Here is a 102525-nt window from a genome sequence, read left to right as displayed (position 1 = left end):
GGCGAGGGGGAGAGAACCCGCGCGGGGGAAGCGGGCGGACGCACGAACGGGCGAAAGGCCGGCGTGCCCGAGGGGGACACTCCGGCATTTCGCCCGTTCGTGGGGAAGTGGGGAAGCGGGGTGCGAGTGGGGTTCGCCGGTGCCCGGTGGCTAGGCCATGTCGCCGGCGGTGATCGCCTCGGCCTCGACGCGCTCCGGCTCGGCACCGTCGTCGACGCGGCGCAGGACCCTCGTGGTGCAGAGGATCACGACGAAGGCGACCGCGACGGACGCGCCCGCGAAGACGTACGCCGCCGAGGGCGAGTACGCGTCGGCGAGCAGGGTCGCGACGGGCGGGGCGATGGCGCCGCCGATGAACCGGACGGCGGAGTAGGCGCTCGAGGCGACCGAGCGGGGGAGGTCGGTGGCCTCCATGACGCACTCGGTGAGCACGGTGTTCAGGACACCGAGCACCAGACCACCGATGACGACGCAGATGATCAGGCCGACCTGGGAGCGCACGACGAGGGCCGCGGCGAACAGGTCGAGCGCGAGCAGGGGCAGCGCGACCTTCAGCACGGTCGTCCGGCGCATCCGAGCGGTGAGCATCGGGGCGACCCACACCGACGTGATCGCGAGACCGACACCCCAGCCGAAGAACGTGAACCCGATCCCGAGCGCGCCGAAGCCGAGCGGGAACGGCGTGTACGCCAGCAGGACGAAGAAGCCGATGTTGTAGAACAGCGCGGTCGCGGCGAGGGCTGCGAGTGCCGGACGGGTCAGGGCGCGGAAGGGGGCGGAGAGCTTCGTCGGCGTGGGCTTCTCGAGGCTGCCGGTCTTCAGCAGGGCGACGATGGCGATGAACGCGACGGCCATCAGGGTTGTGACGCCGAAGAACGGGCCGCGCCAGCTCACCGAGCCGAGCAGACCTCCGACGAGGGGGCCGACGGCGATGCCGAGCCCGAGCGCTGCCTCGTACAGGATGATCGCCGAGGCGGTGCCGCCCGACGCCGCCCCGACGATGGTCGCGAGCGCGGTGGAGATGAAGAGCGCGTTGCCGAGGCCCCAGCCGGCACGGAAGTCGATGATGCTCCACACGCTGTTCGACGTCGCCGCGAGCACCGAGAACACCACGATCAGGGCGAGTCCGATGAGCAGGGTGCGCTTCGCGCCGATGCGGCTGGAGACCCAGCTGGTGAAGAACATCGCGACACCGGTGACGGCGAGGTAGCTCGTGAAGAGCAACTCGGTCTGCGCCGGCGTCGCCTTCAGGGACGCCGCGATCGCCGGGAGGATCGGGTCGACGAGGCCGATGCCCATGAACGCGACGACGCAGGCGAAGGCGATCGCCCAGACCGCGGACGACTGCTTGAGGATGGAGCCGGACTGGCCGGCGGGTGCGTGGGCGTTCACGCGGGGATCTCCGTTCCGTTGGGGGTTGTCCGGGTGCGCTGGGCGATCAGGTTCGCCGCGTGGTGCAGGACGTCCCAGTCGTCGTCGGTCAGGTCGGCGAACAACGGGCCGACCGTGCTGGTGAGGGTGGAGCGCCAGGAAGCGAGCCGTTCGCGTCCGGCCTCGGTGAGTTCGATGAGTTGCCCGCGGGAGTCGTCCGGGTCGACGCTGCGGCTGACGAGGCCGTCGGCGAGCATGCCGGCGACGAGTCGGGTCATCGTGGGCTGCGCCACACGGGAGGCGGTGGCCAGTTCGCCGAGTCGCAGTGGCTCGTCGGTCTCGAGGATGCCGAGGGTGCGCCAGACCGCGGCGGACGTGGTGTTGCCCGTCGACTGGACGGCGCTGCGGATCAGGCGGTTGACGGAGACGAGGAGGGTCTCGATCGTCTGCTCACGCGGTGTTTCCATAGTTGAACTATATAGCTATGCTATGCAAAATGCAACGGCGGTGCAGTCGAGCGACGACGACCCCGAACAGACTGCACCAGCCGCCGCCTGGTAGAAGGGAGGCATGAGCGACATCACCATCCACGAAGGCGACGAGTACACCGCGATCTTCCACGGCGGCCCCTTCGACGGCACGACCGACACCCGCACCGCCACGAGCGACGCGCTGGACGACGAGGTCACGGTGTTCGCCGACGTCGAGGGCCTGCAGACGGCCTTCACCTACCGCGCCACCAAGTCCCGCCAGGTCCTCGACCAGATCTCGGTCGAGTTCACCTACGAGCCGGAGGAGTCCGACCCGGTGGACGACCTGCAGGACCGCGGCGACCGCAGCGGCGAGTTCGACCGGGAGTAGAACCCCCACCCGCCGCGTTGCAGGACCACATGCAGCTCGACCTCTGGACGTCCGCCTTCTGTGCGCCGTGCGCCGCCGCCCGCCGGGTGTCGGCCGAGGCCTCGGCGCTCGTTCCCGGGCTCACCGTGACCGAACGCGACGTGGCGGCACACCCCGACGACGCGGAGGACCTCGGTATCCGGTCCACGCCCACGATCATCGTGCGGCAGGACGACGGCACCGAGGTCTTCCGTTCACCCGGCGTCCCGACCCGCGACCAACTCCTGCTCGCGGTGGCCAGGGCGCTCTGAACGAGCGGTCGCCGCAGCCGCCGCCGCAGCCGTCCCAGCGACGGCCCCCGGCGCAGGCACAGCGGCGCGCGCCCCCGCGCGCTGCGACGTCGGCGCTGAGACCACGACGGGCGCCGGCGGATCGACAACCGCCCGCACACGTCGCGCCAGACGCTTCGCGCCCCGGATCGGCGCCCCGATGCCCAGCGCCACCAGCCCGAGCGGGCTGCGGTCTGCCCCGCCGAGGGCGTTCTTCCGCTCCCACGCGCGGCGCAGCAGCCCACCGCGACTCCGCCGAGCCGGCGCCCGGTCCACCAGGGCCCCGGCATCCCGTCGGGCCATGAGCTCCACCAGCCGGTGCTGCCAGTCGTCCTCCGAGGCCGGGTGGAAGTAGTTGTCCCGCATCCACTCCGGCCGGACGACACCGAACCGTCCGTCGACCAGGTCGACGGCGTCGCCCTCGAGGCCGCTCCCCACGAACACCTCGTTGATCAGGTGCCGCCCGATGCCGAAGTCGGTCAGCGTGAGAGCCGGGACGCCCCGCGCCGCCGCCTCGAGCACCGCGGTCGAGCTGATCGTCACGAGTGCCACCGCGCGGTCGAGGTGCTCGGCCATCGGCCCGCTCTCCACCACGAGGTTGGTCGGCGCGTCCGCCGGTACCAGGTCCGGGTAGGGGTGCTCCTCGCGGTGCGTCTGGTGCTCGCCGGCCGCCGCGCGCGTCTTGATGACGACGCGCCACTCCGGGTGCGCCCGTGCCGTCTCGACGAGCCACCGCACGATGATCGCCCGATCAGTCCGCTCGAACGGCACACTCGGCTGCGCCGCGAAGACGACGGAGTCGCGGACGGTCGGGCCGACACCGTCGACAGCGTCGGTCGCGCCGGCACCACCGGTGGCGCCGGCACCCCGGGCGAACGGCAACGTGGCGAGCGCGAAGTGCGGCTCGACGCCGCCGTCGCGCGCCGTCTCCTCGTACGCGCGGACCTCACGGTGGCTGTGCAGCACGAACAGGTCGGCCCGGGCACGGAAGAAGACGCCCTTCCACTTCGACGGGAACGAGATCCCCGGCAGCCCCGACACCAGCACCGGCCGGTCCGGGATCCGCCGGTACACCTCGTCGATCACGAGTTCGGCCACCGGTCCGATCAACGACACCAGGACGGCGTCCGGCGGGTCCTGTCGGAGCTCCTCGACGACGGCGTCGACGTCCTTCGGCGCGGGCGGTTCGCGGTGCAGGTGGGCGAGTCGCCGGTCGAGCCCGCGGAACGCCGACTGCAGCTGCTTCGGACTCGCCGACCGCGGGGTCGCCACGGTGCGCAGCTCCAGGTCCCAGTCCGCCGGGGCGCTCGCCAGCAGGTGTGCGCCCCACTTCGCGAACGAGTCGGTGTCGACCAGACCGACCACGCGTCGGACGCGTGGTGACGCGTCGGACGGGAGGCGCGCCTCCAGTCCGTCTGTCGGCCCGCCGCCGTCACCCGGCCCGCTCAGGGCGCTGGTCCCGTCGACCGGGCCGCTCACGCGCCGACGCGACGCAGCTTGGCGAGCGGTGCCTGCTCGCCGGCGGTCGGATGGGGACTGCATGCGCTCACGCGCCGACGCGACGCAGCTTGGCGAGCGGTGCCTGCTCGCCGGCGGTCGGATGGGGACTGCATGCGCTCACGCGCCGACGCGACGCAGCTTGGCGAGCGGTGCCTGCTCGCCGGCGGTCGGATGGGGACTGCATGCGCTCACGCGCCGACGCGACGCAGCTTGGCGAGCGGTGCCTGCTCGCCGGGGAAGATGCGCTTCACGCCGTCGCCGAGGGCGGTCTCGATGATGCGGAGGTCGCGGGCGAGCGTCTTCAGGCCGTGCGGCTCGAGCGATGCGGCGTGGTCGGAGCCCCACATCGTGCGGTCGAGCGTGATGTGCCGTTCGACGGCCGTGGCACCGAGGGCGACGGCGGCGATGGAGATCTGCAGGCCGGGCTCGTGGCCGGAGTACCCGACAGGGACGCCCGCGTACCGGTGGGCGAGGGTGTCGATCATGCGGAGGTTCGCCTCCTCGGCCGGCAGCGGGTAGGTCGAGGTCGCGTGCATGAGGACGAGTCGCTCGGTGCCGAGGGCCTCGACGGCGGCGTCGATCTGCTCGAGCGTGGACATGCCCGTCGACAGGATGACGGGCTTGCCGGTCGCGGCGACGGCGGCGAGCAAGCCGAGGTCGGTGACCGACGCCGAGGCGATCTTGTAGGCGACGACGTTGAGGTCCTCGAGGAAGTCGACCGACGGCTCGTCCCACGGCGACGCGAACCAGTCGAGACCGCGGAGGGTCGCGTGGTCACCGATCTCGATGTACTGGTCGCGGTCGAACTCGACGCGGTAGCGGTACTCCAGGTAGGTCATGTCGCCCCACGGGGTGCTGCGCGGGGTGTTCTTCATGTGCTCCGGCGTGGAGATCGCGGGGGTGCGCTTCTGGAACTTCACGGCCTGCAGGCCCGCGTCGGCAGCGACGTCGACGAGCTGCTTCGCGATGTCGACGTCGCCGTTGTGGTTGAGGCCGATCTCGCCGATGAGGTACGCGGGGTGGCCCGCGCCGATCGTGGACGTACCGATGGTGACGGTCATGGTGCTCCGTTCGGTGCGGGGGTGGCCCGCGTCGGGGATGGGTCTCGGGTCGTGGTGGGTGCTGGGGCCGCGGCGCCGACGCGTTCGTCTGCCGTGAAGTCGGTCAGCGCGCCGGCCAGCGCTTCGGCGAGGGCCAGGTCGGCCTCGTCGTCGACGTCGATCGCGCCGGCACCGTCGACGACGGCCAGCTCGACGCGGCCGTGGAACCGGTGCCGGTTCTCGAGGAACCCCGCCGTCCGCATCACGTAGAAGGCGCCGGTCTCGCGGTACTCGGGCTCACGGTCCTGCCGACGGGGCCTGGTCGCAGCGTCGTGGTTCACCGCGACCGCCGTGCCGTCCGGGGCGGTCCGCCACAGGAACGCGTGCGACGGGGCGGCGGCGAACACCGCGTCGGCGTGCCCGTCGACCACGCGCGCGACGGCGGCGTCGAGGTCGGCCGGGTCGATGAACGGCGAGGTCGCCTGCAGGAAGACGAGGACTTCGGGCAGCGGGGTGCTGATCGCGTCGAGGACGTGCAGCAGGGCAGATTCCGAGGACGCCTCGTCCCCCGCGAGCTCGGCCGGACGGCGGACCACGGCGGCACCGGCGGTGACCGCCTCGGCGGCGATGGCGTCACCGTCGGTCGTGACGACCACCTCGTCGATGCGCGTGGCACGTCGTGCCGATTCGACCGCTCGACGGACCAGCGAACGACCCGCGACCGTGCGGAGGTTCTTGCCGGGGATCCCCTTCGACCCGGCACGTGCGGGCACGACGGCGAGGACGGAACCGGTGGTGCGCATGCTCCGGACGCTACGAAGCGTGGGTGTCGCGGAGGGGAACGGGGAGCAGACGGCGGCCGACCGTTGGGCGACCGCCGAGCCCGGTCACGGCGACGCGGCGGGGTGTGCATCGAGCGTCTGAGGGCCGCTCGCCGCTACAATCGACGCTGCTCGCCTCCGTAGCTCAGTGGATAGAGCAGGTGGTTTCTACCCACCGTGCCGCGGGTTCGATTCCTGCCGGGGGCGCCGAAGACGAACAGGGCCGCCATCCTCTCCGGATGGCGGCCCTGTTCTCGTCGTGGTGGCTGTTACTCGTCGTGCTGGCTACTACTCGTCGTCGTCCGCGGCGCGGCGCCGGAGTTCGGCGGCGCTGATCGGCTGCGTGTACGGCGCCTCTGACGTCTCGTTCGCGTCGGCCGGCTCTGCGGGGGCCTGGTTCAGGCGGGTCGGGACGGACGTGGTGTTCGTCGCGCCGGGGGTGTCGACCCGGGGCGCCGAGGCGGGCGGGACGTCGTTCGCGGGTGCTCGATTGACGTGTGCGTCGGCTGCGGTGGGCGTCGCGACGGGGCGGTCGGACGAGGTCGGACGGCCGTTCCGCGGTGCGCGGTCGGAGTCGCCGAAGGCTCGGGTGGCGCTGTCGTCGTCCACGACCTCGGTGTCGTCCGTGCCGCGGCCCTGGGCGGAGCGGAAGGGCGAGGTCGGGGTACCGAGCGCCGGACGGACCGGTGGTGCAGCCTCGTCGTCGCCGTAGACGCGGGTGGTGTTGTCACCGAACGAGCGTGTGGCGTTCGGGTCGGCGTTGCCGCGGTTCGGGTTCGTGCCCGCACCGCGGTTCACCGAGAACGACGGGGTCGTCCCGCCGGCAGCACCGACTGACGCAGCACCGGCTGACGCCGCACCGGGTGCAGCAGCGCCGGGCGCAGCAGCGGCCGGCGCCGGAGGGGTCGACGGCGCGGACGTGGGGCGCTGCGCCGGACGCAGCGAGGTCGTCGTCGGGGTGGGACGCTCGGCGGGAGCGGCCGGGGCCTTTGCCTGCGCCTGCGTGCGTGGGGCCTCGGCCTGGTCGGCGTTCCAGTCCTGCTGCCGCTTGATCAGGTCGGCGTCGGGGTCCGGCGACTCGAACTTCCAGCGCTCGAGGTCGGCCTTGAAGAGCTTGCGCGCACGGTTCGGTCGCGACTGCCAGTCGAGCAGGCGGTCACGGAACTCGGCGAGGGACTGGTCGGCCTGGAAGCTGAACGTCGACGAGTTCTTCTTGATGTCGGCGATCTCGTGCTGTGCCCAGTTGGCGGCCAGTGGCGCACCCTGCACGGGGAGCAGGCGCAGCCGGATGTCGGCGTCCTCGGCGAGGTGGTCGGCGTAGGCCCGCTCGTCGTGCCCGAGCGATCCCCACGCAGCTGCCTTGCGCGCAGCCGTCAGGATCGCGGCCACGGCCGCGTTCTTCGATTCGCGCTCCTGCAGCGCCACGACCCGCTTGGTCGCGCTGCGCCCGATGAGCGCCGCGATGACGCCCGCCACGACGATGGCGACGAAGGGGATCACAGCGCCCGAGAGCACCCGCCAACCCGTGTCGGACGAAGTCCAGTCGGTCAGGTCGTTCCACCAGTCCATGCGCGCACCATACCCACGGAACGGTCAGGCGTCGGGGAGGCCGGACGGCGTTCCGCGCATCCCATCGCAGATGATTCCAATCTGGAACATCATGACCAGCGCAGGGTGTCCACGGCGTCGTCGGCGGACCACACGCTCGGCAGCTCGACGAACCGGCGCTCGGTCGCGACGTACCGGCGGGCACGGTACGCGGTGTCACCGGCGACGTCGATGCGGTCGACGTACCCGACGATCTCGCCGTTGGCCCGGGTGACCCGGCTCAGGTCGTCGCGGACGTCGAGGATCCGGTAGTCGCCCCGGGCGCGGGCCAGCGGGACGGTGCGGATCCGCAGTGCGGGTTCGGTGATGGTCTGCATCGCTGGCCTCCTGGTCGGTGTGGTGCCGACGCTACGGGGGACCACCGACACGCCGAGGGGTGCCAGCAGATCTGGGGAACAGGGTCTCCGCGCACACTGTTGTGGAGGAACGAGGCTGCTGCATCGGCGGCCCGGAGAGAGGGAGTGGCCATGACCACGTTCGTGCTCGCAGGTGGATGTTTCTGGTGTCTCGACGCCGTGTACCGCACGCTCCAGGGGGTGCAGGACGTGGTGTCCGGCTACGTCGGCGGGCAGGTCGAAGAGCCCTCCTACGAACTGGTGTGCACCGGCACGACGGGGCACGCCGAGGCGGTCGCCGTGACGTTCGACGAGTCGGTGATCCCGGCCGACGTGATCCTGGACGTCTTCTTCACGCTGCACGACCCCCGCCAGCTGAACCGTCAGGGCGCCGACGTCGGCACGCAGTACCGCTCGGCGATGTTCCCGGCCGACGACGCGCAGCGCGAGGTGTTCGAACGGGCCGTCGAGCGAGCATCCGACATCTGGGACGGCGGCATCGTCACCACCATCGAGCCGCTCTCGACGTTCTACCGCGCCGAGGAGTACCACCAGGACTTCTTCGCGAAGAACCCCGGCCAGGGCTACTGCCTCGCAGTCGCGCTGCCCAAGGTGAACAAGGTCCGGAAGGCCTACAGTCAGTACATCCTGGCGTCCTGACCCCGGGGCGGCAGGGCCACAAGGAGGTGGTTCGAACATGACGGACAACACGGGAACCTGGGTCGCCATCGGTCCGGCCGGAGCGGTGGGCAGCATCCACCGTGCGGCGGACGGCTTCGAGGTCGAGCTCTACGGACGCCGACGGGCGGGCGGGCCCTACCCGTCCCTCGAGTCCGCGAAGGGTGCGGTCCACGCCGCGCTCGGACCGTTGGCTGCCCGGCCCGAGTTCCGAGCACACTGAGCGGGTCTGTCCAGGAGGCCCGGGGGACTCGTCCTCCACAGGTTGCCTGATCGGATCCACACGCCACAGATCGAGCCCGGGGCCGCTGACGCGGCCCCGGGCTCCGTGACGATCGACGCATGAACGACATCATCACCGTCTGCGGAATCGTCGCCACCGAGCCCCGGCACCTCGTCACCGAGACCGGCATCGCCATCACGAGTCTCCGACTCGCGTCGCCCTCACGCCGTTGGGACCGGGCCACCGCCGCCTGGGTCAACGGCGCGACCAACTGGTACACCGTCACCGCGTTCCGGTCGCTCGCGTCGAACGTGTTCAAGTCCCTGAAGAAGGGTGACCGGATCGTCGTCGCCGGCCGGGTCCGCATCCGCACGTGGGAACGCGACGGTCGGGGTGGGACCTCGGTCGAGATCGACGCCGACGGCATCGGGCACGACCTGGCGTGGGGGATCAGCAACTGGGTCAAGGTGCCTCGACACACCTCGGACTCGGCGGTGACGCCGGGTGCCACCGCGGACGTCGACCCCCGGACCGGGGAGGTACGCGGCCCGACCCCGGACGAACCCGGGTCCGCTCCTGGGCACGACCAGGCCCGGGCAGACGGCGAGGAGCCGGTCGATCACGTCGAGCCCGACCACGTCGATCGGGACGACGAACACGACCACGATCTCGACGACGCCGGGCCGGTCGACGGCCTGCGTGACTTGGACGTACCCGAGGAGCACGAACGTCCGGCCGCGTGATGCCCGTCCCGCGGATCAGTGTCCGACGGTCACCAGCGCTGGGTGATCATGCCGATGCCCGCCACTTCGGTCGTGTCCCAGTTGCCGCCCTTCGGCAGGCCACTCACACGGCCGTCCACCCAGAACGTCGCTCCCTGGACCGCCGGCGAGTTGACCTGGCGTGCCTTCAGACCGTGGAACGAGAAGTTCGTGTTCCACTTGCCCTGCAGGCCGCTCACGCCGGGCTTGTTGCGCACCGTGATCTTCACGTTGCGCATCGACGAGTGGACGACGTCGCCGTTCAGGCGGCCGTTCCCCTCGACGTTGAAGAACAGGCGCCCCTTCAGGTTCAGGCCGACCGCCGCGATCGTGTGGCCGTTCGCGAAGAAGGTCCCGACGTTGTTCGGGTAGAAGCGGAGTCCGACCGGGGTCACGTTGTGGGTCGCCGGGCCGAGGTAGCCGTACGTGAACTTGCCGTTCTGCACGCGCTCCCAGATGAACCGCGGCGCCCCCTTGCTCACGGTGGACCCCTTGTCGGACTGGATCCCCACGGAGAACGCGTTGTTGTACGCGTCGTGCACGTTGATGTACGACGAGTACCCGGTCCCGGCCCCGCCCTCGGTGATGTCGGCGGTGTACTCGACCAACGGTGTGCCGTGCGGGGCGACGGTGGCTGCCGAGGCCGTCGCGCCGGTGGGTGCGACGAGGCCGACTGCGAGTGCGACCGCTCCGACGAGGGGGAGCGCGAGCCGGCGGATTCGTGTTGTGGGCATGTCCCTGATCCTGATCTCCGTGTGGACGACGAGGCCTCTGGTGGAAGGCGAGGCAACGGTACGTCGAAGTGCGCCGATGCAACACCCCTTGTGCGCGTTCCGGCAGGGGGCCGGGTTCAGTAGACTCATCGGGATATGGCTGAGTACATCTACCAGATGGTCCGCGCCCGCAAGGCGGTCGGCGACAAGCTGATCCTCGACGACGTCACGATGTCGTTCCTCCCCGGTGCCAAGATCGGCGTCGTCGGACCGAACGGTGCTGGCAAGTCGACGATCCTGAAGATCATGGCGGGTCTCGACCAGCCGTCCAACGGCGAGGCGAAGCTCACGCCGGGCTTCAGCGTCGGCATCCTCATGCAGGAGCCGGAGCTCGACGAGAGCAAGACCGTGCTCGAGAACGTGCAGGAAGGCGTGGGCGAGATCCACGGCAAGCTCGCGCGCTTCAACGAGATCTCGGCGCTCATGGCCGAGCCGGACGCCGACTTCGACGCGCTCCTGGCCGAGATGGGCACGCTGCAGGAAGACATCGACGCCGCCGACGCGTGGGACCTCGACTCCCAGCTCGAGCAGGCGATGGCCGCGCTGCAGTGCCCCCCGGGGGACGAACTCGTCACGCACCTGTCCGGTGGTGAGAAGCGCCGCGTCGCGCTCTGCAAGCTGCTGCTCCAGAAGCCCGACCTGCTCCTCCTCGACGAGCCCACCAACCACCTCGACGCCGAGAGCGTGCTCTGGCTCGAGCAGCACCTGCAGCAGTACCACGGTGCCGTCCTCGCCGTGACCCACGACCGGTACTTCCTGGACCACGTCGCCCAGTGGATCGCCGAGGTCGACCGCGGCCGCCTGTACCCGTACGAGGGCAACTACTCGACCTACCTCGAGAAGAAGCGCGCTCGCCTCGAGGTCCAGGGCAAGAAGGACGCCAAGCTCGCGAAGCGCCTGTCCTCGGAGCTCGACTGGGTCCGGAGCAACACCAAGGGCCGCCAGGCGAAGTCGAAGGCCCGTCTCGCCCGCTACGAGGAGATGGTCACCGAGGCCGAGCGCACCCGCAAGCTCGACTTCGAGGAGATCGTGATCCCGGTCGGCCCGCGTCTGGGTTCGCAGGTCATCGACGCCGAGCACCTGCGCAAGCAGTTCGGTGAGCGCGTCATCATCGGCGACCTGTCGTTCACGCTGCCCCGCAACGGCATCGTCGGCGTCATCGGCCCGAACGGTGTCGGCAAGACCACGCTCTTCAAGACGATCGTCGGCCTCGAGCCCCTGGACGGCGGCACGCTGAAGATCGGTGACACCGTCCAGATCTCCTACGTCGACCAGACCCGCGGCGGCATCGACCCGAACAAGAACCTGTGGGAGGTCGTGTCGGACGGACTCGACTACATCCAGGTCGGCAAGACCGAGATCCCGTCCCGCGCCTACGTGTCGCAGTTCGGGTTCAAGGGCCCGGACCAGCAGAAGCGCGCCGGCATCCTGTCCGGTGGTGAGCGCAACCGTCTGAACCTGGCGCTGACGCTCAAGCAGGGCGGCAACCTGCTGCTCCTCGACGAGCCGACCAACGACCTGGACGTCGAGACGCTCGGCAGCCTCGAGAACGCCCTGCTCGAGTACCCCGGTTGCGCCGTGGTCATCACCCACGACCGGTGGTTCCTCGACCGCATCGCCACGCACATCCTGGCGTGGGAGGGCCTCAACGAGGACGGCACGCCGAACTGGTACTGGTTCGAGGGCAACTTCGAGGCCTACGAGGAGAACAAGATCGAGCGCCTCGGCGCCGATGCCGCGAAGCCCGGGCGCGCGACGTACCGCAAGCTCACCCGCGACTGACCCTCGTGGCGAGACTGCACGCTCCCATCCGCATGCGGTGGAGCGACATCGACGCCTACGGTCACGTCAACAACTCCGCGATGCTGCGCCTGCTCGAAGAAGCGCGCATCGTGGGGTTCTGGGGTGCGGACCCGGGTGAGGACCCGGACGGCGGCCTGCCCGAGCCGATCATCGACGGTCGGCCCGGTTCGGGCACCATGACGGTGATCGCGGGCCAGCGCCTCGAGTACCTGGCGTCGATCCCGTACCTCCGTCAGCCGCTCGACATCCAGATGTGGATCGGGCGGCTCGGGGGTGCGAGCATCGACGTCTCGTACGAGGTCTGGTCGCCGGCGGGGCATCACCCCGCCGTCCTGTACACACGGGCGACGACCGCACTCGTGATGGTCGACGCGGCGACGAACCGTCCGCGTCGGCTGACCGACACCGAGCGCGCTGCGTGCGAGCGCTACCTCGAGGAACCGGTGCAGTTCAGCCGGCCGTAGGCACCCGCATCATGCCCTCCTGGGCGACGGTGGCCAGCAGCTTGCCGTCACGGGAGAACATCCGGCCGAACGCGAGTCCCCGGCCGCCCTGCGCGCTCGGGGACTCCTGCGTGTACAGGATCCACTCATCGGCGCGACCGTCGCGGTGCCACCACATGGCGTGGTCGAGGCTCGCGCTCTTGACCCCCGGGGTGCCCCACGCGACGCCGTGCCGCCGCATGATCGGCTCGAGGATCGACAGGTCGCTCGCGTACCCGAGCACCGCACGGTGGAGCGCCGGGTCCTCCGGCAGGTCGCCCTGCACCCGGAACCAGACCGCCTGGTGCGGCACGTGCTCGCCCTGCACATCGACGAACACCGGTCCCTCGACGTGTCGCAGGTCGATGGACCGAGCGGCCCAGGCACGTGCGACCGGGTGGTCGATCGCGGACAGGATCGACGCGGCCGACGGCAGGGACTCCGGGTCCGGGGTGTCCACCGGGTACGGGTCCTGGTGCTCGATGCCGGTGTCGGGCACCTGGAACGACGCGATCATCGAGAAGATCGGGACACCGCGCTGGTACGCCTGCACGCGTCGGGCCGCGAACGACCGGCCGTCGTGGATGCGCTCGACGCCGAAGGTGATCGGCACGTCGATGTCGCCGGGCCGCAGGAAGTAGCCGTGCATCGAGTGGACGTCGCGTCCCTCGATCGTGCGCTGCGCGGCGACGATGCACTGTGCCAGGACCTGACCGCCGAACACCCGTCCGCCGGGTGACCAGTGGCTGGCGCCGGTCAGGATCGTCTCGCCCGTGCTCGCGCCGGTGTCCTCGAGTCGCAGGGTCCGCAGGAAGTCGGGTTCGCCGTTCACGCTGTGCAGTCTACGAACGGCTGCCCGCCGCCGTCGCAGGTCGTCGCGCCCAGGCTGCGCGGTCCCGATGGCCGGTAGGATCGGGGACGACATGGGCAACTCGTTCACGCTTCCCGACGCCGCCTCACTCGGTGACCTCCGCACGTACCTCGGGCGTGCCGCTCGGATCGAGGACGGCTCGGTCCGGCTCATCGCCGACTCCGGCGTCCTGGCCGTCTACACGGCGATCCTCTACCCGCTCGGGCTGCTCGACGAACTGCCGACGGTGCTCGGTCTCCGCACGTTCTCGCTCACCGAGCCCGCGTCGATCGACACCGTGGTCCCGCTGCAGTCGCTCCTCGAGCGCCTCCGCCTGCTGGCCGAGGCACAGGATGCCGAACGCGCCGAGGGTGCCGACCCGACGCGGGCCACCCCGATCGAGGTCGAGCTGCCGCACGAGGTGCACACCGTGACGTGGGCGGCCATCTCCCCGCCCCGCGGTGGCTGGGTCCCGCTGCCGGACGTCTCACCGGAACTCCTCCGCCGAGCCACCCGCGACGGCATCGCCGAGGTCGCCGACGCCGTGCCGTCCAACGCGGGCGAGGCCATCGTCCGACGGATCCGTGCCGAGGTCTGGGGCCGACCGGTCCCCGGCGTCGAACACCTGCCCGCCGGTGCCGGCTTCGCGGGCGAGAGCCTCGGGTTCCTCGGGCACGACCCGGTCCGTCTGTTCGAGACGGGTCCGTGGAGCCGACTCACGACCTCGCGCGGCCACGTGCTCGTCAAGCGCCGCGCCTGGACCCTGAGCTCCTAGGGACGACGACGGCGACGACGGCGACGACGACCGCGACGCCGCCGGGCCACCGTGGTTGGCTGGCCGCATGCACGTCTTCCTCACCGGTGCGTCCGGCTACATCGGCTCCTCCGTCCTCCGCTCCCTCGTGGCCCGCGGCGACGAGGTCACCGCGCTCGTCCGGTCCGACGAGAAGGCCCAGCACGTCCGTGACGCCGGTGGCCGGGCCCTGGTCGGCGACGTCACCGACACCGACGTCGTCGAACGGCTGCTGCACGAGAGCGACGGTGTGGTCCACACGGCATCGGCGCCGGGCGTCGACCCGGGCTTCATCCGCACCGCGATCGGTGCCCTGGCCGGCACGCCGAAGCCGTTCGTGCACACCGGTGGGATCTTCACCTTCGGCGACTCGACGGACATCTCCGAGCAGTCGCCGATCGACCCGCCGGCGTTGACCGCCTGGCGCGGGCCGAACGAGGCCCTGCTGCGGGAGAGCGACGTGCGGAGCACCATCGTCGCGCCCGGCATCGTGTACGGGCGCGGCGCCGGCATCCCGGCGATGTTCGTCAGCGACGGCGAGCAGCCGGTGCGGCTGGTGGGCGACGGCTCCCAGCGGTGGACGACGGTGCACGTCGACGACCTCGGCGAGCTCTACGTCCTCGCGCTGCACCGCGGCGAGCCCGACGGGTACATCGTCGCCGCGACCGGCGACGACCCGACCGTCAGAGAGGTCGCCGAGGCCGGGTCCCACGGCGCACCGGTCGTCCCCGAGAGCGTCGACGCGAGCCGTGAACGACTCGGGCGGGAGTACGCCGACGCCCTGCTGCTGCACCAGGAGGCGTCCGGCGCACACGCCCGGTCGACCTTCGGCTGGCGTCCGTCACGGCCGTCCCTGGTCGAGGACCTCGCCTCCGGCTCGTACGTGCGCTGAGACGCGCTGCCGAAGACGCCGCCGTCCCGCGGGCACGAGAACGCGGGGACCGGCGGACGGGAGGCCCGTGGCGACGCCGCCACGGGCCTCCCGTCCGCCACGGGCGGCGTCCACCGCGCCGGCGTCGCGCCCGGCGCGCGTCAGTCGAAGGTGTTCGTCATCGCGTGGGCAGCGCGGTCGAGGTAGCCCCAGAGCTCGGCTTCGTCGAGGGGCGCGAGCTCGAGCGACTCGACCGCTTCGTGCATGTGGTGGAGCCAGCGTTCCCGGGCCTCGGACGTGATGCGGAACGGGTTGTGCCGCATCCGCAGGCGGGGGTGCCCGCGCTGCTCGCTGTAGGTGCCCGGTCCGCCCCAGTACTGCTGCAGGAAGGCGGAGAGGCGCCAGATCGCACCCTCGAGGTCGTCGGCCGGGTACATCGGCCAGATGACCTCGTCCTGCTGCACGCCCTCGTAGAAGCGACGGACGAGCCGGTCGAAGGTGGGGGCGCCGCCGATCCGCTCGTACAGCGACCCCGTGGCCGAGGCGCCGTGCTCCCCGACGCGCAGAGTGATCGGCTGGGCCGGGACGCCGACGGCGCTGGACGAGCCGGGCGTGCCGAGCGAGCCGCGTGCTCCGGGCCCGCCCGTGCCGCTCGGGGGTGTGGGGTCGATCATCGGGGGTCCTTCCCGCTGTCGGGGTCGTCCGTGCGGATCGGCTGCCCGAGGATGTTGCGCTTGGTACGCCGGGGCTTGGTGGGTGCCGGCGTCGGCTGGGTCCGGACGGTGCGCAGGCCGTTGATCGAGGTGGCGTTCTCCCAGCCCTCGGGCATGATCATCGCCATCGCGGGCAGGGTGATGCCGAGTTCGTCGACGGCGTGCTTCAGTCGGGTGCGGAGCTCCCGGCCGACGACGTCGAGCTCGGACGCGCGGGTCTTCACGACCAGGCGGAAGACCATGCCGGCGTCGGTGATGGACTGCAGGCCCCAGATCTCGGGCTTCTCGACGACCCGCTGCCGCCAGCGGGACTCCTGCGACATCGTGACGGCAGCCTTGAGCAGGGCGTCCTGCACGGCGTCGATGTCGGTGTGGTAGGGCACGGTGATGTCGACGAGCACGCGCGACCAGCCCTGCGACAGGTTGCCGACGCGCAGGATCTGGCCGTTCGGCACGAACCACAGGATCCCGTTCACGTCGCGGATCTGCATGACGCGCAGCCCGACGTTCTCGACGACGCCCGTGGCCTGACCGGTGTCGACGACGTCACCGACGCCGGCCTGGTCCTCGAGGATCATGAAGACGCCGGACAGCAGGTCCTTGACGATCGACTGGGCGCCGACGGCGAGGCCGGCGGCGACGAGGGACGCACCGCCGACGATGCCGACCGCGGCGTTCGGGATCGCGACCGGGATGATGATCGCCAGCGCGATGACGACGACGATGACCGTCGCCAGGTTCTCGAGCACACTGCCCAGCGTTCGGGTCCGCTGCACGACCCGTGCGGTCTGCACGGGCGAGGCGATGAGGGCCTGGGTGTCCTCAGCGCCCTGACGCTTCTTGACACCGTTCACGACCCGGTCGACGACCTGCTTGATCATGCGCCGCAGGAACACGCGCACGAGGATCGCCGCGAGGATCGTGATGACGATCGTGATCGGGATGTGCCACGCGTCGACGAACTGGGTGAAGGTGTTGGAGGCCCACTTCGGGACGTCGGTGGAGTCTGCAGCCAGGTTCATATCCGGTCGATGCTAAGCGGCGGGGCCTCGGCATCCCTGGAGGAACACCAAGACCCCGCCGGATCAGAGCAGGGGTCAGGCGTCGGCGGCCTGGACCCGGAGCGCGCGCTCGGTGCCCGCGAGGCTCTCGGACACGATGCGGCGCAGCGCCGGCGTCTCCGGGTGCTCCTCGAGCCACGCGGCCGCGGCGTCACGGAGCTCGGCCGACGCGAGCGGCGCCGGGTAGAGGCCCGAGACGATGGTGTCCGCCATGTGGTAGCTGCGCTCGGCCCAGATGCGCGTGAGCACCTCGAAGTACTTCGGCACGAGCCCCTCGAGCAGCACCGGGCTGTTCACGTGCTGGAACCCGACCGTGGTCTGGCGCACGATGGCGTTCGGCAGCTCGGACGAGTCGACCAGCGACGAGAACGCCGCGAGCTTGCCCTCGGCCGTCGGGATCGTCGCCCGGGCGCGGGCCGCGGCCTGCTCGCCCGATGCGGTCTTGTCGGCGGCGAGCTCGGCGTCGATCTCGGCGTTGTCCGCAGCACCCGCGAGCACGAGGCCCTCGAGCAGCTCCCAGCGCAGGTCGGTGTCGATCTCGAGGCCCTGCAGCGTGACCGATCCGTCGCGGAGACCCTGCAGGGTCGCGACGTGCTCCGGCGTGGACGGGATCTGCGCGAAGAACTTCACGAACTGGAACTGCGCGTCCGAACCGGCCTCGGCCGAGGACGCGAGCTGCCAGAGCGTGTCGCCGACGGTGCGGACCGTGGCCTCGACCGAGCCCGGTGCCACGTAGTTGCGTGCGGTGAGCAGCAGCTGCGAGAGCGTCGTGCGGATGGTCGTCGACTCGGTCTCGGTCGCGATGTTGCCGAGCACCAGGCGGACGTAGTCGCTCGCCGGGGACTCGGCGTCGCGCGTGGCGTCCCACACCGAACCCCAGACGATCGAGCGGGCGAGCGGGTTCGCGATCGAGGCCAGGTGCTCGATCGCGGTGCGCCGGGAGTGCTCGTCGAGACGGATCTTGGCGTAGGCCAGGTCGTCGTCGTTCAGCAGCACGAGGTCGCCGCGCTGGACACCGACGAGCTCGGGCACCTCGGTGCGGGCGCCGTCGACGTCGATCTCGACGCGGTGGACCCGCTCGAGCTTGCCGCCGGCGGATGCCGTGTCGGCGCCGAACGGTGCGGACTCGTCGTTCCGGAACGCGTACACACCGATCGCCAGACGGTGCGGGCGCAGCGTCGGGTAGTCGGCGGGGGCTTCCTGCAGGACGGTGAACGACGTGATGACGCCGGACTCGTCGGTCTCGATCTCCGGGCGGAGCGTGTTGACGCCCGCGGTCTCGAGCCAGAGCTTCGACCACTCGGTCAGCTCACGGCCGCTCGTCGCCTCGAGCTCGACGAGCAGGTCGCGGAGCTCGGTGTTCGAGTGGTGGTGCTTCTTGAAGTAGGCGGAGACGCCCGCGAAGAACGCGTCGATGCCGACCCAGGCGACGAGCTGCTTGAGGACCGAGCCGCCCTTCGCGTAGGTGATGCCGTCGAAGTTGACCTGGACGTCTTCGAGGTCGTTGATCGTCGCGACGATCGGGTGCGTCGAGGGGAGCTGGTCCTGGCGGTAGGCCCAGGACTTCTCCATCGCCTGGAACGTGGTCCAGGCCTCGGTCCACTCGGTGGCCTCGGCCGTGGCGATCGTCGAGGCCCACTCGGCGAACGACTCGTTGAGCCACAGGTCGTTCCACCACTTCATGGTGACGAGGTCGCCGAACCACATGTGGGCGAGCTCGTGCAGGATCGTGACGACCCGGCGCTCCTTGATGGCGTCGGTGACTTTCGACCGGAACACGTAGGTCTCGGTGAAGGTGACCGCGCCGGCGTTCTCCATCGCACCCGCGTTGAACTCCGGCACGAAGAGCTGGTCGTACTTCTCGAAGGGGTAGGCGACGTCGAACTTCTCCTCGAAGTACGCGAAGCCCTTCTTCGTGATGTCGAACACGTACTCGGGGTCGAGGTACGAGGCGAGCGACTTGCGCGCGAACACGCCGAGCGGGATCGTCCGGCCGTCGCGGCTGGTCAGCTCGTCGCGCACGACCTCGTACGGGCCGGCGACGAGCGCGGTGATGTAGCTCGAGATGCGCGCGGTGGGCGGGAAGGACCAGGTCGCGACGTCGCCGTCGACGTGCGGCTCCGGCGTGGGGGAGTTCGAGACGACCTGCCACCGCGACGGCGCCGTCACGGTGAAGGAGAACTCGGCCTTCAGGTCGGGCTGCTCGAACACCGCGAACATCCGTCGGGAGTCGGGGACCTCGAACTGGGAGTACAGGTACACCTCGTCGTCCACCGGGTCGACGAAGCGGTGCAGGCCTTCACCGGTGTTCGTGTACAGCGCGTCGCTGACGACCACGAGCTCGTTCTGCTCCTGCAGGTCGTCGAGCTGGATGCGCACGCCGTCGTTCACCGCGGCGACGTCGAGCGCCGTGCCGTTCAGCGTGATGGAGTGCACGGTCTTCGTGATGGCGTCGATGAAGGTCGATGCGCCGGCGGTGGCGGTGAAGCGCACCCGCGTGGTGCTGCCGAAGGCCTCGGCGCCGCGGGTCAGGTCGAGCTCGACGTCGTACGTCTGCACGGCGACGACGGCCGCACGCTCCTGGGCTTCGATTCGGGTGAGGTTCTCTCCGGGCACGCAACGCTCCATCTTCGCTGGGGACGCGGACGATCGGTGTCCGCGTACGGGGCCCGGACGGCGTCGTGCGCCGGCGGGACGATGGGTTCCAGCCTAGCGACGCCGCGTACGCTCGCACCGTGACCGAGACGACTGTGGACAACCCGACCGACGCCACCACCGAGCGCACCGCCGTGGAGTTCTGGTTCGACCCGAACTGCCCCTGGGCCTGGATGACGAGCCGCTGGGTGGGTGAGGTCGCCGAGCACCGCGACCTCGACGTGACCTGGAACGTGATGAGCCTGTTCGTCCTCAACGAGGACCAGGACGTCCCGGACACCTACAAGGAGCGCCTGCACGCCGGCCAGGTCTACCCGCGCATCGTCACGGCGGCGAGGCTCCGGCTCGGACAGGACGTCGTCAAGCCGCTGTACGACGCCCTCGGCGAGCACATCCACCACCGCCAGGAGTCCGACCCGGAGCAGGTCGTCCCCGCCGTGCTCGCCGAGCTCGGCCTCGACGCCGACCTGCTCGAGTACGCCTGGACGGACGAGGTCGACGCCGCCGTGCGCGTCAGCCACCAGGACGGCATCGACCGCGTCGGCCAGGACGTCGGCACGCCGGTGATCGCGGTCGAGGGCACCGCGTTCTTCGGACCGGTCATCTCCCCGGCGCCCAAGGGCCAGGAAGCGCTCGACCTGTGGGACGGCGTCGTCGCCGTCGCGAAGTACCCCGGCTTCTTCGAGCTCAAGCGCTCGCGCACGGTCGGTCCGGTCTTCGACACCACCGACTGACGGACTGGAGGCACGTGGCGGCGCCGCCACGCGCCTCCAGACGGCACTGTGGTGGGTTCCGTCGGTGAAGTATCAGGGGATGCGGATCCACATGGGGGAGTCGTACAGCGTCGACCGCGCCGCGTCCGCGAGGACCGTCGCGGACGTCCGGACGGCCGCGTCCGGCGTCAGTCGACACGCGGAGGAGTTCGAGCGAGCGCTCGACGGACTCGCCGGAGCGGTGAGCGGAAGGCCGGTGATCGCGGCGGCGCTTCGATCGTTCGCGTCGGCGCGCACGGGGACCGCGATGCGGATCGGGACCCACCTCCAGGCGGTCAGCGCGGCCGGTGCGATCGCACTCGCCGCCGTCGACGAGGCGGACGATCAGATGGCGCGCACCGCCGACCACGCGGCAGAGCGATGAGCGGCATGGTCTCGGTCGCGTCGCTCGACGAGATCCGTCTCGACATGAGCGCCGTGGTGGACGCAGCCGCGACGCTCCGTGCCGCATCCGACGACGTGCGGACCGCGGCATGGCCGGCGACGACCTCGAGCGTGCCCCCGGTCGTCGTGCGGTCCTCGAGCGACGAGTGGGGCGACAAGAACCACGAGCTGCTCGCGGACAACGTCTTCGAGGAACTCCGCAACGGCTGGCTCTCGTGGGACAAGGGCATCGAGGACGCGGCGCTCAAGAACCTCGCGTGGGGGATCGCCGCTGAGATCGTGCACGCCTTCGACGTGAAGTGGTCGCCGGACTGGGTCGCCAAGGGCCATCCACACCGTTGGCACGACGAGGCCGGCTGGCACGCGCGGTGCAACGACTGCCTCGACGAGAGCCCGGCTGAGGCTGACGAAGCGCTCGCGTACGCATGGTTCGCCGATCACCGTCCGATCGTGCACGGTGACACAGCGCCGCCGTTCCGACCGTCACCGCCGCCGCTCGAGATCCCGATGCCGGACGACGCCTGAGTGTCATCGGCCAGCAACGACCCACCGCGCAACCGAAGTACGTCCGCACCACGGAAGAGCGCAGTTCGCGCGCACTTCGGCTGTGCGAAGCGCACGTGGCGGGACGCCGCAGCAGCCGCAGCCGCTGCCGCAGCGGCCGCGTCACGCCAGCGGCAGCGGCAGCCGCATCATCGTCAGGTCGAGCCAGCGGTCGAACTTGCGACCGACCTCGGGCACGACCGCGACCGTGGTGAACCCCAGGCGTTCGTGCAGGGCGATCGACCCCGTGTTGGTGCTGCAGATCCCGGCGATCATGACGTGCCGGCCCTCGGCGGTGGCCCGTGTGACCAGCGCCTGCATCAGGGTCGTGGCGATGCCCCGGCCGCGGAACGCCTCCACCACGTAGACGCTGTGCTCGACCGTCAGCCGGTACCCCTGGTGCGGCCGCCACTGCGAGTACGTGGCGTAGCCAGCGACGACCCCGTCGACCTCGGCCACGAGCACCGGGAAGCCGTCACCCTGTCGCTCGGCGAGCCACCCGTCGAAGTACGAGCGCGGGTGCGGTGTGTCCTGCCAGATGGCGGTGGAGTGCAGCACGGCATCGACGTGCAGGGCGTGCACGACGTCGAGGTCGGCCGGTGTGCAGTCGCGGATCACGACCCCATTCGTCGCATATGCTGTCGTCATGTCTCACATCGTAGACGACTCGCACGCTGATCCCGCAACCGACGCCGACGACGCCTCGGTCGCCGAGCAGCGGGCGCTCGGTGAACGCCTCCAGCGCCTCCGCACGGAGCGGAAGTGGAGCCTCACCGAGCTCGCCGAGGAGTCCGGCGTCTCCCGCGCGATGATCAACCGCGTCGAGCGCGGGGTCTCCAGCCCCACCGCGACGATCCTCGGTCGCCTGTCGGGCGCCTTCGGCCTGACGATCTCGCAGCTCCTGGACGAGGCCCTCGAGCACGAGGTGCCCAGGGCGACGGACCCCGACGAGGCACGTGGGGTGCAACGCGGAGCGACCGCCGATTCCTGGACCGATCCCGACACCGGGTACCGCCGCCGTCCGGTCTCGAGTGCGGCGTTCCCCGCGGACGTCACCGAGGTGCGCCTCCCGGCCGGCCGTCAGGTGGCCTACCCGGCGTCCGCGACCGCGTTCCTGCGGCACTGCATCTGGGTCGTCGACGGCGTGCTCGAGGTGGTCGTCGGCGGCGAGCCGACGCGCCTGGCCGCGGGGGACCGGATCGAGCTCGGCGAACCCGCCGACGTCGTCTACCGCAACCCCGGCGAGGACCCCACCCGGTACCTCGTCGTGGTGGTCCGCGCGCCGTAGGCAGTGGTGGTCCGCGCGCCGTAGGCAGTGGTGGTCCGCGCGCCGAAAGCAGTGGTGGTCCGGGCCCCGGAGCCGCAGGAATATGATCGGGTCCATGCGCATCCACCTCGGAACGGACCACGCCGGCCTCGAGTTCAACAAGACCCTCGCAACCCACCTGACCGAAGCCGGGCACGAGGTGGTGGACCACGGTCCGACCGAGTACGACGCGCTCGACGACTACCCCTCCTTCTGCATCAACGCCGCGCACGCCGTGGTGCAGGACCAGCGTGCCGGTGTCCAGGCCCTCGGTGTCGTCTTCGGTGGTTCCGGCAACGGTGAGCAGATCGCCGCCAACAAGGTCGAGGGCATCCGCGCTGCGCTCGTGTGGAACGAGTCGACCGCCCTGCTCGCCCGTCAGCACAACGACGCCAACGTCATCTCCATCGGCGCGCGCCAGCACACCGAGGACGAGGCGATCCGGTTCGTCGACCTGTTCATCGCCGAGCCGTTCTCCGGCGAGGAGCGCCACGCCCGTCGCATCGCCCAGCTCGCCGAGTACGAGACCACCGGGCTGATCGCCGGCCGCCAGATCGACCAGTAGTCCTGCCCGTCAGGGGTACCGGGTAGAACGGTAGTCATGCCCGAGGGTCACTCCGTCCACCGCATCGCCAACCAGTTCACCCGGCACTTCGTCGGCAAGCGCTGCGAGGTGTCGAGCCCCCAGGGTCGCTTCGCCGCCGGGGCCGCGCAGCTCAACGGCAAGCGCATGATCGCCGCGCGTGCGGTGGCGAAGCAGATGTTCCTGGAGTTCGAAGGCGACCTGTTCCTCCGCGTCCACCTCGGGCTGTACGGCGCGTGGGACTTCGCGGGCGTGATCTCCACCGCCGAGGCGCTGTCCGACGACGACGACCGCGAAGAGTCGCTCAGCTCGATCGGCGCACCGCGGCTCGCCCGCTACCGGATGGCCGAGCAGGAGCAGGCGGAGGACCCGATCGAGTCCTTCCCGCCGGACCCGGTCGGCCAGGTCCGGGTGCGGATCCTCACCGAGGACACCGTCGCCGACCTGCGCGGCCCGACCGCCTGCGTGGTGGAGACCCCGGCCGAGGTGCAGCGCGCGCTCGACAAGCTCGGCCCCGACCCGATGAACGACGACGGGCCCGAGGCCGAGAAGACCTTCGTCGACAACGTCCGCCGTCGGAACGTCGCGATCGGGCAGCTGCTCATGGACCAGTCCGTCGTGGCCGGCATCGGCAACATCTACCGCGCCGAGCTGCTGTTCCGGCAGCGCATCGACCCGTACAAGCCCGGCAAGAAGATCACGGTCAAGCAGGCCAAGGCGCTCTGGGCCGACTGGTCGAAGCTGCTGCACGACGGCGTCCGCGACGGCCTGATGATGACGATGGACGACCTGTCCGAAGCCGACCACAAGAAGGCCCTGCGTTCACGCAAGGACCGGCACTGGGTCTACCACCGACAGGGCGAGCCGTGCCGGGTGTGCGGCACCGAGATCCGGATGGCCGACATGGCCGGCCGGAAGCTCTACTGGTGCCCGAAGGACCAGAAGTAGCGCACGGGGAACAAGTACGCCCGCCCGCTCACACCTCCCGGTGGGTGAACCGTCCGGCGACCGCCGTCCCGAGCACCCGCATGCTGCGCAGCGCGGCGGACGGTGCCGCCAGCGGATCGGACTCGACGAGCACCAGGTCAGCCACGTCGCCGACGGACACCCCGACCCGCCCGTCGGTGGACCCCTGCCACGCGACGAGTGCCGAGAGTCGTTCGGCCGGGTGCCACGGCGCTCGCCCGTCGCGGTCCCGCCCGACGGCCGCAGCCATCGACACCCACGGGTCGAGCGGCGCCACCGGGGCGTCCGACCCGAGCAGCAGGCGCGCTCCGGCCCGTGCGAGCGACGCGAAGGCGAAGGCCCGGTCGGTGTGCCCCGCCCAGTGCCGGTCGGCGATGTCCCGGTCGTCCATGGCGTGCTCGGGCTGCACCGACGCGGCGACCCCGAGCCGGGCGAACCGGTCGACGTCGGTGTCGACGAGCAACTGCGCGTGCTCGATCGTGCCGCGGGCCCCGACGGTCTCGAAGACGTCGAGCGCCAGGGTGTTCGCACGGTCGCCGATCGCGTGGATCGCGGGGACGAGCCCGGCGTCGACGGCCCGGCGGGTGATCGCGACGAGGTCCTCGAAGGCCCACGCGAGCACGCCGGAGCCGTCCGTCATCGCGGCGGTGCGGGTGCCCAGCGACCCGTCGGTGATCACCTTGAAGGGCCCCATCGTGAGCAGCCCCCGCGTGCCGTCGACCACGTCGCCGGTGCGCAGGCCCCGGGCGATCACGTCGTCGAGCTCGTCCGCGTACACACCGGACGCGACCCGGATCGCGTCGGTCCCGGCGTGGATCCGGCGGCGCCAGCGGTCGAGCCCGAAGCGCATCTCGAGGTCGACCACGCCCGTCACCCCGCGGACCGCCGCGGCCTCGGCAGCATCTGCCGCGTAGGCGTCGAGCAGGTCGTCAGGCACCTGCGACAGTGCTCCGGTCACGTCGAACGCGTCCTGCTCGCGCAGGACCCCGTCCTCGCCCGTGTCGAGCGGTCGGCCGACAGCAGCCGAGAAGTGCCCGAGCGCCAGCGCGTTGCACCACACCGCGTGCAGGTCCGCGCTGATCACGACGACCGGGAGGCCCGGTGCGGCACGGTCGAGCAGCTCGCGTCGTGCAGGGCGCGGCCACATCCCGTCGCGGTAGCCGTGTCCGACCAGGACGCGGTTCGCCACGCCCGCCCGTGCGACGGCGGCGAGCAGGTCGGCGGTCGCCTCGGCGGAGTCGCAGTCGGTGACGTCGACACGGCGGCGGACGAGCGCCCACTGGTCGAAGTGCGTGTGGTGGTCGCGGAGCCCCGGGCCGAGCCAGGCACCGGCGGCCTCGACCACGTCGGTGTCGACGCTCGTGGGGTCGAGCGTGCCCGCCGGCGCGATCTCGATGACCCGCCCGTCGACGACGCGGACGTCGGCAGGGGCCCCGGAGGTGCCCACCCTTCGGACGGTGCGCAGCAGGATCTCGCTCATCCCCGCCGTCCCCCCAGGCTGTTCGCCGGGGACGGGACCGGCCTGACCCGCTCGACCTCGTCGGCGAGCGCCGGCGACGCGTAGGGGCCGTCGCCCCGAAGGCCGGCGACGATGCGGTCGATCACCTCGGGGGCCTTGTTCTGGGACAGCTTGGCGCGGGCGTCGAACCGGGTGATGCGGATCCGGATGCCGACGGTGCCCTTCGCCATCCGGCGGGCCGTCTCCTCGTCGATCTGCAACGACACGGGCGACGGCATGACCCGCTCGAAGTGGTCGACGAGCTCGCCGAGCACCCGGAAGTTCTCGTCGTCGGACAGGATCTCGGGGGTGCCCCAGACGTGGGCGGTGACGTGGTTCCAGGTCGGCACGAACTGCTCCGGCGGGTACCAGGCGGGGGAGACGTAGCCGTGCGGGCCCTGGAACACGACGAGGACCTCGTGCTGTCCGAGTTCGTGGGCGACCTCGTCGGGGCGGCCGACGTGGGACACCAGGACGAGGGCGTCCGGGTCGTCGTCGGGACCGGGGGTCTCGAGCAGCACCGGGTAGTGCGAGGCGACCAGCCCGGCCGCGGTGTGCGACACGATCGTCGCCCACGGGTTCCCGGTGATGAGGCGTCGGACCTCGTCGACGTCGGTCATCAGGAAGTGCGGTGTGTGGCGCATGCTCCGAGCGTGGCACAACGGGCCCGGTCACGCGACGGGTGTCGTTTCGTCAGTGTTTCTACGCGGTAAAACTCTCAGAGCGCATTGAAAGAAGTCTTGTGGTCGGGATTCGAACCGTCCTAGCTTTCCCACCACGACGACCGGGCAGGGATCCGGCCGCACCCGATCGAGGAGAGATCATGCGACGCAGGACGATCGCCGCGCTGGCCGCGGCGGCAACCTTGGCACTGCTGGCGACCGGCTGTTCGGCGGGTGGCGCGGCCGACGACGACGCTCCCTCGAGCCTGGTCTACGCGACCGGCGAGCCCGACCACCTGACCCCGGGCCGGCAGACCGTGGCCTTCGACCAGGTGATGAGCGTCTTCGCGCCGCTGACCCAGACCGACGCCGACGGCGACCTGCAGTACGTCGCGGCCAAGAGCGTCGAGAGCGATGACGCCACCACCTGGACGATCACACTGCGGGACGGCTGGACGTTCCAGAACGGCGAGGCCGTCACACCCGAGAGCTACGTGAAGGCCTGGAACCACGTCGCCTACGGCCCGAACGCGTGGGAGAACAGCGGTCAGCTCGCCGGGATCGTCGGGTACACCGACCTCAACCCGGCGAAGGGCACCCCGAAGACCAAGGAGATGTCGGGGCTCGAGGTCACCGGCAAGGACACCTTCACGGTCACGCTCACCCACGCGGACAGCCAGTTCCCCCTGCAGCTCAGCCAGGCCCAGACGGCGTTCTACCCCATGCCCGAGGCCGCCTACGACGACCTGGAGGCGTACGACGAGAAGCCGATCGGCAACGGCCCGTACGAGATGACGAAGGCGTGGAAGGCGGACCAGGAGTTCACCGTCACGGCCTGGGCGGACTACGAGGGGACGAAGCCCGCCACCGACGAGGTGACCTTCCGCAGCTACTCCGACATGAACACCGCCTACACGGACGTCCTGGCCGGCAACGCCGACGTGCTGTTCCTGCCGACCGACAAGATGACGAGCGCGAAGGCCGACTTCGGCGACCGCCTGCACTCCTTCGACGCCCCCGGCATCGACTACCTCGGGTTCCCGCTGTGGGACGACCGGTACTCCGACCCCGACGTGCGCCGGGCGATCTCGATGTCGATCGACCGTGACGAGGTCAACGACGCGATCTACGGCGGCCTGTACGACCCGGCCACCGCGCTGACCCCACCCTCGATGTCCGGCACCGAAGAGGGCATCTGCGGCGACGCCTGCGAGTTCGACCCGGCAGCGGCGAAGAAGCTCCTCGCCAGCGCGGGTGGGTTCGACGGCACCATGACGCTCGTCTACCCGGGCGGCACCGGCCTCGACTCCCTGTACGAGGCGTACGCCAACCAGATCCGGCAGAACCTGGGCGTCGACGCCGAGGCGAAGGCCACCACCGACTGGGCGTCCTACTACTCGGAGCTCACCGACAAGACCGTCGCCGGCCCGCACTTCGGCCACTGGGGTGCGCTGTACATCAGCCAGCAGAACACGCTCCGCGCGCTGTTCACCACGGCCGGCGGCTGCTCCCCGTGCACCGGCTACTACCAGTCCGACGACGTCGACTCGCTGCTCGCGAAGGCCGACTCGGCCGGGTCCCAGGACGAGGCGAACGGGTACTACACGAAGGCGCAGGAGGCGGTCCTCGAGGACTTCCCGATCGTCCCGACCTTCTTCGACAAGTACTCGTACGTCACGAGCGACAAGATCGCGAAGCTGCCGGCGGTGGCGGGCAGCCCCGTGATCGCGCAGATCGCCGTGAAGTAGGGCGGGCATGGAGCAGCACACCGTCCTCGACCTGGTCCGCGACGTCCCCGACCGCGACGGCTTCCCGCTCGTCGACGACCTGCACGCACGGTTCGCCGCGCTCGCCGCGGCACACCCCGACCGGGTCACGGTCACCCGGATCGGAACGAGCCGCCTCGGTGAACCCCTGCACAGCTACCGCATCGGCACCGGGTCGCACGCGGCCGTCGTGGTCGGCGGGGTGCACCCGAACGAGCCGATCGGTTCGTGGACGGCGCTGCACCTCGCCGAGACGGCCCTCGGCGACGAGCGGGTGGCCGGGCTCGACGTCACCTGGCACATCGTCCCGACGATCGACCCGGACGGCATGCGGCTCAACGAGGCCTGGTTCCACGACCCGCACGACCGGGTCTCCTACTCGCGGCACTTCTACCGGCCAGCCCCGGACAGCCAGGTCGAGTGGACGTTCCCGAACAGCTACAAGTCGGTGTACTTCGACCAGGTGCTGCCCGAGACGCTCGCGTTCATGCGGCTCATCGACGACACCGCGCCGGACCTGCTCGTGAGCCTGCACAACGGCGAGATGGGCGGGGTCTACTACTACCTGTCCGAGGACCTGCCCGACGTCGTCGACACCCTGCACGCGGTGCCGGCCGCACTCGGGCTGCCGCTCGACACCGGGGAGCCGGAGTCCCCGTACCTGCGGGAGCTCGGCCCGGCGGTGTTCGCGATGGACGGCATCGAGACGGCGTACGCCTACCTCGAGGAGCTCGGCGTGGATCCCGGCGAGCACATCCACGGCGGGTCGAGCGCGGCGTGGGCGATGCGCCACGGCGCCCTCTGCGTGGTGGCCGAGCTGCCGTACTGGAGCCACCCCGACGCCGACGACCAGACCCCGACCGACGAGTCGTACGCCGACCTGCTGCGCCGGTGCGCGGACGAGCTCGGTGCCTCGGGTGCGGAACTGCAGGCGTTCCTCGACGAGGCGTCTCCGATGCTCTCGATCCCGTCCCCGTTCGTCGAGGCCTCCCGGGCGTTCGTCCCGATGCTCGTCGGGATCGCGGACACCGACCGCCGCCGGGCCGAGCGGGAACCGGCCGACCGGACGGCCACCGTCGCGGAGCGCTTCGGCTGCGAGGACCTCGTCCGCTGCTTCCGCCTGCGTTACGGCGGCATGCTCCTGCGTGCGGTCGAGGCGGAGACGACCGCCGGCACGGCGTCCGCGCCGCTCCGGCGGCTCCGCGACCGCCTGGCCGAGCGGTACGCGCACTGGCAGGCGGACGCGTCGACGGGTGCGCAGCCGATCCCGGTGGGGAAGCTCGTGGGCGTGCAGTACGGGGCGATCCTCGCCTGCGCGGCGCACGTGGCGGACCCGACCCGCGCCTCTCCCCACCGGCACGGCCCGTCCGCCGCTGGCGCGTCGGCCGGGAACCGGCGGCGTGGGCCCAGACCGTCACTGGTCACCACGGGAGAGCCGGGAGGCGCGTGATGCGTCCGACGCTCGCCGTCGGTCGCCGACTCGGCGGCCTGGTCATCGTGTTCCTCGGGGTGACCTTCCTGATCTACGCGATGACGTTCGCGCTGCCCGGCGACCCGATCAAGGCGCTCGGCGGCGAGCGCCCCCTCACCGACTCGGTCGTGCGGGCGCTGCGGGCGGAGTACCACCTGGACCAGCCGCTGTGGCTGCAGTACGTGCAGTACCTGGGCGGCCTGTTCCGGGGTGACTTCGGCACCGACTTCAACGGGCAGTCCGTCGGCGAGCAGATGGCCTCGCGGTGGCCCGTGACGATCACGCTGGCGCTGAGCGCATGGGCGCTCGAGATCGTCCTCGGCATCGGGCTCGGCGTGGTCTCGGCGCTCAGGCGCGGCACCGTGCTCGACAAGACGGTGCTCGTCGGCACCATCGTCGTCGGCGCCGTGCCCGTGTTCGTGCTCGGCGTGGCGCTGCAGCTGGTGTTCTCGGTGCGGCTGCACTGGTTCCCCGTCGCGGGCGTCACCGCCGGGTGGCCGACCGCGTACGTCCTGCCGGCGTTCGTGATCGCCCTGTTCGGCCTGGCCGCGGTGTCCCGACTCACCCGGACGTCGATGATCGAGACGCTCGACGCCGACTACGTGCGGACGGCCCGTGCCAAGGGGCTCGCGCCGGGCCGGATCGTCGGCGTGCACGTGCTGCGGAACTCGCTCATCCCCACCGCCACCTACCTGGCGACCGACCTCGGGTACCTGATGGGCGGCACCGTCATCATCGAGGGCATCTTCAACCTGCCGGGTGTCGGCAACCTGCTGTTCCAGGGCATCCGTTCGCACGAGGGCGCCGTCGTCGTCGGCATCTCGACCGCCCTCATCCTGGTGTTCCTCGTCACGAGCGTGCTCGTCGACCTGCTGCACGCCGCCCTCGACCCGCGCGTCCGGACAGGAGCCTCCCGATGACCACCGAAGCCCTCGGCGCCACCGTCGAACCCGTCGTCGGAGTCCGGCGCCGGCCACTGCTCGCCGCCGCACGGACGCCGGGGTTCTGGGTGCCCGGGTCGGTGCTCGTGGTGGTCCTGCTCATCGCGGCGTTCCCGCAGCTGTTCGCCGGGCTGTTCGGCCACGGCGACCCCCGGGTGTGCGACCTCGGCCGGAGCGGGGCGTCACCGACCGCCGGGCACCCGTTCGGCTTCGACCTGCAGGGCTGCGACGTGTACGCGAACGTCGTCTGGGGCACGCGGTCGTCGATCGCCGTCGCGGTGCTCACGACCCTGCTCGCCGGCATGGTCGCGGTCGTCGTCGGGACCGTCGCGGGCATGGTCGGCGGGTGGGTCGACGCCGTCCTCGCCCGGCTCACCGACGTGTTCCTCGGCTTCCCGTTCCTGCTGGGCGCCGTCGTCGTGCTGAACAGCGTGGGGGAGCGGTCGGTGCTCACGGTGTCGCTCGTGCTCGCCCTGTTCGGGTGGCCGACGATGGCCCGGCTCGTGCGGTCGAGCGTCCGCAGCGTCCGGGGCGCCGAGTTCGTGCTCGCCGCCCGGACGATGGGGTTGTCGACGTGGCGGATCACCACCCGGTACGTGCTGCCGTCGTCGATCTCGCCGCTGCTCGTGCTCGCCACCATCACCGTCGGCGGGGTCGTCGTGTCCGAGTCGTCGCTGACCTACCTCGGCATCGGGCTGGAACGTCCGGCGATCTCGTGGGGGCTGCAGCTGTCCGCGGCGACGTCGCAGTTCCTCCGGGCCCCGCACATGCTCATCGCGCCGGCGGCGTTCCTCGCCGTGACCGTGCTCGCCGTCATCGCGCTCGGCGACACGCTGCGCGCCGCACTCGACCCACGTCGGCGCTGACACGCCAGACTCGCTGCAGAACCGTTCTCGAAAGGACCACCGTGACCGACACCCTCTCCGCGTACCGGAAGACCCTGCCCTACATCCGTGAGTGGGTGTCGTACAAGGTGTGGCAGCTGCGGGTGCCCGGCGTGCAGGTCGCCGTCGGGTACGGCGGCGAGGTCCTGTTCGACGAGGCCTGGGGCTACGCCGACGTCGAGGCCGGACGCCGGCTGACCACCACCGACCTGTTCCGCATCGCCTCGCACTCGAAGACCTTCACCGCGACGGCCCTGCTGCAGCTCGCCGAGCGCGGGTCGCTCCGGCTCGACGACACCCTCGGCACGTACGTCCCGGCGCTGGTCGACGGCGGCTCCCCGCTCGCCGACGCCACCCTGCGCGAGCTCATGGAGATGGGTGCCGGCGTCATCCGCGACGGGCACGACGGCGACTACTGGTCCCTGCTCCGGCCGTTCCCCGACGAGCAGGAACTCCTGGCGCTCGTCCTCGACCGGGGCCAGAAGGTGCCGACCGGCTCGTCGTTCAACTACTCGAACCTCGGCTACTCCCTGCTCGGCCTGGTCATCGCCGCGGTGTCCGGGCGGTCGTACAACGACTTCGTGCGGGAGTCGATCACCGAACCCCTGGGCTTGCGGAACACCGGCCCCGACTGGGACCCCGCACGCGCCGACGACTTCGTGGTCGGGTACACCGGCTTCCACACCGCGCGGCACCGGCAGCGCATCGACCACGTCGACACCCGCGCGATGGCCGCCGCCACCGGGTTCCACGGCACCGCGTCCGACCTGGTCCGCTACTTCTCGCAGCACGTGATCGGGCAGGGCACCCTGCTCGACGACCACTCCAAGCGCCTCGCGCAGCGGAAGGCCTGGAGCGCCACCGACGACCCCGCCGCCCGGGGCTACGGCGCCGGCTTCATCGTCGACCGGATCGGCGGACGGGAGATCCGCGGCCACTCGGGCGGGTTCCCGGGGCACATCACCCAGTCGATGTTCGACCCGGCGTCCGGGCTCGTCGTGTCCGTGCTGACGAGTGCCGCCGCCGGACCCGCCACGCTCATCGCCACCGCGGTCATCGCCATGCTCGACGCGGCAGCCGACGCCGATGCCCCGGGGACCCCGGTGCCCGACGACGTGGACACCGCCGCCTTCACCGGGCGCTTCGCCAACCCGTGGGGCGTCACCGACGTCGCCCGGATCGGTGACCGGCTCGTCGAGGTCGACCCGTCCGGCCCCGAACCGATGGACACCCCCACCCGGCTCGAGGTCGTCGACGCCGACACCCTGCGGATGACCCACGGCAACCGCTTCGGCTCGGTCGACGAGGACATCACCTACACGCGCGACGACGACGGCACCGTCCGGGCGATCCGCGGCGGCGGCGGCATGTCGCAGGAGCCGTGGTCGATCCCGGAGGAGCGACCCGAGGTGGCCGCCGGGCTCGCCTCGTGACCGACGACAGGGGCACCGGCGACGGGGCCCCCGACGACGACCGGCTGCTCGGACCGGAGCGCCAGGCGTTCGTCGAGGAGTTCGCCCTGATGCTCAACGACGGCGCGGGCATGCCCCTCACCGACGCCCGGGTGCTCGGCTACCTGATGATGACCCGCGCACCGCACTCGTCGTCGTCCGACCTGCAGGCAGCGCTCGGCGCCAGCTCGGGGTCGGTGTCGATGGCCACCCGGCGGCTCGTCGACTCCGGGTTCGTGAAGCGCCACATCGTCCCCGGCGAGCGCAGCCACTACTTCCGCGCCGAGGCCGACGTCTGGGGCTCCTGGCTCGCCAGCGAACGGAAGTACCTCGACCGGCAGCGCGACATCATCGGCCGCGGACTCGCCGTCGTCGAGGGTGCCGGCCGGACCGGCACGGGCGACGTGGACGCCGAGGTCCGCGAGCGCCTGCTCAACGGCCGCGACTACATGCAGTGGCTGCAGGGCTACCACCGCAAGATGCTCGAGGAGTGGGAGGCCTTCAAGGCCGCCCGCGACGACACCGACCCCCCGGAGACCCCATGAGCGGCACCACCGACGTCCTGATCGTCGAGCACCTCACCGTCACCTTCGACGTCGACGGCGAGGTCGTCCGCGCCGTCGACGACGCCTCGTTCACCGTCGCCCGGGGCGAGGTCGTCGCGGTCGTGGGGGAGTCCGGCTCCGGCAAGAGCATGACCGCGATGACCGCGATGGGCATCGCCCCCGACGGTGCGCACGCCTCGGGGAGCATCCGGCTCGGCGACCTCGAGGTCATCGGCACCGACGAGCGCACCCTCCGGTCGGTCCGGGGCCGCAGCGTGTCGATGATCTTCCAGGACCCGTCCGCGGCCCTGAACCCGGTGTTCACCATCGGGTTCCAGCTCGCCGAGGCCGTCCGACGCACTGACGGCCCGCACGACCGCGCCGCCGTCCGGGAGCGCTCGCTCGAGCTGCTCCGCGCCGTGGAGGTCCCCGAACCCGAACGCCGCCTGGGCCAGTACCCGCACGAACTCTCCGGCGGGCAGGCCCAGCGCGTGATGATCGCGATGGCGCTCGCCGCCGACCCGGACCTGCTCATCGCGGACGAGCCGACGACCGCCCTCGACGTCACGGTGCAGGCCGAGGTGCTCGACGTCCTCCGCGCGCTGCGCGAGCGCACCGGCACCGCGATCCTGCTCATCACCCACGACATGGGTGTCGTCGCGGACCTCGCCGACCGCGTGGTCGTGATGCGCCGCGGACGCGTCGTCGAGACCGGCACCGCCGAGGCGGTCTTCGCCGCACCGTCCGCCGACTCCACGCGGGAACTCCTCGCTGCGGTCCCGCGGATGGGCACCGGGTCCGGCCAGGAGGCCCGGCTCGGCCCCGCCACGGAGCCCCCGGCCGCCGTGTTGGACGTCCGGCACCTCGTGGTCGAGTACGGCGGCGCCCTGCGCGGGCGCTTCCGCGCCGTCGACGACGTGTCGTTCACCGTCGGCCGTGGCGAGATCGTCGGCCTGGTGGGGGAGTCCGGCAGCGGCAAGACCACCATCGGCCGAGCCGCGGTCGGACTCGCGCCGATCACCTCGGGCTCGGTGGTCGTCGACGGCACCGACGTCGCCGGCGCACGACGAACCGCCCGCCGGCAGATGCGCCAGCACGTCGGCGTGGTGTTCCAGAACCCGCTCCGGTCGCTCAACCCGCGGTACACCGTCGGGCAGACCGTCGCCGAGCCGCTCCGCCAGATCCTCCGGCTGCCGCCGGTGCAGGTCGAGGAGCGTGTCGAGCGGCTCCTCGCCGACGTCGGTCTCGACGGTGGGTACGCCGAGCGCTACCCGCACGAACTCTCCGGTGGCCAACGGCAACGCGTCGCGATCGCCCGCGCGGTGGCCCTCGACCCCGCGCTCCTGATCGCCGACGAGCCGACGAGCGCGCTCGACGTGTCAGTGCAGGCTCGCGTGCTCGACGTGTTCCGCGAGCTGCAGGAGCGCCTCGGGTTCGCGTGCCTGTTCGTCACGCACGACCTGGCCGTGGTCGACACCCTGTGCGACCGGGTCGTCGTGCTGCACGGCGGCCGGGTCGCCGAACACGGGACGCGCGACGCCATCCTGCGCTCGCCCCAGGACCCGTACACACGACGGCTCATCCAGGCCGCCCCGGTGCCGGACCCCGGGGAGCAGGCACGCCGACGCTCCGAGCGCCTGGCCGCCCGCGCGGGCTGAGGGGGAGAGAGTCCGGGTCAGCGCACCTCGGCCGAGGCCCACAGCACGCCGACGCCGCGGCCCACCGGGCGCAGCAGCGGCACCGCGACGAGCACCGCGGCAGCCAGGTACGCGACGGCCTGCAGCAGCCCCGGGACCGCGAAGGCCACGCCGAGCGACTCCTGCGGGAGCGCCGTGAGGAGCACGGTCTCCGACAGCAGTGCGGTGACGAACCACGCCGCAGCCGCCACCGTGACGATCCAGCCAAAGGCCCGCTGCACACCCGGTGCACTCCGGACGGTGACGACGCCGAAGGCCACGAGCGCCGCCTGCGCGACGACGAGGAACACGTCGATCAACAGGCCGGGAACCAGCGACACGAGCGCGAACGCGAGCACGGACACCGCGAACGTGAGCGCCCGGCGGTCCCGAGCACGCACCGCGGCGACGAGCACGACGACGGCGGCGATGCCGGCGACGACCGTGGCGCCGAGGAGCAGCCCGCGGGGCAGGTCCCAGGGCGCCAACCAGACCGTCCCGACCAGTCCGGCCGCCCCGAACACCAGCGCCGCCACCACCGCGGCCGCCGACACCACCCGTACCCCCGTGCTGCTCTGCATGCCCGCACCCTATGCCCCGGCACCCCGCCAGGGGAACACGCTCCCCACCGTTCGGCGCCCCGACGACACGCCCGTCCGGCCCCGGGTGCTCGTCCAGACGACGCGGTCGACTTGACTGTCGTTCGAACACACGTTCGAATACCGTCGTGGGACGGCGTCGTGAGAACCGGTGGCAGCCCCCGGAACACCCGGAGGTGGAGCGTCCGCGCGCGTACTCCCTGTCCGAGGACGCCCGCGGCGGTGACGTCTGCCACGCCGTCACCCCGAAGCCGGTCTGGGCGTGGGTCCAGTTCCCGACCTTCCACGTCCGGGTGAAGGCCTTCGCGAAGAGCTGGACCCGCGACGCCGTGCTGGTGGAGTGGGCGCAGTTCGGGCAGCAGGCCGAGGCGTGGGTGTGGCGCTCCGCGGTGAAGCACCGCACGCTCCGTGCCGACCGGGACAGCGCGAACCGGAGTCCGCAGAGCGCACTGCGTTGACTTCCGCCCGCACCCCGAGGATGGTTTAGCGAACACGGGTTCAGCAAGTAACTCACTGATCGAGGCATCCGGTCCGGACCCCTGTTCCAGAAGGAGGCACCATGAAGAACGCAGCGGTGCCGTCCTGGGTCGCCCACGTGCTCACCCCGCCCGAGGTCATCAGCGCCTACATCGAGCGTCGGATCAACGATCCGTCCCTCCTGTCGGGCGAGCAGTCGGAACCCACGTACGCAGACTTCCTGCGCGACGAGTAGACGGTCTTCTCCCAGGAGGCCCGGATCACGCACCGCTGTCGGCGGACGTGATCCGGGCCTCCTCTTCGTTCACCCCACCGGTCCGCCGCGTCGGCGACGCGCCGACATCGTCACGCCGACGCTCGCGGCGGTGACGCACGCCAGGGCGACCGTCTCGAGCACCGTCAACCCCTCGGCCAGCACCACCAGGCCGGCCAGGGCGGCGATCGCCGGGCCGAGGCTCTGCAGCACGCCGAACACCCGCGTCGGCATCCGGCGGAGCGCGAGCATCTCGAGGGCGTACGGCAGCACGCTCGACAGCACGGCGACCGCACCGAAGACGAGCAGGAGCGTCGGTTCGTGCAGGACGCCGTCGACCGCGGACCGGAGCCCGAACGGCAACGACACGAGCATCGCGACCACCATCGACACGACGAGCCCGTCGACGCCGGGGATCGCGGCGCCGACGTGCCGGTTCATCACGATGTAGCCCGCCCAGCACCCGGCGGCCAGGACCGCCCAGACGACACCGCCCACCTCGGTCACCGCGGTCGGGCCCACGCCGAGCAGCACGACCCCGGCGAGCGCCAGCACGGCCCACAGCGCATCGCGCCAGCGCCGGGTGTGCACGAGCGACAGGGCGAGCGGCCCGAGGAACTCGATCGTCACGGCGACACCGATCGGGATGCTCGCGAACGACAGGTAGATGAAGACGTTCATGCCGCCGAGCGCCAGGCCGAGCCCGATCGCACCGAGCCACTGCGCCCGCGTCCAGTGCCGGATCCGCGGGCGGATCACCAGGGCGAGCACGACGGCACCGATGACGAGCCGGAGCGTGGCCGCCCCGACCGCGCCGACGTCGTCGAAGTGGGTCTTCGCGATCGCGGCGCCGAGCTGGACGGACACCATCGCGGTGAGGGCCAGCAGGGGCGCGGGGACCCGGTTCATCCCAGGTAGGCGAGGACGGCGAGGACACGGCGGTGGTCCTCTCCGGTGTCCTCGAGTGCGAGCTTGCCGAAGATGCTCGACACGTGCTTCTCGACGGCGCCGGTGCCGATCACCAGGGCTCGGGCGATGGCGGCGTTCGTGCGGCCCTCGGCCATCAGCCCGAGCACGTCACGCTCGCGCGGGGTCAGGGCTGCGAGCGGGTCGCGACGGCGGCTCATCAGCTGCGTGACGACCTCGGGGTCGAGCACGGTGCCGCCGGCGGCGATGCGGCGGACGGCGTCGTCGATCTCCTCGAGCCGGGTGACGCGGTCCTTGAGCAGGTAGCCGATGCCGGTCGCGCCGGCGGCGAGGACGTCCTCGGCGTAGGTGGCCTCGACGTACTGGGACAGCAGGAGCACACCTGTCCGTGGAGCGATCCGGCGGGTCTCGACGGCGGCGCGGACGCCCTCGTCGGTGAAGGTCGGCGGCATCCGCACGTCCATCACCACGACGTCGGGTGCACCCTCGGGCAGGGTGGCCAGGAAGGCCCGGGCGTCGGAGTACTGCCCGATGACGTCGATGCCGGCCTCGTCGAGCACGCGGGCCAGGCCCTCGCGCAGCAGGACGGCATCATCGACGACGACGGCCCGGATGCGTGCTGCATCCGGGCCGTCTGTCATGCCGACCAGCCTAGTGGGAGCGCGGACGCCCCCGTGGGGTCACGACCGCTGGTTCGCCGCCGTCGGCACGCCGTTCAGGGCCCCGAGGGGGATCCGGGCGGTGGCCTCGGTCGGGCCGCCCTCGGGGCTCGAGACGACCAGGTCGCCGTCGAGGGCCCGCATGCGGCCGATCAGGCCCTCGATCCCGTGGCCCTGCTGCGGCCGGGCACCACCCCGGCCGTCGTCGGTGACGCTGACGGTCAGGTACCAGAGGCCCGAGGCGTCGACGACCAGGCCGAGGTACACCCCGGCGGTGGTGGCGCCGGCGTGCTTCATGGTGTTCGTCAGGAGCTCGCTCACCGTGAAGTACACGTTGCGCTGGATCTCCGTGGCGAGCTCCAGGCCCTCGGGCAGCCGGACGTCCAGGCCCACCGGGATCGGGGTGCGGGCGACCAGTGCCTCGAGCGCCGCGACGAGTCCGCGGTCGAGCAGGATCGGCGGGGCGAAGCCGCGTGACAGTGCGCGCAGTTCGTCGAGGGCGTCCTGGGCGTGCTCGGATGCCTCGCCGATGAGCTGCTTGGCCTTCTCGGGGTCCTTCTCGAAGGCGCGCTCGGCGGCGGACAGGTCCATGCGGAGTCGCACCAGCCGCTGCTGCGGGCCGTCGTGCAGGTCGCGCTCGATCTGGCGGAGTGCCTGCCCCTCGGCGGTGACGGCACCGGCGCGGGAGGCCTGCAGGCCGGCGACGCGCTGCTCGAGTTGCTCGGCCCGGAAGCCGCCCAGCAGGCCGAAGTCGACCCAGTAGTGCGCGAGGACGGACCCGCGGGCCCAGAGCGGGAAGAGCACGACCGAGGCGGCCATCGACAGCAGCCCGGCGACGCCGATGCCGGCCACCACGCCGTAGTCCCAGCTCGGGTACGACAGCCCACCCACGCCGCCGAACGCCCATGCGCCCGCCACGACGACCGGCCAGGTGAAACCGAGGATCAGCAGTGCGCCGGCCCCGACGGTCACGACCGCGACGAGCGGGTACACGACCGCGGCGTGCAGCAGGTAGAGCCAGTAGTGCGGGTTGGCGACGGCCGACCCCGTGCGGGTCCACCAGTTCTGCTGCCAGCGGGGCGTCCAGTCCACCGGGCGGATCGGCCTCGGGTCCGCCCAGCTCATGCGGAGCTTCTCGAACTGTCCGAGCCACCGCGCCACGAACAGCGCGATGAAGAACATGAGCAGGACGAAGGGGTTGAACAGGTCCCGGAACCCGCCACCGAAGATCGCCGTCGGGAACGCGAAGTACAGCGTGCAGAGCAGCACGGCGGTGAGCGCCATGTAGCCGAAGTCCCGCGGCAGGCGCTTCCACGCGTCGCGGTAGAACTGCCCGGCGGTCATGCCGGACCCGCGACCGGAACCACCGACCGGACCGGACCCGACCCGCGGGGTGGCGCTCCACGACGCCGGAGGGGACTGCGCGGCGTCCTGGGAGTCCTGGGGGTCCTGGTGGTGCTGGCGCGGGTACTGGGGCATCGGCTTGGTGGCTCCAGGGGGCACGGAGTCGCCCAGCGGGACGGTCTGGGCCTGGTCGGGCGAAGGCGTGACGTCGTCCAGCGGGACGGTTCGCGCCTGGTCGAGACGGTCGGTGTCGGTCATGCATCCAGCCTCGCGATCGCGGAGCCGTTCCCCCATCCTGCCCTCTCCCCACCCCGGGTGGGGTTATCCCCCCTCTTCCACAGACCGTCCGATCCACGCCCGCGCGTCCTGCCCGTGGATCACGCTCGTCGGATGGGTGATGCGCTCCGCGCACTGATCGACGCCGTCGGGCTCCAGGTCGGGCCGGGCACCGAGGTCCGGTCCGACGACGAGGCGTGGACGCTCGACGTCGAACCGACGGGCACCCGCGTCTGGGTGGCGACGCGGTCCCGCTCCGTGTGGATCCGGCGCGGACACGACATCGCGATCGTCGACGCCGGCACCGCTGCCCTCGTCGAAGGGCACGCGACGATCACGATCAGCACGGGCCCGGAGCGCTCCGGCCCGCCCGATGCCGCTGCGACGTACGCGTTCCCGCACGAAGCACTCTTCGCGCTGACCGGTGTCCTCGTCGGTGCCGCAACGCTCGGACCCCTCGCCGACGAGGTCCTCGCACTCCCGGCCATCGCGACGACCGGTCCGCCCGGGGCTCCCTCACCCGATGTCGGCCTCGCGCTCCGCCACGTCGGGCACCTGGACGGCGGGAGGTGGCACGGCGCGCAGCAGCAGCCCCTCGCCCGACTCGTCGTCACGCCGGTGCTCCGCGACAACCCGCCCCCGATGCTCGGCGACAACGGTCTCGCGCGGGTCCTCGACCGCCTGTTCGATCCCGCCGGTCAACCATCCGTGCGGGAGATCCTCGTCGGCATCGACATGTCGGAGCGCACCCTCGAGCGCCGGTGCGTCGCAGCGACGGGATGCTCGCCCGCGCAGCTCGGCCGCTGGTACCGCAGTCTCGCCGTCCGGAGCGCGCTCAGTCGTGGAGACCGCCCGTCCGACGTCGCGACCCGCTTCGGCTTCAGCACGACGTCGTCCATGCGGCGGGCCCTCGAGCGGGTCCGACCCCCGACGAACCGCCGGTGACCGTCGACCGCGGGGGAAGGCAGTTCCGCTTCGCATCGATGACGGTTCTGGTTCACGATCCTCGGGTTTCGTGAACCAGAACCGTCACGGCGCGGAGAAGACCACGTCGTCCCGCGCCGTCGCAGGTGCGGTGTGGCGCGCCGGTCGCGGCGGCAGCACGAGTGAGTCGTCGGCGCCGACCTCCGGAGCGGTCAGGCGGGGGCGCGGCCGGTGGACTCGCGGACACTCAGGGTGAGCGAGGGGCCCGGGCGTGACGGGAGCGGGGCACTGGCGTCGATCTGCGCGCGCAGCAGAGTCGCCGCACGCTGCCCGAGCTCGACCGTGTCGCGGGTGAGCGAGGTGATCGCCGGCCGGACGAGCCGGATCATCGCCGAGTCGTCGAAGGACACGATCGAGACGTCGCCGGGCACCGCGACGCCCATCTCGCTCGCCACGCCCAGCCCGGCGACGGCGAGCACGTCGTTGTCGTAGACGATCGCGGTCGGTCGGACGCTCCTCGACAGCAGGGTGCGGGTGGCGCTCGCGCCGGCCTCGGCCGAGTAGTCCGTCGGTACCGAGACCGCGTCGTCGAGCCCCTCGTCGGCCGCGAACGCCCGGAGCCGGTCCATGCGCATGGCGGTGTGCTCGAACTCGGGCCTGCCGGCGACGTGCGCGATGCGCCGGTGCCCGAGGGCGTGCAGGTACCGCAGAACCGTGTCGGTGGCGTCCGAGTCGTCGATCCAGACGGTGGGTGCGGCGCCGTCGGGGGAGGGGTGCGAGCCGACGACGACGGTCGGCATGCCGAGGTCGGCGAGCAGGGCGAGCCGGGCATCGTCGCGACGGGGGTCGATCACGATGACGCCGTCGACACGGTGTCCGCGCCACCAGTCCCGGTAGGTCTCGAGTTCCTCGTCCGCGTCACGCGCGACGAGCAGGTTCATGCCGACGTGGGTGCCGGCGAGCCCGAGCTGGATGCCGGAGATCAGATCGCCGAAGAACGATTCCGTGCCCAGGGTCCGGGCCGGGCGGTTCAGCACGAACCCGATGGAACCGGCCTTCGCACCGCCGAGTGCCCGGGCCGCGGTGTGCGGCTGCCAGTCGAGCTCGCGGGCGATCTCGCGCACGCGGCGGCGGGTCTCGTCGGAGACACCGGGGCGGTCGTTCAACGCGAACGACACCGCGCTGATGGACACGCCGGCCCGCGCGGCGATGTCGGCGATCGTCGTTCGACGCTTGGTGGCCACAGGGTTGACTATAGCGCTTTAGTCATTCACAGTGGCTGCCACACACGGGTTCGGTGACTGTTGCTGAACCGGTTCAGCTATGACGAGGGAGTCAGACGCCATGAGGACCACCACACGCATGACGAGGGGCCGCGCCACCGCGCTGCTCGCGACGGCCGCCGCGACGGCGCTCGTCCTGACCGGCTGCTCGAGCGGCGGGAACGCGGCCGACGGCGGCGACGGCGAGATCAGCGGCACCATCACCCTGCAGACCTGGGCGCTCACGCCGACCTACACGGGCTACCTCAACGGGGTCATCGAGGACTTCGAGCAGGCCCACCCGGACGCGAAGGTCAAGCTGCAGGACCAGCCCGGCGACGGGTACGCCGACAAGGTGCTCAGCCAGGCTTCGTCGAACAGTCTGCCCGACGTGATCAACCTGCCGCCGGACATCGCCCTGCCGCTCGCGAAGCGCGGGTTCCTGCAGGACGTCGCGAAGGACGACTCGAAGCTCGACAGCACGTACGTCCCCGGGGCACTGGACTCGTACGAGTACAAGGGCGTCGACGGCACGTTCGGGTACCCCTGGTACCTCAACACCGACGTGAACTACTGGAACTCGACGATGTTCGCCAAGTGCGGCCTCGACGCGAAGAACCCGCCGAAGACCACCGACGAGCTGTTCACGCAGGCGAAGACCATGCACGACAACTGCCCGACCGACTACCTGATGAGCCGCAAGCCGGGCCTCGGTGACTTCACGCTCGCCGGGGTCAAGGTGCTCAACGCCGACGGCACGAAGTTCACCTTCGCCGACTCGTCGAAGGCCGCCGACCTGATCGACCGCTACAAGGACGCGTACCAGGACGGCTACATGCCCTCCAACGTGCTGAACAGCGACTACCTCGGCAACTCCACCCTGTTCACGCAGGCCAAGGTCGCCTGGACCACCGGTGGCGCCACCTCGCTCGCCGACTTCGAGAAGAACAACCCGTCGCTCAAGGGCAAGGTCACCGTCAGCCCCGCACTCGACACCCCGCCGCTCTACGTCCAGGGCCTGTCGGTCTCGAGCAAGTCGAAGTACCTCGCCACCGCCGAGGCCTTCGCGAAGTTCATGACGAACGCGAAGAACCAGGAGGCGTTCGCCCACGAGGTCAACATCTTCCCGTCCACCACGTCGTCGCAGTCCGACCCGTACTTCTCGAAGGACGACGGCACCGTGAACGGCGAGGCCCGGGTCCTGGCGAACGAGGCCCTGAAGACGGCGAAGGTCATCAACCCGGTCGAGGCGAACTCCGCGATGACGGACTTCCTCGACCAGCAGATCGCCCTCGCGATGAAGGGCCAGGTGGCGCCCGAGAAGGCGCTGCAGACCGCCCAGACCAAGATGAACAGCCTGCTGGCCAACGGCTGATCCAGCCCCGAAGAAGGAAGAGGGAGGATCGTCATGCGTGCCAACCGTTGGTACACGCCCTGGTTGCTCGTCCTGCCGGCACTGATCTGGCTCGTCGCGTTCAGCCTGTGGCCCTCGATCAACACGGTCCGGTTGTCGTTCACGAACGCCAGCCCGCTCGGCGGCGTCAGCCAGTGGGTCGGGGTCGAGAACTTCGAGACCCTGCTCGCCGACCCGCAGGTGTGGGAAGCGCTGCTCAACAGCGTCATCTACATGGCGGTGTGCCTGCCGCTGCTGACGGTCCTCCCGCTCCTCATCGCGGTGCTCGTGCAGCAGAAGCTGCCCGGGATCGCGTTCTTCCGCACCGCGTTCTACACGCCGGTCATCGCGTCCGCGGTGGTCGTCGGGCTCATCTGGACGTGGATCCTCGACGACCGCGGCGTCATCAACGAGATGGCGCAGGCCCTCGGCGTCGTGCAGGGCAGCGTCCCGTTCCTGACCGACCGGTGGCTGCTGCTCCTCAGCGCCATCAGCCTGACGGTGTGGAAGGGGCTCGGCTACTACATGATCATCTTCCTGGCCGCCCTCGGGAACGTCGGCAAGGACCTGCACGAGGCCGCCGCGCTCGACGGCGCCGGCGCGGTCCGGCGCTTCTGGTCGGTCACGATGCCCGGGGTCCGCGGCACCATGACGCTCGTCGGGATCCTGGTGTGCGTCTCCGCGCTCCGGGTGTTCAGCGAGCTCTACATCCTCACCAACGGCACCGGCGGGCCCGGCGGGCAGGACAACTCGCTCGTCATGCTCATCCAGCAGTACGCCCGCGGCTTCACCGGCAACCTCGGCTACGCGTCCGCCCTGAGCCTCCTGCTCTTCGTCGTGACGCTCGTGCCGATGCTCGCCCTCGCCCGGATGAACAGCAAGGCGGACAAGTGACGAACACGACCAGCACGACCGAACCCGTCATCGGCGGCGCGCAGGGCGCAGCCAGCCCGACGCCGGACGTGACCGGCGCGACGGGCGCGGGGCGGGCCTCCAGGCAGAACGGACGCGACGGACGCAAGCGGCGCCGCGCGGTCTGGGGCGTCATGTCCACCCGCGAGAAGGTCGTCCGCTACGTCCTGCTCATCGTGGTGCTCTTCATCACGATCGGCCCGTTCCTGTGGCAGCTGTCCACGTCGCTCAAGGGCGCTGGCGAGGACATCTACACGGCGAACCCGTCGTTCATCCCGTCCGAGCCGACCATCGAGAACTACCTGAAGGTCGCCGCCGCGATCCCGGTGTGGCGGTACATCGGCAACTCACTGCTCGTCGCCGCGATCGACGTGCTCGGCAACATCGTGTTCGCGACCCTCGCCGGCTTCGCCCTCGCCCGTCTGCAGTGGCGACACCGGAAGCTCGTGCTCGGCCTGTTCCTCGGCACCCTCGTGCTGCCCGGCGAGGCGACGATCATCTCGCAGTTCGTCACCGTGAAGGACCTCGGCCTCGCCGACAACCTGGTCGGCGTCGCCCTGCCCGGCATGATCGCGGCGCTCAACGTCCTGCTGATGTTCAACGCGTTCCGGCAGATCCCCGAGGAGATCGACCAGGCCGCGGTGATGGACGGTGCGAACGCCCTGCAGCGCCTGCGCTACATCTCGCTGCCCGCCGTGCAGGGGACCATCGCCGTCATCGCGATCTTCTCGTTCATCGGTGCGTGGGACGACTTCCTCTGGCCGCTCATCGTGCTGCAGTCGCCCGAGAACCTCACCCTGACCGTCGGGTTGCAGTACCTGCAGGGCACGTTCGCCACCGACCAGCGGATGATCGCGGCCGGCACCATGATCGCCTTCATCCCGATCGCCGTGATCTTCGCCGTCCTGCAGCGCTTCTTCTTCAAGGGCGTCGAAGAGGGCGGTGTGAAGGGCTGATGCGCTTCGGGGTCAACTACACGCCCTCGGTCGGCTGGTTCCACTCGTGGCTCGACTTCTCGCGGTCGGACACCGCCAGGGACCTCGAGGCCATCGCGTCGATCGGCGCCGACCACGTGCGCATCTTCCCGCTCTGGCCGGTCGTCCAGCCGAATCGGACACTCATCCGGCAGCAGGCCCTCGACGACGTCGCGACGGTCGTCGACCTCGCCGACTCGTTCGGGCTCGACGTCAACGTGGACGCCCTGCAGGGGCACCTGTCGAGCTTCGACTTCGTGCCGTCCTGGCTGGACAGCTGGCACCGCCGCAACATGTTCACCGACCCGGACGTGGTCGCGTCGACCGCCGCCTACGTCCGGGCGCTCGCCGGAGCGGTCGCCGACAGGCCGAACCTGCTCGGGATCACCATCGGCAACGAGGTCAACCAGTTCGCACACGCGCCGCACCCCGCACCGCACGCGATCACGGCGGAGCAGGGGCACGCGTGGGCGGCGGCGATGGTCGCGGCGGCGCGAGCGGGGCTGTCGGACGGGTCGTCGGGGTCGGCCGGGTCGTCGGGGTCAGCCGCGTCGTCCGTGTCGGTCGGCCTGGAGGCACGGCTCGACCCCGCCTCGTCGGTCCCGTCCGCCATCGGGTCGCGCCCCGGGCCGCTGGTCACCGTCGCGCAGTACGACGCGGCGTGGTACGACGACGCCCAGCCCTTCGGCCCGGAGCACGCGGCGGACCACGGTGACGCCACGGTCACACACTCGTGGGTGTTCAACGGCTCGGCGGCCCTGCACGGCGCCCTCGGGGCCGGGTCGGTGCGGCACGGGGAGTACCTGCTCCAGCTCGCCGCGGCCTGGAACCGCGACGCCGCCCGTCCGAACTGGCTGCAGGAGGTCGGGGCCCCCACCAACGTCGTCGACCCCGCCGACGCCGCCGCGTTCACCGAGCAGACCATCCGGCACGTCCTCGACGCGCAGCAGGTGCTCGGGGTGACGTGGTGGTGCTCCCACGACGTCGCCCGGTCGCTCGCGGACTTCCCGGAGCTCGAGTACGACCTCGGGCTGTTCACGAACGACGGACGACTGAAGCCCGCCGGCGAGGCGTTCGCCGCCCTCGCCCGCGCCGAGCACACCCGCGACGCCCGCGCCGCACCGCCGGCCACCGCGCTCGTCCTCGACGACGTGCTGTCCGACGGCACCGACCGGCGCGGCACCCGGGCCGACTGCGCCCCCGGCGGTCGGTTCGCCGCCGCCTGGCTCGCCCTGGCCGAGGCCGCGCCGGACGGCCGCGGCCCGCAGGTCGTCCTGCGCTCCCGACTGTCGGACACCGCGCTGCTGGCCGCCCGCGGCATCGACCGCTGCGTCGACGTGCCGTCCGACCTCGACACCACCACCGTCCGCGTCGCCCACCCGGCGACCACGCCCTGACCCCGGAAGGCCCCATGCACGACGACATCCCCCTCACCACCGGACGCGCCCGCCGGGTGCTCGACGAGCGGATCACCCCCGCGGTGCACGCGACCACGACGGCCCTCGAGACCGCCTGGCACGAGCTGCCGGGGGAGCCGATCCCCCCGACCGAGGGGCTCGCGCTCACGTTCGAACCCTACGAGGTCGGCACGCCGTGGGGTGCGGCCTGGGGCACGACGTGGTTCCGGCTGACCGGGACTGTGCCGACCGAGTGGGCCGGACGCCGGGTGGAGGCCGTGATCGACCTCGGCTTCGACAAGAACATGCCCGGGTTCCAGTGCGAGGGACTCGTCTACTTGGCCGACGGCACACCCGTGAAGTCGATCAACCCACGCAACCAGTGGGTCCTGGTCACCGAGCGGGCCGAGGGCGGGGAGACCGTCGAGCTCTTCGTCGAGGCCGCGTCGAACCCCGTCCTGCTCGACTACCACCCCTTCCTGCCGACGCAGGAGGGCGACGTGCAGACTTCGTCGTCGAAGCGCCTGTACGCCACCCGCCGGATGGAGCTCGCCGTGTTCGAGTCCGAGGTGCACGAACTCGCCCTCGACGTCGACGTCCTGCTCGAACTGCAGGCCGAGCTGCCCGCCGGACCTCGACGCATGCGGATCCTGCAGGCCCTCGACGACGCCCTCGACGCGCTCGACCTGCAGCACATCCCGGAGACCGCCGGTGACGCCCGTGCCGCGCTCGCGGAGGTGCTCGCCGCTCCCGCCGAGGCCTCGGCGCACACGATCTCGGCCGTCGGGCACGCCCACATCGACTCCGCCTGGCTCTGGCCGGTGCGCGAGACCATCCGCAAGGTCGCCCGCACCACCTCGACCATGACCGAGCTCATCGACCAGACCGACGACTTCCTGTACGGCATGTCGAGCGCGCAGCAGTACGCGTGGATCAAGGAGCACCGTCCCGAGGTCTACGCCCGCGTCAAGGCTGCGGTCGAGGCCGGCCGGTTCCTGCCGATCGGCGGCATGTGGGTCGAGTCCGACACAGTGATGCCGACCGGCGAGAGCATCGTCCGGCAGTTCTCGCAGGGCCAGCGGTTCTTCGAGCGCGAGTTCGGCATCCGGCCCAAGGGTGTCTGGCTGCCCGACAGCTTCGGGTACTCGCCGGCGCTGCCGCAGCTCATGCGTCGTGCGGGCTTCGAGTGGTTCTTCACGCAGAAGATCTCGTGGAACCAGGTGAACAAGTTCCCGCACCACACGTTCCTGTGGGAGGGCATCGACGGGTCGCGGGTGTTCTCGCACTTCCCGTCGATGGACACCTACAACTCGCGGTTGTCCGGCAGCGAGGTCGCGAAGGCCTCCCGTCAGTTCCGCGAGAACCGCCTCGCCACCGGCTCGATCGCGCCGGTCGGCTGGGGTGACGGCGGCGGTGGGACGACCCGCGAGATGACCGGCACCGCGGCACGGCTGGCCGACCTCGAGGGCAGCGCGAAGGTCCGCTGGGAGCACCCGGACGCGTTCTTCGACCGGGCGAAGTCCGAATTGACCGACCCGCCGGTGTGGGTGGGGGAGCTGTACCTCGAGCTGCACCGCGCCACGCTCACGTCGCAGCACGGCACGAAGCAGGGCAACCGCCGGTGCGAGCAGCTGCTCATCGAGGCCGAGCTCTGGGCCGCGACCGCCGCCGCCCGCACCGACTTCGCCTACCCGTACGACGAACTCGACGCCCTGTGGCAGCAGGTCCTGCTCCAGCAGTTCCACGACATCCTGCCGGGCACCTCGATCGCGTGGGTGCACCGCGAAGCGGTCGAGCGCTACGCCGAGACGGCCGCGGCCCTGACCGCGATCATCGACCAGGCGCTCTCGGCGCTCGCCGGTACCGGAGACGCAGCCGTCGTCGTGAACCCGGCCCCGTTCCTCCAGGCCGGTGCACCAGCGCAGGGAGCGGTCCTGGCGACCGACGTGGCGGCGGTGACCGCCGTGTCCCTGACCGAGCAGGACGGCGGGTACGTGCTGGCGAACGACCTGGTGCGGGTCGTCGTCGACGCGCGGGGGCTCGTGACGAGCGCCGTCGACCTGGCGAGCGGACGCGAGGCGATCGCGGCCGGCCTGGCGGCGAACCTGCTGCAGCTGCACCAGGACTTCCCGAACATGTGGGACGCGTGGGACGTCGACCGGTACTACCGGAACCGCGTCGAGGACCTGGTGTCGCTGTCGGCCCTCGACGCATCCGTCGACGAGGCCGGGGTCGCCCGGGTCGTCGTCTCGCGGGCCTTCGGCGACTCGACGGTGACGCAGGAGATCGTCCTGGCGCCGGGGTCCCGCACGGTCGAGTTCGACCAGGTGACCGATTGGCACGAGACCGAGAAGTTCCTCAAGGTGGCGTTCCCGCTCGACGTCCGTGCCGAGCACACCGTCGCGGAGACGCAGTTCGGCGCGCAGAAGCGGGTGACGCACACGAACACCTCGTGGGAGGCCGCGAAGTTCGAGACCTCGATGCACCGCTACGTGCTGGTGTCCGAGCCGGGCTTCGGCGTCGCGCTCGTGAACGACTCGATCCACGGCTTCGACACCACGCGTGACGCCGTCGACGGGCACGTCACCACCACCGTGCGGCTGTCGCTGCTGCGGGCACCGCGGTTCCCGGACCCCGAGACCGACCAGGGCGTGCAGACGCACCGGTACGGCATCGTCATCGGCACCGACCAGCTCGGAGCCACGTCAGCCGGCGTGCGGATGAACGCGGGCGCGCGGACGATCACCGGGGCGCACGGCTTCGACCCGATGGTGCAGGTCTCCGGCGACGTCGTGCTGTCGAGCGTGAAGCTCGCCGACGACCGGTCCGGCGACCTGGTCGTACGGGTCTACGAGCCGTCGGGGCAGCGGGGGACCGGGGGCATCGAGGCCGACGGCGCGGAGTTCGGCCCGGCTGCCGAGGTGACGCTGCTCGAAGAGCCGCTGACCCCGGCCGGGGCGGTCGACGCGTCCTCGTTCGCCGTCGACGCCTACGAGGTCCGCACCTTCCGCTTCCCACGCAAGTGATCGATCCATCCACACAAGGAGGAACGCCATGAAGAAGTCCACGAAGTTCAGCATCGCGACCGCACTGGTCGCCATGCTCGCGGCACCACTGGTGCCCGCCGCAGCATCCGCGGCGCCCTCCTCGTCCGGGTCCAGCCACGGGCACGGGCACGGTGCGTCCCACGGCGGTGGGCACGGTCACGGGCACCACGCTGCGCCCGCCAAGTCGGGGCCGACGAGCATCGCCTACGTCGAGGTGAACAACGACGAGCTCGCCAACGTCGGCCGGTACACGCTGGCGAACGGCGCGAACGCGTTCGACGTGGCGATCATCTTCGCCGCGAACATCAACTACGAGGACGGCAAGGCGGTCCTGTACAACAACGAGAACGTGCAGCGCACCCTCGACCAGGCCGCCACGCAGATCCGCCCGCTGCAGGCCAAGGGCATCAAGGTCACGCTCTCGGTGCTCGGCAACCACCAGGGCGCCGGCCTCGCGAACTTCCCGACGAAGGCCGCGGCGCGGGACTTCGCGGCGCAGGTGTCGGCGACGGTGAAGCAGTACGGACTCGACGGGGTCGACCTGGACGACGAATACTCCGACTACGGCGTGAACGGTACCCCGCAGCCGAACCAGCAGTCCATCGGCTGGCTCATCAGTGCCCTGCGTGCGGACATGCCGGGCAAGATCATCTCGTTCTACGACATCGGCCCGTCGTCCGACGCCCTGAAGACGGCGAACCCGTCGATCGGCGGGAAGCTCGACTACGCCTGGAACCCCTACTACGGCACCTACACGGCGCCGACGATCCCGGGCCTGCCGAAGTCGAAGCTGTCCGCCGCCGCGGTCGACATCCAGAACACCCCGCAGGCCACGGCGGTGTCGCTCGCACAGCGCACGAAGGCTGACGGGTACGGCGTCTTCATGACGTACAACCTGCCGGGAGGCGACGAGTCGGCGTACGTGTCGTCGTTCACGAACGTGCTCTACGGCCAGGCCGCGTCGTACCGCTGACGCTCGCGTCCTGACGGCGGCTCGCGCCCCGTGCTCCCCGGCTCCGGCCTGGAGGCGCGGGGCGCGTCCGTCGTCCGGTCCCGCTGGTCCGGGGGAGGCACCAGTTCCTCCTCGCGAATGACGGTTCCGGTTCGCAGACCCCGGCGATCGTGAACCGGAACCGTCATCCACCGAAAACGAATCCCGGCCCGGCGCGCTCGACGCCGCGGTCGTACGATCGCCGCATGGAGCTCGAGTTCCGCGGCGAGGTGATCGAGTGGCGCGGCCCGTCACCGTTCTTCTTCGTCGTCGTGCCGCCGGACGCCGCCGAGGTCATCGCCGACCTCGCGCCGGTGCTCACCTACGGGTGGGGTGTGATCCCGGCCCGCGTGACGATCGGCCCGGTGACGTGGACGACGTCGCTGTTCCCGAAGGACGGCGGGTACCTCGTGCCGTTGCGGGCGGCGGAGCGGAAGCGTGCCCGTGTCGATCTCGGTGACTCCCCGGAGATCACCCTCGAGTTCGCCGACCCCTGACGGGAGAGGTGAGGTTGTGGAGGGGATGACGGGAATCGAACCCGCGTAGCCAGTTTGGAAGAACGTCCCTTATACATTACGGGCGCAAACCGACGTGAACCGCATCGGCCCTCTTTGAGCTGTTCTCGCCCGTACTTTCGGACGTTCACGAGGAGTGTAGCGGTTCACGTCGGTTCACCACGGTTAGGGGTGGTGGGGCGCGGCAGGAGGGGTTTACGGAGGGGTGAGTGACTAGTCGATGCCTTTCGGCCGCAGACCCCATCGCTTCTCAAGGCGCTCCGCAATCGACCACTCTCGGACTGGTCCTGCCAGAGAGCTATCCAAGTCCGATACGTCGATGTCGTGCTCGCGCGGTTCCCAAGCCAAAAGGGGGTTGCGCGCCGTTGCGCTCCACAGCACGAAGGGATCTTGAGCGAGCGTGTGGTCAGGGCCGTTCGCGTAGGCAGCCACGGTGATCGCCGTTTCGTTATCGAACCCGAAGTCCTCCTCTATGAGCACGTGACCGATCAACAAGGCACTTCTGCCAAACTCTCGAAGATCGAGTACGAACCGGGTGGGGTCGCCCGCGATCAGACCACGATTGCGCAGCAGGTGTAGGCGGGTGCCGTCGAACTCGGGCAGTTCCAGGAGTGAAAGTGTCCAGCACACTGCCCAAGGCCACCGCGGCTGAAGTGTCCACATGTCGCCCGCTCTCGGCTTGTCGATCTTCGGCAACTCCCAAGGGCGTACCGCGCTGACCGAGAATATCTGCCCCTTGCGAAGGGATGACAGCGATGGGAACTGGGCAGATCTGCGTTCAATCCTCTGACCGTCGAGAGATGCGGCGACATACCCAGAAGAATGGTAGTGAAGCTTCGGGCGGTGCTTCGTCTCCGAGTATTCGCTACGCAGGAGCCTGCGCCCAGCGGGATGCGTCCCGTACCGCCACTTCACGTCGGGTATCAGGGCCGGAGTGACATGAACGCCGCCGTCGGACGCGAAGCTCAGGGTGGCGATGGCCCGGAAGTCACCGGTGCCGCCTCTGATCACGCCGAGTCGAACACCCTTCTTCAAGCGCCTCGGCTCAGCCACGCTTCGCTCCATCCGGCTTGCGGCGGCGAAAAGAGTCACCCGGTTGAGTGACGAACGGCCCTTCACCTGCCAATCGGCCTTCCCATACCGCGAGGAGCATTGCGCACGCGTCCTGCACGGCTTTCTCTGCCTCCTGGTAGAAGTCCACGCTCGGCACGTATTTGCCTTGGCGATCTTCAACGCCGATGTCCGCACTCCACCATAGGTCGCCCATCACGCCTTCTACTTCCTCATCCCCAACCCTCTCGTGGAGCAGCATGGACCCATCAGCCAGCGAGAGGTCGTAAGTGAGTTGCCTGGCTGGTCCGACGGAGCGGCCGCTCCGCAGGACCGGAGTGAAGTCGTGTTCGAGCTCGGCTGGCAGCACAGTGCCAACAGATGGCGTTCGGTGCTTGTTGTCGTTGTCGAAGTCGTTCAGGCGAGCCAGAGGGTGTCGGGAAGGGCTGTCCGACAGAAACGGCTGCGCGGCGTAGACGGGTTTCCACACCCAGCTTGGGACTTCGCGCAGGTGGCGCTTGCGCTGATCGGCCCAATCCTTCTCGTCCGTCACAATTGGATACTGAAGTCGACGCTTCGGCGCTAGTCCCTCCACCTTGGCGAGCGTCACGAGCGTGGTGTCGAGGGCGCTCCGGAGGTGATGAATGGCCTCCCCGAAGGTCAACCCCCAGCTTGTGAGGTCTGCTTCGTGTTCAACATGGAGGCGTAGTCCCCAGCCGTGCCGGTCCTGGTCAATGACGGTTTCGAGTCGCAGTGGCTGAAGATGACGCCAGTCTGCTACCTCGGAGTCGAGCTCCAATGCGCGCAAGCGCGCTCGGTCCAGCCGCGCTCCTAGCTGCACCTGAAGGCGTGCAACCTCCGGGTAAGGCGTGGGAGGGAAATGCACGCGTGGAGGGTTGGAAGCAGCCTCGCGCCAGAACTCGGGACTCGCCATGTTCAGAGACTACCGCCGCGCTTCCCCTGCCTTTGGTCGCTGATCCATCAGGCCCTCACGCCGCATGGCCCTGGCCTGCTCCTGCACGGTGAGCGGGCGCTTCGCCCGTTCCTTGTCGTCACCGGTGTACTCGGTGGCGCGGTTGGTGTTGGTGTTCACGAGGATTGCCTCTCGTCATTGTCGATAGCGCCGGTAAAACAAAACGGCGCTTTTGCCATACCGTGTTAGTTTGCGGCGTATGGTTAATGCTAACGCAAACGGAAGGAACGCAATGGGTAAGCGTGGACCACAGCCCCTCGGGTATGAATCAGAATTGCGCACGACCCTGCCAAAGGAAGTAGGGGACGCGCTCGATCTAATGGTGCGACTCGGCGGCGTATCCAAAGCGACGATCGTGCGAGTAGCCCTGATCGACCACCTGAGCACCCTCGGCGTGCTGTTCCCCGAAGTCGCCGACACGCTTCACTCCACCACCACCCGCGGCCGACTCAGTAGCGACCGCCTGACCGAGAAGGAAGACCGATGACCGTCAACACCACCCCCCCCCGCCTACGGCGGACCGCGTGCAGCGAAGAACCTCCGGCAGAAGGCCGGCGACTACCGCGGTGCAGCCGAGGAACTGCGCGCCGAGCTGGATGCCGCCGAGCGTGCGTTCGGCGCTGCGTTCGAGCGAACCGACCAGACCACCAGCACCCGGGACCGCATCCGCGGCCTGGCCAAGCGCCCCGCGCGCCGGATCGGAGCCTGACATGTCCGTCTTCGACTACAGCCCAGCCGTGGCAGCCGACCCGGAGGTCTACCGCATTCACGCTCGCGAGGAGAGCTACCCCAACTCGGCCGCAGAGCAGACCGAGATCAAGCGCGTGGACGACGCCGTGTTCGACCGCGTGCGCGTCTACGAGAACTCCCTGGTCGGTAGCTCCCAAGCTCTGGTGGAACGGGGAGCGGCCCTGACGCGAGAGACCACGCAGGTCGAGCAGTCCATCCGCGAAGAGGTCGAGTACGCGCTGGATCACGAGAGTCGCACGGACCTGAAGCAAGTCGCCGCTCGTTACACCGCGCTGCACAGCCGGGCGCAGCAGAAGATCGAAGAGCTCGAACGGCTCGCTCGGGAGGCCGAGTGGCTGGCAGAAAAGGCCGAGGACCCCTACGGCGCGTACAGGAGCCTCGTCGTTCGATATCCAGCGCTCAGCAAGAAGTACTGACCTAACAGAACACCGCCCCGACTCCCAGGAGAAGAGTCGGAGCGGCGGAGGGACTTGACCGTGACATCAAATACTCTACCAGAGCGCCCCTTGGACGCGTTGCACGCGCTGTGGAACTGGAAACGCAGCTGGCCGAACCTCGACCCCGTGCCATCCGCGCCCAGCGACAGCCCGCTGCGCCACTTGAGCCGCGTGGAGCTCGCTACCATGCGACTGCGTGCAGACCTCACCGCCGAACGCGTGCCGTGTCAGGGCATCGTGTTCGACGCTGCAATGCGAATCGCCGTGTGGGCGGACCGTCGCGTCCTGCCGTACATGTCTGGGTGGACCGTGGCACGCGAGCTGCAGAGCTTGTACTACCCGAGGTCCTTCGCAATGAAGATGCCCGTGCGTGGGCTGGACCTGCTCGTCGCGGTCGATGCATCGCACGAGCACCACGGTGTCTCCGTGACGCTTGACGCGGAACCAACCGACGGCCGCCACCACCGGCCAATGCGGCTTCGTGATAGATTCATCGAACTCTGACGACCGCCGTCGAAATCTGCAAGCCGTCAGGCTGCGCTGATCAATCGTCGGACCCGCCGAATGACATACGTAACTAGTTTCTGAGCACCACCCACTTACGCCTGTGGTCGCACCCGCGACGCGCGAAGCGGTTCCTACCTCCGGACAATGAGTAAGCCGGATCCAGGGTGAGAGCCGAACCCGCGTCGCTAGCAGGCGGAACGACACGACCTCAGTCCTGAGATGACCAGAGCGTCTGCCGGAGTGGCCCTTCTGTTCCCAAGAACAGAGGCCGCCCAGCGCGCTCTTTTTCTATGCCCTCGGGGCGGCCTCTTCAGAGAGGCCTCCATGACACCCGCAACTCCTGCTCGACTGCGTTACCCGCAGGCCGCGGCCTACCTCCAGGTGACGGAGCGACAGCTTCGCCGGCTCGTCGCAAATCGTCGCATCGGTTTCGTCAAGCTCGGCAGCTACACCGAGTTCACAACTGATCAGCTCGACGCGTACGTCGGCGCTCACACCTACGAGCCGGAGCGGCACTCGTGAGCGCCGGAAGGGCGCCGTTCGGGTACGAGCTCGATACGTCGTACACGTACACCGACGAAGACGGCGCGTATCTGTTTGAACACCGCCGGTACCGCAGCGTCCGGCCGGGCATGCGCGCGAAGACATTCCGCTACTTCGATCAGACGTCAGGGCTACCGCACAAGCCCGACGGCGCGGACCGATGGCTGTACCGACTGCCCGCTGTGCTTGCTGCCATTGCCGAAGGCAAGACGATCCACTGGACCGAAGGCGAGAAAGACGCTGACGCACTGTGGGCCGCTAGCGTCCCGGCGACGTCCATCCACCAGGGCGCGGGCAAGTGCACACCCGAGCAGGCTGCTTGGCTTCGCGAGGCGCGCCGGGTGGTGATCTGGGTCGACAAGGACGAAGGGCACTGGGAGATCGGTGCGTACGACGCGGTCCGTCGTCGTGACTTCCTGGTACGGACCGGCTTGCCTGCTGCACGTGTGCGGTTCGTGAAAGCGAAGGGGCCGGGGAAGGATGCCGCCGACCACATGCTGCGGTACCGGCCAAACCAGGCACTCCGGGCGGATGCCAGCAAGCTGGCAGCGTTGGCCGCGCGCTATCAGCCGAGCATGGCGCGGAAGCTGGGGTATCGCCGTGGCTGACGACGTGCTCGATCCGCGACACGCAGCCCCGGCCGCCGCTGAGATGCCGCAGTGGTTCATCGACAAGGTGCTACAGCAAGACCACGGTCTTGACCGCCCCTTGACTGACCGCGATGCACGCCAGCTTTGGCACCTTGAGCTAGCGGAGATGAACCGCGCGGGAGCGCGCTCAGAACGGTTCAAGCGCTTCGGCGCGGCCGAGCTCGCAACGGAGCCGGAGCCAATGCAGTGGCTCGTGCGCTCGGTGTGGCCTGTCGGTGCTTACGGCGTTTACGGCGGCGCGAAGAAGACGCTGAAGAGCTACATGCTGATGGCGCTGGCAGTTGCGGTGGCGAGTGGTTACCCATTCCTGGGCCGCTTCGAAGTGCCCGATCCGCGGCCGGTGTTGCTCTACCTCGCCGAGGGAGGTCGCCAGAACGCACAGCGACGGCTGCAGTCCATCGCTGCCTCGATGAACGTCGACCTCGGCACACTTCCGCTGTCGGCGGTCTTCGATGCCGCTCCGATCGGGTCGGAAGAGCTGAGCGCAGCAGTCACACGAGACGTGGCAGACCTCGCTCCCGGCCTCGTCGTGCTGGACGCGCTCTACCACTTCCACGCGGCGGGGGTCGAGGCGCAGAACCTCTACGAGCGCGGCCCGATGCTGGCGGAGCTGCAACGGCTCGTCGTCGGACCAGACCGAGCGCTCATTGTCGCAGACCACTTCTCCAAGTCCGCGAGCCAGACGAGGGACCTCGACCTCAACTCCATCTCGCAGTCGGGTGTAGCGGAGTGGTCGCACTCGTGGGGCCTCGCACGTCACCGTGAAGCGCCGCGTCTCAGGGAGGGCGAGTTTCGGCTACAGGTGCAGTTCGCCGGCCGAGACGGCTACGGCCAGGACTACGACATCGATTGGTCGATGGGGCGGCTCGGCGCTGATGGGCTGCACGAAGGCCCCCTTGAAGTACTCGTGCGGGACCAGGGCGGAGACCTGATCACGACGAGCGCCGACCGGGTGCGTGCGGCGATCCTGCGGCTGCTGAAGGACGAACCCCTGCAGCACAGCAAGTCGAACGTCGAAGAGCGGGTCAAAGACCAAGAACACGTCGGCGGAGGCACCGTTCGGGCTGCCTGGAATGTGCTGGAAACAGAAGAGCGAATCGCCTGGGAAAAGTTGCGCAAGGCAGATGTCAACGGCGGCCGCGCCCGCACTGTATGGCGTCTGGCCGATGGCGAATCCGACCCGGCGCAGTGGTCCGCGGGGGCAGACCGATGACGCCCTAGGAGCGGAGCTGGGATCCGTGCAATTCGACTCCGCTCGGAATCTCGACAGCTGGAGCGGAGTCAGACCGGGAATGGCGCTACTTCCCCAGAAACCCGCCGTTCGCAGCTCCGCTCGGAAGGGAGCGGACTTGGAGCAAACACCACCCTGCGCAGCGTTGGCGGGCGGGCGGCGGCGTCAGCCCCGCCTACCCCGCTCGGCCTATAGGAGCGGACCCGGTGGAGCGGAGCTGGCCAGCGAAGCCCGTACAGAGGCAATTCGATACTTCACGATTCGACAAGGAGATCAGGTCATGACCAAGAACAACAGCTCGGACCTCATGCACGCCGATACCCGTTGCACCGCGCGCCGCCGTAACGGGGAGCCGTGTCGGAACTGGGCGATGCTCGGAACGAACGTCTGCCGTATGCACGGCGGCGCTGCCCCGCAAGTAAGGCGGCGGGCACAGCAGCGCATCCTCGAAGCTAGCGACAAGGCGGCAGCTCGGCTGGTCGAGATCATGCAGGACGCCAAGGTGCCGTACGCGGTGCAGCTAGCTGCCGCCCGCGACCTGCTGGACCGCGCCCAGCTGGCCGGGAAGCAGGAGATCGAGATGGGCGTGACTGTCAGCCTCTTGGAGCGCAACATCGACGCGGCCCTCGTCTACGACCTGGACGACGACGACGTGACCGAGCTCCCGGACAAACCGGACGACACCCCCGACTACTCCGCCGAGGAAGCCGCCGCCGACGCCGCCATGGAGGAGCGTCAGGCTGCCCGCGCCCGCCGCCAGCGGAAGACCGGCAACCCTGCACCGCGCACCGCGGCCGAACGCGGTGCACAACAGCCCAAGCCGGTGCAAGCCGGGCCGCAGGTCCGCAAGGGGCGGCGGACCCCGTGAACCAGTCGCGGCCCAGGCGTCCTTTCGATCGGACTGTGTCGGCCGAACGCCTCCGACCAGGTACCCCAGTGACCCCTCGGACGCGTTCGGGCCGCAGGCTCGGATATTCGGCAGGTGCTAGTGAAATCTCAGATGCTGCGGTTCGATTCAGCTCGAGGCGGAAGGCGCAACCGGACGTTTCCGCCGCGGACCGAGAGGACAGAACCATGACCGTGCAAGAGCTGATCGACCTGCTGAGCCAGTACAACCCGACGACCAGGGTGCAGTTCCGAATGGTCGCGGACCAGGAGTCGGCAGGGCTGCTCACCGACGAGGACGGCGCTCCCGTTATCGGGCTGACGCGAGAGGGCTCGGTCTGATGCACGTCATTGGGTACGTGCGCGTCAGCACGGAAGAGCAGGAGCGGTCGGGCCTCGGCGTCGAGGCGCAGGTCGAGGCCATCCACGCTGAGGCCAGCCGCCGCGGGTGGACGGTCGAGGTCGTGGCCGACCTCGGCCGCAGCGGAAAGGCCGTGAACCCGGAGCTGCGCCGCGCGCTGGACCTGCTGCGGACAGGGCAAGCGGAAGCGCTCGTCGTCGCGAAGATCGACCGCCTGGCGCGGTCGGTGCTGCACGCGAGCGAGATCTTGGTCGCGGCGCAACAGCAGCACTGGAACCTCGTCATCCTCGACCTAGCGGTGGACCTTGCTACGCCACAGGGTCGGGCGATGGCACAGATGCTGGCGACGTTCGCCGAGTTGGAGCGGGAGATGATCTCTGTCCGGACGAAAGACGCCCTCGCTGCTCGTGCCCGCCGTGGCGAGCGCAATGGTCGACCGTCCGCCATCCCAGCCGGGCTGATGCGCCGCATCGTGCTGTCGCGGGACGCCGGAGCGAGCTTCCGGTCCATCGCCACGGAGCTCACCGACGAGCAGTATCTGACGCCCACTGGCCTGACCACCTGGAGCGAGTCTGTTGTGCGGCGCGCGTACAACTCCATCGCCCGAGTCGGGGCGGTGGCGTAGTGGCACACGTAAGAGAGGTAGAGCGCAAGACCGGCCGCGGGTACGAGGTTCGCTGGCGCGACGGCGGGAAGTTCCGGCAGCGGTCGTTCACGGTCAAGCGCGAGGCCGAGCGGTTCGCCCTGACGGTGGAGAACCAGAAGGCGCACGGCCAGACGACCGAGCCGTTGGCCGGACGCAGCAAGAGCTTTGAGGAAGTGGTGCAGGCGTCCCTCGCGGCGTCCCGCGCGAAGCTGAAGCCGAGCACATACGCCGGGTACGTGCAGCTGTATGACGCCCGCGTGCTGCCGACCTTTGGCAAGCGGCGCATCTCGACGATCACGTCGGAAGAGGTAGAGGGGTGGGTGGCTGACCTCATCGCGACCGGCCGCGCGTCCTCCACCGTGCGCAACCACTTCATCGCACTGAACAAGGTGTTCCGGTACGCGCTGCGGCACCGGCTGATCGCCCACAACCCGTGCGATGCCGTGGACATCCCTCGCGCCACCAACGCCGAGGGGTTCGCTCCGGTGTTCCTCACGGCGGCGCAGCTAGAGCAGGTCGCCAAGGAGCTGGACGAGTACGCGCCGTATGGGCTGCTGATCCGCTTCGCCGCGGGCACAGGGCTACGCGCCGCCGAGCTGCAGGGGCTACGCATCCGGGACCTCAACCTCGCGGCCGGGCACGTGGAGGTTCGGCAGTCCATTCGACGCGTGAACGGCGAGTGGCAGGTCGGTACCCCCAAGAGCGCCCGCTCCACCCGGAACGTGCCGCTGCTCTCGCGCTCGCTCATCGCTGACCTGCGCGAGTACCTGCTGGCGCACCCGCACAGCGGCGACCCCGATGCGCTGTTCTGGCCAGCACGCAGCATCGGCTCTCGCCGGCTCGACTGGAGCCGCAACATCGACTGTGGGGGAGTGCGAGCCTACTAGCTCGTGCCAGCGGCCCAGCGGGCGGGCGTGGTGCAGCGCATGCGCTTCCACGACCTACGCCACACGTACGCTTCGCTGATGCTCGCGGCAGGCTTCAAGCCGTACGAGGTCAGCCGCTGGATGGGGCACGCCTCGGTTTCCACGACGGACACCATCTACGGGCACCTGTACCCGACCGACTACCACGACCAGATCGCTCGCTTCGAGTCGTTCGTCGCGGAGGGTTAGGGCGTCCGCTCAGCCATGAGTTGCCTCCCCAACGGCACTGTCTTGGCGAAACGGTCGCCGGTGGCGAGGCCGGTTGTGGTGCCTAGGGTCTGTGGCAAGGTCGACCACAGCTCCTTTGCGGCGTCCAGCACATCTGTCCGGTAGCTAGTGCCAGTCGAAACGTGGTACCCGATACCGAGGGCGATAGCTTCGTAGGACGTGCTGGAGAATCCGCCGCGGAAACTCGAACGCTGTACATCCCACTTGCGGAAAACGGCCTCAGATCCGTGGGACGCAATGATATTGAAGGTCGTGTCGAACACTTCGCGGAGTTCCGCGGAGCGAGACGGATACTGCTCCGCGAAGTTGAGAGCCCAGTTGTCCAGTTTAGTCGGGAAATCACCCAAGCCTCCGCGCTTACCCTTGATCTCGCGGTCGTGCAACATCAGGAATCGGAGAATGAGTTCCAGGTCGAACTGCTCATCGATCAGGCGGTCGCCCAAAGCCATCGTCTGAACAAAGTTGTCGTTACTACTGAGCTGGTGCAGCCAGGCAAGGACCTCGCTGTTCACCCCTGCAATCAGAGCAGTTCGGATCTCCTGGGGTGTGAGGATCGACCCGTAGCTGTTCAGGCGCTGGAAGAGGTCGAACTTCGCCTTCGGGTCCGAGCTCCGCTTGATGACGCGAATATCCAAACGCGCCAGGCGCACGTCGAGCATTTGTGCGTCGGTCAGAGACGTTGAGCCTAGGCCGCCCCAAGTCTTCCCCTCGAGGTCTGGGAGGTACGTCGTGGCTGCAAGAAGGAGCGGTTCCTTCTTACCATCGAGGTCGGGGAGGAGCCCCTGGAGCTGAAGCAGGGTACTCACTCGCTGCAACCCGTCGACTAGTTCCCACTTACCTGTGTCGTCCTGTGCAACGAAGATCGACGGAATAGGGATGCCCAGAATGATGCTTTCGACAAGCCGACTCTTCTGGTCGTCCGTCCAACGGAAGAGTCGTTGAAACTCCGGGCGAATGATGAGCACGCCCTCTTTATAGAGGCTGGTGAGCTCGCTGATCGACATGCTGATCGTGTCTGCTGACACTTCCCGGCGCGCTGCTGAGATTTGCTCTTCTAGGTTATTCACCGGATCTCCTCGCTAGCAATGTCTTGCGCCAATTCTGCAAGCCCTGGATAAACGCTCGAACGCGTTACGCCCATCAAGGTGAGTTGCGTCCGTATCTCATCGGGGTCCCGCGTCAAGACTATCTTGCGCAAAACGCCCTCCTCTTGGACCATTTCATCAAGAGGCGTCATCGTTTTACCTGAGACGGTGAAAGCGCCACTCTGCGCGGCGATGCGGTCGCTGTTGTAAGTTCCATAGATCGCGACTGGCGCTCGCGCAAATTGGGTATCTGCCACGCCGGGTTCCCACTGATCCAGCAGTTTGTCGGTCGTTGCCATGATCCCGACCGGCAGCCCGTCAAGGCGTGGATTGGTGTGGTTGAGCTTGACCGGGTCGAGGATCCAGATCGTGGGCTGGCAGGCTCCTGTGCCGCATTCGCATCGGGAACGATCGTGATCGAGCGCGAAGTACACGGCCATGAGCAGGTTGGTGGTCCAGTCGAGCAGGCGCGTTGGCAGACCGTAATGCTGCATCGCGAAGAGGTGTTCCCAGTCTGTTTGAGGGTATCCGGCTGGCCAGTATGGGAGGCTCCGCTGACGGAAGCGAGTCAGGAGCCTCGTCTCCAGATCGAGCACCTGGCTGGACGTGACCTCCGTCTGGCCTGGGGCGGGCTGCATCCGGCGCCATAGTGATGGAACGAGATGGCGGGAGGCGCAACCCTGACCCCTGAACCAAAACTGCTTCTCTGGCCTCAGCGTTAGGACTTGGGAGACAAGCTCCGGGATGTCGACTGAGCTGCTCTCGCTTACCGTCACGAGTCGACGGTATCTCATCAAGGGCCATCGCGAGGCGAGGGGTTTTGGAGGGGTTCGGCCTCAGTGCCCGTCGCCTGGGCGGGCCTACTTCTCAGTAGCCACAAGAGAGGGGATGACGGGAATCGAACCCGCGTAGCCAGTTTGGAAGACTGGGGCTCTACCATTGAGCTACATCCCCGTGCCTGCGCACCAGGCGCAGCCCGACCATCGTAGCGGACGAACGAGCACCGACATGCCGACGCGCGTCATCCCGAAGCCGGACCCCGGCGCCGCGCGGACCATCCGCTGGTCGCGGGTGGTCTCGTACGTGCTGGTGGTCCTCGCCGCCGCGGTCCTGTCCCTGCGCCCTGACCTGTTCGGCGATCCGCAGTCGCAGCCCGCGCACGCACTGCTGCACGTCTGGCGGATCGTCGTCGGACTGCTGCTCGCGGTCGCCGCACTCGGGGTCCAGGTGGCCGTCGGGATCCGTTGGCGACGCGGACTGCGACGTGCCGCTGACGACGACTGAACAACGTCCGGGAACAGCGCGGCGTCGGACCGCTAGACTCACCGGGGTCGCATGCGCCCTGCGCGTGCGCGGCCGATCCCTGGCACACACCAACGGGGCGTAGCTCAGCTTGGTAGAGCGCCCGCTTTGGGAGCGGGAGGTCGCAGGTTCAAATCCTGTCGCCCCGACCAGGTCCTTCGAGCACCACCGACCACACGAACGTCAACCAACAGGAGAACATCCCTTGGCCACCAGCACCGTCGACAAGGTGAGCGACACCCGCGTCAAGCTCACCGTGAACGTGACGCCGGACGATCTCAAGCCGAGCATCGACCACGCCTACAAGCACATCGCCGAGCAGATCAACATCCCCGGCTTCCGCAAGGGCAAGGTCCCGCCGGCGATCGTCGACCAGCGCGTCGGCCGCGGCGAGGTCCTGAACCACGCCGTCGGTGACGCCATCGACAACTTCTACCGCCAGGCGGTCGAAGAGCAGGAGCTGCGCATCCTCGGCCGTGCCGAGGCCGACGTCGCCGAGCTGCCGAACGTCGCGGACTTCACCGGCGACCTCGTCCTCACCTTCGAGGTCGACGTCCGCCCTGAGTTCGACCTGCCGGACTACTCCTCGTACGAGCTCACCGTCGACGCCGTCGAGGTGTCGGACGACGAGATCGAAGAGGAACTGCAGAACCTCCGCACCCGCTTCGGCACGCTCGTGACGGTCGACCGTCCGGCGAAGACCGGCGACTTCGCGCAGATCGACCTCACCGCCAGCATCGGTGACGACGAGGTCGACTCGGCCACCGGCGTCTCCTACGAGATCGGCTCCGGCGACCTGCTCGAGGGCATCGACGAGGCGCTCGAGTCCCTGACCGCCGGTGAGTCGACGACCTTCGAGTCGAAGCTCGTCGGTGGCGACCGCGAGGGCGAGACCGCCCAGATCGCCGTCACCGTCACCGCCGTCAAGGAGCGCGAGCTCCCCGAGGCCGACGACGAGTTCGCCCAGATCGCCAGCCAGTTCGACACCATCGACGAGCTCAAGGCGGACCTCAAGGAGCAGATCGCGAAGTCCAAGACCTTCGGTCAGGGCGCCGCGGCTCGCGACAAGCTCGTCGAGAAGCTCACCGAGGACGTCAACATCCCGATCTCGGAGCAGCTCATCGCCGACGAGGTGCACCGTCACCTCGAGCAGGAGAACCGCCTCGAGGACGAGGAGCACCGCAAGGAGGTCTCCGAGTCCAGCGAGACCGCCTTCCGCTCGCAGATCCTCCTCGACGCGATCGCCGAGAAGGAAGAGATCCAGGTCTCGCAGGAGGAACTGACCCAGTACCTCATCCAGGCCGCCGCGCAGTACGGCATGGAGCCGGCCGAGTTCATCAAGGTCATCGACCAGAACGGCCAGATCCCCGGCATGGTCGGCGAGGTCGCCCGTTCGAAGGCGGTCGCGACCGTCCTGTCGAAGGTGACCGTCAAGGACACCAACGGCGACGCCGTCGACCTGTCCGCCTTCACGGCGGGCGTCGCGCAGGAGCCGGCAGGGGACGCCGAGTAACGATCTCGACGCCACCAGCACGACTTGACGGGAGGCACGGTGCCAGCTGGCACCGTGCCTCCCGTCCGTCGTTTCCGCACCTTCGCATTGCCGACAGCGAACAGACGAGAACTGGTGCGTTGCACCCGATAAGTTCGACAACAAGCGACAACTGAACGGGAGCTTTTCCATGGCCGAAGCAACACTGAACCCCAGTGTTTTTGACCGCCTTCTGAGAGACCGGATCGTGTGGCTCGGCTCCGAGGTCCGCGACGACAACTCGAACGAGATCGCAGCCAAGCTGCTGCTGCTCGCCGCCGAGGACCCTGAGAAGGACATCTACCTCTACATCAACTCGCCCGGTGGTTCGATCACCGCCGGCATGGCGATCTACGACACGATGCAGTTCGTCCCGAACGACATCGTCACCGTGGGCATCGGCCTCGCCGCGTCGATGGGACAGTTCCTGCTGTCCTCCGGCACGCCCGGCAAGCGCTACATCACGCCGAACGCGCGCGTGCTGCTCCACCAGCCGTCCGGTGGCTTCGGCGGTACCGCCGCCGACATCCAGACGCAGGCCAAGGTCATCCTCGACATGAAGCAGCGCATGGCGGAGCTCACGGCCGAGCAGACCGGCAAGTCGGTCGAGCAGATCCTCAAGGACAACGACCGCGACAACTGGTTCACGGCGCAGGAAGCGCTCGAGTACGGCTTCGTCGACCACCTCCGCGCCTCGAGCGCCGAGGTCATCGGCGGTGGTGGCACCGTCGGCGACGGCGAGACGCCCACCAGCGCAGCCGAGCCCGACGCCCAGTCCTGATCACCACCGAAGAAAAGGAAACGAGAATGCATCTCCCCATGCTCGGTGGCGCGCAGAACGTCCCGGCTCCGTCCAATCGGTACATCCTGCCGAGCTTCGAAGAGCGCACGGCCTACGGCTACAAGCGCCAGGACCCGTACGCCAAGCTGTTCGAGGACCGCATCGTGTTCCTCGGCGTGCAGGTCGATGACGCGTCGGCTGACGACGTCATGGCCCAGCTGCTCGTGCTCGAGTCGATGGACCCCGACCGCGACATCGTGATGTACATCAACTCGCCCGGTGGCTCGTTCACCGCGATGACGGCGATCTACGACACGATGCAGTACATCCGTCCGCAGATCCAGACGGTCTGCCTCGGCCAGGCTGCCTCGGCCGCGTCGGTGCTCCTCGCCGGTGGCACCCCCGGCAAGCGCCTCGCGCTGCCGAACGCCCGTGTGCTGATCCACCAGCCCGCGACCCAGCAGGGTGGCGGTCAGGCGTCCGACATCGAGATCCAGGCGGCGGAGATCCTCCGCATGCGCACCTGGCTCGAGGAGACGCTGTCGAAGCACTCCAACAAGACGCCGGAGGAGATCAACCACGACATCGAGCGCGACAAGATCATGTCCGCGCAGGAAGCCGTGGAGTACGGCCTGATCGACCAGGTCCTCACCAGCCGCAAGAACCTGCCGGCGCTCGTCAAGTAGCACCAGCACGAACGACGAAGGCCCCGCACCGAACGGTGCGGGGCCTTCGTCGTTGCGCGGTGGTCAGTCGTCGGTGTCGTCGGACTCCGGGGCCGGCTTGCGACGCAGGAGCAGCAGCACCGCGACGACCACGCCGACCAGCACGATGCCACCGGCGCCGATCCAGATCGCGTCGGACGCCGCCGAGTCGCTCGACCCCGAGGCCGTGCCGGTGGTGGTGTCCGAGCCGGTGTCGTCGTCACCCGCAGTGGCGCAGGTCGGGGGCTTCGCCGCACCCGAGGCCGGAGTGAAGCCCGACGGTGCCTTCCAGGTGAAGGGGTACTCGTCGGACACGGTGTGCCCGTCGGCGGAGACGATCTGCCACTCGACGGTGTACCCGCCCGAGTCGCCGAGTGCGGCGGTCGTGGTCATCGACGGCCCCTCGACGTCGACGCAGCCGTCCTCGTAGTACCTGCCGTCGGGGCCGACGATGCGGAACGCGAAGCCCGACCCCGAGTCGCCGATGTCGAGCAGCTTGTCGTTCGTCGTGATGTCGAACGTCTCCGGCAGTTCGGTCAGGGTGCCGCCGACCTCGGGGTCGGACGAGACCAGGTAGTTGTGCGCGCTGGCCGGACCGGCGAGCCCGAGGACCGCACCACCGGCGATCGCGACGGCCGCGGCGGTCCCGGCCACGAGCCTCCAGGCAGAGGGCCGCGGGTGGGACCGACGCGAGCCGCGCCGCGTCACTTGGCGGAGCTCCGACGACGCGTGCCGGCGACGGCGACGACCAGTGCGACGGCACCGAGCACCAGGCCGCCGAGGCCGAGGAAGCGACCGACCAGGTCGGGGTCGCTCGAGGCGGTCGTGCCGGCGGCCTCGGCCGTCGGGGTCGCGGCGATCGGGTCACCGTCGTCGTCCGTCGCCTCGGCGGCGGTCAGCGTGATCGAGGGTGCCGGGTGCTCGGGCTCGGCTTCGCCGGCCTTCTGCTCCTGGTTCCACTCGACGCTGCCCTTCTCGCAGGTCTGGATCGCGGGGAACTCGACGAGGTCACTGGCCTTGCCGTCCGGCAGCGAGAACGAGAGTGCGAAGGTGTCGCGCTCGTCGGCGGGCAGGGGGGTCTTCGCGGTGTACGTGACGCTGGTGACACGCTCGGCGGCCGTCTCGGCGTGGTCCTCGTCCGATGCCGAGGCCGACGGGTCGGTGTAGGGCTCGGTCGCCTTCGTGATCGTCCAGTTCGGGTTCACGGTGGGCGTGACCTCGATGACGGACTCCGGCACCTGGAACTCGATCTTGGTGGTGGGGGAGCCGTCGCAGCCGTGCGGGACCGAGAAGGTCGCCGTGGTGTACGAGTTCGCTGCGGTCGACGTGGCCGTGGCGGACACGTGCGCGCTGGCCGTCGTGGCGCTACCGAGGACGATGACGGCCGCGACACCGAGGGTGACGGCGCCGCCGGCGGCGAGACGCTTCTGCATGGGGTTCCTTCCGGGGTGGTTCTGCACCTGCTGTTCTACAAGATGTAGAGAAGTCCGGATCACCGTAGCAGGGTCGCACGCCCAGGGCGAACGCGCGGGCGGATTCCGGAGGGGCATCGCGGTCGGTGTCACCGGTTGCGGTTAGGCTCGTGTCCACGACGAGGTGCCCACCAGCAGCGGTGCACCAGCGGTGGTGCGACAGCGCGGCCGACATGTCCAATCAGGGAGGCACGGGAATGGCACGCATCGGAGAGAGCGGCGATCTCCTCAAGTGCTCGTTCTGCGGCAAGAGCCAGAAGCAGGTCCAGCAGCTCATCGCCGGACCGGGCGTCTACATCTGCGACGAGTGCGTCGAGCTCTGCAACGAGATCATCGAGGAACGTCTGGCCGAAGCCGGCGAGGACACCTCGAGCGGGGACTTCGAACTGCCCAAGCCGCGGGAGATCTTCGACTTCCTGCAGGAGTACGTCATCGGGCAGGACCCGGCGAAGCGCGCCCTCGCCGTGGCCGTCTACAACCACTACAAGCGCATCCGGGCGCAGGGGCAGATCACCGCCGCCGAAGACCGCGACGACATCGAGATCGCCAAGTCGAACATCCTGCTCATCGGCCCGACCGGCTGCGGCAAGACGTACCTGGCGCAGACGCTGGCCAAGCGCCTCAACGTGCCGTTCGCCGTCGCGGACGCCACCGCCCTGACCGAGGCCGGCTACGTCGGCGAGGACGTCGAGAACATCCTCCTCAAGCTCATCCAGGCCGCCGACTACGACGTGAAGCGCGCCGAGACCGGCATCATCTACATCGACGAGGTCGACAAGATCGCCCGCAAGGCCGAGAACCCGTCGATCACGCGCGACGTCTCCGGCGAGGGCGTGCAGCAGGCGCTGCTCAAGATCCTCGAGGGCACGGTCGCCTCGGTCCCGCCGCAGGGTGGCCGCAAGCACCCCCACCAGGAGTTCATCCAGATCGACACGACGAACGTGCTGTTCATCGTGGCGGGTGCGTTCGCCGGGCTCGAGGACATCGTGTCCTCGCGCGTCGGCAAGCGTGGGATCGGCTTCGGGGCGCCCCTGCACAGTGCGACCGACCACCAGGACCTCTACTCCGAGGTGCTGCCGGAAGACCTGCACAAGTTCGGTCTCATCCCCGAGTTCATCGGCCGTCTGCCCGTCGTCACCACGGTGTCGCAGCTCGACCAGGCGGCGCTCATGCAGATCCTCACCGAGCCGAAGAACGCGCTGGTCAAGCAGTACCAGCGGATGTTCCAGATCGACGGCGTCGAGCTCGAGTTCGACCAGGGTGCGCTCGAGGCCATCGCGGACCTCGCGGTGCTCCGCCAGACGGGCGCCCGCGGGCTCCGGGCGATCCTCGAAGAGGTCCTCGGCCCGGTGATGTTCGACGTCCCGTCCGACGACGACGTCGCCCGCGTGGTGATCACCCGTGAGTCCGTGCTCGAGAACGCGGCGCCGACGATCGTGCCGCGACCCCGGGCCAAGCGCGTCGAGAAGTCGGCGTAGCCCTCCGGAACCACGAAACGGACACAGCACCTCGGAATTCCGTGGTGCTGTGTCCGTTTCCTGGTGCAAGCCGGGGCCGGGGCCGGGGCCGGGGCCCGTGCCGGTGTCGCCGCCGGCGCCGCCGGTGTCGCCGCCGCGCCTACTCCAGCCCGCGGCGCCGCAGCAGCGGGCCGACCTCGGCGTCGCGGCCGCGGAAGTCCCGGTACGCCTCCAGTGGGTCCTTCGCCCCGCCGACCCCGAGCAGCCGCTCGGCGAACCGCTTGCCAGCCCCGCGGTCCAGCCCGCCGTTGTCGCGGAACCACTCCACCGTGTCGGCGTCGAGCACCTCGGACCAGATGTACCCGTAGTACCCGGCGTCGTACCCGCCCGAGAACGTGTGCGCGAAGTACGTCGACGAGTAGCGCGGCGGCACGGCCTCGACCGCGATGCCGGCGGCGGCGAGGGCGTCTCGCTCGAAGTCCTCGACGGACGTCACCGCCGCGGCGTCGGCTGCCGAGAGCCGGTGCCACGCCTGGTCGAGCAGTGCTGCGGCGAGGTACTCGGTGGTGCCGAAGCCCTCGTTGAACCCCTCGGACTCGCTGAGCCCCAGGACGAGCTCGGGCGGCAGGGGCGCGCCGGTCTCGTGGTGCTTCGCGTAGTTCGCCAGCACGGACGGCCACGACAGCCACATCTCGTTCACCTGGCTCGGGAACTCGACGAAGTCCCGCTCGACGTTCGTGCCGGAGAACCGCGGGTAGGTGGTGCGGGCGATGAGGCCGTGCAGGGCATGCCCGAACTCGTGGAAGAGCGTCTCGACCTCGTCCTGGATGAGCAGGGTGGGGGAGCCGGCGGACGGCTTCGCGACGTTGAGGTTGTTGACCACGACGGGCAGGGTGCCGAGCAGCTCGGACTGCTCGACGACGGGGTTCATCCACGCGCCGCCGCGCTTGCCGTCGCGCGTGTAGAGATCGAGCAGGTACAGTCCGACGGGCTCGTCGTCGTCGCCGGTGACCTCGAAGACCCGCACCTCGTCGTTGTAGCCGTGCAGGTCCGGGCGCTCGGTGAAGGTCAGACCGTACAGGGTGCCCGCGGCGTGGAAGACCCCGTCGTGCAGGACCCGGTCGGCCTCGAAGTACGGGCGGAGCGCGGTGCTGTCCGCGGCGAACTGCTCACCTCGCAGGATCTCGGTGGCGTACGCCCAGTCCCACGACTCGATGTCGAAGCCGACCGTGCGCGACCGGACCGCGCGTTCGTCGTCGGCGTTCCGTGCAGCAGCGCCGACGAGCGAGGACAGCAGCCCGTCGACGGCCTCGGGGGTCTTCGCCGTCTCGTCGGCGGTGACCACAGCGGCGTGGTTCGGGAACCCGAGCAGCTCGGCGCGCTCCGCGCGGAGCCGGACGATGCGGAGCAGCACGTCGCGGTTGTCGTACTCGTTGCCGCGACGACCGCGGGCGAGCGACGCGCGCATGATCCGCTCGCGCAGGTCCCGGTTCGCCAGCGAGGACAGCCACGGGTGTCCTGTGTAGAGCGGCAGCGTGATGAGCCAGCCGTCCAGGCCCCGGTCGGCAGCCGCGGCGGCCGCGGCGGACTTCGCACCGTCGTCGAGCCCCTCGAGCTCGTCCTCGCTGGTCACGTGCACGGCGGAGTCGTTGGTGTCCTCGAGCAGGTTCCGCTCGAAGGTCGTCGTGAGGGTCGAGAGCTCCTGGTTGATCGCGGTCAGACGCTCCTTGCCCGCGTCGTCGAGGCCCGCGCCCGCCAGGGTCATCTCGGCGTGCGTCCGCTCGACCAGTCGCAGTGCCTCGCCCGCCAGTCCGGCGGCCTCGGCACCGTCGAGCACCGCCTGCACGCGGGCGTACAGGCGGGAGTCGAGCGTGATCGCGTCGCGGTGGGCGGCGAGGAGCGGGGAGACCTCGGCCTCGAGGTCGTGCAACTCCGGGGTCGAGTCGGCCGACGACAGCGTGAAGAACACGTGGCTGACGCGGGTCAGCAGCTGCCCGGATCGCTCGAGTGCGACCAGGGTGTTCTCGACCGTCGGGGCGTTCGGGTCGGTGGCGATGGCCTCGACCTCGGCGCGCTGCTCGGCCATGCCGGCCTCGAACGCCGGTCGGTAGTGCTCGAGTCGCACGTCGTTGAAGGGCGGCAGGGCGTAGGGGAGGGTGCTCGGGACGTCGAACGGGGTTGCCATCTGCCCACCCTATGCACGGGTGCTGGAGTGCGTTCCTTCCCATGACGCCCGGACTGGGAAGCGGATTCGGGCGTACCTGGTCGAAACAACCCACCCGGTACGCCCGGAAGCACCAGGTACGCCCGGAAACACCAGGTACGCCCGGAACGACCCGGTACGCCCGGAAACACCCGGTACGCCCGGAAACAACAGGTACGCCCGGAACGACCCGGGGAGCGCACCCGCGCGCGGCGCGACCAGTGAGCGGACGGGAGGCCCGTGGCGGTCTCGCCACGGGCCTCCCGTCCGCATCGTGGTCGCGGGTCAGCGCATCGCGGCGTCGATCAGGGTCACGGCGGCACGGCGCGCGTGCGCGGCCGGCGCCGTGGTGCCGGCGATGGCCGCGGTGGTCTGCGCGCCCTCGGCGAGCAGTGCGAGCTGCGCGGCGAGCTCTTCGGCGTGCTCGGGGTCGGTGACGACCTCGGCGGTGAGCCGCTGCACGAACCGCTGGAACGAGTCCTTGTGCTCGCGCGCGATCTCGGCGACCGCGGGCGAGGTCGCGCCGAGCTCGCCGAACGCGTTGATGAACCCGCAGCCGCGGAACGTGTCGTCGCCGAACCACGACTCGAGGAAGTCGTAGACCGCCAGGAGCTTGTCGCGCGGGCTGGCCGCAGCCTCGACCGCGCCGTGCACGCCCTGCTCCCACATGTCGTGGCGGCCGGCGAGCACCGCGGCGATGAGCTGCTCCTTGCCGGGGAACGCCGCGTACAGCTTCTTGAGGGAGACCCCTGCGCCCGTGCGGATCTCGTCCATCCCCACGGACTGGATCCCGCGCGTGTAGAACAGCTGGTCCGCGACCTCGACGATGTGTGCTCGGACGTCCGGCTCGACGGTGCTGGTGGCCATGTGTGTACCCCGTTCCCTGAGTGTTCACCGTTCTCGACTTGCGCCGGGAACGGGCGTTCTCTACTGTAGTCCACATCGGCGGAGAACGATCGTTCTCCGCGATACCCAGGGAAGGAACGATCATGGGTGCCATCACCGTCGGAACCGAGAACAGCGTCGACATCGAACTCCACTACGAGGACAAGGGCCAGGGGCAGCCGATCGTGCTGATCCACGGCTTCCCCCTCGACGGCAACTCGTGGGAGGGGCAGGTCCCGATGCTCCTCGAGGCCGGCTACCGCGTCATCACGTACGACCGCCGTGGCTTCGGCCAGTCCTCGCAGCCGTCCACCGGCTACGACTACGACACCTTCGCCGACGACCTGCACACGGTCCTCGAGACCCTCGACCTGCGCGACGTGATCCTCGTCGGCTTCTCGATGGGCACCGGTGAGATCGCCCGCTACATCGGCCGCCACGGTGAGGACCGGATCGCGAAGGTCGCGTTCCTGGCCTCGCTCGAGCCGTTCCTCGCCATCACCGACGACAACCCCGACGGCGCCGGCCCGATGTCGTTCTTCAAGGGCGTCGCCGCCGACGTGGCGAAGGACCGCTACGCGTACTTCACGAACTTCTACCAGGACTTCTTCAACCTGTCGGAGAACCTCGGCTCCCGCATCTCCGAGGAGCAGGTCCGCAACGCCTGGAACATCGCGGCCGGCTCCGGCTCGATCGCGTCCGCTGCAGCACCCCTGACCTGGCCGACCGACTTCCGCCAGGACATCCCGAAGGTCACCGTCCCCGCCCTGATCGTGCACGGCACGTCGGACAACATCCTGCCCATCGACGCCACCGGCCGACGCTTCACCCAGGCCCTGCCCGCGGCGGAGTACGTCGAGATCGAGGGCGCCCCGCACGGCCTGCTCACCACGCACACCGCCGAGGTGAACGAGGTCCTGCGCACCTGGCTCGCCGAGTCCTGATCCCTCGGCGATCACGCGGGCGCTCCCCGGAGGGGGCGTCCGCATCGTGAGCAGGAATGGTCGGGTCCCCACCGGGGACCCGACCATTCGTGCACACCGAGCGAGGTCCGCGCAGCGAACCACGCGCAGCGCGCCGCGCGCTAGTCCTCTTCGCCCGCGTCGTCGGGGTTCGTCACCTGGGCGTGCCCGAGCGCGTCGAGGTGGATCGAGGTCCCGTCGTCGAGCTCGACGATCGGCTTGCCCTCGAGGAACGTCAGGGTCCAGCCCCACGTCGCCGTGTCGACGGATTCCGCCGCGAGTTCGTCCTCGACCTCGCGCACGGCGACGACCATCACCTCGGGCAGTCGCGCAGGCGGCTCCCCACCCACGTTCCAGCGTGTGCCCAACTGCATCCGTGCCTCCAGTCCGTTCGTTTCGTGAGCAGGAATGGTCGGGTCCGCCTGACGGACCCGACCATTCCGGCTCACCATGCGTCGTGCGCGAGCCTACGACGCCGGCTGCTCCGCGAGCTCGATCTCGGTGACGGCGAGCTCGTCGCCGTCGACGAACGACAGGTTCTCGATCCGGCCCACGGCCGCCAGGTCCACCGCTGCGCGCTCGATGAGCACCCGCGTCTCGGCGGGTGCCGCCACGACCGCACGCGTCACGGGCGTCTTCTGCGACGCCTTCGCCGCCGTCTTCGCGCCGCGGATGCCGATGAGCGCCTGTCCGACGGCCGCGAGCAGCCCGGTGGGGGCCGCCTCGGTCGGCAGGTCGGCCGCGGTCGGCCAGGAGGCCCGGTGCACGCTGGTGTCGTGGGTCCAGGCCCACACCTCTTCCGTCGCGTACGGGAGGAACGGTGCCAGCAGCCGGAGCAGCACGTCGATCGCGCCGCGCAGCGCCAGGACCGCACTCGCCTGCGTCTCGTGCGTCGCGTCGGACGCGGTGCCGTAGGCGCGCTCCTTCACGAGCTCCAGGTAGTCGTCGCAGAACGTCCAGAAGAAGCGCTCGGTGATCTCGAGGGCACGGGCGTGGTCGAAGCCGTCGAACGCCGCGGTGGCCTGCTCGACGACCGCGCCGAGCTCGGCGAGCATGTCGACGTCGAGTGCCTCGGTGACGCTGGTGGCGCCCTCGGGCAGCGGGAAGCCGTAGACGAACTTCGCCGCGTTGAGCACCTTGATCGCCAGACGGCGGCCGACCTTGATCTGCTTCGGGTTCTGCGGGTCGAACGCCGCGTCGGTGCCGAGCTTCGACGAGGCCGCCCAGTAGCGGACCGCGTCGGCGCCGTGCTGCTCGAGGATCGACAGCGGCGTGACGACGTTGCCCTTCGACTTCGACATCTTCTTGCGGTCGGGGTCGACGATGAAGCCGGAGATCGAGGCGTGCTTCCACGGGACCACGTCGGCCTCGAGCTGGCTGCGGAGCACGGTGGTGAACAGCCAGGTGCGGATGATGTCCTGCGCCTGGGGGCGGACGTCGTACGGGTACACCAGGTCGTAGAGCGCCGGGTCGGTCTCCCACTTGCCCGCGAGCTGCGGGGTGAGCGACGAGGTGGCCCAGGTGTCCATGACGTCGAGCTCGCCCTGGAACCCGCCGGGCACGCCGCGCTGGTCCTCGGTGAAGCCGGGGGCGGGCTCGGAGGCCGGGTCGACGGGCAGCTGCGCCTCGGTCGGCACGATCGGCTGGTCGAACACCGGGTTGCCGTCGGCGTCGAGCGGGTACCAGACCGGCAGCGGCACGCCGAAGAAGCGCTGGCGCGAGATGAGCCAGTCGCCGGAGAGGCCACCGACCCAGTTGTCGTAGCGGACGCGCATGAAGTCCGGGTGGAACGCGATCTCCTCGCCGCGCTGGCGCAGCGTGCTCTTCAGCTGCTCGTCGCGCGCACCGTTCACGATGTACCACTGGCGGGTCGACACGATCTCGAGGGGCTTGTCGCCCTTCTCGAAGAACTTCACCGGGTGCTGGATGGTCTTGACGTCACCGATCAGCTCGCCGGACTCGGTCAGGGCGTCGACGACGACCTTCTTGGCCGAGAACACGGTCTTGCCGGCCATCTCGGCGTAGAGCTCCCGGCCCGTCGCCGACTCGATCCAGGCGGGCTCGTCGGAACGCACGCGGCCGTCGAAGCCGATGATCGCGCGGTTCGGCAGCTGCAGCTCGCGCCACCACACGACGTCGGTGGTGTCACCGAAGGTGCAGACCATCGCGATGCCGGCGCCCTTGTCCTTCTGCGCCAGGTGGTGTGCCAGCACCGGGACCTCGACGTCGAACAGCGGGGAGCGGACCGTGGTGCCGAAGAGGTCCTGGAACCGCTCGTCGTCCGGGTGTGCCACCAGGGCGACGCAGGCGGGCAGGAGCTCCGGGCGGGTGGTCTGGATGACGACGTCGTCGCCGCCGTCGGTGCGGTGGAAGGCGATGCCGTGGTACGCGCCGGGCATCTCCTTGTCCTCGAGCTCGGCCTGCGCGACCGCGGTGCGGAACGTGACGTCCCACAGGGTCGGGGCGTCGGCCTGGTAGGCCTCGCCACGCTCGAGGTTGCGCAGGAACGCGCGCTGGGCGCTGGCCCGCGAGGTGTCGTCGATGGTGCGGTACGACTGGGTCCAGTCGACCGACAGGCCGAGCGTGCGGAAGAGCTCCTCGAACTGCTGCTCGTCCTGCACGGTCAGGCGCTCGCACAGCTCGATGAAGTTGCGGCGCGACACGGGCAGCTGGTCGGCGGCCTTCGAGGACTTGCCGTCCCCGCCCTCGAACGGCGGCGTGAACTCGGGGTCGTACGGCAGGGTCGGGTCGCAGCGGACCCCGTAGTAGTTCTGCACGCGACGCTCGGTGGGCAGGCCGTTGTCGTCCCAGCCCATCGGGTAGAACACGTGCTTGCCGCGCATGCGCTCGAACCGGGCCTTGAGGTCGGTGTGCGTGTACGAGAACACGTGGCCGATGTGCAGCGAGCCGGAGGCGGTGGGCGGCGGGGTGTCGATCGACCACACGGCGTCGCGGTGACCGGCGGCGTCGCGGTCGAAGCGGTAGGTGCCGTCCTGTTCCCAGACGGGCCCCCAGACCTGCTCCAGTCCGTCGACGCTCGGCTTCTCGGGCATGGGCTTGGTCATGGTGCACCTTCCGTCCGTGTGTGCGGCACCGAGTCCGTGATGAGGTGCCTGAGTGTTCCGCGCCTGACGCGCGGTGCCCCAATCGTAGCGGCCGCGCACGGGCGCGCAGCCGGACGACGGGCGGCTCGCGGCCATCGCCGATCGGCGCCTAGCACACCGACCTGTCGGACACGCCCGGAGCCTGCTAGTCTTCCTGGGTTTGTCCGGCGAGCGCAGGGTTCGCAGGAGCTGCAACGTCGCCGTCCGCCGGACGCCCGAAGGAAGCACCGCACCCCGGAGGAACGACTTGGCACCGAACAACGCACCCCACCAGCACGGCGATCGGCCGTTGCGCACGAAGGGCGCCGCGAAGCGCGCTCGTCGCGATCTGACGAAGGACGACGTCACCGTCGTCGAGGAGTCGCTGCTCAAGCGTGCCGTCGCGGCTGCCGCGCTCGGCAACGCCATGGAGTGGTTCGACTTCGGCATCTTCGCGTACCTGACGGTCACCATCTCGCAGGTGTTCCTGCCGCAGGGCGACCCGGCGGCGAACATCGTCGCCACGTTCGGCTTCTTCGCCGCCGCGTTCATCGTGCGCCCGATCGGCGGTGCCGTGTTCGGCCCGATCGGCGACAAGATCGGCCGCCAGAAGGTCCTCGCGCTGACGATGATCCTGATGGCCGCCGGCACGCTCATGATCGGCCTGATCCCGTCGTACGACACGATCGGCTTCTGGGCCCCGGTCCTGCTGCTCGTCGCCCGCTTCGTGCAGGGCTTCTCGACCGGTGGTGAGTACGGCGGCGCCGCGACCTTCATCGCCGAGTACTCGCCCGACAAGCGCCGCGGCTTCATGGGCTCGTGGCTCGAGTTCGGCACCCTCGCCGGCTACGTGCTCGGCGCCTCGATCGTCACCGGCCTGCAGTTCGGCCTGTCCGAGGACGCCCTGCTCAGCTGGGGCTGGCGCATCCCGTTCATCATCGCGGGGCCCCTCGGCCTGATCGGCCTCTACCTGCGTCTCAAGCTCGAGGAGACCCCGGCGTTCCAGAAGCAGCAGGAGCAGGCCGCCGAGCGCGAGGGCCAGAAGACCCCGTTCCTCAAGCTCTTCGCCGAGAACTGGCGCTCGCTCATCATCTGCATCGGCCTGGTCCTGGTCTTCAACGTGACCGACTACATGCTGCTGTCGTACATGCCGACCTACCTCGAGCAGAACCTCGGCCAGAACGCCACGTTCGGCCTGATCCTCATCGTCATCGTGATGCTGCTCATGATGGTCGTCATCACCTTCGGTGGCCGACTGTCCGACCGGTTCGGGCGCCGTCCGGTGCTCGCCGCCGGCTGCATCGGCTTCATCCTGCTGTCCTGGCCGGCCCTCAAGCTGGTCCAGACCGGCACCGGCGTCGGCGTCTTCGCCGGCCTGCTGATCCTCGGCGTCGTGCTGGTCACGTTCACCTCGACCATGCCGTCGACGTTGCCCGCGCTGTTCCCGACGATCATCCGCTACGGCGCCCTGGCGATCGCGTTCAACGTGTCGGTGTCGCTCTTCGGCGGGACCACCCCGCTCGCGACCGCCGCGCTCATCAACGCCGCGAAGGACGCCGGGTACGGCTGGGCCGAGGACATCCCCGCGTTCTACCTGATGCTCGCCGCCGTGATCGGCCTGGTCGCGGTGTACTTCACCAAGGAGACCGCCGCGAGCCCGCTCATGGGCTCCGGCCCGACGGTCGGCTCCGAGGACGAGATCGCCGGCGTCATCGAGGACTACAACGACCCGACGTCGGAGCTCGCGAAGTCCGACTGGGCGAAGGACTTCTCGACGAGCGAGATCCCGATCATCTCGGCCGACGCGGCGCAGAAGGAACCCTCCGGTTCCTGACCACGGGGCCGCGGTGACGTCACGCGCGCAGCGACAGTCCACGGGCGCGAGCGCGCGTGGACTGTCGCTCAGCCCGTGAGGTCGGTGGCGGGCCGGCCGGCGCCGAGGCCCGCTGCCAGCCGCTCGGCGGCGTGCAGCAGCCGTGCGGTCACCGGGTGGGCGGGGTGCGCGAAGACCTCGGCGGCCGGTCCGTGCTCGACGACCGCGCCGCGGTGCACCACGAGGACGTCGTCCGCCATCCGACGGACCGCTCGCAGGTCGTGCGACACGAACACCATCGCCACCCCGGTCTCGTCGCGGAGCCGTTCGAGCAGCCGCAGCACGGCGTCCTGCACCGTGGCGTCGAGGGCGGTCACCGGCTCGTCGAGCACGATCACCTCGGGGTCGGTCGCCAGCGCGCGGGCGATCGCGAGCCGCTGCCGTTGCCCGCCGGACAGGGTGCGGGGGGAGCGGGACCGCAGCACGGGGTCGAGGTCGACCTGCCGCAGTGCCGCGTCGACCCGTTCGCCGAGCGCCCCGCGAGCCCGCCGTTCGTCACCGCGCGAGAACGCGTCGGCGAGGACCCGCTCCACGCTCCACCGTTCGTCGAACGTCGCGCCGGGGTCCTGCACGACGGCCGCGACCCGGTGTCGTCGGGGGCGTCGCTCGCGCTCGGGCAGCGGGACCCAGGGCCCGTCGTCGAGGGTGACCGTGCCGGCGTCGGGCGTCTCGAGCCCGAGGAGCATCCGCGCCAGCGTCGTCTTGCCCGAGCCCGAGGCGCCGATCACCCCGAGCACCCGTCCCCGCTCGAGCGCGAACGACACGTCGTCGACCGCGAGCAGCGCGCCGTACCCCCGCGAGAGTCCCTGCGCCGCGAGCACCCCCCTCGCACCATGCGAGGTCGGCTCCGAACCGTGCGAGGTCGGAACGGCAGCGGGCGACGCGGCAGCACCGGCCGCGCGCACCAGCGCCCGGGTCGCGGGGTGCGTCGGTGCCGCGAAGACCTCGGCGACCGCGCCCTCCTCGACGATCCGGCCCTCGTGCACGACGGCGACCCGGTCGGCCCACCCCGCGACGAGCCCCAGGTCGTGCGTGATGACGAGCAGTCCGGCGCCCCGTGTCTGCGCCGCCCGCAGCTGCTCCATCACGGTGACGGCGACCCCGGCGTCGAGCGCGGTCGTCGGTTCGTCGGCGACCAGCAGCGCGGGGGACCCGACGGTGGCCGCGGCGATGAGGGCCCGCTGTCGCATCCCGCCCGACAGCGTTCCGGCGAGCCGACCGTCGGTCGCGATGTCCGGGTCGAGGCCCACCGCGGTCAGGGCGTCGCGCACGGCGTCCACGCGCTCGGCCGCACGCATCTCGGTGTGCAGGCGGAGGCTGTCGGCGACCTCGCGCCCGACGGGGCGCAGCGGGTCCAACGCGCCCAGGGCCTCCTGGCCGACGTAGCCGACCCGTGATCCCCGCAGCCGGCGCCACCGCCGGTCCGTGTACCCGTCGACGTCGACACCGTCGACCGCGAACACGTCGGCCTGCACGGCGGCGCCGGGCGCGGACAGGCCGAGCACGGCGCGGGCGGTGACGGTCTTGCCGGAGCCGGACGCCCCGACCAGGGCGACGCACTCGCCGGCGTCGACGCGCAGGTCGACACCGTGCACGATCGGGGTGCCACCGATGGCGACGGTGAGCCCCCGGACGTCGAGGACGGCGCTCACCGCGTGGCCCCGGTCCGTCGGATCGCCCGGCCGAGCACGGTGACGGCGGTCGCGAGCACCACGATCGCGAGTCCGGGGAAGGTGCTCATCCACGGCGCGGTCTGCAGGTAGGTGCGACCGTCGGCGAGCATCGCGCCCCACTCCGGCGCGGGCGGGGGCGTGCCGACGCCGAGGTAGCTCAGCGCCGAGGCCCACACGACCGCCTGCCCGACCCCGAGCGTGGCGACGGCGACGACGGGCCAGAGCGCCGTCGGCAGCACGTGTCGGACCACGGTGCGGGCGGGGGAGCGGCCGAGCAGCACCGCCGTCTCGACCACCTGCGAACTCCGGGCGGCCCGGACCAGACCGCGCACGATCCGGGCGTAGCCGGGAGCGGTCGCGAAGCCGACCGCGAGCACCGCCGGCACCGGACCCGGACCGGTCACGGCGATGACGACCAGGGCGACGAGCAGCAGTGGCAGGGCGAACGCGACCTCGGTGACGCGGCCGATGACGGCGTCGAGCAGGCGTCCGAGTCGTCCGGCCCCGGCGCCGAGCCCGGCGACGACGCCGAGCAGGACGCCCGCCCCGCCGCCGATCAGGGTCGCGGCGACGCCGACGACGAGCGATGCGCGGGTCCCCGCGACCACCCGTGCCAGGACGTCGCGTCCGGACTCGTCGGTGCCGAACGGGTGCGCGCCGCTCGGCGCAGCCAGGGCATCTGCTGGGTGCACCGCGAGCGGGTCCCCGCCGCCGAGCAGGGCGGGCCACGCCGCCGCCACGACGGCGACCAGGACGACCACCCCCGCGGTGATGCCGCCGGCGCCGAGCGTCCCCCCACGGACGCGCTCGGTGCCGGCGGCGGTCTGGTGGCCGGGCGCTCCGGTCTGGAGGCCCGGGTCGGCGATCCCGCTCACCGCGCGCCCGCCGGACGGCCGGGTCCACGGCGTCGCGCGTCGCCAGGGCGGGAGGTCGCGTTCCGTGCGTTGCTGCGCGGGTCGACGGCACGCTCGACCAGGTCGGCCACGGCGAGTACGACGACGTACGCTGCCGCCGACACCATCGCGATGCCGGCGACGAGCGGCATGTCCCGCTGGGTGACGGCGGTGACGAGGGCACGGCCGATGCCGGGCAGGGCGAACACGGACTCGACGACCACGGCTCCGGAGACGAGCGACCCGAAGGCCCATGCGGACAGCGCGATCCCGGGCAGGGCTGCGTGCCGGAGCAGGTGGCGTCCGAACAGTCCGACGCGGGTCTCGCCCCGGCCCCGGGCGGCGAGTGCGAAGGCGGAGCGCTGCGCGTCGACCACGCCGTCGCGCACGGTCTCGGCCAGGTACCCGGCGACCGGCACGGCCACGGTCAGCACCGGGAGCACCCACCCGCGCGCGGTGCCGTCACTGACCGCCGGCACCCATCCCAGCGAGGTGGCGAACACCACGATGAGCACGCTGCCGAGCCAGAAGTGCGGCATCACGCTCGCGGTGACGCTCAGGGCGCTGGTGAGCTCGGCGGCGATCCGGCCGCGCTGCGTCGAGGCCCACGCGGCGACGATCGCCAGCACCCAGGCGACGACGAGGCCGGCGACCGCGAGCGTCAGCGTGACGGGCAGCTGCTGGGCGAGGAGCGTCGCGACCGGGGTGCGGAAGGCGTACGAGTCCCCGAGCTGGCCGGTCGCCAGGCGTCCGAGGAACACCGCGTACTGCACCAGGACCGGCTGGTCGAGGCCGTACTCGTGGCGGACCTGGGCGACGGCCTCGGCCGAGGCCTGCGAGCCCGGTCCGCCGAGGATCGCGAGCGCCGGGTCACCCGGGATGAGCCGGATCGCGACGAAGACGATCGTCGCGACGGCCCAGAGCACGCCGATGCCCCCGGCGAGCCGCCGGACGGCCCACCAGACCCATCGCATCCGGGTCAGCGGTCGATCCAGGCGGTGCCGAACCAGGGCGTCGAGACCGGGGTCGTCTGGATGCCGTGCACGGCCGAGCGCACCAGGAAGTGGTTCTGCTGGTCGTACAGGGGGAGCACCGTGCCGCTCGCCAGGATCGCTTTCTGGGCCTGCTCGTACAGGTCGGCGCGCTCGTCGGCGTCCGAGGTGCGGGCGGCCCGCTCGAGCAGCCGGTCGAGCGCGGGGTCGTCGAGCTGGGCGAGGTTCGCGAAGTAGCCGGACGGTGCCGGTTCGATGCTCGCGCTGTCGTACAGGATGCGCAGGACGTCGGGACCGACCTTCGTGTACGGGGCGCTGACGAGGTCGTACTCGTTCGCTGCGAGAGCGGCGTACCAGCTGGACAGGTCGAGTTCGTCGAGCACGACCTTGAACCCGACGGCCTTCTCGGACGCCTGGATCTGCTGGAACAGGCTGCGCTCGGCCGGCACCGACTGGTTCGTCGAGACGGGGAACGTCACGGTGAGCTGCTGGCCGTCCTTCTCGCGGATGCCGTCCGAGCCGACCTTCCACCCGGCGTCGTCGAGGAGCTGCTTCGCCTTGGACGGAGAGTGGTCGAACCGGCTCTTTTCCGAGTACGCGAGCGGCTCAGCGCTCGAGAGCACCGAGTACGAGCGCTTCGCGGTGCCGAGGAACAGCGACTGCAGGCCGGGGTCGATCTCGGCACCGGCGATGAAGGCCTGGCGCACCGCTTCGTCGCGGAAGACCCCGTGACCGGAGTTCAGCTCGAGCCGGTTCGAGGCACCGGGGCGCGGGGCGTCGAGGTCGCGGATCGCTCCCTTCGCCGACGCGGCCTTGAGCTGGTCGGGCTGGGCGTTGTCGATCACGTCGACCTGGCCGGACTGCAGCGCGGCGTAGCGCGAGGTCGAGTCCGGCAGGAACCGCCACGTGATGCCGGACAGGCGCGGCTTCGTCGCCCCCCAGTAATCGGTGTTCTTCGTCAGGGTGACGCGGTCGCCGTGCTTCCAGCCGGTGACCCGGAACGGGCCGGTGCCGACGGGGGACTCGCAGTTCGTCGCCTGCTCGCGCTCGAGCGCCTTCGGGGACTCCATGCCCAGCCAGGGCTGCGAGAAGGACTCGAGCAGCGCGCTGTCCGGCCGGCTCAGCGTCAGCGTGACGGTGTGCTCGTCGGTGGCGGTCGCCTTCGTGATGGACTGCAGTGCCAGGTAGCCGGTGCTCGAGGCGGTGGCCGGGTCCTGCACGTGCTCGATGTTCGCCACGACCGCGGCGGCGTCGAACGGGGTGCCGTCGGTGAAGGAGACGTCGTCCCTCAGGGTGAACGCCAGGGTCTTCCCGTCGTCGCTCGTGGTCCACTTCGTCGCGAGCTCGGGTGTCGGCTTGCCGTCCTCGAGCCCGACGAGCTCCTCGATGTACTGCGTCGCCAGGAGCGCCTGCGGGTAGTTGCCGCCGACGTGCGGGTCGAGGCAGGTCGGTTCGGCGTCGCCTGAGGCGTAGGTGAGCGTGCCGCCCGCGACCGGGGTGCTGCTCCCGGTGCTCGTGCCCGGTCCGCTGCAGGCAGCCAGGACGAGCAGGACCGCCGAGGCGCCCGCGACTGCGGTGAGGGTTTTCTGTACTGAGTCCAAGATCATGGCGGATCGAGTCTAGCGGTTTACTGGGGCCCATGGACGAACCGATCCGCCGCGGTGGCCGCCCCCGACGATCGAGCGCCGAGGTGCTCGCGGACGCCGCCGCCGAGCTCTTCCTCGAGCAGGGGTACGGACGCACCACGGTCGACCAGATCGCCGCCCGCGCCGGGGTCAGCCGCGCGACGTTCTTCAACTACTTCCCGGCGAAGGCCGACGTGATGTGGCTCGAGCTCGACGCCGCCGTCGCCGGCCTGCCCGGGTACCTCGCCGCGTCGACCGAGCCGAGCGTCGTCCGGGCCGTCGAGCAGGCGCTCCTCGCCGCAGCCCGTGCCCACGACCCCGAGCGGGTTCCGTGGGCCGTCGCGCAGGCCGAGGTGATGGGCATCGGGCCCGAGCTGGTGGCGGGCGTCGCGGTCCGGGTGACGGCGCAGCACGAGGCCGTCGCCGCCTTCGTCGCGGGCCGCACGGGGGAGCAGTCGCGCTCGCTCTGGCCGCAGACGGTGTCCGGCGCGATGCTCGGGGCCGCCGCCGCTGCGTTCGGGGTGTGGGTCACCGACGGGGTCGGCCGCCGTGCGCTCGTCGAGTACGTCGCGGCGGCGCTCACCCCGGTGGTCGCGGGCCTCGACGCCCGCTGACACGCCGGCGTCTCGCCGCGACGAGACGCGATCGTGTAGCGCGAAAGTCCTGACGCAAGACGCCGTCGTGTCGGCACCACGCCCCGTTCCCCGCGAGACGCCGCCGAATTCGGCGGCGTCTCGCGCACGTGGCGGCGTCTCGCGGTGACGCCGGCGTGATGCCTAGACGCATGACGCCGGCATGATGCGGTGACGCCAGCGTGATGCGTAGACGCATGACGCCGGCGTGATGCGCAGACGCCGGCGTCGTGCGGTGGGCGCAGCCGGTGGCGGGCCGGGAGGCTCGTTGCGGGCTGGTGCCGCGCCTCCAGTCCGGTGGTGGGCCGCGTTCTCGTGCGCGCCACACGCCGGCGTCCTCGCGGGACGCCGCGCAGCTCGCGAGACGCCGCCACGTTCGGCGGTGTGTTGGCGACCTGGCGGCGTCAGCGGAAGACGACGGCGTTTCTCGGCCAAGCCACGACCCTCCCGACCGCCCGAAGCTCGCCCGACGCCCACCCGTCCGGCCTCGGACGCGTCACTCCGTCCGCAGGGTCCCCGCGCCACCGGACGCCACGTCCGAAGCGGTGCCGTCCCGGACGACCTCGGGCACGTCGCCGTCGGTCGGCACCAGCGACTCGTCGCCCGGGTAGCTCAGGGTGAGGACGGCCTCCTCGATGTACGGGCTGTCCTCGAGCGACTTCTCCACGTCACGCAACCGCACCGCCACGTGCTCCTCGGTCTCGTTGCCCGTCAGGTCGACGGCCGCGACGAGGTACACCCGCGACGGCCCCACGAACTCCAGGTGCAGGTAGGTGACCCGCTCGACCTGCGACCGGCCCAGCAGCTCGACGAGCACCGCGTTCTCGAGCTCGGGGGACGTGCTCTCGCCGAGCAGGAACCGGCGGTTGCGGTCGATCAGGACGATCGCGACGACCCCCAGCAGCACACCGATCGCGATGGAGCCGAGCGCGTCGAAGACCGCCAGCCCGGTGACCTGGTGCAGGAACACCCCGAGGAACGCCACGACCAGGCCGATCAGCGCCGCCGCGTCCTCGGCGAACACCGCACGGAGCGTCGGGTTCGACGACTGCAGCACGTGCCGCAGCACCGGGACCTTGCGCTTGGTCGCGGCACCGTGCGCCTGCCGGTAGGCCTGCAGGAAGCTCGTGCCCTCGAGCAGGAACGCGACCCCGAGCACGACGTAGTTGAGCACGACGTCCTCGGCCGGCCCGGTGTCCCCGAACTCCGAGATGCCGTGGTAGATCGAGACGATCGCACCGGCCGTGAACAGGCCGAACGCGGCGAACATCGACCAGATGTAGGTCTCGCGTCCGTACCCGAGCGGGTGCGCGGTGTCCCGCTTCTTGCCGCCGCGTCGTTCCGCGACGAGCAGGAACACCTCGTTGCCGGTGTCCGCCCAGGAGTGCGCCGCTTCGGCCACCATCGAGGCCGAACCCGAGACGAGCGAGGCGATCGTCTTCGCGATCGCGACGAGCAGGTTCGCCCCGAACGCGATCAGGACGGTGACGAGTGACTCGGGGCGTTCTTCTGCGGGCATCACTCAAGCATGCTCCCGTCCGGTAAAGTCGTGTTCCAAGAGCGTCGATCCGGCCATCACCGGGGAGCTTCCGGAAGAACGCGGAGCGCATCAGCGCCTCCGTCAGTAGAACCGGGCGGGTTCGGGACCGTCACCACCCCCGACACAGAGTGGTCGCACAGCGCACGTTGGGCGGCAAACGAGGTGGTACCGCGGAACCTGCTTCCGTCCTCGTGGAGATCGAGCGAACCCACAAGGAGTCCCGGTGCCGTACCCGTTGAACGCCGATGCCGATGGCGTCGTCCCCTCGCCGAGCTTCCCCGCCGTCGAGCGGGGCATCCTCGCCTTCTGGAAGCGCGACGACACGTTCCAGGCGTCCATCGACGCGCGCGAGGGCTGCCCGGAGTGGACCTTCTACGACGGCCCGCCCTTCGCCAACGGCCTGCCGCACTACGGGCACCTGCTGACGGGCTACGCCAAGGACGTCTTCCCGCGCTACCAGACCATGCGCGGCAAGCAGGTGCACCGCCGCTTCGGCTGGGACACCCACGGCCTGCCCGCCGAGCTCGAGGCGATGCGCCAGCTCGGCATCACCGAGAAGCACGAGATCGACGCCATGGGTATCGACGTCTTCAACGCCGCCGCCAAGAAGTCCGTGCTGCAGTACACCGACGAGTGGCAGGAGTACGTCACCCGCCAGGCGCGCTGGGTCGACTTCGAGGACGACTACAAGACCCTCGACGTCACCTTCATGGAGAGCGTGCTCTGGGCGTGGAAGCAGCTCTGGGACAAGGGCCTGGCGTACGAGGGCTTCCGGGTCCTGCCGTACTGCTGGAACGACCAGACGCCGCTCTCCAACCACGAGCTGCGCATGGACGACGACGTCTACAAGATGCGCCAGGACCAGTCCGTCACCGTCTCGTTCCCGCTGCACGGCGACCGCGCTTCCGCGCTCGCCCTGACCGGTGTGCGGGCACTCGCCTGGACGACGACCCCCTGGACCCTCCCCACGAATGCCGCGTTGGCGGTCGGACCGGCGATCACCTACGCGGTCGTACCGGCGGGCCCTGGAGGCGCGGCTGACGGTGGCGAAGCGGGTTCCGCCTCGTACCTCCTCGCGTCCGACACCGTGGCCGCGCACGCGAAGGAGCTCGGCTACGCCTCGGGCGACGAGGCGCTCGCCGCCGTCGCGCGCACGCTGACGGGCGCCGAGCTCGATGGCGTCGAGTACGAGCGCCTGTTCGACTTCCTGGCCGAGCAGGAGGGGTACGACAACGCCTGGCGCATCCTGGTCGCCGAGTACGTCGAGACCGGGGAGGGCACCGGCATCGTGCACCAGGCCCCGGCCTACGGCGCCGACGACCAAGAGGTCTGCGCAGCAGCCGGCATCCCCGTCGTGCTGTCGCTGGACGAGGGCGGCGTCTTCACGTCCCAGTTCGGCGAGGTCGCCGGGATGCTCTGGTCGGACGCGAACAAGCCGCTGACGAAGGCCGTCCGCGACGCCGGGCGACTGCTCCGCCAGGCGTCCTACGAGCACAGCTACCCGCACTGCTGGCGGTGCCGGAAGCCCCTCATCTACAAGGCCGTCTCGTCGTGGTTCGTCCGCGTCACCGAACTCCGCGACCGCATGGGCCAGCTCAACCAGGACATCAACTGGGTGCCGGACAACGTCAAGGACGGCCAGTTCGGCAAGTGGGTCGGCAACGCCATCGACTGGTCGGTCTCGCGCAACCGCTACTTCGGCACGCCGATCCCGGTGTGGCAGTCCGACGACCCCGAGTACCCGCGCACCGACGTGTACGGCTCGCTCGCCGACATCGAGCGCGACTTCGGCCGCCTGCCGGTGAACGCCGAGGGCGAGGTCGACCTGCACCGCCCGTTCATCGACGATCTGACGCGGCCGAACCCCGACGACCCCACGGGCAACTCGACGATGCGCCGGATCACCGACGTGTTCGACGTGTGGTTCGACTCCGGGTCGATGCCGTACGCCCAGGTGCACTACCCGTTCGAGAACCGGGAGTGGTTCGAGTCGCACAGCCCGGCCGACTTCATCGTCGAGTACATCGGGCAGACGCGCGGCTGGTTCTACGTCATGCACGTGCTCTCCACCGCGCTGTTCGACCGTCCGGCGTTCCGGAACGTCATCAGCCACGGCATCGTCCTCGGCTCGGACGGCCAGAAGATGTCGAAGTCGCTCCGGAACTACCCGGACGTCTCCGAGGTCTTCGACCGCGACGGCGCCGACGCCATGCGCTGGTTCCTGATGTCCTCGTCGGTGATCCGCGGCGGCAACCTCGTCGTCACGGAAGAGGGCATCCGCCAGGGTGTCCGCGAGTTCATGCTGCCGCTGTGGTCGACGTACTACTTCTTCACCCTGTACGCGAACGCCTCGGGTCCCGACGGGTACCGGGCCCAGCGCCGGACCGACTCGACCGACGTGCTCGACCGGTACCTGCTCGCGAAGACCCGGGTCCTCGTCACCGACGTCCGGACGCACCTCGACGCGCTCGACACCCCGCTCGCTGCCCAGGCCGTCCGCGACTTCGCCGACGTGCTGACGAACTGGTACGTCCGCCGCTCGCGCGACAAGTTCTGGACCGGGGCCGACGCGGACGCCGGGATCGAGACCCGCGCGGCGTTCGACACGCTGTACACCGTGCTCGAGACGCTGACCAGGGTCGCCGCCCCGCTCGCGCCGCTCGTCACCGAGGAGATCTGGAAGGGCCTGACCGGTGGGCGCAGCGTCCACCTGACGGACTTCCCGGACCCCGACGAGTTCCCCGCCGACGACGCCCTCGTCGACGCGATGGACCGTGTGCGCGACGTCGCCTCGAAGGGCTTGGCGCTCCGCAAGGCCACCGGCAAGCGCGTCCGGCTGCCCCTCGCCACGCTGACCCTGGTGGTGCCGGACCCGGCGGCGGTCGAACCGTTCGCCGACATCCTGCGCGACGAGCTCAACGTGAAGCGCGTCGTGCTCGAGGAGCAGGCCGAGGAGTCGCTGGCGCAGTACGGCATCGAGCGGAAGCTCACCGTGAACGCCCGCGTCGCCGGCCCCCGCATCGGCAAGCAGGTGCAGCAGGTGATCCCGGCAGCCAAGAAGGGCGACTGGACCGCGACCGACTCCGGCGTGACCGTCGGCGGCGTCGACCTGATCGAGGGCGAGTACTCGCTCGACCTCACCGTGGCCGACGCCTCGGTGGCCGTGGCGTTCCTCGACGAGGGCGGCTTCGTGGTGCTCGACACCGTGACCACGCCCGAACTCGAGGCCGAGGGGCTCGCCCGCGACGTCGTCCGCGCCGTCCAGCAGGCCCGCCGCGACGCCGACCTCGACGTCAGCGACCGCATCGCCCTGACCCTCCAGGTGGACGACACGGCCGACGGCGCGGTCCGCGCGCACCAGGAGCTCATCGCGGGGGAGACCCTGGCGACGAGCGTCGAGATCCTGCCCCTCGGGGCGGACGACACCACCACCGACGTCGGTGACGGTGCGAAGGTATCCGTGGAGGTAGCACGCGCATGAGTGACGACGACCAGTACGACGACCACGAGGCGAACGAGGAGTTCGTCGGACACGACGAGTTCGACGGCCGCGACGAGGACGGCATCCGGATCCCGGTCGGCCCCTCCGGAGACGCTCCAGCCGACGCCGTGCCCTACGGGGGCGACGACGACGAGGTCCGCCGCGTCGAGGCCGCCCTGTACGCCCGCATCGGTGAACAGGCCCCCGAGCGCCGGCTGACCGCCACCCGCCGCGCCGTCGAGCTGCTCGGCGACCCGCACCTGGCGTACCCGGTGATCCACGTGACGGGCACGAACGGCAAGACGTCGACCGCGCGCACCATCGAGAGCATCGTCCGGGCACACGGTCTGCGCACCGGCCTGATGACGAGCCCGCACCTGGTGTCGATCCGGGAACGCATCGTGGTCGACGGCCAGCCGATCGCGGCGGACCGGTTCGTCGAGAACTGGGACGACATCGCCCCGGTGCTCGAGATCACCGACCGCGAGCTCGCCGACAAGGGCGAACTCCCGCTGACCTTCTTCGAGGCGCTCACCGTGCTCGCCCTGGCGTGCTTCGCCGAGGCGCCGGTGGACGTCGCCGTGATCGAGGTCGGCATGGGCGGCGAGTGGGACTCCACCAACGTCGTGCAGAGCCAGGTGTCGGTGTTCACGCCGATCGCCATCGACCACGCGAAGCAGCTCGGTGCCACGGTGGCCGAGATCGCCCGCACCAAGTCGGGCATCGTCAAGCCGTCGTCCGCCGTGGTGTCGAGCCGGCAGGTCCCCGAGGCCCTCGCCGAACTCGAGCGCGCCGCCGAACTCACCGAGTCCACCCTGGCCGTCGAGGGCACCGTGGGCCCCTTCGAGCCGGTACCTGACCGTCGCGAAGCGGCGGGCAGGCCGAGCTCGCAGGGATTCAGCGTCGTCGACGTCACCCCGGCCGTGGGCGGACAGCTCATCACCGTGCAGGGCATCGCCGGCCGCTACGACGACCTGTTCCTGCCGCTGTTCGGCCGGCACCAGGCCGAGAACGCCGCCGTGGCGATCGCGGCGGTCGAGTCGTTCCTCGGCCGCGGGGCCCAGGCCCTCGACGAGGACGTCCTGTCCGAGGGCATCGCCGGCACGACGAGCCCCGGTCGCCTGCAGCCCATCGCGACCGACCCGACCGTCGTCGTCGACGCCGCGCACAACCCGCACGGTGCGAAGGCCCTGGCCGAGGCGCTGCCGGTCGCGTTCCCGTCCGAGCACGTCGTCGGCGTCGTCGGGATCCTCGGAGACAAGGACGCCCGCGGGTTCGTCCGCGCGCTCAAGGACACCGTCGCCACGTTCGTCGTGACGCAGCCGCCGGGGGAGCGAGCGCTCGACGCGGACGAGTTCGCCCGGGTCGTCGTCGACGAGGTCGGCGAGGACCGCGTCGTCGTCGAGCCGTCCCTGGCGTCCGCACTGCAGGAAGCGCGCAGCCTGGCCGACGAGGCGGACGCCGAGGACGCCCTCGTGCTCGTCGCGGGCTCCATCGTGATGGTGGGCGCGGTCATGGACCTCGTGCACCGCGAAGGCGAGGCGAAGTGACGGACGCACCAGGGGCCTCCCGGCCGGGCCGCGCACCGCGCACCCGGAAGCCGCGCCGCGAACGCGGGGCGCAGGAGAGCCTGCTCTCGATCACCCTGGTGCTCGAGGCGATCATGTTCTTCTTCCCCATGCTCGTCGTCTTCGGCAAGGGCACGCTTCCGCCCGCAGCGGCCTTCGGCGGCGGCATCGGCGCGATCATCGTCCTCGCAGCTGCCTCACGTCTGACGGGCAACCCGGCCGGTGTAGGGTTCGGGTGGCTGCTGCAGGCGGCCATCCTCGCCACCGGGTTCATCGAACCGTTCATGTTCGCGGTCGCCGTGGTGTTCCTGGCGCTGTGGGTCTTCTGCTTCGTCAAGGGCGGTCAACTGGACCGCCAGAACGCCGCGCGCCGAGCGGCCATGGGCGAGGACTGACCACCACATTCGACCCCGAACACAGGGAGTACTGCGTGTCCGACTTCGAAGAGACCCTCGTCCTCGTCAAGCCCGACGGCGTCGCCCGCCAGCTGACCGGTGAGATCCTCCGCCGGATCGAGGCGAAGGGCTACGAGCTCGTCGACCTGAAGATGCTCACCGCACCGCGCGACCTGCTCGACGCGCACTACGAGGAGCACCAGGGCAAGCCGTTCTTCGAGCCGCTCGTCGAGTTCATGCAGTCCGGTCCGGTCGTCGCCGTGCGCGTCGCCGGCAACGGTGCGATCGCGGGCTTCCGCTCGCTCGCCGGCACCACCGACCCGACCTCGGCCGCGCCCGGCACCATCCGTGGTGACCTCGGCCGCGACTGGGGCCTCAAGGTGCAGCAGAACCTGGTCCACGGTTCGGACAGCCCCGAGTCGGCCGCGCGCGAGCTCGCGCTCTGGTTCGCCTGAGCGGCGGGCACGACGTGACGAACAACGACCGACCCACCAAGAACGAGCGGCGTCAGCACGCCCGAGAGGTCGCACGCCAGCGAGCCGACGCCGAGAAGCGCCGCAAGCGCCGCAACAAGTGGTTCCTGCAGGGCGGCATCGGCCTGGGCATCGTGGCGATCGCCGCGATCATCGCGATCGTCGTGGTGAACGTGAACAACGCGCCCGTGGTGTCCGCAGCGGGGCCGAAGAACATGGCCACCGGGGCGATCCAGTTCACCGGCCAGGACGGCAAGGTCACCCCGGTGACCACGCCGGCCGTCTCCGCGACGGGCTCGGCCTCGCCGGTCCCGACAGCGAACAGCGACGGTGCCGTGACGGTCACCGAGTACGTCGACTGGGCCTGCCCGGTCTGCAAGCAGTTCGAGGCGGCCTACTCCGACCAGATCCTCGACAAGGTGAAGTCGGGCGACGCGACCCTGGCGATCCAGCCGGTGTCGATCCTCGACCGCAGCTACGCGGGCTCCCGCTACGCCAGCCGTGCCGCGAACGCCGCCATGTGCGTGGCGAACTACGCGCCGGACAAGTTCCTCGACGTGCAGACGCAGTTCTTCGAGAACCAGCCGGCCGAGGGCACCAAGGGCCTGACCAACTCCGAGATCGCGAAGCTCGTCAAGGCGGGCGGCGCGACCGGTTCTGACCTGTCCGAGTGCCTGTCGTCCGAGCAGTTCAAGGGCTGGGTGACGAAGTCCACGCAGGCCGTCACCACGAACGAGGCGCTCGCGGGCACGCAGGGCTTCGGCACGCCGACGATCGTCGTCGACGGCAAGCGCCTGGACGACCTGAGCACCGTCATCACCGCGATCGACGCCGCGGCGAAGTAACACTCCCCGAACGACCGACGGCCCTCGCTCCCATCCGGGAGCGGGGGCCGTTCGTCGTGCGGCGGGCGGGCGGGCGGTCGCACGGCGAGGACGCGGCGGGACGGTGCGCGCGGCTAGGACGCCCTGCCGTGCTTCCGGACGAAGGCCGCGAACGCGTCGACGTCAGCGAGGGACGCCGCGCCGTCCGCGTTGTACTGCTCGCCGTCGACGATGATCGTCGGCGTGCTCGTGATCCCGTCGAGCGACGAGTTCGGCACCGGGTCGTGCATCGCCCGGTTGGTCGCGTCGGCGACCCACCCGGCGAAGTCCTGCCGGGTGATGCACGGTGTCACGGCCGGGTCCGTCGCCCCCGCTCCGCGCGCGAGGGACGCCAGCTCGTCGTTCGTGAGTCCGCGCGTGCTCTCCGAGGGCTGGTGTTCGTACAGCGAGCTGTTGAACGCCAGGAACGCGTCCGGGTCGTGGTCCGCCACGCAGGCGGCAGCCGCAGCCGAGCGGGTGGAGTACCGGGATCCGAGCGACACGCGGTCGAGCAGCCCGAGCGGATGCAGCTCGAGGGTCGCGGTGCCGTCCTCGACCCACTGCCGGATCCGGGACATCTGGGCCGTCTCGAACTGGTTGCAGTACGGGCACATGTAGTCCGCGTAGATCGTGATCGCGGTCTCGGAGCCGTCCTGCTCGGTCGGCGTCGGGGTCCCGCCGTCGGGCACCGCCCGCGTCTCGACGGGCACGATCCTGCCGTTGACCCCGGTGAGCAGGACGCCGTCGCTCGCCGTGTTGCGCGGCCCCGGACCGGCGGGCTGCACGGAGTTCGCGATCACCAGGACCACCACCGCGATCACCGCGAGGCCGCCGACGATGATCCCGCTGATGCCGAGTGTGCGGAGGCGGCGTCGGCGCGACTGCTCCGCCGCCCGTGCCGCTCGCGCGCGTTCACGTGCGGCGTCCCGGCGCGCCCTGCTGCTCTCGTTCTCGTTCATCGATCCCGAGCGTAGGGGCAGCGGGGACGGCTCAGAAGCTGGTGAGGACCGCGGGGAACTTGATGATGATCGTGACGATGATGACCAGGTAGTTCGCCAGCGCGAACGCCCAGCTGAAGGGCAGGAGCGACCGCCCGACACCCTGCGCTCCGGCGCCGAAGCGACCCTGGGCGGCGTTCCAGATCGTGAACACCCAGAACATCGGGATGGTCATCGACCAGACGAGCATGCACCACGGGCACAGGGCACCGATGACGAAGACGGTCTGCGTGAACAGCCAGGTCACGAACACCCACGCCAGGAGGACACCGGCGTTGAACGCGATCCAGAACCAGCGCGAACCGTTCCGGAACCCGGCGAGCAGCAGCACGGCGACGGCGATCGGCGCGACGAACCCCATGACGCCGAGCAGCGGGTTCGGGAACCCGAACAGATGCCCCTGCCAGCTGGCCATCACGTCGGAGCAGTTGATGAAGGGGTTCACGTCACAGCTCAGGACGGCCTTCGGGTTCTGGTACTTCGTGAACTCGTCCAAGACGAGCCGGAACGAGCCGAACAGGCCGACGATCCCGGTGACGAGCAGGAAGACCGCCATCGCGATCGGACGACGGGGGGCAGGTGCAGACGCGGTCACGCGGTCATCATCGCATGCGGGTTCCGGTGCTTTCGGGGTGCGGCATGCGATAATGCCTGGAGGTCGTGCGGCCAACCGCACACCGAAGAGAGCTTTCCGAGTGACGCCCCACCGGGCTGAACCCGGACGATCCGGTGCGGTGAGAGCGCACTGTGGTCGGGACAGCGTCACTCCGACGCCGAGCCGACCCGGGCCGGGTGCCCGGACCGGAACGGGCGCGGACGCAAGCGAAGTTGACGCAGACCGGTCACGAGACAGCGAGCGCGGGGGCGTCGACGCCGCCCGCCACAACTACAGAATTCCCGCCGCCCGAAAGGGTGCGAGTGGGGCCGAGGAGTGCACCAGTCCATGGTGGAGCAGAACAACGACAACACGACCAACGACGAGAACGCGCCGAAGCGCCGGAGCCGCCTGTTCGGCGGTCGCCGCGCCCGGTCGTCCGGCCAGGAGGCCCGTGGGGGCGCCGAGCAGGCACCCCACGCCGACGAGACCCTCGCGCTGACGGGCGGCGCTGACGCCCGTCCCGCGGCCAGCGTCGGGTCTCCCGATTCGCCGGATTCTCCCGATTCGCCGGACTCCCCGGCATCGCCCGTCGAGCCGACCGACACCGGGGCGGTCTCCGTCGCGGTCGAGGCCGTGGCCGACAGCGGTGCCGAGCCGCACGACGTGAGCACGCTGACCGGTGACCTGCCGGTCGTGACGGGCGACCAGTCGGGCACCGCGAGCGACGGGGCGGACGCGGACCGCGCCTCCCGTCCGGCCGACGCCGCACCGACGGCCGAGGCGAACGACGACGCCGCACCCGCCGACGAGCCGTTCGTGCCGAAGGCCACGAGCACGCTCAGCCTGATCTTCCACGCGCCGGTGCTGCCGGAGCTGCCGCAGCGCGCGCCCCGGTTCGATCGCGACCGCGACCGCGACCGTGACCGCGACGAGGACGACCGCTACGACCGCGAGGACCGCTTCGACCGCGATCGGGACCGTGACGACCGCGACGACCAGGGCGGCTCGCGCCGTCGCTCGCGTCGCCGTGGTTCGAGCGCGGACCGCGAGGCCCGCGAGCCGCGCGACCACCAGGAGCCGCGCCGCCGCGAGCCGGAGCTCATCACCGAGCCGCAGCGCATCAAGGGCTCGACCCGACTCGAGGCGAAGAAGCAGCGCCGTCGTGACGGCCGCGACGCCGGACGCCGCCGTCAGGTGGTCAGCGAGGACGAGTTCCTCGCCCGCCGCGAGAGCGTCGACCGCCAGATGATCGTCCGCTCCAGCTCGTCGACGATCGAGATCGGCGTGCTCGAGGACGGCATCCTCGCCGAGCACTACATCACCAAGTCCGAGAACGTGTCGCTCATCGGCAACGTCTACCTCGGCAAGGTGCAGAACGTCCTGCCCTCGATGGAGGCGGCGTTCGTCGACATCGGTCGTGGCCGGAACGCCGTGCTCTACGCCGGTGAGGTCGACTGGAACTCCGTCGAGACCGGCAACCACGGTCGCCGCATCGAAGCAGCGCTCAAGCCGGGCGACAAGGTCCTCGTGCAGGTCACGAAGGACCCGGTCGGCCACAAGGGTGCCCGCCTCACCAGCCAGATCTCGCTGCCGGGTCGCTACCTGGTCTACGTGCCGAACGGCTCGATGAACGGGATCTCGCGCAAGCTGCCGGACACCGAGCGTGCCCGACTGAAGAAGATCCTGAAGGAGGTCCTGCCGGAGCACGCGGGCGTCATCGTCCGCACCGCTGCCGAGGGCGCGACCGAGGAGCAGCTCACCCGCGACGTGCAGCGCCTGACCAGCCAGTGGGAGGCCATCCAGAAGAAGGTCGCCGGCGGTCACGCCCCGGTGATGCTGCACTCCGAGCCCGACCTGCTCATCAAGATCGTCCGCGACGTCTTCAACGAGGACTTCACGAAGCTGATCATCGACGGCGAGGCCGCCGGCGGCACCATCGACGAGTACCTGTCGGCCGTCGCCCCGGACCTCAAGGACCGCGTCGTCCGGTACGAGGGCCCCGACTCGTTCGAGGAGTTCCGCCTCAACGAGCAGATCGACAAGGCGCTCGACCGCAAGGTCTGGCTGCCCTCCGGCGGTTCGCTCGTCATCGACCGGACCGAGGCCATGACGGTCGTCGACGTCAACACGGGCAAGTTCGTCGGCTCCGGCGGCAACCTCGAGGAGACGGTCACGAAGAACAACCTCGAGGCCGCCGAGGAGATCGTCCGGCAGCTCCGCCTGCGGGACATCGGCGGCATCATCGTCGTCGACTTCATCGACATGGTGCTCGAGGAGAACCGCGACCTCGTGCTCCGCCGTCTGGTGGAGTGCCTGAGCCGTGACCGGACGAAGCACCAGGTCGCCGAGATCACCTCGCTCGGCCTCGTGCAGATGACCCGCAAGAAGATCGGCGTCGGTCTGCGCGAGTCCCTCGACGAGGTCAACGCCAAGATCAACGACAACAACGCCGACCCGGGCCCGAGCAAGGGTCGTCGCAAGGGCCGTGGCGGGAACGGCAACGAGAACGGCCGGTCCGGCAACGGCGGGAACGGCGGCAACGGGAACTCCGGTTCGTCGGGGTCGTCGAACGGGGCGTCCAGCCAGGCGCACCAGATCACCGACGACGTGAAGAACGCGCTGTCGCGGATCGCCGCCTCGACCCTGTCGCACGACGAGCAAGAGGCGGCAGCTGCTGCCGTGACCGCCACGGAGGCCGCGGCACCGTCGTCGGCCGACGCGTCGACCGGCACGGACAGCACGGGTGGCGAACAGCCGACCGGCTCGAAGCGTCGTCGTCGTGGCCGTGGAGGCCGCGGGGCTGACCAGCAGACCGGAGACCAGCAGAACGGCGACCAGCAGGCCGCTGCACCGGCTGGGGCCACCGAGGCGCCGCAGGCACCTGCCGCCGAGCAGTCGGACGCACCGGAGTCCTCGGCCACCGCCGAGCCCACCGTGGTCGTCGAGCCCGAGGCGCGTGCGCCGAAGGGCGCTGCTCCGGCCGTCACGGAGACCGCGGCCGCACCGAAGGCGAAGGCCCCGGCCCGCCGTCGCGTGAGCTCGAGCGCCACCGTGACCCCGACCGACAACACCGTCGCGATCCTGGACATCCCGATCGCCGCGGCGCCCAAGCGCGAGCCCCGCGCGGTCGCCCCGGACGCCGAGTCCCTGCTCGACTCGGTGCTCCAGGCGCTCCCGGAACCGAAGCAGCCCGGACAGGGGCGCTCGCGCTCGCGCCGGGTCTCGTCGCCGAGCATCAGCGCTCCGGCCACGCCGACGGAGGAGCCGACCGACGACGCCGACGGCTCCGACGGCGCAGTGATCCTGGGGAACTGACGTGACGAACCCGGGCGACCCGCAGCAGCAGCGTGGGTACTACGGTGCGGGCTGGTCCCAGCCCGCACCGCCCGGCCCGGGTGCCCAGCAGCCCGGTGGCCCCGTGCCGCCGCAGCAGGGCGGTGTGCCGCAGTACGGGCGTCAGCCCGGTGCCGGCGCGCCGTACGCCCCGCCGCGGCCGCCCCGTGCCCCGGCAGACCCGCGTCGGGCCTTCGCGCCCGGGGCCTCGGTGACGAACACGGCCGGTGCGCTCATCGCCGTGGTGGCCCTGGTGCTCGTCGAGTTCGTGTCCGGGCTCTTCGGGCTGCTCGGCACCTCGCTCGTGGTCAGTCCGTTCCGGCACTACGGCGCCGGCACGAGCCTGCTCGGCAGCTTCACGACCGGGGTCTTCGTGGCGCCGTTCCCGTACTACGTCGGCGCGTTCCTGGCCCTGGCGTTCCTGACGCCGATCGACCGTCGCAGCCCGCTGCCGAGGCTCCTGCTCCGCGTGGTCCTCGCCGGCGCCGCTGGCACGGTGGCCCTGATGCTCGTCGGGGTCTTCACCGGGTCGCTCGGAGCGACCACCGCAGGCGCCTCCCAGCTCGTCATCGACGTGGTCACGCGGCCGCTGCAGAACGGTCTGCCGTTCACGGTGATGCTCCTGGCGACCGCCACCGCGGCCTGGCTCTGGCTCGGCCGACCGCGCCGCGGACGAGGCCCGTCGACGACCCCGGGGATGCCGGGCACCGTCCGACCCGCCGACGCGGTCCCGCCGTCGACGATCCAGCCGCAGCAGCAGCAGCCTCCGCAGCAGCCCCCGGCGAACCCCTGGGGCGGACCAGCGCCCCGCTGAGCCCGTTCCCGGCCCCTCGCACGCGCAGCCCTGCGAGCCGGCGGCGCGCCGTGCGAGGTGCCGCGTGGGGCGGACCCGCACCGGGCCTCCCGGCCGTCCTGAGGCGCTGTCAGAGGCCGCGCTTGTCGCGCTGCGCCACGCGCAGCCCACTGCGGATCAACCGCAGTACGAGCTCGCGACCGGTCACCGCCGAGGCGCCCGCGGCCACGAGTTCGTCGTAGCGCGCGAGCGGGACGTCGTAGTGGTCGTGGTCGAACGCACGGCGCGGCACACCTGCCCGCGCAGCGAACGCGTGGAGTTCCGCGTAGGATTCATCACTGACGAGGTGCGACCACAGTGTGTCGTGGGCGGGCCACGTCGGTGGGTCGATCAACACGGTCACCGTGCAATCGTACGGGTGTCGCCGTTTGACCGGACCCAGGGTGATCGAGTATTCTCGGTCCCTGGTGTCAGCGGGCCGTTCTGCCTGCGTCGCCGATCGGGCCCGGCCTTCCCGGGAGCCGCTCGTGCAGAAGTGGGCACCCGAGACTTCCCTCAAGCAGAGTTACGTAAGGATTTCCACGTGGTTTACGCAGTAGTGCGCGCCGGCGGCCGTCAGGAGAAGGTCGAGGTCGGCACCATCCTGACCATCGACCGTGCCAAGGCGGACGACAAGGGCAACATCGACCTCGCCCCCGTGCTCCTCGTGGACGGTGACAAGATCACGTCGGCGGCTTCCGAGCTCGCGAACGTGACCGTCACCGCCGAGGTGCTCGACGACCTCCGTGGTCCCAAGGTCATCATCCAGAAGTTCAAGAACAAGACCGGGTACAAGAAGCGCCAGGGTTTCCGCGCTGAGCTGACCCGCGTCAAGATCACCAAGATCGCGTAAGGGAGTCAACTCATGGCACACAAGAAGGGTGCGAGTTCCACTCGCAACGGTCGTGACTCGAACGCACAGCGCCTCGGCGTGAAGCGCTTCGGTGGCGAGGTCGTCAACGCCGGCGAGATCATCGTCCGCCAGCGCGGAACCCACTTCCACCCGGGCGCCAACGTCGGCCGCGGTGGCGACGACACGCTGTTCGCCCTCTCGTCCGGTTCGGTCGAGTTCGGCACCAAGGGTGGCCGCAAGGTCATCAACATCGTCAACGCGTAGTCGTTCGAACGACTGCAGCTGGAGGGGCGGGCCGAGTGCCCGCCCCTCCTTCGCTTTTCCCGCCGACGATCCCGTCGGCACAACGAAACACCAGGAGTGGACCCATGGCGACCTTCGTCGACCGCGTGACCCTGCACCTCAGCGCGGGGCACGGCGGCAACGGCTGCGTGTCGGTCCGCCGTGAGAAGTTCAAGCCCCTCGCCGGGCCCGACGGCGGCAACGGCGGTGACGGCGGCGACATCGTGCTCGTGGCCGACCCCCAGGTGACGACGCTGCTCGGCTACCACCGTTCCCCGCACCGCTCGTCGAAGAACGGCCAGCCCGGCATGGGCGACCACCGCAGCGGTCTCAGCGGCGAGGTCCTCGAGCTCCCGATGCCCGTCGGCACCGTGGTGTACGACGAGTCCGGCGAAGTCATCGCCGACCTCACCGAGCCCGGCATGCGCGTCGTCGTGGCTCCCGGTGGACAGGGCGGCCTCGGCAACGCGGCGCTCTCCACCACGAAGCGCAAGGCCCCCGGCTTCGCGCTGCTCGGCACCGAGGGCTGGGCGGGGGACATCAGCCTCGAGCTGAAGACCATCGCCGACGTGGCCCTCGTCGGGTTCCCGAGCGCCGGCAAGTCCTCGCTCATCGCGGCCGTCTCCGCCGCCAAGCCGAAGATCGCGGACTACCCGTTCACGACCCTCACCCCGAACCTCGGCGTCGTCGAGTCCGGTGACACCCGGTTCACCGTCGCCGACGTCCCCGGTCTGATCGAGGGCGCGTCCGAGGGCAAGGGCCTGGGCCTCGAGTTCCTGCGCCACGTCGAGCGGTGCGAGGCGCTGCTCCACGTCATCGACTGCGCCACGCTCGACCCGGGCCGCGACCCGATCAGCGACCTCGACGTCATCCTCGGCGAGCTCGAGCGCTACCCGGTCCCCGAGGGCCAGGTGCCGCTGCTCGAGCGCCCGCAGCTCATCGCCCTGAACAAGATCGACGTGCCCGAGGCGCAGGAGCTCGCCGAGTTCGTCACCGCCGAGCTCGAGGGCCGCGGCTACCGCGTCTTCCCGATCTCCACGGCGTCCCGCAAGGGGCTCCGCGAGCTGACGTTCGCCCTGGCCGACATCGTCGAGCAGGCCCGCGCCGCCCGTGCTGCCGAGCCCGTGCCGGAGCGCATCGTGCTCCGCCCCCGCTCGGTCAACGAGAAGCCCTTCACCGTGCGCGCCGAAGGCGGCGAGGAGCACCGCTTCTACCGCGTCCGCGGCGCCAAGCCGGAGCGCTGGGTCCAGCAGACCGACTTCACGAACGAAGAGGCGATCGGCTACCTGGCCGACCGGCTCGCGAAGCTCGGCGTCGAGGACGGCCTGTTCAAGGCCGGAGCCGTCGCCGGCTCGACCGTCGTCATCGGTGGCGACGGCGGCATGGTGTTCGACTGGGAGCCCACGCTCACGTCGACCGCGGAGCTCATCACGAGTGCCCGCGGCACCGACGCCCGCATCGGTGCGACCTCGCGTCCGACCCGCAACGAGCGGCGCGAGGAGTACTTCGAGCGGATGGACGCCAAGGCGGCCGCCCGTGCCGAGCTCGAGCAGGAGCGCGTCTCCGGGCTCTGGGTGGACGACGACGTGGTGACCAGCGACCAGCTCGGCACCAGCGACCAGGTCGAGACCAGCGACCAGAAGGACTGACCGCGGCATGACCGACACGACCGCCCGCACCGACCTCGGACCCGTCACACGGCGCGAGGACATCCCGCGTGCGCGGCGGATCGTGGTCAAGGTCGGCTCGTCCTCGGTCAGCGGTGACGCCGCCGGCCAGATCGGCCCCCTGGTGGACGCTCTGGCCGCCGCCTACGGTCGAGGGACCGAGGTCGTGCTCGTGTCGTCCGGTGCGATCGCGACCGGGTTCCCGTTCCTCGGGCTCGAGGGCCGACCGGACGACCTCGCCACGCAGCAGGCGGCGGCCGCAACCGGGCAGAACGTCCTGATGTTCCGGTACCAGAAGGAACTCGACCGGCACGGTGTCGTCGCGGCGCAGATCCTGCTCACCGCCGGTGACCTGCAGAACCCCACGCACCGTGTGAACGCCCAGCGGGCCATCGACCGGTTGCTCGCCCTGCGCGTGCTCCCGATCGTGAACGAGAACGACACCGTCGCCACGCACGAGATCCGCTTCGGCGACAACGACCGGCTCGCGGCCCTGGTGGCCCGGCTGCTCGGCGCCGACGCCCTCGTCCTGCTCTCCGACGTCGAGGCGCTCTACACGGCACCCCCGGAGCAGCCGGGCGCGACCCGCATCGACGAGGTGCCGTTCGGCGACGAGCTGGCCGGGGTCACCTTCGGCTCGATCGGCACCGCGGGCGTCGGCACCGGGGGAGCAGGGACCAAGGTCGCCGCCGCGCGGCTCGCGGCCGAGGCGGGCACCGCGGTGCTCGTGACCGACACGGCGCTGGTCGACCGCGCGCTGGCGGGCGAACACCTCGGCACCTGGTTCCACGCCGCGCCGCGTCCCTGACACGGCCCGCAGTGCGCCACGCCGCGCCGCGCCGCGCCGCGCCTCGCGGGTGGCACCGAGTGGTCACGACTCCCCGTTGGGTCGCGGTCGTGTGGTCGGGAACCGTCGCCGCGGGCGGCGCGGAGCGTCGATCTGCGACCGCTCGGCGGGCGGGGGACGACGTGTCGTGACCGCTCGGCGCGACCGGTCGACGGGGTGGACGCGACCGCCTGGAGGCCCGGTGCGTGTCCGGGGACCGGTGGCGGGCCTCCAGGCGGTCGCGACTCCCCGTTGGGTCGTGGTCGTGTGGTCGGGAGTCGTCGCTGCGGGCGGCGCGGAGCGACGATCTGCGACCGCTCGGCGGGCGGGGGACGACGTGTCGTGACTGGTCGGCGCGGCCGGTCGACGGGGTGGACGCGACCGCCTGGAGGCCCGGTGCGTGTCCGGGGACCGGTGGCGGGCCTCCAGGCGGTCGCGACTCCCCGTTGGGTCGCGGTCGTGTGGTCGGGAGCCGTCGCCGCGGGCGGCGCGGAGCGTCGATCTGCGACCGCTCGGCGGGCGGGGGACGACATGTCGTGACTGGTCGGCGCGGCCGGTCGACGGGGTGGACGCGACCGCCTGGAGGCCCGGTGCGTGTCCGGGGACCGGTGGCGGGCCTCCAGGCGGTCGCGACTCCCCGTTGGGTCGTGGTCGTGTGGTCGGGAGTCGTCGCTGCGGGCGGCGCGGAGCGACGATCTGCGACCGCTCGGCGGGCGGGGGACGACATGTCGTGACCGGTCGGCGCGGCGGACCGGGCCTGGAGGCACGGCGAGCGTCCGGCACGCCCGTCACGAACCGGGGGACGGACCTACAATCGGTCCATGTCGTCGATCGCGCCCGCCCCGACCCTGACCGACAAGCTCGTGGCGGCACGGGCCGCCTCGTCGGCGCTCGCGACCGCGACGACCGCCGTCAAGGACGCGGCCCTCGGCGCGATCGCCTCGGCGGTGCGTGCCGCGACGGACGAGATCGTCGCCGCGAACCACGACGACCTCGTTGCCGGCGAGGACGGCGGACTCTCGTCCGGGCTGCTCGACCGGCTGCGACTCGACCCCGTCCGGATCGAAGCCCTCGCCGCCACGGTCGAGCACGTCGTCGGGCTGACCGACCCCGTGGGGGAGCACGTGCGCGGGTCGCAGCTGCCGAACGGACTCCAGCTCACCCAGGTGCGCGTGCCGTTCGGTGTCGTCGGGGCCATCTACGAGGCACGCCCGAACGTCACCGTCGACATCGCCTCGCTCGCGCTCAAGTCGGGCAACGCCGTCGTGCTCCGTGGTGGGTCGGCGGCCCAGCACACGAACGCCGTGCTCGTCGCCCGGATCCAGGACGCGGTCGAGTCGGTCGGCCTGCCCCGCGACCTGGTGCAGACCATCGACGAGTTCGGGCGCGCCGGTGCAACCGAGCTCATGCGCGCACGTGGCCTGGTCGACGTGCTGATCCCGCGGGGGAGCGCCACGCTCATCCAGACCGTCGTCACCGAGTCGCAGGTACCCGTCATCGAGACCGGTGCGGGCGTCGTGCACGTGTTCCTCGACGCGTCCGCGCCGGAGCAGCGTGCGGTCGACATCGT

At 70.3% G+C, this 102525-nt stretch carries 100 protein-coding genes, 3 tRNA genes and 1 pseudogene (1 of these 104 only partly in view); 64 read left to right on the top strand and 40 right to left on the bottom strand.

Annotation, left to right across the window (positions count from 1 at the left end):
• Positions 1 to 150: 150 nt before the first annotated feature.
• Together DEJ35_RS02725 and DEJ35_RS02720 are read right to left on the bottom strand one after the other, a co-directional pair.
• Complete coding sequence (locus DEJ35_RS02725) at positions 151 to 1392, bottom strand: MFS transporter (RefSeq protein WP_110859167.1); 1242 nt, start codon at positions 1390 to 1392, stop codon at positions 151 to 153.
• The gene (locus tag DEJ35_RS02720) at positions 1389 to 1838 is read right to left on the bottom strand and encodes a MarR family winged helix-turn-helix transcriptional regulator (RefSeq protein ID WP_027464646.1); all 450 of its coding nucleotides are present in this window, start codon (positions 1836 to 1838) and stop codon (positions 1389 to 1391) included. The genes DEJ35_RS02725 and DEJ35_RS02720 overlap by 4 nt, the downstream gene beginning before the upstream one ends.
• Before the next feature lie 103 nt (positions 1839 to 1941).
• Here DEJ35_RS02720 and DEJ35_RS02715 point away from each other — a divergent pair, with 103 nt between their 5' ends.
• A complete protein-coding gene (locus DEJ35_RS02715; RefSeq protein WP_027464647.1) occupies positions 1942 to 2232 on the top strand; it encodes a hypothetical protein in 291 nt (96 codons plus the stop codon).
• Positions 2233 to 2261: 29 nt separating this feature from the next.
• Entirely contained in the window at positions 2262 to 2522 is a 261-nt protein-coding gene (locus DEJ35_RS02710; RefSeq protein WP_110859168.1) for a thioredoxin family protein, read from the top strand.
• Here DEJ35_RS02710 and DEJ35_RS02705 read toward each other — a convergent pair.
• The 3 genes from DEJ35_RS02705 to DEJ35_RS02695 form a co-directional block, all read right to left on the bottom strand.
• Positions 2466 to 4019 carry a DUF6716 putative glycosyltransferase gene (locus tag DEJ35_RS02705; protein ID WP_146244734.1) on the bottom strand — a complete coding sequence of 518 codons (1554 nt, stop codon included), beginning with the start codon at positions 4017 to 4019 and terminating at the stop codon, positions 2466 to 2468. The two genes, DEJ35_RS02710 and DEJ35_RS02705, sit on opposite strands and share 57 nt — an antisense overlap.
• Before the next feature lie 209 nt (positions 4020 to 4228).
• Positions 4229 to 5101, bottom strand: a complete 873-nt coding sequence (locus DEJ35_RS02700; protein ID WP_110859170.1) for an N-acetylneuraminate synthase family protein — start codon at positions 5099 to 5101, stop codon at positions 4229 to 4231.
• Positions 5098 to 5883 (bottom strand): cytidylyltransferase domain-containing protein, encoded by a 786-nt coding sequence (locus DEJ35_RS02695; RefSeq protein WP_111192000.1) that lies wholly within the window; start codon positions 5881 to 5883, stop codon positions 5098 to 5100. Before DEJ35_RS02695 ends, DEJ35_RS02700 begins: the two co-directional genes overlap by 4 nt.
• A 152-nt stretch (positions 5884 to 6035) precedes the next feature.
• Here DEJ35_RS02695 and DEJ35_RS02690 point away from each other — a divergent pair.
• Positions 6036 to 6108: transfer RNA gene (locus DEJ35_RS02690), tRNA-Arg, on the top strand.
• 81 nt (positions 6109 to 6189) lie between these two features.
• On the opposite strand, the gene DEJ35_RS16935 is transcribed toward DEJ35_RS02690, so the two are convergent.
• Both DEJ35_RS16935 and DEJ35_RS02680 read right to left on the bottom strand, forming a co-directional pair.
• A complete protein-coding gene (locus DEJ35_RS16935) occupies positions 6190 to 7470 on the bottom strand; it encodes a hypothetical protein (protein WP_181435484.1) in 1281 nt (426 codons plus the stop codon).
• Between the two features lie 89 nt (positions 7471 to 7559).
• Complete coding sequence (locus DEJ35_RS02680; RefSeq protein WP_017886047.1) at positions 7560 to 7826, bottom strand: hypothetical protein; 267 nt, start codon at positions 7824 to 7826, stop codon at positions 7560 to 7562.
• 150 nt (positions 7827 to 7976) lie between these two features.
• Here DEJ35_RS02680 and msrA point away from each other — a divergent pair, with 150 nt between their 5' ends.
• The 3 genes from msrA to DEJ35_RS02665 all read left to right on the top strand — a co-directional run bounded on the left by msrA (position 7977) and on the right by DEJ35_RS02665 (position 9488).
• A complete protein-coding gene (gene msrA / locus DEJ35_RS02675) occupies positions 7977 to 8504 on the top strand; it encodes a peptide-methionine (S)-S-oxide reductase MsrA (protein WP_110859362.1) in 528 nt (175 codons plus the stop codon).
• 37 nt (positions 8505 to 8541) lie between these two features.
• Positions 8542 to 8745: a hypothetical protein gene (locus tag DEJ35_RS02670; RefSeq protein WP_017886045.1), complete on the top strand. Its 204-nt coding sequence runs from the start codon at positions 8542 to 8544 to the stop codon at positions 8743 to 8745.
• 119 nt (positions 8746 to 8864) lie between these two features.
• Entirely contained in the window at positions 8865 to 9488 is a 624-nt protein-coding gene (locus DEJ35_RS02665; protein ID WP_110859173.1) for a single-stranded DNA-binding protein, read from the top strand.
• 29 nt (positions 9489 to 9517) lie between these two features.
• Here the strand turns inward: DEJ35_RS02665 and DEJ35_RS02660 are convergent, their stop codons facing one another.
• Positions 9518 to 10240, bottom strand: coding sequence for a hypothetical protein (locus DEJ35_RS02660; protein WP_110859174.1), 723 nt, complete (start codon positions 10238 to 10240; stop codon positions 9518 to 9520).
• A 135-nt stretch (positions 10241 to 10375) separates the two neighbouring features.
• Between DEJ35_RS02660 and ettA the strand changes: the two genes are divergently transcribed.
• The gene (gene ettA, locus DEJ35_RS02655; RefSeq protein ID WP_071405516.1) at positions 10376 to 12061 is read left to right on the top strand and encodes an energy-dependent translational throttle protein EttA; all 1686 of its coding nucleotides are present in this window, start codon (positions 10376 to 10378) and stop codon (positions 12059 to 12061) included.
• A gap of 32 nt (positions 12062 to 12093) precedes the next feature.
• Positions 12094 to 12546 (top strand): thioesterase family protein, encoded by a 453-nt coding sequence (locus DEJ35_RS02650; RefSeq protein ID WP_110859175.1) that lies wholly within the window; start codon positions 12094 to 12096, stop codon positions 12544 to 12546.
• Here DEJ35_RS02650 and DEJ35_RS02645 read toward each other — a convergent pair.
• Positions 12533 to 13396, bottom strand: coding sequence for an acyl-CoA thioesterase II (locus DEJ35_RS02645; protein ID WP_083404324.1), 864 nt, complete (start codon positions 13394 to 13396; stop codon positions 12533 to 12535). The genes DEJ35_RS02650 and DEJ35_RS02645 overlap by 14 nt on opposite strands.
• 91 nt (positions 13397 to 13487) lie before the next feature.
• On the opposite strand from DEJ35_RS02645, the gene DEJ35_RS02640 reads away from it, so the two are divergent.
• Positions 13488 to 14189: a hypothetical protein gene (locus tag DEJ35_RS02640; protein WP_110859177.1), complete on the top strand. Its 702-nt coding sequence runs from the start codon at positions 13488 to 13490 to the stop codon at positions 14187 to 14189.
• Between the two features lie 67 nt (positions 14190 to 14256).
• On the top strand, positions 14257 to 15099 hold the full coding sequence (locus DEJ35_RS02635; RefSeq protein ID WP_111191999.1) for an NAD-dependent epimerase/dehydratase family protein: 843 nt from the start codon (positions 14257 to 14259) through the stop codon (positions 15097 to 15099).
• A 140-nt stretch (positions 15100 to 15239) separates the two neighbouring features.
• Here the strand turns inward: DEJ35_RS02635 and DEJ35_RS02630 are convergent, their stop codons facing one another.
• The 3 genes from DEJ35_RS02630 to pepN all read right to left on the bottom strand — a co-directional run bounded on the left by DEJ35_RS02630 (position 15240) and on the right by pepN (position 19468).
• Positions 15240 to 15752 carry a globin gene (locus DEJ35_RS02630; RefSeq protein WP_375342431.1) on the bottom strand — a complete coding sequence of 171 codons (513 nt, stop codon included), beginning with the start codon at positions 15750 to 15752 and terminating at the stop codon, positions 15240 to 15242.
• The gene (locus tag DEJ35_RS02625) at positions 15749 to 16813 is read right to left on the bottom strand and encodes a mechanosensitive ion channel family protein (RefSeq protein WP_111191998.1); all 1065 of its coding nucleotides are present in this window, start codon (positions 16811 to 16813) and stop codon (positions 15749 to 15751) included. The genes DEJ35_RS02630 and DEJ35_RS02625 overlap by 4 nt, the downstream gene beginning before the upstream one ends.
• A gap of 75 nt (positions 16814 to 16888) precedes the next feature.
• Positions 16889 to 19468 (bottom strand): aminopeptidase N, encoded by a 2580-nt coding sequence (gene pepN, locus DEJ35_RS02620; protein WP_111191997.1) that lies wholly within the window; start codon positions 19466 to 19468, stop codon positions 16889 to 16891.
• A gap of 119 nt (positions 19469 to 19587) precedes the next feature.
• Between pepN and DEJ35_RS02615 the strand changes: the two genes are divergently transcribed.
• The 3 genes from DEJ35_RS02615 to DEJ35_RS02605 all read left to right on the top strand — a co-directional run bounded on the left by DEJ35_RS02615 (position 19588) and on the right by DEJ35_RS02605 (position 21189).
• Positions 19588 to 20241 carry a DsbA family protein gene (locus DEJ35_RS02615; protein ID WP_258378416.1) on the top strand — a complete coding sequence of 218 codons (654 nt, stop codon included), beginning with the start codon at positions 19588 to 19590 and terminating at the stop codon, positions 20239 to 20241.
• A 79-nt stretch (positions 20242 to 20320) separates the two neighbouring features.
• A complete protein-coding gene (locus tag DEJ35_RS02610; protein ID WP_146238490.1) occupies positions 20321 to 20644 on the top strand; it encodes a hypothetical protein in 324 nt (107 codons plus the stop codon).
• On the top strand, positions 20641 to 21189 hold the full coding sequence (locus tag DEJ35_RS02605) for a hypothetical protein (RefSeq protein ID WP_146244732.1): 549 nt from the start codon (positions 20641 to 20643) through the stop codon (positions 21187 to 21189). The genes DEJ35_RS02610 and DEJ35_RS02605 overlap by 4 nt, the downstream gene beginning before the upstream one ends.
• A 141-nt stretch (positions 21190 to 21330) precedes the next feature.
• Here DEJ35_RS02605 and DEJ35_RS02600 read toward each other — a convergent pair whose 3' ends face one another.
• Positions 21331 to 21855, bottom strand: a complete 525-nt coding sequence (locus DEJ35_RS02600; RefSeq protein ID WP_111191995.1) for a GNAT family N-acetyltransferase — start codon at positions 21853 to 21855, stop codon at positions 21331 to 21333.
• Between DEJ35_RS02600 and DEJ35_RS02595 the strand changes: the two genes are divergently transcribed.
• The 3 genes from DEJ35_RS02595 to DEJ35_RS02585 all read left to right on the top strand — a co-directional run bounded on the left by DEJ35_RS02595 (position 21854) and on the right by DEJ35_RS02585 (position 24044).
• Positions 21854 to 22495: a helix-turn-helix domain-containing protein gene (locus DEJ35_RS02595; RefSeq protein ID WP_111191994.1), complete on the top strand. Its 642-nt coding sequence runs from the start codon at positions 21854 to 21856 to the stop codon at positions 22493 to 22495. The two genes, DEJ35_RS02600 and DEJ35_RS02595, sit on opposite strands and share 2 nt — an antisense overlap.
• A 94-nt stretch (positions 22496 to 22589) precedes the next feature.
• The gene (locus DEJ35_RS02590; RefSeq protein WP_111192012.1) at positions 22590 to 23078 is read left to right on the top strand and encodes a ribose-5-phosphate isomerase; all 489 of its coding nucleotides are present in this window, start codon (positions 22590 to 22592) and stop codon (positions 23076 to 23078) included.
• Between the two features lie 36 nt (positions 23079 to 23114).
• Positions 23115 to 24044, top strand: a complete 930-nt coding sequence (locus DEJ35_RS02585; RefSeq protein ID WP_111191993.1) for an Fpg/Nei family DNA glycosylase — start codon at positions 23115 to 23117, stop codon at positions 24042 to 24044.
• A 28-nt stretch (positions 24045 to 24072) separates the two neighbouring features.
• Here the strand turns inward: DEJ35_RS02585 and DEJ35_RS02580 are convergent, their stop codons facing one another.
• Entirely contained in the window at positions 24073 to 25542 is a 1470-nt protein-coding gene (locus tag DEJ35_RS02580) for an amidohydrolase (RefSeq protein ID WP_111191992.1), read from the bottom strand.
• The gene (locus tag DEJ35_RS02575; protein WP_111191991.1) at positions 25539 to 26204 is read right to left on the bottom strand and encodes an FMN-binding negative transcriptional regulator; all 666 of its coding nucleotides are present in this window, start codon (positions 26202 to 26204) and stop codon (positions 25539 to 25541) included. Before DEJ35_RS02575 ends, DEJ35_RS02580 begins: the two co-directional genes overlap by 4 nt.
• A 179-nt stretch (positions 26205 to 26383) precedes the next feature.
• Between DEJ35_RS02575 and DEJ35_RS02570 the strand changes: the two genes are divergently transcribed.
• Genes DEJ35_RS02570 through DEJ35_RS02540 form a run of 7 tightly spaced genes read left to right on the top strand, consistent with a single transcriptional unit; the run spans position 26384 to position 34938 of the window.
• Positions 26384 to 27970: an ABC transporter substrate-binding protein gene (locus tag DEJ35_RS02570; protein ID WP_258378415.1), complete on the top strand. Its 1587-nt coding sequence runs from the start codon at positions 26384 to 26386 to the stop codon at positions 27968 to 27970.
• A 7-nt stretch (positions 27971 to 27977) separates the two neighbouring features.
• Positions 27978 to 29438 (top strand): M14 family zinc carboxypeptidase, encoded by a 1461-nt coding sequence (locus DEJ35_RS02565; RefSeq protein ID WP_258378414.1) that lies wholly within the window; start codon positions 27978 to 27980, stop codon positions 29436 to 29438.
• A complete protein-coding gene (locus DEJ35_RS02560; RefSeq protein ID WP_027464675.1) occupies positions 29438 to 30379 on the top strand; it encodes an ABC transporter permease in 942 nt (313 codons plus the stop codon). The genes DEJ35_RS02565 and DEJ35_RS02560 overlap by 1 nt, the downstream gene beginning before the upstream one ends.
• Positions 30376 to 31266: an ABC transporter permease gene (locus tag DEJ35_RS02555; RefSeq protein ID WP_110859194.1), complete on the top strand. Its 891-nt coding sequence runs from the start codon at positions 30376 to 30378 to the stop codon at positions 31264 to 31266. The genes DEJ35_RS02560 and DEJ35_RS02555 overlap by 4 nt, the downstream gene beginning before the upstream one ends.
• Positions 31267 to 31307: 41 nt before the next feature.
• Positions 31308 to 32717, top strand: a complete 1410-nt coding sequence (locus DEJ35_RS02550; protein WP_258376254.1) for a serine hydrolase — start codon at positions 31308 to 31310, stop codon at positions 32715 to 32717.
• Positions 32714 to 33280, top strand: a complete 567-nt coding sequence (locus tag DEJ35_RS02545) for a GbsR/MarR family transcriptional regulator (protein ID WP_110859195.1) — start codon at positions 32714 to 32716, stop codon at positions 33278 to 33280. The genes DEJ35_RS02550 and DEJ35_RS02545 overlap by 4 nt, the downstream gene beginning before the upstream one ends.
• On the top strand, positions 33277 to 34938 hold the full coding sequence (locus DEJ35_RS02540) for an ABC transporter ATP-binding protein (protein ID WP_111191990.1): 1662 nt from the start codon (positions 33277 to 33279) through the stop codon (positions 34936 to 34938). The genes DEJ35_RS02545 and DEJ35_RS02540 overlap by 4 nt, the downstream gene beginning before the upstream one ends.
• Positions 34939 to 34955: 17 nt before the next feature.
• On the opposite strand, the gene DEJ35_RS02535 is transcribed toward DEJ35_RS02540, so the two are convergent.
• Positions 34956 to 35537, bottom strand: a complete 582-nt coding sequence (locus tag DEJ35_RS02535; RefSeq protein ID WP_146244654.1) for a hypothetical protein — start codon at positions 35535 to 35537, stop codon at positions 34956 to 34958.
• A gap of 146 nt (positions 35538 to 35683) precedes the next feature.
• Here DEJ35_RS02535 and DEJ35_RS02530 point away from each other — a divergent pair, with 146 nt between their 5' ends.
• Complete coding sequence (locus DEJ35_RS02530) at positions 35684 to 36013, top strand: hypothetical protein (RefSeq protein ID WP_110859198.1); 330 nt, start codon at positions 35684 to 35686, stop codon at positions 36011 to 36013.
• Positions 36014 to 36114: 101 nt separating this feature from the next.
• Positions 36115 to 36267: a hypothetical protein gene (locus DEJ35_RS17150; RefSeq protein ID WP_181430102.1), complete on the top strand. Its 153-nt coding sequence runs from the start codon at positions 36115 to 36117 to the stop codon at positions 36265 to 36267.
• A gap of 69 nt (positions 36268 to 36336) precedes the next feature.
• Here DEJ35_RS17150 and DEJ35_RS02525 read toward each other — a convergent pair whose 3' ends face one another.
• From DEJ35_RS02525 to DEJ35_RS02515, 3 genes are read right to left on the bottom strand one after another with little or no spacing between them, the layout of a single operon-like run.
• Positions 36337 to 37194, bottom strand: a complete 858-nt coding sequence (locus DEJ35_RS02525; RefSeq protein ID WP_111090524.1) for a DMT family transporter — start codon at positions 37192 to 37194, stop codon at positions 36337 to 36339.
• The gene (locus DEJ35_RS02520; RefSeq protein ID WP_027464682.1) at positions 37191 to 37853 is read right to left on the bottom strand and encodes a response regulator transcription factor; all 663 of its coding nucleotides are present in this window, start codon (positions 37851 to 37853) and stop codon (positions 37191 to 37193) included. The genes DEJ35_RS02525 and DEJ35_RS02520 overlap by 4 nt, the downstream gene beginning before the upstream one ends.
• Before the next feature lie 39 nt (positions 37854 to 37892).
• The gene (locus tag DEJ35_RS02515; protein ID WP_111090525.1) at positions 37893 to 39473 is read right to left on the bottom strand and encodes a sensor histidine kinase; all 1581 of its coding nucleotides are present in this window, start codon (positions 39471 to 39473) and stop codon (positions 37893 to 37895) included.
• Between the two features lie 132 nt (positions 39474 to 39605).
• Between DEJ35_RS02515 and DEJ35_RS02510 the strand changes: the two genes are divergently transcribed.
• Entirely contained in the window at positions 39606 to 40436 is an 831-nt protein-coding gene (locus DEJ35_RS02510) for a helix-turn-helix domain-containing protein (protein WP_111191989.1), read from the top strand.
• A 191-nt stretch (positions 40437 to 40627) separates the two neighbouring features.
• Here DEJ35_RS02510 and DEJ35_RS02505 read toward each other — a convergent pair whose 3' ends face one another.
• On the bottom strand, positions 40628 to 41659 hold the full coding sequence (locus tag DEJ35_RS02505) for a LacI family DNA-binding transcriptional regulator (RefSeq protein ID WP_111191988.1): 1032 nt from the start codon (positions 41657 to 41659) through the stop codon (positions 40628 to 40630).
• 118 nt (positions 41660 to 41777) lie between these two features.
• Here DEJ35_RS02505 and DEJ35_RS02500 point away from each other — a divergent pair, with 118 nt between their 5' ends.
• The 7 genes from DEJ35_RS02500 to DEJ35_RS02470 all read left to right on the top strand — a co-directional run bounded on the left by DEJ35_RS02500 (position 41778) and on the right by DEJ35_RS02470 (position 50888).
• Entirely contained in the window at positions 41778 to 43052 is a 1275-nt protein-coding gene (locus DEJ35_RS02500; RefSeq protein ID WP_111191987.1) for a sugar ABC transporter substrate-binding protein, read from the top strand.
• 33 nt (positions 43053 to 43085) lie between these two features.
• A complete protein-coding gene (locus DEJ35_RS02495) occupies positions 43086 to 43964 on the top strand; it encodes a carbohydrate ABC transporter permease (protein WP_110859204.1) in 879 nt (292 codons plus the stop codon).
• A complete protein-coding gene (locus tag DEJ35_RS02490) occupies positions 43961 to 44938 on the top strand; it encodes a carbohydrate ABC transporter permease (RefSeq protein ID WP_196783367.1) in 978 nt (325 codons plus the stop codon). The genes DEJ35_RS02495 and DEJ35_RS02490 overlap by 4 nt, the downstream gene beginning before the upstream one ends.
• Positions 44938 to 46353 carry a cellulase family glycosylhydrolase gene (locus tag DEJ35_RS02485; protein ID WP_110859205.1) on the top strand — a complete coding sequence of 472 codons (1416 nt, stop codon included), beginning with the start codon at positions 44938 to 44940 and terminating at the stop codon, positions 46351 to 46353. The genes DEJ35_RS02490 and DEJ35_RS02485 overlap by 1 nt, the downstream gene beginning before the upstream one ends.
• A gap of 14 nt (positions 46354 to 46367) precedes the next feature.
• Entirely contained in the window at positions 46368 to 49379 is a 3012-nt protein-coding gene (locus DEJ35_RS02480) for a glycoside hydrolase family 38 C-terminal domain-containing protein (protein WP_111191986.1), read from the top strand.
• Positions 49380 to 49407: 28 nt separating this feature from the next.
• Positions 49408 to 50373: an endo-beta-N-acetylglucosaminidase H gene (locus DEJ35_RS02475; RefSeq protein ID WP_111191985.1), complete on the top strand. Its 966-nt coding sequence runs from the start codon at positions 49408 to 49410 to the stop codon at positions 50371 to 50373.
• Positions 50374 to 50597: 224 nt separating this feature from the next.
• Positions 50598 to 50888 (top strand): DUF1905 domain-containing protein, encoded by a 291-nt coding sequence (locus DEJ35_RS02470; protein ID WP_110859208.1) that lies wholly within the window; start codon positions 50598 to 50600, stop codon positions 50886 to 50888.
• A 231-nt stretch (positions 50889 to 51119) separates the two neighbouring features.
• Here the strand turns inward: DEJ35_RS02470 and DEJ35_RS02465 are convergent, their stop codons facing one another.
• Genes DEJ35_RS02465 through DEJ35_RS17145 form a run of 3 tightly spaced genes read right to left on the bottom strand, consistent with a single transcriptional unit; the run spans position 51120 to position 53049 of the window.
• Entirely contained in the window at positions 51120 to 51959 is an 840-nt protein-coding gene (locus DEJ35_RS02465; RefSeq protein ID WP_111191984.1) for a hypothetical protein, read from the bottom strand.
• A complete protein-coding gene (locus DEJ35_RS02460) occupies positions 51952 to 52890 on the bottom strand; it encodes a hypothetical protein (RefSeq protein WP_146244731.1) in 939 nt (312 codons plus the stop codon). The genes DEJ35_RS02465 and DEJ35_RS02460 overlap by 8 nt, the downstream gene beginning before the upstream one ends.
• A gap of 9 nt (positions 52891 to 52899) precedes the next feature.
• Positions 52900 to 53049, bottom strand: a complete 150-nt coding sequence (locus tag DEJ35_RS17145; protein ID WP_181435483.1) for a hypothetical protein — start codon at positions 53047 to 53049, stop codon at positions 52900 to 52902.
• A 154-nt stretch (positions 53050 to 53203) separates the two neighbouring features.
• On the opposite strand from DEJ35_RS17145, the gene DEJ35_RS16930 reads away from it, so the two are divergent.
• From DEJ35_RS16930 to DEJ35_RS02425, 10 genes and pseudogenes are all read left to right on the top strand, one after another.
• Positions 53204 to 53416, top strand: coding sequence for a hypothetical protein (locus DEJ35_RS16930; RefSeq protein WP_146237724.1), 213 nt, complete (start codon positions 53204 to 53206; stop codon positions 53414 to 53416).
• A 223-nt stretch (positions 53417 to 53639) separates the two neighbouring features.
• A complete protein-coding gene (locus DEJ35_RS02455) occupies positions 53640 to 54095 on the top strand; it encodes a hypothetical protein (RefSeq protein WP_111191982.1) in 456 nt (151 codons plus the stop codon).
• Between the two features lie 90 nt (positions 54096 to 54185).
• On the top strand, positions 54186 to 54620 hold the full coding sequence (locus DEJ35_RS02450; protein ID WP_146244730.1) for a hypothetical protein: 435 nt from the start codon (positions 54186 to 54188) through the stop codon (positions 54618 to 54620).
• 327 nt (positions 54621 to 54947) lie between these two features.
• The gene (locus DEJ35_RS02445) at positions 54948 to 55145 is read left to right on the top strand and encodes an excisionase family DNA-binding protein (RefSeq protein ID WP_181435482.1); all 198 of its coding nucleotides are present in this window, start codon (positions 54948 to 54950) and stop codon (positions 55143 to 55145) included.
• Positions 55142 to 55774 (top strand): hypothetical protein, encoded by a 633-nt coding sequence (locus DEJ35_RS17140; protein WP_181435481.1) that lies wholly within the window; start codon positions 55142 to 55144, stop codon positions 55772 to 55774. Before DEJ35_RS02445 ends, DEJ35_RS17140 begins: the two co-directional genes overlap by 4 nt.
• Positions 55767 to 57029: an AAA family ATPase gene (locus DEJ35_RS02440; protein WP_181435480.1), complete on the top strand. Its 1263-nt coding sequence runs from the start codon at positions 55767 to 55769 to the stop codon at positions 57027 to 57029. Before DEJ35_RS17140 ends, DEJ35_RS02440 begins: the two co-directional genes overlap by 8 nt.
• A gap of 298 nt (positions 57030 to 57327) precedes the next feature.
• Positions 57328 to 57915 (top strand): HGGxSTG domain-containing protein, encoded by a 588-nt coding sequence (locus DEJ35_RS02435; protein ID WP_146244729.1) that lies wholly within the window; start codon positions 57328 to 57330, stop codon positions 57913 to 57915.
• A 206-nt stretch (positions 57916 to 58121) separates the two neighbouring features.
• Positions 58122 to 58274 (top strand): hypothetical protein, encoded by a 153-nt coding sequence (locus tag DEJ35_RS17135; protein WP_181435479.1) that lies wholly within the window; start codon positions 58122 to 58124, stop codon positions 58272 to 58274.
• 17 nt (positions 58275 to 58291) lie between these two features.
• Positions 58292 to 58918: a recombinase family protein gene (locus DEJ35_RS02430; RefSeq protein WP_258378413.1), complete on the top strand. Its 627-nt coding sequence runs from the start codon at positions 58292 to 58294 to the stop codon at positions 58916 to 58918.
• Positions 58918 to 60054: pseudogene (locus tag DEJ35_RS02425) on the top strand (tyrosine-type recombinase/integrase). The gene DEJ35_RS02430 and the pseudogene DEJ35_RS02425 overlap by 1 nt, the downstream one beginning before the upstream one ends.
• On the opposite strand, the gene DEJ35_RS02415 reads toward DEJ35_RS02425, so the two are convergent.
• The 3 genes from DEJ35_RS02415 to DEJ35_RS02405 form a co-directional block, all read right to left on the bottom strand.
• Positions 60051 to 61160 carry a DUF262 domain-containing protein gene (locus DEJ35_RS02415; protein WP_146244728.1) on the bottom strand — a complete coding sequence of 370 codons (1110 nt, stop codon included), beginning with the start codon at positions 61158 to 61160 and terminating at the stop codon, positions 60051 to 60053. The pseudogene DEJ35_RS02425 and the gene DEJ35_RS02415 overlap by 4 nt on opposite strands.
• The gene (locus DEJ35_RS02410) at positions 61157 to 61972 is read right to left on the bottom strand and encodes an FRG domain-containing protein (RefSeq protein ID WP_111191974.1); all 816 of its coding nucleotides are present in this window, start codon (positions 61970 to 61972) and stop codon (positions 61157 to 61159) included. The genes DEJ35_RS02415 and DEJ35_RS02410 overlap by 4 nt, the downstream gene beginning before the upstream one ends.
• Before the next feature lie 89 nt (positions 61973 to 62061).
• Positions 62062 to 62132 (bottom strand) — tRNA-Gly (locus DEJ35_RS02405).
• A gap of 54 nt (positions 62133 to 62186) precedes the next feature.
• Here DEJ35_RS02405 and DEJ35_RS02400 point away from each other — a divergent pair.
• From DEJ35_RS02400 to DEJ35_RS02380, 5 genes are all read left to right on the top strand, one after another.
• Entirely contained in the window at positions 62187 to 62462 is a 276-nt protein-coding gene (locus DEJ35_RS02400; RefSeq protein ID WP_110859209.1) for a hypothetical protein, read from the top strand.
• Between the two features lie 93 nt (positions 62463 to 62555).
• Positions 62556 to 62632, top strand: a tRNA-Pro gene (locus tag DEJ35_RS02395).
• Positions 62633 to 62685: 53 nt separating this feature from the next.
• Positions 62686 to 63993: a trigger factor gene (gene tig / locus DEJ35_RS02390; RefSeq protein ID WP_027464695.1), complete on the top strand. Its 1308-nt coding sequence runs from the start codon at positions 62686 to 62688 to the stop codon at positions 63991 to 63993.
• 169 nt (positions 63994 to 64162) lie between these two features.
• Complete coding sequence (locus DEJ35_RS02385; protein WP_035807635.1) at positions 64163 to 64792, top strand: ATP-dependent Clp protease proteolytic subunit; 630 nt, start codon at positions 64163 to 64165, stop codon at positions 64790 to 64792.
• A 26-nt stretch (positions 64793 to 64818) separates the two neighbouring features.
• Complete coding sequence (locus DEJ35_RS02380; protein WP_027464696.1) at positions 64819 to 65478, top strand: ATP-dependent Clp protease proteolytic subunit; 660 nt, start codon at positions 64819 to 64821, stop codon at positions 65476 to 65478.
• Positions 65479 to 65541: 63 nt separating this feature from the next.
• On the opposite strand, the gene DEJ35_RS02375 is transcribed toward DEJ35_RS02380, so the two are convergent.
• Complete coding sequence (locus DEJ35_RS02375; protein WP_181435476.1) at positions 65542 to 66150, bottom strand: copper resistance CopC family protein; 609 nt, start codon at positions 66148 to 66150, stop codon at positions 65542 to 65544.
• 50 nt (positions 66151 to 66200) lie between these two features.
• The gene (locus DEJ35_RS02370) at positions 66201 to 66929 is read right to left on the bottom strand and encodes a YcnI family protein (protein ID WP_181435475.1); all 729 of its coding nucleotides are present in this window, start codon (positions 66927 to 66929) and stop codon (positions 66201 to 66203) included.
• A 236-nt stretch (positions 66930 to 67165) separates the two neighbouring features.
• Between DEJ35_RS02370 and clpX the strand changes: the two genes are divergently transcribed.
• Positions 67166 to 68446, top strand: a complete 1281-nt coding sequence (gene clpX / locus DEJ35_RS02365) for an ATP-dependent Clp protease ATP-binding subunit ClpX (protein ID WP_017886000.1) — start codon at positions 67166 to 67168, stop codon at positions 68444 to 68446.
• 139 nt (positions 68447 to 68585) lie between these two features.
• Here the strand turns inward: clpX and DEJ35_RS02360 are convergent, their stop codons facing one another.
• Both DEJ35_RS02360 and DEJ35_RS02355 read right to left on the bottom strand, forming a co-directional pair.
• Positions 68586 to 70610 (bottom strand): M3 family metallopeptidase, encoded by a 2025-nt coding sequence (locus tag DEJ35_RS02360; protein WP_111191971.1) that lies wholly within the window; start codon positions 70608 to 70610, stop codon positions 68586 to 68588.
• A gap of 303 nt (positions 70611 to 70913) precedes the next feature.
• A complete protein-coding gene (locus tag DEJ35_RS02355; RefSeq protein WP_110859213.1) occupies positions 70914 to 71495 on the bottom strand; it encodes a TetR/AcrR family transcriptional regulator in 582 nt (193 codons plus the stop codon).
• Between the two features lie 122 nt (positions 71496 to 71617).
• Here DEJ35_RS02355 and DEJ35_RS02350 point away from each other — a divergent pair, with 122 nt between their 5' ends.
• Positions 71618 to 72457, top strand: coding sequence for an alpha/beta fold hydrolase (locus DEJ35_RS02350; protein WP_111191970.1), 840 nt, complete (start codon positions 71618 to 71620; stop codon positions 72455 to 72457).
• A 140-nt stretch (positions 72458 to 72597) separates the two neighbouring features.
• Here the strand turns inward: DEJ35_RS02350 and DEJ35_RS02345 are convergent, their stop codons facing one another.
• Complete coding sequence (locus DEJ35_RS02345) at positions 72598 to 72849, bottom strand: hypothetical protein (protein WP_181420000.1); 252 nt, start codon at positions 72847 to 72849, stop codon at positions 72598 to 72600.
• A 93-nt stretch (positions 72850 to 72942) separates the two neighbouring features.
• Positions 72943 to 75540: a valine--tRNA ligase gene (gene valS / locus DEJ35_RS02340; RefSeq protein WP_258378412.1), complete on the bottom strand. Its 2598-nt coding sequence runs from the start codon at positions 75538 to 75540 to the stop codon at positions 72943 to 72945.
• A gap of 286 nt (positions 75541 to 75826) precedes the next feature.
• Between valS and proP the strand changes: the two genes are divergently transcribed.
• Positions 75827 to 77392: a glycine betaine/L-proline transporter ProP gene (proP, locus tag DEJ35_RS02335; protein WP_258369813.1), complete on the top strand. Its 1566-nt coding sequence runs from the start codon at positions 75827 to 75829 to the stop codon at positions 77390 to 77392.
• A gap of 68 nt (positions 77393 to 77460) precedes the next feature.
• Here the strand turns inward: proP and DEJ35_RS02330 are convergent, their stop codons facing one another.
• The 4 genes from DEJ35_RS02330 to DEJ35_RS02315 are packed head-to-tail and all read right to left on the bottom strand — an operon-like array spanning position 77461 to position 82596.
• Positions 77461 to 79083 (bottom strand): ABC transporter ATP-binding protein, encoded by a 1623-nt coding sequence (locus DEJ35_RS02330; RefSeq protein WP_111191969.1) that lies wholly within the window; start codon positions 79081 to 79083, stop codon positions 77461 to 77463.
• Positions 79080 to 79979: an ABC transporter permease gene (locus DEJ35_RS02325; protein ID WP_111191968.1), complete on the bottom strand. Its 900-nt coding sequence runs from the start codon at positions 79977 to 79979 to the stop codon at positions 79080 to 79082. Before DEJ35_RS02325 ends, DEJ35_RS02330 begins: the two co-directional genes overlap by 4 nt.
• On the bottom strand, positions 79976 to 80971 hold the full coding sequence (locus DEJ35_RS02320; RefSeq protein WP_111191967.1) for an ABC transporter permease: 996 nt from the start codon (positions 80969 to 80971) through the stop codon (positions 79976 to 79978). The genes DEJ35_RS02325 and DEJ35_RS02320 overlap by 4 nt, the downstream gene beginning before the upstream one ends.
• A 5-nt stretch (positions 80972 to 80976) precedes the next feature.
• A complete protein-coding gene (locus DEJ35_RS02315) occupies positions 80977 to 82596 on the bottom strand; it encodes an ABC transporter substrate-binding protein (protein ID WP_111191966.1) in 1620 nt (539 codons plus the stop codon).
• A 32-nt stretch (positions 82597 to 82628) separates the two neighbouring features.
• On the opposite strand from DEJ35_RS02315, the gene DEJ35_RS02310 reads away from it, so the two are divergent.
• Positions 82629 to 83228 (top strand): TetR family transcriptional regulator, encoded by a 600-nt coding sequence (locus DEJ35_RS02310; RefSeq protein ID WP_111191965.1) that lies wholly within the window; start codon positions 82629 to 82631, stop codon positions 83226 to 83228.
• Positions 83229 to 83742: 514 nt separating this feature from the next.
• Here the strand turns inward: DEJ35_RS02310 and DEJ35_RS02305 are convergent.
• Positions 83743 to 84765, bottom strand: coding sequence for a cation diffusion facilitator family transporter (locus tag DEJ35_RS02305; protein ID WP_111090535.1), 1023 nt, complete (start codon positions 84763 to 84765; stop codon positions 83743 to 83745).
• Positions 84766 to 85009: 244 nt separating this feature from the next.
• On the opposite strand from DEJ35_RS02305, the gene ileS reads away from it, so the two are divergent.
• The 5 genes from ileS to DEJ35_RS02280 are packed head-to-tail and all read left to right on the top strand — an operon-like array spanning position 85010 to position 91548.
• Positions 85010 to 88267 carry an isoleucine--tRNA ligase gene (ileS, locus tag DEJ35_RS02300; protein WP_111191964.1) on the top strand — a complete coding sequence of 1086 codons (3258 nt, stop codon included), beginning with the start codon at positions 85010 to 85012 and terminating at the stop codon, positions 88265 to 88267.
• Positions 88264 to 89817, top strand: coding sequence for a folylpolyglutamate synthase/dihydrofolate synthase family protein (locus tag DEJ35_RS02295; RefSeq protein WP_181435474.1), 1554 nt, complete (start codon positions 88264 to 88266; stop codon positions 89815 to 89817). Before ileS ends, DEJ35_RS02295 begins: the two co-directional genes overlap by 4 nt.
• Positions 89814 to 90230 carry a DUF4233 domain-containing protein gene (locus tag DEJ35_RS02290; protein WP_110859222.1) on the top strand — a complete coding sequence of 139 codons (417 nt, stop codon included), beginning with the start codon at positions 89814 to 89816 and terminating at the stop codon, positions 90228 to 90230. The genes DEJ35_RS02295 and DEJ35_RS02290 overlap by 4 nt, the downstream gene beginning before the upstream one ends.
• A 35-nt stretch (positions 90231 to 90265) precedes the next feature.
• Positions 90266 to 90685: a nucleoside-diphosphate kinase gene (gene ndk, locus DEJ35_RS02285; RefSeq protein ID WP_017885984.1), complete on the top strand. Its 420-nt coding sequence runs from the start codon at positions 90266 to 90268 to the stop codon at positions 90683 to 90685.
• Between the two features lie 14 nt (positions 90686 to 90699).
• The gene (locus tag DEJ35_RS02280; RefSeq protein WP_111057898.1) at positions 90700 to 91548 is read left to right on the top strand and encodes a thioredoxin domain-containing protein; all 849 of its coding nucleotides are present in this window, start codon (positions 90700 to 90702) and stop codon (positions 91546 to 91548) included.
• A gap of 113 nt (positions 91549 to 91661) precedes the next feature.
• Here DEJ35_RS02280 and DEJ35_RS02275 read toward each other — a convergent pair whose 3' ends face one another.
• Together DEJ35_RS02275 and DEJ35_RS02270 are read right to left on the bottom strand one after the other, a co-directional pair.
• The gene (locus tag DEJ35_RS02275) at positions 91662 to 92525 is read right to left on the bottom strand and encodes a thioredoxin domain-containing protein (RefSeq protein ID WP_111191963.1); all 864 of its coding nucleotides are present in this window, start codon (positions 92523 to 92525) and stop codon (positions 91662 to 91664) included.
• Between the two features lie 31 nt (positions 92526 to 92556).
• Positions 92557 to 93159, bottom strand: coding sequence for a vitamin K epoxide reductase family protein (locus DEJ35_RS02270; RefSeq protein ID WP_258378410.1), 603 nt, complete (start codon positions 93157 to 93159; stop codon positions 92557 to 92559).
• A 348-nt stretch (positions 93160 to 93507) separates the two neighbouring features.
• On the opposite strand from DEJ35_RS02270, the gene DEJ35_RS02265 reads away from it, so the two are divergent.
• Both DEJ35_RS02265 and DEJ35_RS02260 read left to right on the top strand, forming a co-directional pair.
• Entirely contained in the window at positions 93508 to 96477 is a 2970-nt protein-coding gene (locus DEJ35_RS02265) for an Rne/Rng family ribonuclease (RefSeq protein WP_111123165.1), read from the top strand.
• Between the two features lies 1 nt (position 96478).
• Entirely contained in the window at positions 96479 to 97309 is an 831-nt protein-coding gene (locus DEJ35_RS02260) for a hypothetical protein (protein ID WP_111123095.1), read from the top strand.
• A 109-nt stretch (positions 97310 to 97418) separates the two neighbouring features.
• Here the strand turns inward: DEJ35_RS02260 and DEJ35_RS02255 are convergent, their stop codons facing one another.
• Positions 97419 to 97691, bottom strand: a complete 273-nt coding sequence (locus DEJ35_RS02255; RefSeq protein WP_110859229.1) for a DUF4031 domain-containing protein — start codon at positions 97689 to 97691, stop codon at positions 97419 to 97421.
• A gap of 180 nt (positions 97692 to 97871) precedes the next feature.
• On the opposite strand from DEJ35_RS02255, the gene rplU reads away from it, so the two are divergent.
• The 5 genes from rplU to DEJ35_RS02225 form a co-directional block, all read left to right on the top strand.
• Complete coding sequence (gene rplU / locus DEJ35_RS02250) at positions 97872 to 98180, top strand: 50S ribosomal protein L21 (RefSeq protein WP_027464715.1); 309 nt, start codon at positions 97872 to 97874, stop codon at positions 98178 to 98180.
• Positions 98181 to 98192: 12 nt separating this feature from the next.
• Positions 98193 to 98444 (top strand): 50S ribosomal protein L27, encoded by a 252-nt coding sequence (rpmA, locus tag DEJ35_RS02245; RefSeq protein ID WP_017885976.1) that lies wholly within the window; start codon positions 98193 to 98195, stop codon positions 98442 to 98444.
• Between the two features lie 104 nt (positions 98445 to 98548).
• On the top strand, positions 98549 to 100111 hold the full coding sequence (obgE, locus tag DEJ35_RS02240) for a GTPase ObgE (RefSeq protein WP_110859230.1): 1563 nt from the start codon (positions 98549 to 98551) through the stop codon (positions 100109 to 100111).
• A gap of 7 nt (positions 100112 to 100118) precedes the next feature.
• Positions 100119 to 100937, top strand: coding sequence for a glutamate 5-kinase (gene proB / locus DEJ35_RS02235; protein ID WP_217499638.1), 819 nt, complete (start codon positions 100119 to 100121; stop codon positions 100935 to 100937).
• Between the two features lie 839 nt (positions 100938 to 101776).
• Positions 101777 to 102525, top strand: partial view of a glutamate-5-semialdehyde dehydrogenase gene (locus tag DEJ35_RS02225; RefSeq protein WP_111191960.1) — the 5' portion only. Its footprint extends 517 nt past the window's final position; 749 of the gene's 1266 nt are visible here — the first part of the coding sequence; its start codon is at positions 101777 to 101779; its stop codon lies beyond the right edge, outside the window.

Source organism: Curtobacterium sp. MCPF17_051 (assembly GCF_003234595.1).
Taxonomy (GTDB): Bacteria; Actinomycetota; Actinomycetes; order Actinomycetales; family Microbacteriaceae; genus Curtobacterium; species Curtobacterium flaccumfaciens.
Note: the sequence above shows the minus strand (reverse complement) of the source record. Positions and strands in the feature narration are given on the sequence as shown.

What these genes read in the sequence shown, in the direction of transcription:
- DEJ35_RS02720 (WP_027464646.1), bottom strand. Translation starts at nt 1,838, where the DNA reads ATGGAAACACCGCGTGAGCAGACGATCGAGACCCTCCTCGTCTCCGTC.
- DEJ35_RS02715 (WP_027464647.1), top strand. Translation starts at nt 1,942, where the DNA reads ATGAGCGACATCACCATCCACGAAGGCGACGAGTACACCGCGATCTTC.
- DEJ35_RS02710 (WP_110859168.1), top strand. Translation starts at nt 2,262, where the DNA reads ATGCAGCTCGACCTCTGGACGTCCGCCTTCTGTGCGCCGTGCGCCGCC.
- DEJ35_RS02700 (WP_110859170.1), bottom strand. Translation starts at nt 5,101, where the DNA reads ATGACCGTCACCATCGGTACGTCCACGATCGGCGCGGGCCACCCCGCG.
- DEJ35_RS02695 (WP_111192000.1), bottom strand. Translation starts at nt 5,883, where the DNA reads ATGCGCACCACCGGTTCCGTCCTCGCCGTCGTGCCCGCACGTGCCGGG.
- DEJ35_RS16935 (WP_181435484.1), bottom strand. Translation starts at nt 7,470, where the DNA reads ATGGACTGGTGGAACGACCTGACCGACTGGACTTCGTCCGACACGGGT.
- DEJ35_RS02680 (WP_017886047.1), bottom strand. Translation starts at nt 7,826, where the DNA reads ATGCAGACCATCACCGAACCCGCACTGCGGATCCGCACCGTCCCGCTG.
- msrA (WP_110859362.1), top strand. Translation starts at nt 7,977, where the DNA reads ATGACCACGTTCGTGCTCGCAGGTGGATGTTTCTGGTGTCTCGACGCC.
- DEJ35_RS02670 (WP_017886045.1), top strand. Translation starts at nt 8,542, where the DNA reads ATGACGGACAACACGGGAACCTGGGTCGCCATCGGTCCGGCCGGAGCG.
- DEJ35_RS02665 (WP_110859173.1), top strand. Translation starts at nt 8,865, where the DNA reads ATGAACGACATCATCACCGTCTGCGGAATCGTCGCCACCGAGCCCCGG.
- DEJ35_RS02660 (WP_110859174.1), bottom strand. Translation starts at nt 10,240, where the DNA reads ATGCCCACAACACGAATCCGCCGGCTCGCGCTCCCCCTCGTCGGAGCG.
- ettA (WP_071405516.1), top strand. Translation starts at nt 10,376, where the DNA reads ATGGCTGAGTACATCTACCAGATGGTCCGCGCCCGCAAGGCGGTCGGC.
- DEJ35_RS02650 (WP_110859175.1), top strand. Translation starts at nt 12,094, where the DNA reads ATGCGGTGGAGCGACATCGACGCCTACGGTCACGTCAACAACTCCGCG.
- DEJ35_RS02640 (WP_110859177.1), top strand. Translation starts at nt 13,488, where the DNA reads ATGGGCAACTCGTTCACGCTTCCCGACGCCGCCTCACTCGGTGACCTC.
- DEJ35_RS02635 (WP_111191999.1), top strand. Translation starts at nt 14,257, where the DNA reads ATGCACGTCTTCCTCACCGGTGCGTCCGGCTACATCGGCTCCTCCGTC.
- DEJ35_RS02630 (WP_375342431.1), bottom strand. Translation starts at nt 15,752, where the DNA reads ATGATCGACCCCACACCCCCGAGCGGCACGGGCGGGCCCGGAGCACGC.
- DEJ35_RS02625 (WP_111191998.1), bottom strand. Translation starts at nt 16,813, where the DNA reads ATGAACCTGGCTGCAGACTCCACCGACGTCCCGAAGTGGGCCTCCAAC.
- DEJ35_RS02610 (WP_146238490.1), top strand. Translation starts at nt 20,321, where the DNA reads ATGCGGATCCACATGGGGGAGTCGTACAGCGTCGACCGCGCCGCGTCC.
- DEJ35_RS02605 (WP_146244732.1), top strand. Translation starts at nt 20,641, where the DNA reads ATGAGCGGCATGGTCTCGGTCGCGTCGCTCGACGAGATCCGTCTCGAC.
- DEJ35_RS02595 (WP_111191994.1), top strand. Translation starts at nt 21,854, where the DNA reads ATGTCTCACATCGTAGACGACTCGCACGCTGATCCCGCAACCGACGCC.
- DEJ35_RS02600 (WP_111191995.1), bottom strand. Translation starts at nt 21,855, where the DNA reads ATGACGACAGCATATGCGACGAATGGGGTCGTGATCCGCGACTGCACA.
- DEJ35_RS02590 (WP_111192012.1), top strand. Translation starts at nt 22,590, where the DNA reads ATGCGCATCCACCTCGGAACGGACCACGCCGGCCTCGAGTTCAACAAG.
- DEJ35_RS02585 (WP_111191993.1), top strand. Translation starts at nt 23,115, where the DNA reads ATGCCCGAGGGTCACTCCGTCCACCGCATCGCCAACCAGTTCACCCGG.
- DEJ35_RS02580 (WP_111191992.1), bottom strand. Translation starts at nt 25,542, where the DNA reads ATGAGCGAGATCCTGCTGCGCACCGTCCGAAGGGTGGGCACCTCCGGG.
- DEJ35_RS02575 (WP_111191991.1), bottom strand. Translation starts at nt 26,204, where the DNA reads ATGCGCCACACACCGCACTTCCTGATGACCGACGTCGACGAGGTCCGA.
- DEJ35_RS02570 (WP_258378415.1), top strand. Translation starts at nt 26,384, where the DNA reads ATGCGACGCAGGACGATCGCCGCGCTGGCCGCGGCGGCAACCTTGGCA.
- DEJ35_RS02565 (WP_258378414.1), top strand. Translation starts at nt 27,978, where the DNA reads ATGGAGCAGCACACCGTCCTCGACCTGGTCCGCGACGTCCCCGACCGC.
- DEJ35_RS02560 (WP_027464675.1), top strand. Translation starts at nt 29,438, where the DNA reads ATGCGTCCGACGCTCGCCGTCGGTCGCCGACTCGGCGGCCTGGTCATC.
- DEJ35_RS02555 (WP_110859194.1), top strand. Translation starts at nt 30,376, where the DNA reads ATGACCACCGAAGCCCTCGGCGCCACCGTCGAACCCGTCGTCGGAGTC.
- DEJ35_RS02540 (WP_111191990.1), top strand. Translation starts at nt 33,277, where the DNA reads ATGAGCGGCACCACCGACGTCCTGATCGTCGAGCACCTCACCGTCACC.
- DEJ35_RS02535 (WP_146244654.1), bottom strand. Translation starts at nt 35,537, where the DNA reads ATGCAGAGCAGCACGGGGGTACGGGTGGTGTCGGCGGCCGCGGTGGTG.
- DEJ35_RS17150 (WP_181430102.1), top strand. Translation starts at nt 36,115, where the DNA reads ATGAAGAACGCAGCGGTGCCGTCCTGGGTCGCCCACGTGCTCACCCCG.
- DEJ35_RS02525 (WP_111090524.1), bottom strand. Translation starts at nt 37,194, where the DNA reads ATGAACCGGGTCCCCGCGCCCCTGCTGGCCCTCACCGCGATGGTGTCC.
- DEJ35_RS02520 (WP_027464682.1), bottom strand. Translation starts at nt 37,853, where the DNA reads ATGACAGACGGCCCGGATGCAGCACGCATCCGGGCCGTCGTCGTCGAT.
- DEJ35_RS02515 (WP_111090525.1), bottom strand. Translation starts at nt 39,473, where the DNA reads ATGACCGACACCGACCGTCTCGACCAGGCGCGAACCGTCCCGCTGGAC.
- DEJ35_RS02510 (WP_111191989.1), top strand. Translation starts at nt 39,606, where the DNA reads ATGGGTGATGCGCTCCGCGCACTGATCGACGCCGTCGGGCTCCAGGTC.
- DEJ35_RS02500 (WP_111191987.1), top strand. Translation starts at nt 41,778, where the DNA reads ATGACGAGGGGCCGCGCCACCGCGCTGCTCGCGACGGCCGCCGCGACG.
- DEJ35_RS02495 (WP_110859204.1), top strand. Translation starts at nt 43,086, where the DNA reads ATGCGTGCCAACCGTTGGTACACGCCCTGGTTGCTCGTCCTGCCGGCA.
- DEJ35_RS02485 (WP_110859205.1), top strand. Translation starts at nt 44,938, where the DNA reads ATGCGCTTCGGGGTCAACTACACGCCCTCGGTCGGCTGGTTCCACTCG.
- DEJ35_RS02480 (WP_111191986.1), top strand. Translation starts at nt 46,368, where the DNA reads ATGCACGACGACATCCCCCTCACCACCGGACGCGCCCGCCGGGTGCTC.
- DEJ35_RS02475 (WP_111191985.1), top strand. Translation starts at nt 49,408, where the DNA reads ATGAAGAAGTCCACGAAGTTCAGCATCGCGACCGCACTGGTCGCCATG.
- DEJ35_RS02470 (WP_110859208.1), top strand. Translation starts at nt 50,598, where the DNA reads ATGGAGCTCGAGTTCCGCGGCGAGGTGATCGAGTGGCGCGGCCCGTCA.
- DEJ35_RS02460 (WP_146244731.1), bottom strand. Translation starts at nt 52,890, where the DNA reads ATGGCGAGTCCCGAGTTCTGGCGCGAGGCTGCTTCCAACCCTCCACGC.
- DEJ35_RS02455 (WP_111191982.1), top strand. Translation starts at nt 53,640, where the DNA reads ATGTCCGTCTTCGACTACAGCCCAGCCGTGGCAGCCGACCCGGAGGTC.
- DEJ35_RS02445 (WP_181435482.1), top strand. Translation starts at nt 54,948, where the DNA reads ATGACACCCGCAACTCCTGCTCGACTGCGTTACCCGCAGGCCGCGGCC.
- DEJ35_RS02435 (WP_146244729.1), top strand. Translation starts at nt 57,328, where the DNA reads ATGACCAAGAACAACAGCTCGGACCTCATGCACGCCGATACCCGTTGC.
- DEJ35_RS17135 (WP_181435479.1), top strand. Translation starts at nt 58,122, where the DNA reads ATGACCGTGCAAGAGCTGATCGACCTGCTGAGCCAGTACAACCCGACG.
- DEJ35_RS02410 (WP_111191974.1), bottom strand. Translation starts at nt 61,972, where the DNA reads ATGAGATACCGTCGACTCGTGACGGTAAGCGAGAGCAGCTCAGTCGAC.
- DEJ35_RS02400 (WP_110859209.1), top strand. Translation starts at nt 62,187, where the DNA reads ATGCCGACGCGCGTCATCCCGAAGCCGGACCCCGGCGCCGCGCGGACC.
- DEJ35_RS02385 (WP_035807635.1), top strand. Translation starts at nt 64,163, where the DNA reads ATGGCCGAAGCAACACTGAACCCCAGTGTTTTTGACCGCCTTCTGAGA.
- DEJ35_RS02380 (WP_027464696.1), top strand. Translation starts at nt 64,819, where the DNA reads ATGCATCTCCCCATGCTCGGTGGCGCGCAGAACGTCCCGGCTCCGTCC.
- DEJ35_RS02370 (WP_181435475.1), bottom strand. Translation starts at nt 66,929, where the DNA reads ATGCAGAAGCGTCTCGCCGCCGGCGGCGCCGTCACCCTCGGTGTCGCG.
- clpX (WP_017886000.1), top strand. Translation starts at nt 67,166, where the DNA reads ATGGCACGCATCGGAGAGAGCGGCGATCTCCTCAAGTGCTCGTTCTGC.
- DEJ35_RS02360 (WP_111191971.1), bottom strand. Translation starts at nt 70,610, where the DNA reads ATGGCAACCCCGTTCGACGTCCCGAGCACCCTCCCCTACGCCCTGCCG.
- DEJ35_RS02355 (WP_110859213.1), bottom strand. Translation starts at nt 71,495, where the DNA reads ATGGCCACCAGCACCGTCGAGCCGGACGTCCGAGCACACATCGTCGAG.
- DEJ35_RS02350 (WP_111191970.1), top strand. Translation starts at nt 71,618, where the DNA reads ATGGGTGCCATCACCGTCGGAACCGAGAACAGCGTCGACATCGAACTC.
- DEJ35_RS02345 (WP_181420000.1), bottom strand. Translation starts at nt 72,849, where the DNA reads ATGCAGTTGGGCACACGCTGGAACGTGGGTGGGGAGCCGCCTGCGCGA.
- valS (WP_258378412.1), bottom strand. Translation starts at nt 75,540, where the DNA reads ATGACCAAGCCCATGCCCGAGAAGCCGAGCGTCGACGGACTGGAGCAG.
- DEJ35_RS02320 (WP_111191967.1), bottom strand. Translation starts at nt 80,971, where the DNA reads ATGCGATGGGTCTGGTGGGCCGTCCGGCGGCTCGCCGGGGGCATCGGC.
- DEJ35_RS02315 (WP_111191966.1), bottom strand. Translation starts at nt 82,596, where the DNA reads ATGATCTTGGACTCAGTACAGAAAACCCTCACCGCAGTCGCGGGCGCC.
- DEJ35_RS02310 (WP_111191965.1), top strand. Translation starts at nt 82,629, where the DNA reads ATGGACGAACCGATCCGCCGCGGTGGCCGCCCCCGACGATCGAGCGCC.
- DEJ35_RS02305 (WP_111090535.1), bottom strand. Translation starts at nt 84,765, where the DNA reads ATGCCCGCAGAAGAACGCCCCGAGTCACTCGTCACCGTCCTGATCGCG.
- DEJ35_RS02295 (WP_181435474.1), top strand. Translation starts at nt 88,264, where the DNA reads ATGAGTGACGACGACCAGTACGACGACCACGAGGCGAACGAGGAGTTC.
- DEJ35_RS02275 (WP_111191963.1), bottom strand. Translation starts at nt 92,525, where the DNA reads ATGAACGAGAACGAGAGCAGCAGGGCGCGCCGGGACGCCGCACGTGAA.
- DEJ35_RS02265 (WP_111123165.1), top strand. Translation starts at nt 93,508, where the DNA reads ATGGTGGAGCAGAACAACGACAACACGACCAACGACGAGAACGCGCCG.
- rpmA (WP_017885976.1), top strand. Translation starts at nt 98,193, where the DNA reads ATGGCACACAAGAAGGGTGCGAGTTCCACTCGCAACGGTCGTGACTCG.
- obgE (WP_110859230.1), top strand. Translation starts at nt 98,549, where the DNA reads ATGGCGACCTTCGTCGACCGCGTGACCCTGCACCTCAGCGCGGGGCAC.
- proB (WP_217499638.1), top strand. Translation starts at nt 100,119, where the DNA reads ATGACCGACACGACCGCCCGCACCGACCTCGGACCCGTCACACGGCGC.